Origin of the sequence: Micromonospora haikouensis, assembly GCF_000876225.1 — a bacterium.
Taxonomy (GTDB): Bacteria; Actinomycetota; Actinomycetes; order Mycobacteriales; family Micromonosporaceae; genus Micromonospora; species Micromonospora haikouensis.
Map to the genome: position 1 here is coordinate 1 of NZ_JXSX01000002.1, position 115343 is coordinate 115343.

General features: G+C 72.8%; 102 protein-coding genes, 3 tRNA genes and 1 other RNA gene (1 of these 106 running past the window's edge). 59 read left to right on the forward strand and 47 right to left on the reverse strand.

Annotated features, from left to right (window positions below):
* The first annotated feature begins 299 nt into the window (after positions 1-299).
* Positions 300-926, forward strand: a complete 627-nt coding sequence (locus TK50_RS16595) for an NADPH-dependent F420 reductase (protein WP_043964849.1) — start codon at positions 300-302, stop codon at positions 924-926.
* 99 nt (positions 927-1025) lie between these two features.
* Here TK50_RS16595 and TK50_RS16600 read toward each other — a convergent pair whose 3' ends face one another.
* The gene (locus TK50_RS16600) at positions 1026-2849 is read right to left on the reverse strand and encodes a VanW family protein (protein WP_043964853.1); all 1824 of its coding nucleotides are present in this window, start codon (positions 2847-2849) and stop codon (positions 1026-1028) included.
* A 607-nt stretch (positions 2850-3456) separates the two neighbouring features.
* On the opposite strand from TK50_RS16600, the gene TK50_RS16605 reads away from it, so the two are divergent.
* Positions 3457-3999 (forward strand): DUF6230 family protein, encoded by a 543-nt coding sequence (locus tag TK50_RS16605; RefSeq protein WP_043966355.1) that lies wholly within the window; start codon positions 3457-3459, stop codon positions 3997-3999.
* 82 nt (positions 4000-4081) lie between these two features.
* A complete protein-coding gene (locus TK50_RS16610; protein ID WP_043966357.1) occupies positions 4082-5752 on the forward strand; it encodes a DUF6114 domain-containing protein in 1671 nt (556 codons plus the stop codon).
* 63 nt (positions 5753-5815) lie between these two features.
* Here the strand turns inward: TK50_RS16610 and TK50_RS16615 are convergent, their stop codons facing one another.
* Both TK50_RS16615 and TK50_RS16620 read right to left on the reverse strand, forming a co-directional pair.
* Positions 5816-7486: a DUF885 domain-containing protein gene (locus TK50_RS16615; protein ID WP_043964855.1), complete on the reverse strand. Its 1671-nt coding sequence runs from the start codon at positions 7484-7486 to the stop codon at positions 5816-5818.
* 52 nt (positions 7487-7538) lie between these two features.
* On the reverse strand, positions 7539-8138 hold the full coding sequence (locus TK50_RS16620; protein WP_144420312.1) for a PDDEXK family nuclease: 600 nt from the start codon (positions 8136-8138) through the stop codon (positions 7539-7541).
* Positions 8139-8253: 115 nt separating this feature from the next.
* On the opposite strand from TK50_RS16620, the gene TK50_RS16625 reads away from it, so the two are divergent.
* Entirely contained in the window at positions 8254-9225 is a 972-nt protein-coding gene (locus tag TK50_RS16625) for a DMT family transporter (RefSeq protein WP_043964858.1), read from the forward strand.
* A 31-nt stretch (positions 9226-9256) separates the two neighbouring features.
* Here TK50_RS16625 and TK50_RS16630 read toward each other — a convergent pair whose 3' ends face one another.
* The 3 genes from TK50_RS16630 to TK50_RS16640 form a co-directional block, all read right to left on the reverse strand.
* Entirely contained in the window at positions 9257-10321 is a 1065-nt protein-coding gene (locus TK50_RS16630; protein ID WP_043964859.1) for a PHP domain-containing protein, read from the reverse strand.
* A gap of 76 nt (positions 10322-10397) precedes the next feature.
* Positions 10398-13319 (reverse strand): glycosyl hydrolase, encoded by a 2922-nt coding sequence (locus tag TK50_RS16635; protein ID WP_241774038.1) that lies wholly within the window; start codon positions 13317-13319, stop codon positions 10398-10400.
* A gap of 230 nt (positions 13320-13549) precedes the next feature.
* Positions 13550-14335 (reverse strand): M23 family metallopeptidase, encoded by a 786-nt coding sequence (locus TK50_RS16640; protein WP_043964861.1) that lies wholly within the window; start codon positions 14333-14335, stop codon positions 13550-13552.
* A gap of 92 nt (positions 14336-14427) precedes the next feature.
* Here TK50_RS16640 and TK50_RS16645 point away from each other — a divergent pair, with 92 nt between their 5' ends.
* From TK50_RS16645 to TK50_RS16655, 4 genes are all read left to right on the forward strand, one after another.
* A complete protein-coding gene (locus TK50_RS16645; RefSeq protein ID WP_199486083.1) occupies positions 14428-14823 on the forward strand; it encodes a hypothetical protein in 396 nt (131 codons plus the stop codon).
* Between the two features lie 112 nt (positions 14824-14935).
* Positions 14936-15103 carry a hypothetical protein gene (locus TK50_RS34430; protein WP_176734415.1) on the forward strand — a complete coding sequence of 56 codons (168 nt, stop codon included), beginning with the start codon at positions 14936-14938 and terminating at the stop codon, positions 15101-15103.
* Between the two features lie 137 nt (positions 15104-15240).
* Positions 15241-15771: a tRNA adenosine deaminase-associated protein gene (locus TK50_RS16650; protein WP_043964862.1), complete on the forward strand. Its 531-nt coding sequence runs from the start codon at positions 15241-15243 to the stop codon at positions 15769-15771.
* Between the two features lie 205 nt (positions 15772-15976).
* Positions 15977-16477: a deaminase gene (locus tag TK50_RS16655; RefSeq protein WP_199486108.1), complete on the forward strand. Its 501-nt coding sequence runs from the start codon at positions 15977-15979 to the stop codon at positions 16475-16477.
* Between the two features lie 123 nt (positions 16478-16600).
* On the opposite strand, the gene deoD is transcribed toward TK50_RS16655, so the two are convergent.
* Positions 16601-17308 (reverse strand): purine-nucleoside phosphorylase, encoded by a 708-nt coding sequence (gene deoD, locus TK50_RS16660; protein WP_043964865.1) that lies wholly within the window; start codon positions 17306-17308, stop codon positions 16601-16603.
* Positions 17309-17383: 75 nt separating this feature from the next.
* Here deoD and TK50_RS16665 point away from each other — a divergent pair.
* A tRNA-Ser gene (locus TK50_RS16665) sits at positions 17384-17470 on the forward strand.
* 72 nt (positions 17471-17542) lie between these two features.
* On the opposite strand, the gene TK50_RS16670 is transcribed toward TK50_RS16665, so the two are convergent.
* From TK50_RS16670 to TK50_RS16700, 9 genes are all read right to left on the reverse strand, one after another.
* On the reverse strand, positions 17543-18583 hold the full coding sequence (locus TK50_RS16670) for a hypothetical protein (RefSeq protein WP_043964867.1): 1041 nt from the start codon (positions 18581-18583) through the stop codon (positions 17543-17545).
* Positions 18584-18695: 112 nt separating this feature from the next.
* The gene (locus TK50_RS16675; protein WP_082106430.1) at positions 18696-20774 is read right to left on the reverse strand and encodes an NACHT domain-containing protein; all 2079 of its coding nucleotides are present in this window, start codon (positions 20772-20774) and stop codon (positions 18696-18698) included.
* 113 nt (positions 20775-20887) lie between these two features.
* Entirely contained in the window at positions 20888-21502 is a 615-nt protein-coding gene (locus tag TK50_RS16680) for a hypothetical protein (RefSeq protein WP_043964871.1), read from the reverse strand.
* Positions 21499-22113, reverse strand: a complete 615-nt coding sequence (locus tag TK50_RS16685) for a hypothetical protein (RefSeq protein WP_043964873.1) — start codon at positions 22111-22113, stop codon at positions 21499-21501. The genes TK50_RS16680 and TK50_RS16685 overlap by 4 nt, the downstream gene beginning before the upstream one ends.
* A gap of 179 nt (positions 22114-22292) precedes the next feature.
* Positions 22293-23927, reverse strand: a complete 1635-nt coding sequence (locus TK50_RS16690; protein WP_043964875.1) for an FG-GAP and VCBS repeat-containing protein — start codon at positions 23925-23927, stop codon at positions 22293-22295.
* 174 nt (positions 23928-24101) lie between these two features.
* Entirely contained in the window at positions 24102-24320 is a 219-nt protein-coding gene (locus tag TK50_RS16695) for a hypothetical protein (protein WP_052503855.1), read from the reverse strand.
* Positions 24321-24355: 35 nt separating this feature from the next.
* The gene (locus tag TK50_RS33720) at positions 24356-26464 is read right to left on the reverse strand and encodes an NACHT domain-containing protein (protein WP_144420313.1); all 2109 of its coding nucleotides are present in this window, start codon (positions 26462-26464) and stop codon (positions 24356-24358) included.
* Positions 26461-27015 carry a cysteine hydrolase family protein gene (locus TK50_RS32980; RefSeq protein ID WP_082106431.1) on the reverse strand — a complete coding sequence of 185 codons (555 nt, stop codon included), beginning with the start codon at positions 27013-27015 and terminating at the stop codon, positions 26461-26463. The genes TK50_RS33720 and TK50_RS32980 overlap by 4 nt, the downstream gene beginning before the upstream one ends.
* Positions 27016-27019: 4 nt before the next feature.
* The gene (locus tag TK50_RS16700) at positions 27020-28186 is read right to left on the reverse strand and encodes a hypothetical protein (RefSeq protein WP_043964877.1); all 1167 of its coding nucleotides are present in this window, start codon (positions 28184-28186) and stop codon (positions 27020-27022) included.
* A gap of 651 nt (positions 28187-28837) precedes the next feature.
* Between TK50_RS16700 and TK50_RS16710 the strand changes: the two genes are divergently transcribed.
* The 3 genes from TK50_RS16710 to TK50_RS16720 are packed head-to-tail and all read left to right on the forward strand — an operon-like array spanning position 28838 to position 30602.
* Positions 28838-29152 carry a DivIVA domain-containing protein gene (locus TK50_RS16710; protein ID WP_043966362.1) on the forward strand — a complete coding sequence of 105 codons (315 nt, stop codon included), beginning with the start codon at positions 28838-28840 and terminating at the stop codon, positions 29150-29152.
* Complete coding sequence (locus TK50_RS16715) at positions 29149-30348, forward strand: helix-turn-helix domain-containing protein (protein WP_144420314.1); 1200 nt, start codon at positions 29149-29151, stop codon at positions 30346-30348. Before TK50_RS16710 ends, TK50_RS16715 begins: the two co-directional genes overlap by 4 nt.
* Positions 30348-30602, forward strand: a complete 255-nt coding sequence (locus tag TK50_RS16720) for a hypothetical protein (RefSeq protein ID WP_043964879.1) — start codon at positions 30348-30350, stop codon at positions 30600-30602. The genes TK50_RS16715 and TK50_RS16720 overlap by 1 nt, the downstream gene beginning before the upstream one ends.
* A gap of 89 nt (positions 30603-30691) precedes the next feature.
* Here TK50_RS16720 and TK50_RS16725 read toward each other — a convergent pair.
* A tRNA-Ser gene (locus TK50_RS16725) sits at positions 30692-30776 on the reverse strand.
* An 82-nt stretch (positions 30777-30858) separates the two neighbouring features.
* Here TK50_RS16725 and ffs point away from each other — a divergent pair.
* From ffs to TK50_RS16765, 9 genes are all read left to right on the forward strand, one after another.
* An RNA gene (ffs, locus tag TK50_RS32530) (signal recognition particle sRNA small type) lies at positions 30859-30948 on the forward strand.
* Positions 30949-31079: 131 nt separating this feature from the next.
* The gene (locus TK50_RS16730) at positions 31080-33635 is read left to right on the forward strand and encodes a DNA polymerase III subunit gamma and tau (RefSeq protein ID WP_043964881.1); all 2556 of its coding nucleotides are present in this window, start codon (positions 31080-31082) and stop codon (positions 33633-33635) included.
* Between the two features lie 110 nt (positions 33636-33745).
* Positions 33746-34054, forward strand: a complete 309-nt coding sequence (locus TK50_RS16735; protein WP_043964883.1) for a YbaB/EbfC family nucleoid-associated protein — start codon at positions 33746-33748, stop codon at positions 34052-34054.
* A 14-nt stretch (positions 34055-34068) separates the two neighbouring features.
* Complete coding sequence (recR, locus tag TK50_RS16740; RefSeq protein ID WP_043964885.1) at positions 34069-34662, forward strand: recombination mediator RecR; 594 nt, start codon at positions 34069-34071, stop codon at positions 34660-34662.
* 236 nt (positions 34663-34898) lie between these two features.
* Positions 34899-36563, forward strand: coding sequence for an ABC transporter substrate-binding protein (locus TK50_RS16745; protein WP_043964887.1), 1665 nt, complete (start codon positions 34899-34901; stop codon positions 36561-36563).
* 78 nt (positions 36564-36641) lie between these two features.
* Positions 36642-37646 carry an ABC transporter permease gene (locus TK50_RS16750; RefSeq protein WP_043964889.1) on the forward strand — a complete coding sequence of 335 codons (1005 nt, stop codon included), beginning with the start codon at positions 36642-36644 and terminating at the stop codon, positions 37644-37646.
* Entirely contained in the window at positions 37643-38605 is a 963-nt protein-coding gene (locus TK50_RS16755) for an ABC transporter permease (protein WP_043964891.1), read from the forward strand. The genes TK50_RS16750 and TK50_RS16755 overlap by 4 nt, the downstream gene beginning before the upstream one ends.
* A 69-nt stretch (positions 38606-38674) precedes the next feature.
* Positions 38675-39742, forward strand: coding sequence for an ABC transporter ATP-binding protein (locus TK50_RS16760; RefSeq protein WP_043964892.1), 1068 nt, complete (start codon positions 38675-38677; stop codon positions 39740-39742).
* Positions 39739-40842 carry an ABC transporter ATP-binding protein gene (locus TK50_RS16765; RefSeq protein ID WP_043964893.1) on the forward strand — a complete coding sequence of 368 codons (1104 nt, stop codon included), beginning with the start codon at positions 39739-39741 and terminating at the stop codon, positions 40840-40842. Before TK50_RS16760 ends, TK50_RS16765 begins: the two co-directional genes overlap by 4 nt.
* A gap of 101 nt (positions 40843-40943) precedes the next feature.
* Here the strand turns inward: TK50_RS16765 and TK50_RS35620 are convergent, their stop codons facing one another.
* Entirely contained in the window at positions 40944-41360 is a 417-nt protein-coding gene (locus TK50_RS35620) for a hypothetical protein (RefSeq protein WP_338390908.1), read from the reverse strand.
* Positions 41258-41917 carry an HNH endonuclease family protein gene (locus tag TK50_RS16775; protein WP_043964895.1) on the reverse strand — a complete coding sequence of 220 codons (660 nt, stop codon included), beginning with the start codon at positions 41915-41917 and terminating at the stop codon, positions 41258-41260. Before TK50_RS16775 ends, TK50_RS35620 begins: the two co-directional genes overlap by 103 nt.
* 154 nt (positions 41918-42071) lie before the next feature.
* Between TK50_RS16775 and TK50_RS16780 the strand changes: the two genes are divergently transcribed.
* Positions 42072-43466, forward strand: coding sequence for an MFS transporter (locus TK50_RS16780; protein WP_043966366.1), 1395 nt, complete (start codon positions 42072-42074; stop codon positions 43464-43466).
* 68 nt (positions 43467-43534) lie between these two features.
* Here the strand turns inward: TK50_RS16780 and leuA are convergent, their stop codons facing one another.
* The 3 genes from leuA to TK50_RS16795 form a co-directional block, all read right to left on the reverse strand.
* The gene (gene leuA / locus TK50_RS16785; RefSeq protein ID WP_043964897.1) at positions 43535-45295 is read right to left on the reverse strand and encodes a 2-isopropylmalate synthase; all 1761 of its coding nucleotides are present in this window, start codon (positions 45293-45295) and stop codon (positions 43535-43537) included.
* A 388-nt stretch (positions 45296-45683) separates the two neighbouring features.
* Positions 45684-46247, reverse strand: a complete 564-nt coding sequence (locus tag TK50_RS16790; protein WP_043964899.1) for a nitroreductase family protein — start codon at positions 46245-46247, stop codon at positions 45684-45686.
* Between the two features lie 83 nt (positions 46248-46330).
* Positions 46331-47137 carry a hypothetical protein gene (locus TK50_RS16795; protein WP_241774040.1) on the reverse strand — a complete coding sequence of 269 codons (807 nt, stop codon included), beginning with the start codon at positions 47135-47137 and terminating at the stop codon, positions 46331-46333.
* A gap of 243 nt (positions 47138-47380) precedes the next feature.
* On the opposite strand from TK50_RS16795, the gene TK50_RS16800 reads away from it, so the two are divergent.
* Both TK50_RS16800 and TK50_RS16805 read left to right on the forward strand, forming a co-directional pair.
* Complete coding sequence (locus TK50_RS16800) at positions 47381-48646, forward strand: aspartate kinase (RefSeq protein ID WP_043964901.1); 1266 nt, start codon at positions 47381-47383, stop codon at positions 48644-48646.
* Between the two features lie 4 nt (positions 48647-48650).
* Positions 48651-49712, forward strand: a complete 1062-nt coding sequence (locus TK50_RS16805; RefSeq protein WP_043964903.1) for an aspartate-semialdehyde dehydrogenase — start codon at positions 48651-48653, stop codon at positions 49710-49712.
* 23 nt (positions 49713-49735) lie between these two features.
* Here the strand turns inward: TK50_RS16805 and TK50_RS16810 are convergent, their stop codons facing one another.
* Positions 49736-51115 carry a GGDEF domain-containing protein gene (locus TK50_RS16810; RefSeq protein WP_043966372.1) on the reverse strand — a complete coding sequence of 460 codons (1380 nt, stop codon included), beginning with the start codon at positions 51113-51115 and terminating at the stop codon, positions 49736-49738.
* Positions 51116-51354: 239 nt separating this feature from the next.
* Between TK50_RS16810 and TK50_RS16815 the strand changes: the two genes are divergently transcribed.
* The 5 genes from TK50_RS16815 (at position 51355) to TK50_RS16835 (ending at position 55137) form a co-directional block, all read left to right on the forward strand.
* On the forward strand, positions 51355-52134 hold the full coding sequence (locus TK50_RS16815; protein WP_043964904.1) for a phosphodiesterase: 780 nt from the start codon (positions 51355-51357) through the stop codon (positions 52132-52134).
* 1 nt (position 52135) lies between these two features.
* Positions 52136-52768, forward strand: a complete 633-nt coding sequence (locus tag TK50_RS16820; protein WP_241774041.1) for a histone deacetylase — start codon at positions 52136-52138, stop codon at positions 52766-52768.
* A 266-nt stretch (positions 52769-53034) separates the two neighbouring features.
* Positions 53035-53493 (forward strand): lamin tail domain-containing protein, encoded by a 459-nt coding sequence (locus TK50_RS16825; protein WP_241774042.1) that lies wholly within the window; start codon positions 53035-53037, stop codon positions 53491-53493.
* A 282-nt stretch (positions 53494-53775) separates the two neighbouring features.
* On the forward strand, positions 53776-54276 hold the full coding sequence (locus tag TK50_RS16830; RefSeq protein WP_043964906.1) for a hypothetical protein: 501 nt from the start codon (positions 53776-53778) through the stop codon (positions 54274-54276).
* 201 nt (positions 54277-54477) lie between these two features.
* A complete protein-coding gene (locus TK50_RS16835) occupies positions 54478-55137 on the forward strand; it encodes an HNH endonuclease family protein (RefSeq protein ID WP_043964907.1) in 660 nt (219 codons plus the stop codon).
* A 176-nt stretch (positions 55138-55313) separates the two neighbouring features.
* On the opposite strand, the gene TK50_RS16840 is transcribed toward TK50_RS16835, so the two are convergent.
* The 3 genes from TK50_RS16840 to TK50_RS16850 all read right to left on the reverse strand — a co-directional run bounded on the left by TK50_RS16840 (position 55314) and on the right by TK50_RS16850 (position 57136).
* Complete coding sequence (locus TK50_RS16840) at positions 55314-55550, reverse strand: hypothetical protein (protein WP_043964908.1); 237 nt, start codon at positions 55548-55550, stop codon at positions 55314-55316.
* 935 nt (positions 55551-56485) lie between these two features.
* Complete coding sequence (locus TK50_RS16845) at positions 56486-56758, reverse strand: hypothetical protein (RefSeq protein WP_043964909.1); 273 nt, start codon at positions 56756-56758, stop codon at positions 56486-56488.
* Between the two features lie 3 nt (positions 56759-56761).
* Entirely contained in the window at positions 56762-57136 is a 375-nt protein-coding gene (locus tag TK50_RS16850) for a hypothetical protein (RefSeq protein ID WP_199486084.1), read from the reverse strand.
* A gap of 111 nt (positions 57137-57247) precedes the next feature.
* On the opposite strand from TK50_RS16850, the gene TK50_RS16855 reads away from it, so the two are divergent.
* A complete protein-coding gene (locus TK50_RS16855; RefSeq protein ID WP_043964913.1) occupies positions 57248-58663 on the forward strand; it encodes a helix-turn-helix domain-containing protein in 1416 nt (471 codons plus the stop codon).
* A gap of 3 nt (positions 58664-58666) precedes the next feature.
* On the opposite strand, the gene TK50_RS16860 is transcribed toward TK50_RS16855, so the two are convergent.
* Positions 58667-59233 (reverse strand): NUDIX hydrolase, encoded by a 567-nt coding sequence (locus TK50_RS16860; protein ID WP_043964914.1) that lies wholly within the window; start codon positions 59231-59233, stop codon positions 58667-58669.
* Positions 59234-59802: 569 nt separating this feature from the next.
* Between TK50_RS16860 and TK50_RS32985 the strand changes: the two genes are divergently transcribed.
* The 5 genes from TK50_RS32985 to TK50_RS16880 all read left to right on the forward strand — a co-directional run bounded on the left by TK50_RS32985 (position 59803) and on the right by TK50_RS16880 (position 65306).
* Positions 59803-60852, forward strand: a complete 1050-nt coding sequence (locus tag TK50_RS32985) for a RelA/SpoT domain-containing protein (protein ID WP_158499182.1) — start codon at positions 59803-59805, stop codon at positions 60850-60852.
* Positions 60849-61130: a hypothetical protein gene (locus TK50_RS16865; RefSeq protein WP_063838607.1), complete on the forward strand. Its 282-nt coding sequence runs from the start codon at positions 60849-60851 to the stop codon at positions 61128-61130. The genes TK50_RS32985 and TK50_RS16865 overlap by 4 nt, the downstream gene beginning before the upstream one ends.
* 1205 nt (positions 61131-62335) lie before the next feature.
* Complete coding sequence (locus tag TK50_RS16870) at positions 62336-63895, forward strand: replication initiator (RefSeq protein WP_082106434.1); 1560 nt, start codon at positions 62336-62338, stop codon at positions 63893-63895.
* Positions 63892-64089: an excisionase family DNA-binding protein gene (locus TK50_RS16875; RefSeq protein ID WP_043966378.1), complete on the forward strand. Its 198-nt coding sequence runs from the start codon at positions 63892-63894 to the stop codon at positions 64087-64089. Before TK50_RS16870 ends, TK50_RS16875 begins: the two co-directional genes overlap by 4 nt.
* Complete coding sequence (locus TK50_RS16880; protein ID WP_043964917.1) at positions 64089-65306, forward strand: tyrosine-type recombinase/integrase; 1218 nt, start codon at positions 64089-64091, stop codon at positions 65304-65306. Before TK50_RS16875 ends, TK50_RS16880 begins: the two co-directional genes overlap by 1 nt.
* Positions 65307-65380: 74 nt before the next feature.
* Here TK50_RS16880 and TK50_RS16885 read toward each other — a convergent pair.
* A tRNA-Pro gene (locus TK50_RS16885) sits at positions 65381-65454 on the reverse strand.
* 281 nt (positions 65455-65735) lie between these two features.
* The gene (locus TK50_RS16890) at positions 65736-66629 is read right to left on the reverse strand and encodes a metallophosphoesterase (protein WP_043964918.1); all 894 of its coding nucleotides are present in this window, start codon (positions 66627-66629) and stop codon (positions 65736-65738) included.
* A 25-nt stretch (positions 66630-66654) separates the two neighbouring features.
* On the opposite strand from TK50_RS16890, the gene TK50_RS16895 reads away from it, so the two are divergent.
* Both TK50_RS16895 and TK50_RS16900 read left to right on the forward strand, forming a co-directional pair.
* Complete coding sequence (locus tag TK50_RS16895) at positions 66655-67110, forward strand: GatB/YqeY domain-containing protein (RefSeq protein WP_043964919.1); 456 nt, start codon at positions 66655-66657, stop codon at positions 67108-67110.
* A gap of 80 nt (positions 67111-67190) precedes the next feature.
* Entirely contained in the window at positions 67191-67817 is a 627-nt protein-coding gene (locus tag TK50_RS16900; protein ID WP_241774043.1) for a SanA/YdcF family protein, read from the forward strand.
* Positions 67818-67907: 90 nt separating this feature from the next.
* Here the strand turns inward: TK50_RS16900 and TK50_RS16905 are convergent, their stop codons facing one another.
* Positions 67908-70361 carry a penicillin-binding protein gene (locus TK50_RS16905; RefSeq protein WP_043964924.1) on the reverse strand — a complete coding sequence of 818 codons (2454 nt, stop codon included), beginning with the start codon at positions 70359-70361 and terminating at the stop codon, positions 67908-67910.
* Positions 70362-70758: 397 nt separating this feature from the next.
* Between TK50_RS16905 and TK50_RS16910 the strand changes: the two genes are divergently transcribed.
* Positions 70759-71076: a WhiB family transcriptional regulator gene (locus TK50_RS16910; protein WP_043964926.1), complete on the forward strand. Its 318-nt coding sequence runs from the start codon at positions 70759-70761 to the stop codon at positions 71074-71076.
* Between the two features lie 42 nt (positions 71077-71118).
* Here TK50_RS16910 and bagB read toward each other — a convergent pair whose 3' ends face one another.
* From bagB to TK50_RS16925, 3 genes are read right to left on the reverse strand one after another with little or no spacing between them, the layout of a single operon-like run.
* Positions 71119-72270 carry an ArsA family ATPase gene (gene bagB / locus TK50_RS16915; protein ID WP_199486085.1) on the reverse strand — a complete coding sequence of 384 codons (1152 nt, stop codon included), beginning with the start codon at positions 72268-72270 and terminating at the stop codon, positions 71119-71121.
* Positions 72271-72324: 54 nt separating this feature from the next.
* The gene (bagA, locus tag TK50_RS16920) at positions 72325-73302 is read right to left on the reverse strand and encodes an ATPase BagA (protein WP_043964930.1); all 978 of its coding nucleotides are present in this window, start codon (positions 73300-73302) and stop codon (positions 72325-72327) included.
* A gap of 48 nt (positions 73303-73350) precedes the next feature.
* A complete protein-coding gene (locus TK50_RS16925) occupies positions 73351-74052 on the reverse strand; it encodes an Rv0361 family membrane protein (RefSeq protein ID WP_043964932.1) in 702 nt (233 codons plus the stop codon).
* Positions 74053-74413: 361 nt separating this feature from the next.
* Between TK50_RS16925 and TK50_RS16930 the strand changes: the two genes are divergently transcribed.
* The 7 genes from TK50_RS16930 (at position 74414) to TK50_RS16955 (ending at position 82362) form a co-directional block, all read left to right on the forward strand.
* On the forward strand, positions 74414-74902 hold the full coding sequence (locus TK50_RS16930; protein ID WP_043964934.1) for a hypothetical protein: 489 nt from the start codon (positions 74414-74416) through the stop codon (positions 74900-74902).
* 45 nt (positions 74903-74947) lie between these two features.
* Positions 74948-75103 carry a Sp36 family protein gene (locus TK50_RS33725; RefSeq protein WP_018222171.1) on the forward strand — a complete coding sequence of 52 codons (156 nt, stop codon included), beginning with the start codon at positions 74948-74950 and terminating at the stop codon, positions 75101-75103.
* A 5-nt stretch (positions 75104-75108) separates the two neighbouring features.
* The gene (locus TK50_RS16935; protein ID WP_043966380.1) at positions 75109-75570 is read left to right on the forward strand and encodes a RidA family protein; all 462 of its coding nucleotides are present in this window, start codon (positions 75109-75111) and stop codon (positions 75568-75570) included.
* Positions 75571-75692: 122 nt separating this feature from the next.
* Complete coding sequence (locus TK50_RS16940; protein ID WP_043964936.1) at positions 75693-76505, forward strand: MBL fold metallo-hydrolase; 813 nt, start codon at positions 75693-75695, stop codon at positions 76503-76505.
* Entirely contained in the window at positions 76502-80083 is a 3582-nt protein-coding gene (locus TK50_RS16945) for an adenylate/guanylate cyclase domain-containing protein (RefSeq protein WP_043964938.1), read from the forward strand. The genes TK50_RS16940 and TK50_RS16945 overlap by 4 nt, the downstream gene beginning before the upstream one ends.
* Before the next feature lie 110 nt (positions 80084-80193).
* The gene (locus TK50_RS16950; RefSeq protein ID WP_043964940.1) at positions 80194-80709 is read left to right on the forward strand and encodes a hypothetical protein; all 516 of its coding nucleotides are present in this window, start codon (positions 80194-80196) and stop codon (positions 80707-80709) included.
* A gap of 30 nt (positions 80710-80739) precedes the next feature.
* Positions 80740-82362, forward strand: a complete 1623-nt coding sequence (locus tag TK50_RS16955) for a serine/threonine-protein kinase (protein WP_043964941.1) — start codon at positions 80740-80742, stop codon at positions 82360-82362.
* Here TK50_RS16955 and TK50_RS16960 read toward each other — a convergent pair.
* Positions 82349-82699 (reverse strand): hypothetical protein, encoded by a 351-nt coding sequence (locus tag TK50_RS16960; protein WP_144420315.1) that lies wholly within the window; start codon positions 82697-82699, stop codon positions 82349-82351. The two genes, TK50_RS16955 and TK50_RS16960, sit on opposite strands and share 14 nt — an antisense overlap.
* 296 nt (positions 82700-82995) lie before the next feature.
* On the opposite strand from TK50_RS16960, the gene TK50_RS16965 reads away from it, so the two are divergent.
* From TK50_RS16965 to TK50_RS16985, 5 genes are all read left to right on the forward strand, one after another.
* Entirely contained in the window at positions 82996-84810 is a 1815-nt protein-coding gene (locus TK50_RS16965; protein ID WP_043964942.1) for an alpha/beta hydrolase, read from the forward strand.
* Positions 84811-84941: 131 nt separating this feature from the next.
* Positions 84942-85883, forward strand: coding sequence for a transporter substrate-binding domain-containing protein (locus tag TK50_RS16970; protein WP_043964943.1), 942 nt, complete (start codon positions 84942-84944; stop codon positions 85881-85883).
* Positions 85880-86902, forward strand: a complete 1023-nt coding sequence (locus TK50_RS16975; RefSeq protein ID WP_043964944.1) for a hypothetical protein — start codon at positions 85880-85882, stop codon at positions 86900-86902. Before TK50_RS16970 ends, TK50_RS16975 begins: the two co-directional genes overlap by 4 nt.
* 479 nt (positions 86903-87381) lie before the next feature.
* Positions 87382-88527, forward strand: a complete 1146-nt coding sequence (locus TK50_RS16980) for a phospholipase D-like domain-containing protein (RefSeq protein WP_052503858.1) — start codon at positions 87382-87384, stop codon at positions 88525-88527.
* A gap of 52 nt (positions 88528-88579) precedes the next feature.
* Positions 88580-89224, forward strand: a complete 645-nt coding sequence (locus TK50_RS16985; RefSeq protein WP_043964945.1) for an MBL fold metallo-hydrolase — start codon at positions 88580-88582, stop codon at positions 89222-89224.
* 106 nt (positions 89225-89330) lie between these two features.
* On the opposite strand, the gene TK50_RS16990 is transcribed toward TK50_RS16985, so the two are convergent.
* From TK50_RS16990 to TK50_RS17015, 6 genes are all read right to left on the reverse strand, one after another.
* Positions 89331-90005, reverse strand: coding sequence for a hypothetical protein (locus tag TK50_RS16990; RefSeq protein ID WP_199486086.1), 675 nt, complete (start codon positions 90003-90005; stop codon positions 89331-89333).
* Positions 90006-90246: 241 nt separating this feature from the next.
* The gene (locus TK50_RS16995; protein ID WP_043964946.1) at positions 90247-91410 is read right to left on the reverse strand and encodes an acyl-CoA dehydrogenase family protein; all 1164 of its coding nucleotides are present in this window, start codon (positions 91408-91410) and stop codon (positions 90247-90249) included.
* Positions 91407-93431 (reverse strand): acetyl/propionyl/methylcrotonyl-CoA carboxylase subunit alpha, encoded by a 2025-nt coding sequence (locus tag TK50_RS35450; protein WP_043964947.1) that lies wholly within the window; start codon positions 93429-93431, stop codon positions 91407-91409. Before TK50_RS35450 ends, TK50_RS16995 begins: the two co-directional genes overlap by 4 nt.
* Positions 93432-93443: 12 nt before the next feature.
* On the reverse strand, positions 93444-95045 hold the full coding sequence (locus TK50_RS17005; RefSeq protein WP_043964948.1) for an acyl-CoA carboxylase subunit beta: 1602 nt from the start codon (positions 95043-95045) through the stop codon (positions 93444-93446).
* A complete protein-coding gene (locus TK50_RS17010) occupies positions 95042-96751 on the reverse strand; it encodes an acyclic terpene utilization AtuA family protein (protein ID WP_043964949.1) in 1710 nt (569 codons plus the stop codon). Before TK50_RS17010 ends, TK50_RS17005 begins: the two co-directional genes overlap by 4 nt.
* Before the next feature lie 65 nt (positions 96752-96816).
* Positions 96817-97422 (reverse strand): TetR/AcrR family transcriptional regulator, encoded by a 606-nt coding sequence (locus tag TK50_RS17015; RefSeq protein ID WP_043964950.1) that lies wholly within the window; start codon positions 97420-97422, stop codon positions 96817-96819.
* Positions 97423-97540: 118 nt separating this feature from the next.
* On the opposite strand from TK50_RS17015, the gene TK50_RS35710 reads away from it, so the two are divergent.
* Entirely contained in the window at positions 97541-97666 is a 126-nt protein-coding gene (locus TK50_RS35710) for a hypothetical protein (RefSeq protein ID WP_158499183.1), read from the forward strand.
* Between the two features lie 159 nt (positions 97667-97825).
* Here the strand turns inward: TK50_RS35710 and TK50_RS17025 are convergent, their stop codons facing one another.
* The gene (locus TK50_RS17025) at positions 97826-98569 is read right to left on the reverse strand and encodes a metallophosphoesterase family protein (protein WP_043964953.1); all 744 of its coding nucleotides are present in this window, start codon (positions 98567-98569) and stop codon (positions 97826-97828) included.
* An 84-nt stretch (positions 98570-98653) separates the two neighbouring features.
* Positions 98654-99331: a Crp/Fnr family transcriptional regulator gene (locus tag TK50_RS17030; protein WP_007073398.1), complete on the reverse strand. Its 678-nt coding sequence runs from the start codon at positions 99329-99331 to the stop codon at positions 98654-98656.
* 158 nt (positions 99332-99489) lie between these two features.
* Here TK50_RS17030 and TK50_RS17035 point away from each other — a divergent pair, with 158 nt between their 5' ends.
* The 6 genes from TK50_RS17035 to TK50_RS17060 all read left to right on the forward strand — a co-directional run bounded on the left by TK50_RS17035 (position 99490) and on the right by TK50_RS17060 (position 104885).
* Complete coding sequence (locus tag TK50_RS17035) at positions 99490-100188, forward strand: adenosylcobinamide amidohydrolase (RefSeq protein ID WP_043964958.1); 699 nt, start codon at positions 99490-99492, stop codon at positions 100186-100188.
* A 56-nt stretch (positions 100189-100244) separates the two neighbouring features.
* A complete protein-coding gene (locus tag TK50_RS17040; RefSeq protein ID WP_043964960.1) occupies positions 100245-101426 on the forward strand; it encodes a CapA family protein in 1182 nt (393 codons plus the stop codon).
* 84 nt (positions 101427-101510) lie between these two features.
* The gene (nth, locus tag TK50_RS17045) at positions 101511-102299 is read left to right on the forward strand and encodes an endonuclease III (RefSeq protein ID WP_043964962.1); all 789 of its coding nucleotides are present in this window, start codon (positions 101511-101513) and stop codon (positions 102297-102299) included.
* Positions 102296-102922, forward strand: coding sequence for a TlpA family protein disulfide reductase (locus tag TK50_RS17050; RefSeq protein WP_043964964.1), 627 nt, complete (start codon positions 102296-102298; stop codon positions 102920-102922). The genes nth and TK50_RS17050 overlap by 4 nt, the downstream gene beginning before the upstream one ends.
* Entirely contained in the window at positions 102919-103617 is a 699-nt protein-coding gene (locus TK50_RS17055) for an NUDIX hydrolase (protein WP_043964966.1), read from the forward strand. The genes TK50_RS17050 and TK50_RS17055 overlap by 4 nt, the downstream gene beginning before the upstream one ends.
* Positions 103618-103706: 89 nt before the next feature.
* Complete coding sequence (locus tag TK50_RS17060) at positions 103707-104885, forward strand: MarP family serine protease (RefSeq protein ID WP_043964968.1); 1179 nt, start codon at positions 103707-103709, stop codon at positions 104883-104885.
* Positions 104886-104964: 79 nt separating this feature from the next.
* On the opposite strand, the gene TK50_RS17065 is transcribed toward TK50_RS17060, so the two are convergent.
* The 4 genes from TK50_RS17065 to TK50_RS17080 all read right to left on the reverse strand — a co-directional run bounded on the left by TK50_RS17065 (position 104965) and on the right by TK50_RS17080 (position 112108).
* A complete protein-coding gene (locus TK50_RS17065; RefSeq protein WP_043964970.1) occupies positions 104965-105672 on the reverse strand; it encodes a phosphatase PAP2 family protein in 708 nt (235 codons plus the stop codon).
* Between the two features lie 30 nt (positions 105673-105702).
* Entirely contained in the window at positions 105703-106554 is an 852-nt protein-coding gene (locus TK50_RS17070; protein ID WP_082106435.1) for a phosphatase PAP2 family protein, read from the reverse strand.
* 97 nt (positions 106555-106651) lie between these two features.
* On the reverse strand, positions 106652-108022 hold the full coding sequence (mycP, locus tag TK50_RS17075; RefSeq protein ID WP_043964972.1) for a type VII secretion-associated serine protease mycosin: 1371 nt from the start codon (positions 108020-108022) through the stop codon (positions 106652-106654).
* A 99-nt stretch (positions 108023-108121) separates the two neighbouring features.
* Positions 108122-112108: a type VII secretion protein EccC gene (locus TK50_RS17080; protein WP_043964974.1), complete on the reverse strand. Its 3987-nt coding sequence runs from the start codon at positions 112106-112108 to the stop codon at positions 108122-108124.
* A 101-nt stretch (positions 112109-112209) separates the two neighbouring features.
* Here TK50_RS17080 and eccD point away from each other — a divergent pair, with 101 nt between their 5' ends.
* Positions 112210-113610, forward strand: a complete 1401-nt coding sequence (gene eccD / locus TK50_RS17085) for a type VII secretion integral membrane protein EccD (protein WP_043964976.1) — start codon at positions 112210-112212, stop codon at positions 113608-113610.
* Positions 113611-113641: 31 nt separating this feature from the next.
* On the opposite strand, the gene TK50_RS17090 is transcribed toward eccD, so the two are convergent.
* Entirely contained in the window at positions 113642-114148 is a 507-nt protein-coding gene (locus TK50_RS17090) for an inorganic diphosphatase (RefSeq protein WP_007073387.1), read from the reverse strand.
* Between the two features lie 539 nt (positions 114149-114687).
* Here TK50_RS17090 and dacB point away from each other — a divergent pair.
* Positions 114688-115343, forward strand: the 5' portion of a protein-coding gene (gene dacB, locus TK50_RS17095) for a D-alanyl-D-alanine carboxypeptidase/D-alanyl-D-alanine endopeptidase (protein WP_229404932.1). The gene runs 772 nt beyond the window's last position; 656 of the gene's 1428 nt are visible here — the first part of the coding sequence; its start codon is at positions 114688-114690; its stop codon lies beyond the right edge, outside the window.

Sequence of the window (115343 nt, forward strand, 5' to 3'; positions counted from 1 at the left end):
TGGTACTGCACTCGGGAGGGTGTGGGAGAGTAGGACACCGCCGGACATTCTTTCGTTCAGGGCCACCCCAACCGGGGTGGCCCTGAAACGCGTCTGCGGCCATTTTGTCGAACACTCCCACCGGTGCCGCCCGCCTCGGTAGCGTCGATCGGGGACCCGCCGTCGGCGGCGTTCCCCGCGACCGTGGCCGGAAACCCGTACGTGGCGTTCGCCTCCAGCGCTATTGGGACGCTCCGGCCGGGGTACCTGCCCACAGTTCGACCGGATCTGACCGCCGGGAGGCGGAGGCAGGAGTGGTCATGAAGATCGGAATCATCGGGTCGGGGCACATCGGTGGCACCCTCACCCGTCGGCTGAGCGCCTTGGGCCACGAGGTGACGGTCACCAACTCACGGGGGCCGGAGTCCCTCGGGGACCTGGCGCGGGAGACCGGCGCGACCGCGGGAACCCTTGAGCAGGCCACCGACCAGGCCGAGGTGGTCGTGGTGGCCATCCCGCTGCGGGCGGTGCCGGAGCTGCCGGCCCGACTCTTCGAGGGCCGGATCGTGGTGGACGCCGACAACTACTACCCCCAACGGGACGGCGACATCGCCGAGCTGCTGGACCGCAGCCTCAGCTCCAGCCGGTGGACGGCCGAGCACCTCAAGGGCGCCCGGGTGGTGAAGGCGTTCAACAACATCCAGGCCCAGCACCTCATGGACAACGGGCGGCCGGCCGGCGCGGCCGACCGGATCGGGCTGCCGGTGGCCGGCGACGACGCCGACGCCAAGCGCGTCGTGATGGAGCTGGTGGACGCCCTGGGCTTCGACCCGGTCGACGCCGGCACCCTCGACGAGAGCTGGCGGCAGCAGCCGGACACGCCCGTGTACGGCACCGACCGCGACGCCGACGGCGTACGCCAGGGACTGGCCGACGCGAGGCCCTGAGCGCCCTTCCGGGCGGCCGGGCGTGTTTCGCGTACCCAATGGGATGCCCCGCCGGCGACGTGCCGGCGGGGCATCGGTGTGTCCGGGGCCCGGCGGACCTCAGTCGGTGGGGCCGCCGCAGACGTAGCGGGGCTCGGCAAGGTACCGCCAGGTGAACTTCTCCCGCTTGACCACCTTGCCGTCCTTCTTGATGACCCGGAAGGCGTCCTGGGTGAAGCCGTCGATGCCGTTGCTGGGGATGCACGACGGGCCGGGCTTGAGGTGGATGGTCTTCGGCTTGGTGACGTCCCGGCGGGGGCCGTACTCCGTCTTGACGCTGTCGTAGATCTTCGTGCTCCAGATCGACACGGTCACCGAGCTGGCGGTGGTCGAGGTGTCGATGAGGACGCCGTACTTCGTGTTGTTGCGGAACTTGAAGTCGAGGTTCGGCCAGAAGATCGTCGACTCGATGACCGGCGGGTACCGGCTGAACCAGTAGGAGTGCGGCTTGTGCTCGACGTCCTCCAGGCCCGCGTAGTAGGTGGCGTTGAACAGGGTGGTGGTGAACTGGGAGGTGCCCCCGCCCACGCCGGGGACGAGCTTGCCGTCGAGGATCACCGGGGCGTCCCGGTAGCCCTGGGCGTAGCCGCGCTCGCCGGTGTGGCCGTTGAGGGAGAACGTCTCGCCGGGCAGCACGACCGTCCCGTCGACGTCCTTGGCGATCTGGACGATGTTCTGGCTGCGGGGCGAGGAGAGGCCGCCGGTGAAGTGGGTGGTGAACCGGGAGACCCGTTCGACGATGCCCAGCCCGGCCAGCTTCTCGGTGGTCAGTTTCGGCTGGGTCTCCTTGAGCCGGCCGGTGACCTTCCGGTCGTCGGTGCGGGGCAGGACGGCGAGCAGGTCGCGGCTGAGCGCGGCGCTGTCGAGCTGCTGGCCGGGTCGCCCGTCGACCGGCTTCGGCTTGCCCCCGGTGACCGTCATCCGGGCGTCGCGGGGCTCGGTCTCGATGGCGTCGAGCTTGTCGCCGAGGGCGGCCCGCAGCCGCTTCACGTCGACGCGGGGGGTCAGCTTCCCGGCGTCGTCGGCGGTGAAGCGCAGGCTCCGGGCGATGGCGGCGGGCGGGATGGTGACGGAACCCTTGTCGGTGTCGAGGGTGACGGGGGCGGCGACGGCGGGGCGGGCCAGCTCGGCGACGAGCTTGTCGACCTCCTCGGCGCTGGTCGCCGGCGTGTTCTCCACCAGCGGCACGGTCACCGGCTGACCGGAGAGCCAGCCGTCGCGGACCGCCTGGGCCGAGCGCTGCGGGTCGAGCGCGAGGCCGGACCTGGGGCGTACCGGCTTGGGGGTGGTGCCGGTGAAGATGATGGCCGGCACGGTCCACTCGCGGGTCTGGTCGCCGGCCGCCTTGCGCAGGGCCGCGTCGAGCCGGGCGGCGTCGACGGTCACCACCGGGGCGACGGCGCGCGAGCCGACGAGGCGGCTCACCGGGTGCGCCTGGGCCTTCGCCGCCGCGTCCACGGTCGCTTCGACGTCCACCGCGAGCCCCACGTCGGCGGGGGCGAACTCCAGGCTCTTCTCGCCGACCGTCACCCGCAGCGGGGTGCTCGGGGTGCCCGCCCGCTCCAGCTCCGCGCGTAGCTCGCGGATCGCGTCGGTGCGGCTGCGTCCGCCCAGCTCGGTGCCGAGCACGGTCGTGCCGCGCGGGACGTCGCCGGCGTACGCGTAGGCGCCCACCCCGCCGACGGTGGCCAGGACGGCGGTGCCGACGCCGGCGGCGAGCAGGACCCGCAGTCGGCGGCTGCGGCGGGCCGGCCCGGTGCCGGTTGTGGCCGCTGTGGCTGCCGGTGCGACGGGGTCCGGCTCGTCGACCGGCCAGCTCACCGCGGTCACCTTGACGGTCGGCCGGTCGTCGGCGGGCGGTCGTGTTTCGCCGTACAGAGTCACAGCAACCTCGATCGGTACGTACCACGTGGGAGCCTCTCCCACCCGGGAGACACCTACGGTAACCAACGGCGGGGCCGTCCGGCAGTCTGCGTCCCCGGCCGTGTCCGGGCAGCGTGTCGGCGTCCGGCGCACCGGCTGTCCGTCGGGCTGCGCGGGCTGGTCATGCGGGATTTCCACACCGGTATCGCCGTCGGGGTGATCGATGGATCACTCTCAGCGGTCTGGCAGGTTCCCGTTACCAAAAAGTTACCGGCGGGTATCACGGCTACATCGCGTGAGTCTCGCCGCGTCGCCTGTCGCACTCGGCCCGGTTTGTCCGGTGGGGCGTCGAGGCGGGCGTTGACCGAAGGTGACCATAACCGATCTTGGTGGCGCGGGCGAGTTACCCGCCGGTAGCAAGGGTCTTGTGACCTGGGTCGCTTCGCGGCAGCATCCAATCCGCACGCTGCGCGCACCGTCCGGCCAGCGGATCGCAGCAGCCACCGCAGCTTCCCCCACCCCCGAGCCGCGATCCCGCGCTCGGTGACCCCCGTTCGAGGAGGACCTCGTGAAGGATTCGGAAGACCGTCTGGAGCAGGGCGGCACCCGTTGGCGGCGGTTCGCCGCGATGATGGTGCCCGCGACCGCCGTCGCCGGTGCCATCGTCTTCGGCATGGCCAACGGCGCGATCGCGGCGTCGTTCGCCGTCTCCGGCCAGACCTTCAAGGTCGGCGCCTCGAAGCTGGAGGGCACCGGCTTCAAGCAGTACGGCGGGTTCGTCAAGGAGAAGGACGGCACCGCCCACCCGGTGGCGGTGTCCGAGATCGCGGACGCCAAGCTCTACGACCTGTGCCAGTCGGTGAAGATCCCCGACCTGCCGATCGTGCTCACCATCAACGCCGGTGGCGGCGGCAACCCGGCCACCGCCAAGGGCCTGCTGATCGACATGGACTCCCTGGGCGGCGACGCCGAGTTCAAGAACATCAAGATCGGCCGGGACGCCACCGACCTCAACGAGGGGGCCACCGCGAAGTCGTTCGGCCAGAGCGCCGACAGCGTGACCATCACCGACCTGGAGCAGGTGGCCCGCTCCACCAGCGCCGCGATCTTCACCCTCAACGGGCTGAAGCTCAAGGTCAACGTGGGTGCCGCCGCCAAGGAATGCTTCTGAGCCAGCCACCGGGCCCGTGGGGGGTGCCCTCCACGGGCCCCGGCCCTCCCTCGTCACCAGTGAGCACCGCCAGGAGGAGTACGTGACGACCGCCAACCCGCAGCACGCCCAGCCGGGCCGGGTCAGTCAGGCGTGGCGCAACTTCCGCCGCTGGCGTCGGGCCCGCCCCTTCTGGGGCGGCCTGTTCACCGCGCTGGCCGGGCTGGAGATCTTCTCCACCACCCAGATGAGCCTCAGCGGCCTGAGCTTCCAGATGGGGCCGACCGGCTTCCTGTCCTGGCTGATCCCGGTGATCCTGGTGGCCTGCGGGATGCTGATGTGGTTCAGCCCGCAGCAGCGGATGTTCTACGCGATCGTCGGCGCGGTGACCGCCGTGTTCTCGCTCATCGGGGTCAACCTCGGCGGCTTCTTCGTCGGCCTGCTGCTCGGCATGGTCGGCAGCGCCCTCGGCTTCGCCTGGGTGCCCGCCCGTCGACCGGCCGCCGCGCCGGCCGGGTCCGGCCCGGTCGGAACCGCGGTCGAGGGCCCGGCCGGAACCGCGACCGAGGGGCCGACCGACGCCGACGCCGACCGCGCCGGCGAGGCGGCGCTGGTCGACGAGCTGATGCCCCGCGCGCAGCACCCCGACGACGTCACCGGCCCGCTCACCGACACCCTGCCGCCGCCCCGCAACCCGCTGCGCGAGGCGCTGCCCGCCGACGCCGCACCCCCGCTGCGGGAGTCACCGGCCGCCGGCTCGGGCGACGACAGCACCCAGGTGCTGCCGAGGGTCGGGGCGGACGGCCGCCCGCAGCCCCAGCCGGCCGAGGACGGCCCGGGCCGGCGCGGAACGCACCGGGACCCGAGGCTGCTGGCGATCACCCTGGTGCTGCTCAGCGTCTCGGCCGCCGGGGCGCTGGCGCTGCGCGACCAGGCCCCGGTGCAGGCCGCCCCCGCCGCCCCGTGCCCCACCCCGTCCGCCACCCGCCCGGCCGAGCCCGAGCCGTCGGCGTCCCGCCCGGCCAGCAGGAGCCCCAGCCCCACACCCAGCCCGAGTGCGGAGAAGACCGCCGGGGGCAACGTGCTCACCGACATCATCGACGGCATCGGCGACCTGTTCACCGGTGGCGACGACGACGCCGAGCCGGCCGCGAGCCCGGAGCCGACGGGCACCGCGCCCACCACCGGCGCACCGACGGCCACCGCCCGGCCGACCGCTTCGGCGAAGCCGACCCCGGCCGCGTCGGCCAGCCCCGACAAGCCCGGCGACGGGTGCGCCACCCCCGAGCCCACCGAGCCCGCCGAGGTCGAGCCCGGCGAGCCGCTGCCCAGGATCGCCCCCGAGCCGGGCCAGCCCCGGGTGGCGGCGAAGCCGTCGAAGCTCACCGGCTCGAAGGTCACCATGACCGGGCTGCGCTTCGAGGGGATCGTCGACCTGCCGACCGGCGACGGCACGCTCAAGACGCTGAAGTTCAGCATGGCCAAGAGCGTCACCGACGACTTCCAGCTCCTGGCTGACGGCCCCGGCGGCCGGAGCCAGCGGTACGTCACGGACCGGCTGACCGTCCAGGGCGACGTGGCGTTCTACGCCACCCGGTTCGTCGGGCGGCTGCTCGGCATCAAGATCACGCTCACGCCCGACCTGCCGTTCCCCGACGGCATCCCGATCACCTCGCCGATCCCGATCACCTTCACCGACCCGGTGATCGACCTCGCGTACGTCCAGTGCGACGTCCTCACCGGAAAGCCGGCGCTGAAGCTCGACCTCGCCTGAGCCGCCCCCGACGCGACGGCCGGGGCCACACCCCCGGGCCCCGGCCGTCGTCCGTGCGGGAACTCAGAGGCGGGCGAGCGCCCGGCGCAGCGGGTCGAGGCCCAGCGCCCCCAGGTCCAACGCCTGCCGGTGGAACTCCCGCAGGTCGAAGTCGGCGCCCTTGCGGGCCTTCGCGTCCTCCCGGGCCTGGAGCCAGATCCGCTCCCCGACCTTGTACGAGGGGGCCTGCCCCGGCCAGCCCAGATAGCGGTTCAGCTCGAAGCGCAGGTTCTCGTCGGGCACCCGGCAGTGCGCCCGCATGAACTCCCAGCCCAGCTCCGGGGTCCACCGCTCGCCCGGGTGGAAGTCGAACGGGTTGTCCTTCGGGATCTCCAGCTCCAGGTGCATGCCGATGTCGACGATCACCCGGGCGGCGCGGAACGCCTGCCCGTCGAGCATGCCGAGCTTGTCGCCCGGGTCCTCCAGGTAGCCCAGCTCGTCCATCAGCCGCTCGGAGTAGAGCGCCCAGCCCTCGCCGTGCCCGGAGACCCAGCACAGCAGCCGCTGCCAGCGGTTGAGCAGGTCGGCCCGGACGGCGGTCTGCGCGACCTGGAGATGGTGACCCGGCACGCCCTCGTGGTAGACGGTGGTCACCTCGCGCCAGGTGGAGAAGTCGGTGACGCCCTGCGGCACCGCCCACCACATCCGCCCCGGCCGGGAGAAGTCCTCGCTCGGGCCCGTGTAGTAGATCGCGCCGTCGCTGGTCGGGGCGAGGCAGCACTCGATGCGGCGCACCTGCTCCGGGATGTCGAAGTGGGTGCCGTGCAGGTCGCTGATCGCCTTGTCGGCCAGCGCCTGCATCCAGTCCCGGAACGCCTCCTTGCCCTGGATGGTGCGCGCCGGGTCGGCGTCCAGCGCGGCCACGGCCTCGTCGATCGTCGCGCCCGGCCCGACGATCCGCGCGGCCACCGTCCGCATGTCGGCCTCCAGCCGGGCCAGCTCCGCGAACCCCCAGGCGTACGTCTCGTCGAGGTCGACGCGCGCGCCGAGGAAGTACTGCGAGGCCAGCGCGTACCGCTCCCGGCCGGCGGCCTGCTTGTCGCGCCCCAGCGGGGCCAGTTCGTCGCGCAGGAACTGGCCGAACCCGGCGGTGGCGGCGGTGGCCGCCGCCGCGCCCCGGCGCAGCTCCGCCCCGAGCGTGCCGTCGACGCCGAGCCGCTCCACCAGGCCGTGGAAGAAGTTGTCGCCGCTCGGGTCCGTCCAGACGTCGCACTGCTTGGCGACCTCGACGAGCTGCGCCTTCGAGCTGACCCGGCCCGCGCCGGCCGCCTCGCGCAGCGTCGTCTTGTAGCCCTCCAGGGTGCCCGCGAACCGGTTGAGCCGGGCCGCGATGTTGGCCTGCGCCTCCTCGCCCTCGGTGGGCATCAGGTCGAAGACCATGCGGATGTCGTGCAGCCCGCTGGCGATGACGTTGACCTCGCTGGTCGTCTCACCCGCCTCGTACCGGGCGAGGTCCAGGCCGAGCCGCTCCTGCATGGCCTCCCTGGCCGTCCGCTCCGACTCGGAATCGGGCTCGGTCACGTCGAGGTCGGCCAGCGTGCGTCGGGTCAGCTCCGCCCGGGCCGCGTAGCCCTCCGGCGACAGGTCGTCGAGCTGGTCGTCGTGTCCGGCGATGCCGACGTAGGTCGCGCCGACGGGGCTCAGCGGCGCCCAGTCGGCGACGTACCGGTCGGCGAGGTCATCGATTCGTCCCACGGGGTGACACTACGCGACCGGGCCGGGCGGTTGTCGAGCGTGATTGCCGTGTTCAGGGCAGCAGCTCGGCCGGGTCGAAGTCGATCGGGAACGGCGCGTCGGCCCGCAGCCGCTCCCCGCTGACCGCCCGCGCGACGGTGTCGGGGCCGCCGGGCCGGTGCAGGGCGAGCAGCCGCACGTCGACCCGCGCCGGATCACGGGTGAGTCGTACCCGCATGAACCAGGGCACGCCGCCCTCGGCGCAGCGACGCGGCCGGTCCACGGCGGCCGGCCCCGGATTGTCGTCGGAGGAGACCTCCACCGCGAGTTCGCAGTGGCCGGCCGGCACCCAGCGGTCCTCCTCGTCCGTCGCCGGCAAGGTGTGCAGCACGGTGACGTCCGGCTGGATCCACAGGCCCGGGCTGACGGTCAGGTTGACCCGGCCGAGGACGTGCCGGCCGGCGGCCTCGGCGGCGGGGGCGAGCAGGCAGCCGAGGCTGACCATCGCGAAGCTCTCGCTGGCCCGCAGGAACGGACTGATCACCAGCCGACCGGCGACGCACTCGTGGCGGGCGCCGGCCAGTTCCCTGACGGGGAGGTATCGCTCCGCGAGCGCGGTCGTCCAGCACCCGGACAGCTCCACGAGCGGATCGAACTCCTGCGACGGCAGCACCGGCGTCACCCCCGACCGTGATCAACGAGGATGCCGTCGTGGCGTTGCTGTGGTGGTGGACACGGTGGCCGGAAACCGCGCGACACCGTCGCACCCCTGCGGCAGAGTGTCAGGGGTGACACCCGATACCACCCCTGACAGGTCGGCGCTGCGCAGCTGGCTGCCCGGCTTCCTCGCGCTCGCCGCGATCTGGGGCGCCAGCTTCCTGTTCATCAAGGTCGGCGTCCGCGAGCTGCACCCGCTGCACCTCACCCTCTACCGGGTCGCCGCCGGTGCGCTGACCCTGCTCGTCGCGCTCGCGCTGCTGCGCGACCGGCTGCCCCGCGAGCCCCGGATCTGGGCCCACCAGTTCGTGGTCGCCGCGCTGGGCGTGGCCGTGCCGTTCACCCTCTTCGGCTACGGCGAGCAGCGGATCGAGTCGATGCTCGCCGGGATCTGGAACGCCACCACGCCGCTGATCGTGCTGCCGATGGCGGTGCTGGTGTTCCGCACCGAGCGGCTGACCACCCGCAAGGCGGTCGGGCTGGGGCTCGGCTTCGCCGGGGTGCTCGTGGTGCTCGGCGTCTGGGCGGGCGTCGGCGGGGCCCACTTCACCGGTCAGCTCATGTGCTTCGGCGCGGCGGCCTGCTACGGCTTCGCCATCCCGTACCAGAAGCGGTTCGTCGCGGGCAGCGCCGACTCCGGCCTCTCGCTCTCGGCGACCCAGCTCCTGCTGGCGACCGCGCAGCTCGCCGTGGTCGGCCCGCTGGTGGCGGGCGTGCCGCCGCTGCCCACCGACCTGTCGCCCGGCGCGCTGGCCAGCGTGCTCGCGCTGGGCGCGCTCGGCACCGGCCTGGCCTTCGTGATCAACCTGCGCAACATCCGGGTGGCGGGGGCGAGCACCGCCTCCACGGTGACCTACCTCGTGCCGATCTTCGCCGTGCTGATCGGGGCGCTGGCGCTCGACGAGCGGCTCACCTGGCACCAGCCGGTGGGCGCGCTGATCGTGCTGGCCGGGGTCGCGGTGACCCAGGGCCTGCTCGGCCGGCGCGGGCGGGCCCGCGCGGTCGACGTCGCCCCGCCGGCCGCCCCGGTCGCCGCCCGCTGATCCCGGCACCCACTGGTTCGGCGCGGGCCGGTCAGCCCCGGGCCCACGCCACGAGGCGCTCCGCCGGCCAGGTGTTGACCACCCGGTCGGCGGGGACGCCGCACAGGGCCGCCCGCTCGCAGCCGAACCGCTGCCAGTCGAGCTGGCCGGGGGCGTGCGCGTCCGTGTCGATAGCGAACCGGCAGCCCGCCTCCAGCGCCCGCCGGATCAGCCGCTTCGGCGGGTCCTGCCGCTCCGGCCGCGAGTTGATCTCGACGGCCACGTCGTGCTCGGCGCACGCGGCGAAGACGGCGTCCGCGTCGAAGTCGCTCTCGGCCCGGGTACGCGGCCGGTGCGCCCGGTCGCCCGGCCCCCGCACGCCGGCCGGGCGCGACGACACCATCCGGCCGGTGCAGTGGCCCAGGATGTCCAGGTGCGGGTTGGCGATCGCCGCCAGCATCCGCCGGGTCATCCGGGCCCGCTCGTCGTTGAGCCCGCTGTGCACCGAGCCGACGACCACGTCGAGGCGGGCCAGCAGCTCCTCCTCCTGGTCCAGCGAGCCGTCGGCGAGGATGTCGACCTCGATGCCGGTGAGGATGCGGAACCCCTCGGGCAGCGCCTCGTTCACCGCCGCCACGTGGTCGAGCTGGCGGCGCAGCCGGTCCGCCGTGAGCCCCCGGGCCACCTTCAGCCGGGGCGAGTGGTCGGTCAGCACGACGTACTCGTGGCCCAGCTCGACCGCCGCGAGCGCCATCTCCTCGATGGGCGAGCCGCCGTCGGACCAGTCGGAGTGGGTGTGGCAGTCGCCGCGCAGCGCCTCGCGCAGCGCCGTGGCCGCGGCGTCCAGGTCGGTGCCCTCCGTGGCGACGAGCCGGCGCAGGTAGACCGGCTCCTCACCGGCCAGCGACTCGGCGACGCAGCGGGCGGTGACGTCGCCGACGCCGGCCATCTCGGTGAGCCTGCCGGAGCGGGCCCGCTCGGCCAGCTCCGCCGCCGGCAGCGCGGCCAGGGCCGCCGCCGCCGACCGGAACGCCCGCACCCGGTAGGTCGCCTCGTTGGCCCGCTCCAGCAGGAACGCGATCCGGCGCAGGTCGGCGATGGGGTCCCGGTCGGTCATGCCCTGCAACCTACGCGCCCGCGCCGCCGGTCGGGGTACGACCGGCGGCGCGGGGTGGTGCGTCAGTGCGGACCGGTCAGGAGTACGGCAGCTTCACGACCGACTGGTTGCCGAGGCCGAGGGTGCTGGGGCTGCCGCCGATCGCCGACCAGACCTCCACCTTCACGGTGCCGTTGGCGAGGTTGCCGAGGGTGCCGCTGCTGGAGTGCAGCCCGGCGGCCTGGGTGTAGTGCTCGTACCCGGGGACCGGGTCGGTGGCGAAGTAGCGGTAGGTCTCCACCCGTTCCCAGCTCCCGTTGCCGGTGAGGTCGTAGGAGAGCCGCACCTGCACCCCGTTGCCGACGGCGGTGCCGGCGTCGAGGAACAGGTCGAACGCGGTCTGCCCGCCGGCGTACGCGAGGTTGAGGCCGGTCGCGGTGAACACCTGGGCGTTGGTCGGGGTGCCGTCGTGGTTGCCGTTCGCCGCCGCCACCGTCGTGGTACCCGCGCTGCCGGCCGCACCGAAACCGCCCCCGGCGAGCAGGTAGCGCGTCGGCGAGCTGGCCGGCGGCGTGGCGGTCGGCGTCGGGCTCGGGCTGGTGGGCGTCGGCGACGGGCTGGTGGTCGGCGTGGGGCTCGGGGTGCCCGTCGGCGGCACGCCCCCGGCGGCGTTGCCGCCGCTCCACGTGTACGCCCCGGTGGTGGCCGTCTTCCCGGCCCCCACGGTGAGCGTGGTGCCGTCGGAGAACCGCACCGTGACCGGCGCGGCGGTGATGTTCGACGCCACGTACGTCCGCGCCCCGTTGCGGGTGAAGACGGCGCTCAGCGGGTGGTTCGCGCTGACCGTGGTGTCGACCGTGCCGAGCGCGGCGAGGTTGCGGATCCAGTGGAAGGTGTGCGCGCGGCTCTCCCCCTCCTCCGGCGTGTACCCGGGGTTGGCCCGCAGGTTCGACAGCGCCGTGGCGGGGTCGCCGAGCGCCTGGAACTGCCAGAGGATGTCCTGCCACACCGTCGGCTGCCCGTTGTTGTTGCGCACCAGTTCGGCGTAGTTGGTGCGCACGTACGCGGGGTCGTAGCCGAGGTAGAGGTGGCCGCCGGTGACGGGCAGCAGGTTGATGCCCTGGATCATCTCCGGCTCGGCGCTGAACCAGGTCGCGTACGCGCCGCCGTCGCCCCAGACCATGCCGACCGTCGAGTGCTCGAACCCGGCCGGGAAGTTCTCGTCGGCGTGGTCGAACCAGTATTCCTGGATCGCCGCCGCCTGCGTCGTGTAGAGGAAGATGCCGGCGTCGCGGACGGCCGTGTCGCCGGTGGCCTGACCCCACTGGATCAGGGCGTTGGCGAAGTTCATCCCCTCCGACGAGGACTCCTGGTTGTTGCCCGCCCCGAACGAGCCGTGCCCGGAGGCCCAGTCGTGGCCGGCGTAGATGTCGAAGTCCCGCAGGTACGGGAACCGGGTGTCGGCGCGGTCGTAGTTGTCGGCGTCGCGGATGAGCAGGTCCACCATGCCGCCGTAGCGGGCGTCGGTGGCCCACTGCGGGTCGAACTTGGCCAGGGTGGCCGCCGCGGCGATGAAGTAGCCGTAGTGGAAGTGGTGGTCGTTGAGTTCCTGGTCGGACCCGTAGGAGGCCGGGTAGCCGATCAGGGTGCCCCAGTTCTGGTCGTAGTAGAAGACCTTCGCGGTCTTGCCGGGCGAGGCGGTGAACCAGTCGGTGAGGGTGGACCGGATGGCGTTCAGCGCGCTGTCGCGGGTGGTGGTGTCGTCGACGAGGTCGGCCACCTCGGCGATCCGGGCGGCCCGGCCGAGGCCCTTGCCCGTCCAGTAGGTGTCGCCGCCGCGCTGGTCCATCGGGTTGCCCCGCACGGCGGCGAGCTGGTCGCGCAGGGTGGCCAGGTCGGCGCCGGAGCCGTCGCCGACGGCCGGCAGCTCGGGCAGCACCCCGTGGTAGGTCATCGCGGTGCGGAACTGGGTGACGCCGGTGAGGACCTTCATCCGGCCGCGCGCCGACGGGTACGTCTGGGTGATCGGCGTGGAACCGGTGAGCGCCCTCCACTGGTGCGGGTAGAGGCTCACCACGGTCTGCGTGGCGGTGCCCTCCCGGGGCGTGGTGGTGAACGCGTACGTGGTGGTCAGGCGGCTGGCCGCCTGGTCGTACGCGTACGAGACGCGGGTGCCGGTGACGTGGGCGTGCGCGTACCGGCCGTAGGTGGTGGCGAGGCTGGTGCGTTCGGCGGCGGTGCTGCCGGCGGTGGTGGGCAGCAGGGCGACGGAGAAGTAGCCCTTGCCCGCGAGGGTGGACGAGATCCGGCCCCCGCTGACCGTCCAGCTCGCGCCGCTCGGCGCGTACGCGACGTAGTCGTGGCCGGCGACGGTGAAGCCGATGGTGGCGCCGCTGTTGGACCAGACGGTCGGGGTGCTGTTGGCGTTGACGACGGCGTCGCCGCCGGTGGCCTGGAAGTAGGCGAACGGCAGGCCGTGGCCGATGGTGGCGCGCAGGGTGCGCGCGCCGTCGCTCCAGTACGGGGTGACGGTCCAGTCGGTCCAGCCGGCGACCTTCACCGTCGGCGCGGCGAGCCCGGCGACGCCGACGCGGATGTCCTGCGTGTACGGGTAGTGGAACTCGCCGACGCCGGTGGCCGTGCCGCTGATCGCGGGGGTCGAGTTGGCCGAGAAGCCCAGACCGTCGGTGAACGTGTCGTAGGACAGCGGGTGGGCGTGCAGCGGCTCGCTGTAGGCGCAGTCGGTGCGCTTCCACAGCAGCGACGACCACCAGTCGTTGGTGGGCACGGCACCGGCGGGGGCGTCGGCGGTGACGTGCTGCCGGGGGTTGGTGGAGAGCTGCCCGCAGCCGGAGGGCAGCGGGCCGACGGGCGTGGTGGTGTAGCTGCCCGCCCCGACGGACGCGGCCTGGGCGGGGGCCGTGTTGACGGCCACGGCGAGGCCGCCGGTGGCGAGGGCGAGGACGGTGGACGAGACGAGGGCCCAGAGGCGGTGGCGGTGTGGTGTGGGAGGTGTCACGGGTTCCTCCATCGCGCGGGTGCGCCGGACCGGCCGGCGTCGGCGCTTGGTCGGGATTGGGGAGGTTCGTTACCTGTGAGAGCGCTCTCTCATGCCGGGACGTTAACCGGTGTTCGAGACGTCCGTCAATGTGTGCGACCGGTTGAGCCGGGATGTCGCGATTGGACCGTCCCTGGTCCCGCTCCCACGCCCCGCTCAGCCGCCCCGGGCCGAGCCTCCCGTGCGGACCGTCAGCCGCCTCCGCCGCCGCTCTTCGGGGCCTTCGGGCAACCGTGCTCCCGACGCCACGCGGCGACCTCGGCGGCCGGCTCCCGGTTGCCGCCCCGCCGCCACGAGTCGAGATAGCGGGCCGGCCAGACCACCCCGCGCCGGATCCACCAGTCGCCCCGGCCCGAACACTGCGGGGAGAGCCCGAAGTGCAGGTGGCAGACGTTGTTGGCGTTGCCCGTGCGGCCCACCCGGCCGAGCTGCTTCCCGGCCCGCACCCGCGTGCCGGCGTCGATCCCGTCGGCGATCGCGCTCAGGTGCGAGCCGTAGTAGCGCACCCCGTCGTCGCCCAGCAGCGACACCGACAGGCCGCCGTTGTAGGGACCCAGCGGCCCCCGCTTGTCGAACCGGTCCACCCGGCTCACTTCCAGGACCGTCCCGTCGGTCACCGCCACCACCGGCTCGCCGCAGTCGGCGAAGATGTCCGTCCCCGGATAGGCGGAGTGGGTCGGGTGGTAGGCGACGTTGCCCGCGCGCACCGGGAAGACGTGCCGCAGGCCGGTGCGGGTCGGGCTGGGCGACGCCGCCGGCCGGGTGCTCGCAGCCGGGGTGACCGGCGGCGCCGACGGGCCGACCGGCGTCCCGGCCGGCTGCCCGCCGGTGACCATCCCGGTCGGTGCCACCCAGCCGGCCCCGGGCGTCCGGTTCGGCGGCGGCGCGCCGCAGCCGGCGGCCAGCACCGGCGCGAGCAGCAGCAGAACCGGGTACGCCGCGCGCGGGCGACGCCGACGCGGGAAGCGCGAGGACATCCGCCCATCCTGACAGAACCGATACGGTGGGGAGGGTACGGTCCGGGGTGTCCACCCCGCGCCCTGCGGCAACCGGCGGACGGAGTGCGGTGATGACCTGGCAGCCGGCCCACCCCGACTGGGCCGACCCGGAGCAGCCGGCCCACCCCGGCTCGCGTACCCCGTCGGGGCTCTTCCCCTCCGGGCCGCCGTCGCGGCCCACCTGGCGCGAACCGCACCCGGTGACCGGGTCGGCGGTCGCCTCCGGGGCGGCCGTCACCGCCGCGTGGCTCGTGCTGTTCGCCCTCCTCGGCCGCGACGTCCCCACGTACGCCTGGTGGACGGTCGTCGCCGGCGGGCTGGCCTGGCTGGCCGCCCTGGCGCTGGCCCGCCACGGCGACCGCGGCGTCGCCACCGGCGTCGCGATCGTCACCGCCGGCGGCTGGAGCGTCGCCGCCGCCGTGGTGGCCGTGACCTGGGCGACGACGGGCGACTGGCCCCTGTGGTGACGGGCCCCGCGCGGCGGGACCGGCCGGCCCGCGCTGCCACCCTCGGTCGCCGGCCGGCTGCGCACCGAATCCCGTCTTGACGTACCCGCTTCGACGGCGCACTCTCGGCGGTATGGCCTGGACCACCCCGCGGCTCGACCCCGAGCGGAGCCGCCGCCGCCTCCAGATCCTCGCCGAGCTGGCGGGGGCCAGAGCGGGACGCGAGCGGGAACGGCCCCAACGCGCGCGCACCGAACGGCTGCGGCAGCTCATCGCCACCCGCCGCCGGGTCGCGGGCTGACGGCTCCGGCCGACCGCCGCACTTTCCACAGGAATGACCGGCCCTTCGGGGCGTTGACCGGTCGCCTGCCGACCCGACCGGTTAACGTGCACGCGTAACGAGTCGGCGTGCTGTGCCGAGGCAAACTTGGGGGAACCGTGTCGTACTTCGCTGCCGCCGTGGTGCGCGACGGAGGCGGCTGGACCGCCGCAGAGGTGAACCTGCGCGGGGCCACCGACGTCGACGAGGTCGCCGACCGGCTGCGGGACGTCGAGCCCGACGCCGACCTGTCGCTGCTCTTCGTCGAGGCCGACGACGCCTACCTGGTCATCCTGCGCCTCGACGAGGGCGAGGACCTGCGGGTGTTCGGCTCCGACTCCGCGTACGCCGAGGAGTCCCGGCTCGGCGCCCTGCTGGTCGGCGACCTCAAGGGGTCGGTCACCGGCTTCGACGACACCGAGGAGCCCCGGCCGAGCGCCGGCACCGGCGACGACGACAGCGAGCAGCCCGCCGTCGACCCGGAGGCGGACCCGGTCGGCGACGCCGACCTCCTCGCCGACCTCGGCATCCCCGCGCAGCGGCTGCTGCGCCTCTGCGCCCACGAGGGCATGCTCCCGGCCGACGTGACCGCCGAGGTGTGCCAGGTCCTCGGCTGCGCCGACGAGGTCGAGGAGCTGCGTGGCGTCTGAGCCGGCGGACGCCACCGACCCGGCGCTGGAGGGCGTACGGCCGGGACAGCCGACCCCGGGCGCGGTCCGGCGGTTCGGGCCGGGCGCCGACGAGGGCCTGGCCGAACTGGGACTTGCCGGCCCGGACGGCGGGGATCTCGGCGGCGCGGGCCTAAGCGGCGCGGGCCTGGGCGGCGCGGGTCGCCGGCAGCGGCACGAGCTGTGGATGCGGCGCGCCCTCCAGGTCGCGGTCACCGGCCCCGCTCCGGCCCGCGCCGACGCGTCGGCCGACGGGGTGGCTCGCGTCGGTGCGGCGGCCGACGCGGCCCGCCCTGGTGAGGTGGCCGACGACGTGCCGGTCGGTGCCGTCGTCTACGGCCCGGACGGCACCGAGCTGGCCGCCGGGCGCAACGAGCGGGAGCTGACCGGGGACCCGACCGCGCACGCGGAGGTGCTGGCGCTGCGCCGGGCCGCCGAACGCCTGGGCCGGTGGCGGCTGGACGACTGCACCCTCGTGGTGACGCTGGAACCCTGCACGATGTGCGCCGGGGCCATCGTGCTCGCCCGCGTCGCGGCCGTCGTCTTCGGGGCCTGGGAGCCCAAGACCGGGGCCGCCGGCTCGCTCTGGGACGTCCTGCGCGACCGGCGGCTCAACCACCGCCCCGAGGTCTACGGCGGGGTGTTGGAGGCGGAGAACTCCGCCGTCCTGCGCGCCTTCTTCCGCTGACCCGGTAACGGGCTGACCCGGCGAGATCGTGCTCGATCCGGGATGCAGTGGCCTCGGCGACGCTCCGATGCCACTCGATCCCCGATCGAGCACGATCTTCCGGTGGGATCACCGGGCCGGGCGTCAGGCGATCGCCGTGTCCAGGCCGATCTCGACCATCTGGGAGAACGTCTGCTCGCGCTCCTCCGACGTGGTCTTCTCGCCGGTCTTGATGTGGTCGCTGACGGTGAGGAGGGTCAGCGCGCGGGCGCGGAACCGCGCGGCGATCGTGTAGAGCGCCGCCGACTCCATCTCCACCGCCAGGACGCCGTAGTCGGCGAGGCTGTCGTAGAGGTCCGGCCGGTCGGTGTAGAAGGCGTCCGCCGCCAGGATCGGGCCCACCCGCATGGTGATGCCGCGCCGCTCGGCCACCTCGACCGACGTACGCAGCAGCCCGAAGTCGGCGACCGGGGCGTAGTCGATCAGCCCGGCGAAGCGCATCCGGTTCATGTTGGAGTCGGTGGACGAGCCGATGGCGGCCACCACGTCCCGCAGCTTCAGTTCCTCGGTCAGCGCCCCGCAGGAGCCGACCCGGATAAGGGTCTTCACGCCGTACTCGTTGATCAGCTCGTGGGCGTAGATCGAGGCGGACGGCATGCCCATGCCCGAGCCCTGGACGGACACCTCCACCCCGTTCCAGCGGCCGGTGAAGCCCAGCATGCCCCGGACCGTCGAGTAGCACGTGGCGTCCTCGAGGTAGGTCTCCGCGATCCACTTGGCCCGCAGCGGGTCGCCCGGCATCAGGACCCGCTCGGCGATCTCTCCCGGCTTCGCGCCGATGTGCGTACTCATGGCAAAGATCCTGCCAGGCCGACCGGGGGGATACCGGTTCGGCATCCGGTCCCGGTGTCCTGTACCCTCGTCGGCGGTGGCGTGTCCGAGTGGCCTAAGGAGCACGCCTCGAAAGCGTGTGAGGGTTTACGCCCTCCGCGGGTTCAAATCCCGCCGCCACCGCTCGTGACAAGCGAGAACGCCCGGTCGGTCCAAGAGGACCAGCCGGGCGTTCCGCATTCCGCTCCGCTCGGGTCAGCCCTTGATCGAGTTGGGCACCACGGGGACGGTCACCGACGTGCCCGCGTTCGCGGTGACGTCCGGCACCAGGATCGTGGTGATCTCGATCTCGGGGCGCTGGGTGCGCTTGGCGATGCTGTCCGTCTCGCGCTGCACGGGGCAGAACGGCAGCTCCGGCCAGAACTTGGCGAAGACCTCCCACGCGGCGGTCTCCTGCCGACGCAGCTTCTCGACCTCGATGCCGTCGTACTCGCCCTCGCCGATGTCCGGCAGGGCCGCCTCGTCGAACGCCTTTGCCAGCAGGACGACCGTGTCGTCGTAGCGGTTGGGGTTCACGGACCGGCCGAGTCCCCAGTCGTCACGCGTCCGGCGCAGCCGCTCCCGGTCCTCGTTGCTGATCTTCTTGTCCTGCTGCTCGCCGACGAGCAGACCCCCCTCGTCCTTCCCCGTCCACCAGCTCGCGTAGTAGGTGCCCTGGTAGCCCTGGCACAGGTAGCGGTTGCCGTTCGGGTGGACTTCCAACAGGAAGGTGTGCACGGACGGGAACGAACAGTCGAGGAGCAGGATCTGCCCCTCCTGCGGCACCTTCCGGAGCAGCTTCAGCAAATCCTTCCCGGCACCCGAGCCGACCTTCTCCCGCGTCCCCGCTTCGATGCCGTCGGCGCAGGTGGGGTGTTTCTTCCTCAGCTCGGCCAGAATGTTCTCCGCCGTCTTACCGCAGTTGGCCCAGTTGACGCTGCCCATCGCCATCTTGAACAGGCCCTCGTTGCGGGACTGCACGATGGTCGTGTTCTTCTCACCCAGGAAGCCGCCGGTCTTCACCCGCATCTGCGCCGCCCGCACGGCCTGCGGCCAGGAGGGGAAGGACTCCTTGCCCGCGGGGCCGGACCAGGAGATGAGCTGCGCCAGGATGGCCTGTCGTTCGTGTTCCGCCAATTCCTCACCGGTCGTCTGCTGATACTGGCCGAACGCCTGCTCGATCTGCTCGGCATAGGGGTCGAGCGCGCCCGTGACGCTCAGGTCCGGAATCGGATTCTTGGCGATGGTCAGCAACATCTGCTCCTCGGCGTGATCGTCGACGTCGGAACGACGCCGACACCGAGACGATGCCGCAGAGGAAGATGTGCTGCTGTCCGAGATCCGCGGCTCTGTTATCCGCAATCCGATCTCACGGGCGGGAGAGCATCTGGGCGTCGGACTTCGTCAGCCGGTCGGCGAAGAACTCCAGCAACTCCCGGTGGACGAAGATGTAGCCGTCGCCGACGTCCCGCAGGAACAGGCACTGCACGGCGTAGTCGAGGAACGGCCGCAGCGGGCGGGGCACGACGCCGTCGCGGGCGAGCCTCCGGCGGACCAGCCACTGCTCGGTGAGCGGCCCGAGGGCGACGGCCACCAGCAGGTACGACGCGGCGAACGCTCCGACGACCGCCCCGTACCGGAGGCCGTCGGCACCGGTACGGGCCAGGCCGACGGGCAGCCCGCCGAGGGTGCCGGTGACGACGCCCAGCAGCGGTGCGCCGGTCGCGGCGAAGCGGAGCCGCTGCCGCAGGGCGGGGCTCGGGATCTCGCGGCGCGGCGCGCCGCCGGGCGGGCCGATCAGGTAGAGGTCGAACAGCATGGCGCGGGTGAAGGCCAGGGCGAGCAGGGTGGCCAGCAGCATCCCGAACCAGTGCGCGAAGTCGGCGAGCAGGCCCGGCCAGCCGCGCAGCCCGTCGGTGAGGCCGAAGGCCAGCCCGACCAGGAGGGCCGCGGCCACGGCCGCCCACCCGACGCCGACGTTGCCGGCCACGTCGCGTAGCTCGTCGGCGGTGTCGGTCACCCAGTTGACCCGGAGGGGCCGCCGATCCTCCGGCCGGCGTTCCCGGGAGGCGATCAGTTCGAGGTCGTCGTACTCGTCGCGGACGAGGGCGAGCAGGGTCAGCGTCGCGGCTGCCAGCCCCACCACGAGGCCGGGCCAACCGATCAGGGCGGCCCCGAGCAGGGTGACCACCCCGCCCACGGCGACGCCGGCCAGCGCCCGGCTGAGCAGGTCGGCGCTGCGCCCGGCCCAGAACGGCGACCAGGTCGGGGCGACCAGGTCCAGCACGAAGATGGTCTGCTGCCGCTTGCGCAACTGGTGGCCGAGCACCGTCAGATACTGGACGGCCTGCTCCGGCCGGTACGCCGGGTGCGGGCGGTGCCGCAGCATCGTCTCGACGTACCGGGCGAAGAGGCGGGTGCGGCGACCGCCGGGGCCGTCGGTCGGGCCGGGACCGTCGGCGTAGGCCAGGCCCATGATGGCGAGCAGCAGGGGCGAACCGGTGAACTCCCACAGGCCCTCGTCGGCGGCGAGGGCGGCCCGCAGGCCGGCGAGGGCGGGCCCGGAGCGGTCCAGGTACCGCTCGATCTGCGGCCGGGTCAGCGGCTGGATCGTCACCGTGCCGTAGACGGGCAGGCCGGCGCGGAGCTCCCGGTATTCCGACTCGCGGCAGCAGACCGCGATCGGGGTGAGCGGCTGCCGGGCGTGGAACACGGCGATCGCCGCCGCGCACTCGTCGCGGCGGGCCGCGACGACCTCGTCGAGGCCGTCGAGCAGGGGCAGGACCGCGCCGGCCTCGATCCACGCGGTCGCCTGCCGGGACGGGATGCCGTAGCGCTCGGTCAGTTCGGCGGCGAGCCACTGCTCCAGCGGCAGGCGTCGGGTGGCCCACGACGACAGGTTCAGCACCACCGGGATGGGGGCGTCCGGGTCGCGCCCGGCCGCGTCGACCAGCTCCCGGGCGAGCTCCAGCAGGGTGGTCGTCTTGCCGGAGCCGGGCGCGCCGAGGATCACCACGGCGCGGTCGAGCCGCTCGAAGAGGCCGGCCACGGACGCGCCCTGGTCGAGGACGCCGGTGAAGCCGTCGCGGTGGGTGGCCCGCAGCGTCCACGGGTACCGCCGGTCGTCGGCCGACGCGGTGACGCCGAGCTGGATCCGGGCCTCCTGGTGCAGGGAACGGTCCAGCACGCTGGTGATCCAGTACCGGCGTACCCGGTCGAGCAGGACCCGGCGGGCGTGCGCGGCGGCCACGCCGGTGACCGGCGCGGACTCGCGGGCCCGCCGGATCTCGACCACCATCACCGCCACGACCACCACGGCGAGCGCCGGCCAGGCGAGCCACAGGTGCGGCGTCCACCCGTCGGGCAGCGCCCCGGTGGCGACGTTGGTGACGACGCCCAGCAGGGTCACGCAGACCACCGAGAGGACGACCGTGGTTACCCGACGCATGCGTCGTCTCTACCGTCCGGCCCGCGTCCGCACAACCTATGATCGGGTACGCGCCGGTCAGGCCGTCTGTGGACGATGGAGCTCCCGGCTCAGCAGGGGCCGTGGCTCTCAGCTCAGCAGGGGCCGTAGCCCTCGGCGAAGAGGCGGCGGGCCCAGTCGGCGTACCCGGCGATGATCTTCCGGACCGTGCGCCCGTCGTGCAGGAAGAGGTACGCGCGGTCGCCGCTGCGGGCCAGCAGCCCGTCGAACCGGTACGTCCGCTGTGGAGCGTCGAGCGGGCTGACTGACCGGTAGCGGGCCCGGACCTCCTCGACCGGCGTGCCGACGCCGACGCCCTGCGGGGTGCGGACGTTGATCCGCTCCGCCGTGGGGACGGGGTCGTCGAGCCAGAGCAGCACCAGCCGGTCGTCGACGAAGATCGGGCTGACCGCGCCGTGGCCGACGAGCGTGGGCCCGCAGGTGTCCACGTCGGACGCCAGCATCCCGCGCCGCGCCAACTCCTGTTCGGTGTCGCCGAACTCGACGTCGGTCAGGCCGTTGAGGTCGACGACCTCGTCGATGACCTCGTCGACGGCCTCGTCTGCTGCCGACCGGCCGGCGTCGGGCGGCGGGCCGGGCGGGCGCGCGTCGCCCCCGGCGTCGACCGGCCCGTGTGGACGTACGCCGCTGCCGGCGATCGAGGCAGCCGCGAGCAGTGTCGCAATGAAAACGAATTGTCTGAATTTCATAGAATCCCCCAGTCCCCAACGGGCCCGGGGCGCTCAGGTTGCTGCCGAGCGCCGGATTCCCCGAATTCCCACTCCTCGGCCAGCTCGTCCCAGTAGTCGGCGGTCAGTCCGCGCCGCCCGTGCGCCAGCCAGCCGGCGGTGTTCCGCTCCAGGTGCAGGCCCAGCTCGGCGAACGGGTCGATCCACCGCCCCGGCTCCGCGCCGATGCGGGTCAGCGCCGTGTTCAGCGGCCACTGCCCGCGCGGGGCGTCCAACACGTCGTCGAAGTGTGGCCCCCAGCTCACCGCGCCGGCCAGCCACACCACCGACGCCTGCCGGCCGAGGCCCCCGGAGAACTCCGCCTCCAGGTAGGCCACCGGCCCCGAACGGGACCACCCGGCGAACAGCCCCGCCAGGGCCGGCGACAGCACCAGCTCGAACGGCTGCTCCGGGCCGGGCGGGTCGGCGGCGAAGTCCGGCAGCGCCCCGGTCAGCTCCTGCACGAGCTGCGGGGTGACCGGCAGCAGCGCGAAGTCCTGCCGCAGCGCGGCGAGCACCGCGTGGTCCAGGTCGGCCGTCCGCTCGCGGAGCAGCTCGACATCGGCCACCACCGCGCTGAGCTGGTAACTCATCGGACCCTCCGCCGTCCACAGGCTGTGGATAGAACATGTGTACGACCGGGCGTGGCGCGCCGGCGCTGCCCCGGACCGTACCGAACGCACCCCCTGCCGACGCCGGGCCGGGGCGGACGTGAAAGAAGGGCCGGCCCCGGGCGGGGCCGGCCCTTCCTCCAGCGCGGGAGGTACCCGGATCAGTAGAACGAGCCGCCGCTCTGCGGTCCGGCGATGCGCAGGCCGAAGCGCTGCGGCCAGGCGCGGTCGGTGCGCAGCGACGCGCCGCTCCACGAGGTGGTCTGCGGCACGAGCCCGCCGCTGGACCCGAAGAACGAGGCGATCGACCCCGACGGGTAGCCCGCCGTGTCCGACGCCACCTCCTCCCCGGTCGACGCCACGACGGCGTCCAGCGCGCCGGTGCCGTTGAGGTTCAGCAGCGCGACGGAGGCGCCGAACTTGTCCCCGCGCTCGGCCGAGCCCGGCACCACCGAGTGGTTCTGGTCGAAGCCCTGCGCCCCGGTGCCCGTGAGGCCCGAGGAGGAGCCCTTCAGCAGGGTGATCATGCCGGCGCTGTCCGTCGAGCCGATGTCCTCGCCGGGCACGCCGACCAGCACGTCCGCCCTGCCGTCGCCGGTCACGTCGCCGACCGCGAGCGAGCCACCGAAGCGGTCCTCGGCCTCCGGATCGCCCGGCACGCCCGCCGTGCGCTGCGTGATGATCTTTACGGCGCTGGCGGACAGGCCGCCGGACCGGCCCGTGAACGCGGCGATGAGCCCGCCCGTGATGTGCGGGGTCTGCGCGCTGGGCGCGCCCGCGATCACCTCGCCCAGCCCGTCGCCGTTCACGTCGCCTATCGCCAGGGTCTCGCCCAGGTACCAGGCGATCGTGAACTCGTCGCCCGTCGCCGGGTGCACCGCCGCGCCGGTCACCGACGTCGCGCCCGTGGTCGACACGCCGCTCGCCGAGCCCCACATCAGGGTGACCATGCCGCTGCCGTCCCAGGACGTGCCGTCGTTCTCGTGCGGCGCGCCGATGACCAGGTCCGCGTACCTGTTGTTGTTGACCGTGCCGATCGCCAGCGAGAAGCCGAAGTGGTCGTTGCGCTCGGCCGAGCCCGGCACCGCCGCCTGGTCCTGCTGGAGATACTGGGAGCCGGTGGCCGTGAGCCCACCCGACCCGCCGAACAGGACGTACACCGAACCGGCGTCCGCCTTGTCCCCGATCGCCTCCCCGTACGCGCCGATCGCCAGGTCGTCGCGGCCATCACCGTTGATGTCGCCGGTTGCGAGCGCACCACCGAACCGGTCGTAGCTCTCCGGCTCACCCTGCACGTTCGGCGAGCTCTGGTTGAAGTGCCCGGCCGCGCCGACCACCAGGCCCGAGGCGCTGCCCGGGATGACCCAGACCCCGCCCGCGTGGGTCTTGTTGCGCGGGTCCACCTCGTCCGAGTCGCCGATCACCAGGTCGTCGTAGCCGTCGCCGTTGAAGTCGCCCGCCGCCAGCGCGGTGCCGAAGCAGCCGCACCCGCCCTCCGACGACAGGACGCCGAAGAAGTAGTCGACCTGCGGCGCCGACGAGTAGCGCACGACCACCACGCCGGTCGGATACTGGGGAAGACTGGTCTCGAAGGGGTCACCCGAGGCCGCCAGGTCGTCGCGGCCGTCGCCGTCGAAGTCGGACCGGGTGGCACCCGTCCCCTTCACCGGGGTCACCGCCTTCGCCACCCGGTGATACTGGAGGGCGATGCCCTCCCTGGTGATGGTGCCGAACTCGTCGGCCGCCCGCGCGGGCGCACCGATTGTCAGCCCGGCCACCACAGCCAGGGCGGACACGCCTGCCGCTGTTCTTGTTGTGCGACGTGTTGTCTTTCGACGCAACACGGAACCCCCGCTCGTTGTTGGACGCCCCGACACGCTAGGGGGATAGATCAACGCCCATAACCAGGCGAACGGGCAGGTCAGCCGCCGACCGGGCAGCCCACCCGGCCGAACGGCCGACCCGGCCCGTCACTTCAGCGCGACCCCGTCGCCGGCGGCGGACACCGACGCGACGGTGGAGTTGCCCGCGTACGACCAGCGCCAGTAGCCGGCCGCGCTGGCGGTCGTGGTCGTCTTCAGGTTGCCGCTGGCGTCGGTGTAGACGGTCTTCACCGTGGTGTAGGTGCTGCTGCTCGATTTGCGGAGCTGAGACCGCTGGTCGGGGATGGGTCCGAGCCGGTAGCGCATGCTTTCAGTGTTGCCCTGCTTTGCCAAGGAATGAATCATCTCCTACCCATGCGCTCAATCCACTTCGGCACCCTTTGCATTGGGATTCCGAAAGGCCCGGGGAGTGGCATCTGCGGAGGCGGGACAGAGTTTGCGCGTAGGTACGCCATTAGCTCCCGATGGCGAAACTGATAGCTCACGCCCGAAACACGCAGAATGCCCGCATGGTTGGCCCAGCGCAAGTGTGATGAAAGTCTAAGGGGGAGGCCTACGGATGGCCCCATGACGGTTGCGACGAAGTAGCGACCAGCCGCGAAGCCGACGGTCATGGACAGGAAGTAGCCAATTCCAAAATATAGCCCCGTAAGCGAGCCTAGTACTTCTGCGGTGTATGCGCCCATGAAGATACCCATGCCGAGTCCATATACGCCCGACGCGACAAAGTCGCGACGAATGGGAGCGTGTGGGCTCGTGGCATCTCTCGTGGCTTCAGTCCGGCCACCAAGGAGCGAAACTAGCAGAATGAATAGACCAATCCCTACTCCTGCCCCGAGTAGGCCGCTGGAAGTCGTATACGAAAAGAAGTAACCGATTCCCGTGGCTGGAATCAGCAGAAGGGAGATGCGGAGGATCCCTGTCGAGGACAAGAATCGAGAGAGGTTGAGAGCCAAGGGCCGCTGCACCTGATACGGGGTGGTTATAGCTAGAACTGCCATCATCGAAAAATTCGCTAAAGGCATCGCCCATGAAATCCAACCCTCATCTGGGTTCGGTGTGTAACCTTTGAGTGGCAGCCTGTCAAGCGGAAGATTGAACGGGGCAACTACTGCGAGCAGGGCCGCTCTAGATTGCCACGCCGTCACTCTAGCTCCGAATCTCCGCCACCACTCGTGAAGCACGATGTCGCTGGACTGTTCATCGCTCTTGGGTGATTGGAGTAGGTGTGCGATCCGCGACAAGTATCGTCGCGCACGGTCTTCTCGGCGCTGATCCTTGCAGCCGGCAAGCCTAAGCCGGGTCGACAGGAATGTTTCGTAGAGCATGTAGTTGAGTCGAGCAGTGAAGGTCGGACGGTCTTCGCCTTCTGTTGGTATCAGGTTCTTTGGATTGCTTCCGCTGTTCATATAGCCGACGGTCATCGCGAGGCGCCAAGGCGTAGATACCGCCGCAAAGAAAGAGTCTCGCGTCTTCCGCGTCCCTTGGGCCAGCTCTTTCTGTATCGCCCCCAGAGCGTCAGGCCCGCAATGTTCGGCGATATACTTCTCTACTCCTTTGGAGCCTATTGGCTTGATCGAAATGGCCTGTAGGTTGCGGAGTCTGATGCGCAATCTTGAGTAGTACTCTGAGCCGGACCGGCTGATTACTATGACGGGTTCATGTGCGTTGGTTGCGATGTAGTCGTTCAGTTGCCTGACGGCCCAATCGGCCCGATCCGGGAACTCGCTTTCGTTATCCATCTCGTCTAGCCCATCGAGCATGGGGAGTATGCGCTTATCCTGCACGAGTTCACGGGCCGCGGCCGGAGCGAGGCGGAAGCGGGTCGAAATTTCTTCTGCTAGCCAGGCGTCAAAATCTTTGCCGCTCGGCCAGGACGTCAGGTTGAAGATCACGGGAACCTTGAACTCTTCGCCTTCCATCTTTCCGGGAGCAAGGACTTCGTCTATTAGTTCCAATAACAGCTTGATTCCGATAACGCTCTTGCCTGCTCCTGCGGCACCCAGAATTAGCATCCGTCCCGAAGTCCTGTGCCGGTAGAAGTCGGCGATCGTGTCGATGCTCCCCGCTGTTCGTGCATGAGGTGTCGGCTTTCCGGTGCGCGCGTCGGCGGTCGAGAATTCGACCTTCGCGTATCGGGCCTCTAGGGCATCTGTTCCCAATAGCTGGGCGAGTTGCCTGCTATGTGAAATTCGTTGAGCCTTAGCGAGCGAGATCACTCGGCGATCTAGATCGCTGTTCCTGTGCTCGTTCTTGCTTAGTAGCATGAGCAATAGCCCGACACCCGCGAGCGATCCTGCCCAGATGTTGGCCCATCCGACTTGCTTATTGAAGGCATCGGAATCGTTGCGTGCGGTCCAGCCGAACGCGGGCAGTCCTACTGTTAGGCAGATCAACCCGGCAATGAGGAGTAAGCGACCAGCAGAACGCAGGGAAAGCCTGGCGATCACGGAACGTTTACCTTGAGGAGGGATGCAGGTATGTCTAGACGTTTGATTACTTGATTAGGGCCGATGAATCTGCGGGCTACTAGCAACCCAGCCTCGTGGGCTTCCTCTCCGGCGTGGCTTGCGGATGCGTCAGCGATTAGCCATGGTGTGTGGTTATGCTCGAAGGCGTCAACCGCTCCCTTCAATACGCAGCTTTCTGTCGCAATCCCGCAGAAGTAGAACTCAGTCCAGCTTCTTTCTCGGAACAATTCGATTCCAAGGGCTGTGAAGGGGCTGTAGTTGTTCTTGTCAAGAACTATGCCGCGATCGACGTACGGCAGCAACTCGGACACGATGTCGGTTTCGGGTGCGGATTGAAGATTTCGCCAGCCGAAAAAGCGCTCGAAAGGGCTTCCTGGATAGTTTAGGTATCGGGTAAACAAGGTATCGCCACCCGCCTGCTGCCAGCACCGTACAAGGTCAACAATGATCGGCACGACATGTGCCGAGTGCTCGCGAACGAACCCGTTCTGCATGTCGGTTACTACCAGGACCGGCCGATCCGCCGTCATTGCCTCAACCTCGATCCGTGTCATGGAGAGTTTCGATGGCCTGTTCTAGTGCTGGCATGAGGTCGCTTGTTCTCAGGATCGCACGACGCATCGATTGATGCTGGCCGGTCTCTCGTGGGCGAGAAGTCGTTAATCGGGAACGAACTCCCCTTAGGTACCGCCAGCCGTGCTCCGGCAGCACGTCTGGGTCTGATCCCTGTTCGATTTGACGCGTGATTGCATCGGTGAAGGCCCACATGGATTGCACGGCGAGTTCGCAGGCGACAAGCTCGGACTCTGTCAGGGAACGGTCGGCCGCGATCGGGTGGTAGACGACTCCAGACCATGAAGCGTATCCGGACGAAATGCCGCGTACGCCAAAGGATTCGATGCCCCCGTGGTCGTACGCCTCCGAGAGTAGCGACTGCTCGATCAGTTCGGCGTGGGCCAGGTGCTCATCGTCCATCGGGCGGTCACGGTGCAGCAGCACCGAGGGAGTTGCCATGATCCGCAGCGCTGGCTCGACCAGCTCAGCCGGCCAGGCTGGCTCGGTCAGCCAGTGAGCCCCGAAGACGTACAGCGCGGTCTCATCGACGCCGGGCACGAAGTGGGCGAGGTAGTCAGCCGCCCACTTGATGTTGTCGCCGTACGACACCTTCCGCCAGAACGCGAGAGACGCGATGGTCGACAACTGCATGGTCTCGACCAGGTGGAAGACGACCACCCCGCACGGCCACACGTAGAGGGTGCATTCGCCTTCCGGGTGCTCGACGGGAGCGGAGTGGCAGGTAGACCACTGGTCTTCGGCCGGGACGCATCCGGCGCTGTCCTGGATCAGGGCCGCGCCCTCGGCACCGACGAACGCCGGCACGAACTTGTGCGACCGCACGGAGAAGTGTGGACGTTCCTCGGTGCCGCTTGTCAGCTCTCCGAACAGGTCGTGCGGCTTCGCGTCGTACGCCAGGCAGTAGAGCTGCCGGTAGATCGCGTCCGTGACCGCCACCCGCCCGGTCTCGTGCCGGTACATCGCCTTCTCGATGGCCTCGACGGTCGGCGTCTCCCGAATCCCGTGCTGTAGGCCGAGGCGGTGCAGCTCCCGCGCGGCGCGCTTCCGTGATTCCCAGCCGGCGGCCTTGCGCCGGTTGACCAGTACGAGATTGGGCTTGTACTGCCGAGGAACCTCAGTGGACATGCCCCGTGTCCTCCGTGTCCGTGCGTAGGACCTGCCAGGATGCCCTATTTGCGGGCAGTCTCGCTGGTGGGCGAGGAAGGTGTCGCCACAGGCCGGAACCGGGGACTGGAGGCACCGGATGGTCCAAGCTAACTGGCGGGGGTGCCTCGACGTGGCCTCTCGGCCTGCCACTTCCGGATGGTCTGCGGCTGCCACGCCGGTGACCGCCCGAACATCCGATCGGGCGCGGGAGCCTGCCCCCGCGATACGTAGGACGCCCAGGTTGCGCGGCTGATCGGGGCACCTACCGAAGCCAGGTAGGCCCGTACGTGGTCGGTGGTCCACCAATCGGTGGGCAGGTCAGCGGCGGTCATCGGTAGGAAAGCCTACGCGGTTCGAGACTTGCGCGAATACAACGTCAGGCTGTAGCTTGCGAATACAGCTTAACGCTGTATTCGACCTGAATGGCTCGGAAGAGGGAACGAGGCAGTCGCCGGACCGTTCTCTCCCGGGCGATCCCAGACCGGCGGACAGCACCCAAGAGCACCGTCCGCTGCCGTGCCGCGTTCCCCCTGCGGTGCGGCTAGCGGGTCCGTCCCGGGAGACCCGAGCCCCGGGGCGGACCCGCTCTCGTCCCTGGCGCACGTCGAAAGGCAGGTTCCCGTGAAAGACCTGGTCGAGCGACTCTTCGGCCGGCGTCCCGCCCGGCATCGGCGGGCCGACGGCGTTCCCTACCGGTCCCGGCGCTGCCTGCCGCTGCACCCGGCGCAGGTGCGTGACCGCAGGTTCCGGCGCACCCGCTTGGGTCGACGTGGTCTGGACCCCGGAGACGTGCGACGTTTCCTCGACCGAGTCGCCCTGGAACTTGCCGACGCCCAGCAGGCCGCCGAGCGGGCCCGTCAGGAGACCGCACACATCAAGGACGCGCTGCGGCGGTGGCAGTCCGAGCAAACCCGGATCCGCGACCGCTACGCCCTGCACCGGTGAACGTCGCCGAACTGCCGATCGGGCGGCGGGTGGCGCACTGGCGGGTCCGGCGACGCATGACGCAGCAGATATTGGCCGACCGGCTCGGCAGGTCCAAGAGTTGGGTCGACAAGGTCGAGCGAGGCGTAAGGGCCCTGGACCGGCTCTCGGTCATCCGGGAGGTCGCCGAGGCGCTCCGCGTCGAGCCGGCGGTACTGCTCGGTCGGTCCCTGCCGCTTCCCACCGAAGGCGACACGGCCGAGAGTCAGGCCGACGCGATCCGGGCGGCGCTCGCCCGCTACGACTTCACCCAGCGCGGGCACAGCCCTGGACCAGTGACGCCGGTCGCGGAGTTGAGTCGACGGGTGGGACATGCCTGGTTGACCTACCAACACGCCCACCACCCCCAACTGCTGCGGATACTGCCGGGCCTCCTCGGTGACGCGCAGCGCACCCACACCGCGCAGCCGACGCACACGGTGGACCTGCTGGTGCAGGTCTACCGGGTCACCTCGTCGGTGCTGGTCAAGCTCGGGCAGGCCGACATCGCCTGGCTGGCCGCCGATCGGGCGGTGGCGGTGGCCGCCGATGATCCGCTGCTCGCCGCCGTCGCCGCGATCCCCCTGGCCCAGTCGTTACGGGCTTTCCGTGGGGATCGGATGGCGATGGCGGTGGCGCTTGCCGCCGCCCACTCGATCACAACTCCGAACCCGGACGAGACTCCGCCGGGGGAGCTGTCGGTGCTCGGGACGCTACTGCTTGAGGCGGCGTTGGCTGCGGCCAGCCGTGGTGACCCGTGCGGCGTCCACGAACTCACCGACCAGGCAGCCGAGGTCGCCGAACTCGTCGGCGACGGTCACGACCACCACTGGACGTGCTTCGGTCCTGCTGCCGTCGAGCTGGCCCGGGTCGCTGCGGCGGTGGACCTCGGCGATGCCGCAGACGCGATCACCCGGCACGAGAAGATCACCCGCTGGGACCAGTGGCCACGTCTGCCGGCCGAACGTCGCGCCACACACCTGATCGACGCCGCGCAGGCGTACCTCCAGGTCGGCGACCTGGCCGCCGCCGGCCGCAGCCTGGTCGACGCCGATCGGATCGCGCCGGCCGAGACCCGATCACGGCCAGCAGTTCGTACGGTCATCGCCGCCGCGGCGCGGGGCGGACCCGCCACGGCCGGTGTCGCTCGCCTGGCCAGCATCCTGGGGGTTACCTGATGAGCCGTCGTTTCCTGATCCAGTTGCCGGTGGTCGCCGACGACCTGGACATCGCCACGCGCGTCGCTCGGGTCATCGCGCGCTCGCTGAGCTTCCACCGCCTGGTCGAGTGCGACGAGGTCACCGTCGTCGCTACCGATGACGATCCGGCGGTATCACACGCCGCCTTCTGCCCGCGACACCTCCCCACCGGCTGTCGCTGCCTGCTGCGGCCCGACCACGACGGACCCTGCTCCCGACGACTGCCCCGGTGAGCGGGATTGGCCGGAGCGGATGCGCTGTGGAGACGACTCAGGGCCGGTCCCCGTAGGGCCGACCCTGTCGTCCGTGCTGCTCGGGTGAGCGGAGGATACGAGATTCGAACTCGTGAGGGTGTTAACCCAACACGCTTTCCAAGCGTGCGCCCTAGGCCTCTAGGCGAATCCTCCGTGGGACAGGATACAGGTCCCCCGCGCCCCGGCCACCCCACCACCCCCCGAAGATCGACCGGGCGTCGGGTAGGGTGGGTGTCACCTCCCGTGCGGCGGTATCTCGTGAACCTCCCCAGGGCCGGAAGGCAGCAAGGATAAGCGAGCTCTGCCGGGTGCACGGGAGGCCTTTTTGTCTCCCGGCACCGGTACGGTACGCCGCAGGCCAGGTGCCGGCCAGAGGGCGGGCCGGGGCACGGGGTGGTGGGTGGTCACCCGCGCCCGACCGGCGCAGAATGGCTCGGTCGAGAGGAGGCGGGACGCGTGACACTGGCGCTCTACCGCAAGTACCGGCCGCGCACCTTCGCCGAGGTCATCGGCCAGGAGCACGTCACCGAGCCGCTGTCGCAGGCGCTGCGCAGCGGGCGGCTCAACCACGCGTACCTCTTCTCCGGGCCGCGCGGCTGCGGCAAGACCTCCAGCGCCCGCATCCTGGCCCGCTCGCTCAACTGCGAGCAGGGCCCGACGCCGGAGCCGTGCGGGCAGTGTGACTCGTGCCGCTCGCTGGCCACCGACGGGTCGGGCTCGATCGACGTCATCGAGATCGACGCGGCCAGCCACGGCGGCGTCGACGACGCCCGCGAGCTGCGCGAGAAGGCGTTCTTCGCGCCGGCCCGCAGCCGGTTCAAGATCTATGTCATCGACGAGGCGCACATGGTCTCGTCGGCCGGCTTCAACGCCCTGCTCAAGCTGGTCGAGGAGCCCCCGGAGTACGTCAAGTTCATCTTCGCCACCACCGAGCCGGAGAAGGTCCTCGGCACGATCAAGTCGCGGACCCACCACTACCCGTTCCGGCTGATCCCGCCGAAGACGCTGCGCCCCTACCTCGAACAGCTCTGCGAGGCCGAGGGGGTGACCGTCGACCCGGCGGTCTTCCCGCTGGTGGTGCGCGCGGGCGGCGGCAGCGCCCGCGACAGCCTCTCCGTGCTCGACCAGCTCATCGCGGGCGCGGGCCCGGAGGGGGTCACCTATCCCCGGGCCGCCGCGCTGCTCGGCGTCACCGACTCGGGGCTGCTCGACGAGATGTGCGACGCCCTCGCGGCCGGCGACGGCGCGGCGGCGTACGCGACCGTGGACCGGGTGGCCGAGGCCGGGCACGATGCGCGCCGCTTCGCCTCCGACCTGCTGGAGCGGCTGCGCGACCTGATCGTCCTCCAGCAGGTGCCCGACGCCGCCGCGAAGGGCCTGATCGACGGCCCGGCCGACCAGATCGAGCGGATGACCGCCCAGGCGCAGCGGCTCGGCCCGGCGACCCTGTCCCGGTGCGCCGACATCGTGCACGACGGCCTGGTGGCCATGCGCGGCACGACCGCGCCCCGGCTGCTGCTGGAGCTGATCTGCGCCCGCATGCTGCTGCCCGGCGCGGACGACTCCACCGGCGGCCTGCTCCAGCGGCTGGAGCGGATGGAGCGCCGGCTCACCCTGGGTGCCGTCGATCTGCCGCCGGCCGCCGCCGGCTCCGCGCCGGTCGCCACCGCCCCGGCGGTACGCCCCGAGCCGACCGCCCCGCCTGCGGCGGCTGCCGCGCACCCGGCGCCGGCTGCGGCGTCCGCCGCCCCGGCGACCGCCCCGGTTCCGTTAGCCGCCCCGCCGTCCGTGGCCGCCGCGGCGGCGGCCCCGGTGTCCGCAGGCCCCGCCCCGGCCGCGCCCGCCCCGGCCGTGCCCCGGCGGGAGGTCCCGCCGGAGGCGGTGATGCCCGACCCGGCGACCCCCGCCCCGCCCCGCCCCGGCGCGGCTGCGGCGGGTGCCCTGGACGCCGTCGCGGTGCGCCGGTCCTGGCCCGAGGTGGTCGGCAAGGTCAACCGGACCAACAAGCGGATCGCGGCGCTGATGCGCGACGCGGTCGTCCGGGAACTGGACGGCGACGCGCTGGTGCTGACGGTCAAGTCGACGGTGCTGGCGAAGATGATGTCCGACCACGCGGCGGTGCTGACCGACGCGCTCTACGAGGAGTTCGGCGGGCGCTGGCAGATCCGCTGCGAGGTCTCCGGCGAGCGGGGTGGCGCGTCGCTGGGCGGCGGCTCCCGGGGGCCAGCCCCCGCCCCGCCCCGCCCCGCGCCGGCCCCGCCCGCGCCCCCCGCATCCGCGGCCCACGCGCCCGCCACGAACGCCCGCCCGTCGACCGGTGCCGCGCCGGGACCCACCGGAGGTGGCGGTGTCGCCCCGGCCGGCGGTGCCGCTGGCGCTGACGAGGAATGGCCCGAGCCGGCCCGCCCCGGCGGGGCCGCCGCTCCCGCCGCGAGCGCCCCGGCCGGGGACGACTGGCCGGAGGCGGCCCGCCCGGGTGGCTCCGCCCCCGCCGCGCCGCCGGCCACGGCCCCGCCCGGCGGGCCCACCCCGGCCGCCGCCGCCCCGGCGACGTCGCCCAACGGCACCGCCCACGGCGCTGCGGGCAACGGTGCCGCTCCGGCGACGCCGGCCAACGGTGCCGCCGCGCGTGGTGCCGCCCCCGCCGCGCCGTCCAACGGCGCCGCTCCGGGCGGCAGGGCTCCCGCTGCCGGCAGCGGGCTCGCCGCCGCGCGGGCTGCGGCGGCCGGCCGGGGCGCGCGTACCCAGAACGGGGCCCGCAAGACCGCGGACGCCGACTGGGCGGGCGAGCCGCCCTACGACCCGGACTACGACGGGCCGGTGCGCGGCGGTGGCCGCCCGGGCCCGGCGGCGTCGGCCACCCCGACCTACGAGGGCTTCGACCCGGGCGACGAGCCGCTCGACGAGGTGATCGACGAGCGGACGGCCCGGCAGTCCAGCGAGGAGCAGGCGGTGCAGCTGCTCCGGGAGGCGTTCGGCGCGGAGAAGATCGACGAGGTGGACGCCCGCTGACGCGGGCGTCGCCCGTGCCAGGCAACAGTCTGCGCCCCGGTTAGGCTGGGCGCGGCCGAGCAGACGAGTGCGAGAAGGAGCCATCCGTGCGCCCAGGTGGACAGCCGAACATGCAGCAGATGCTGAAGCAGGCGCAGAAGATGCAGCAGCAGATCGCCAAGGCCCAGGCCGAGCTTGCCGAGGCCGAGCTGACCGGCACCGCCGGGGGTGGCCTGGTCGCCGTGACGGTCTCCGGCTCCGGCGACGTCAAGAGCATCAAGATCGACCCGAAGGCGGTCGACCCGGAGGACGTGGAGACGCTGGAGGACCTGGTGGTCGCCGCGCTGCACAATGCCGCCGAGGCCGCCCGGGCGCTGACGGAGCAGAAGATGGGCCCGGTCGCGGGCGGGATGGGCGGCCTCGGCCTGCCCGGCTTCTGAGCCGGCCGACGCAGATGTACGAAGGTGCCATCCAGGACCTGATCGACGAGCTGGGGCGGCTGCCGGGCGTGGGCCCGAAGAGCGCGCAGCGGATCGCCTTCCACGTCCTGTCGGCCGACCCGGCCGACATCAACCGGCTGGCCGGCGCGCTGCGCAAGGTCAAGGACCTGGTGCGCTTCTGCACCACCTGCTACAACGTGGCCGAGTCCGAGCAGTGCCGGATCTGCCGCGACCCGCGCCGCAGCGACGAGGTGCTCTGCGTGGTCGAGGAGCCCAAGGACGTGGTGGCGATCGAGCGCACGGGTGAGTTCCGGGGGCGCTACCACGTGCTCGGCGGAGCGATCAACCCGCTGGAGGGGATCGGGCCGGACAACCTGCGCATCCGTGAGCTGATGACCCGGCTGGGCGGCGGCGCGGTGCGGGAGCTGATCCTGGCCACCGACCCGAACACCGAGGGCGAGGCGACGGCGACGTACCTGGCGCTGATGGTCAAGCCGATGGGCATCTCGGTGACCCGGCTGGCCAGCGGCCTGCCGGTGGGCGGCGACCTGGAGTACGCCGACGAGATCACCCTCGGCCGGGCGTTCGAGGGGCGCCGGGCGGTCTGACACCAGGTGCCCCCAGGGGCAGGGGCGACGTAACAGTTTGGCATCGCGGTTTCGGATCGTTCGGCGAGACGCGCCGTTCGCCTTCGATTCTTCGGCCGTCTAGCGGCTGGGACACGATCCGATACCAACCCGTACCGAGCCAGTTTCGGGGCGGTCCGCCCGGGGGCTATGGTCACGCCCATCGGTGACCCCTGTCACCACGTTGTCCGTACCCCCAAGGACGAGGTGAAGCACCCATGCGTGCACCCAGGCCGAAGGTCGCTGTCGCGGCCGTCGCGGTCGCGGCCCTCGCGGTAGCAGGCTGCGCCGAGAGCAACCGCGATGACAACTCCGGCGGTAGCAAGAAGGACACCATGGTCTTCGGCGTGGCCGGCGACCCGAAGGTCCTCGACCCCAGCTTCGCCAGCGACGGCGAGTCGCTGCGCGTGGCGCGCCAGGTCTTCGAGACGCTGGTCCGTCCGGAGGAGGGTGGCACCAAGGTCACCCCGGGGCTGGCCGAGTCCTGGACCCCGGACGCCGCCGGTACCACGTGGACGTTCAAGCTGCGCTCCGGCGTGAAGTTCCACGACGGCACCGACTTCAACGCCGAGGCCGTCTGCGCCAACTTCGACCGCTGGTACAACGCGAAGGGTCTCATGCAGAGCCCCGACGTGACCGCGTACTGGCAGGACGTCATGGGCGGCTTCGCCAAGAACGAGGACCCGGAGCTGCCGCCGAGCCTCTTCAAGTCCTGCACCGCCAAGGACGCCACCACCGTGGACCTGGCGTTCACCCGGGTCTCCAGCAAGATCCCGGCCGCGCTGATGCTGCCCTCGTTCTCGATCCACAGCCCGAAGGCGCTCCAGCAGTACGACGCCAGCAACGTCGGCGGCACCGCCGAGGACATCAAGTACCCGCCGTACGCGACGGAGCACCCGACCGGCACCGGCCCGTTCAAGTTCAAGTCCTGGGACGTCGCCAACAAGACGCTCACCATCGAGCGCAACGACGACTACTACGGCACCAAGGCCAAGCTGAAGACCCTGATCTTCAAGACCATCTCCGACGAGAACGCGCGCAAGCAGGCGCTGCGCTCCGGCGACATCCAGGGGTACGACCTGGTCGGCCCGGCCGACGTCGAGCCGCTGAAGACCGAGGGCTTCAACGTCCTCACCCGCCCGGCGTTCAACGTCCTCTACCTGGCCATCAACCAGAAGGGGAACCCGAAGCTCGCCGACCTCAAGGTCCGGCAGGCGATCGCGCACGCGCTCAACCGGCAGGCGCTGGTCGACTCGAAGCTGCCCCCGGGCGCGAAGGTCGCGCTGAACTTCATGCCCGACACCGTCGAGGGCTTCAACGGCGACGTCACCAAGTACGACTACAACCCGGAGAAGGCCAAGGCGCTGCTGGCCGAGGCCGGCGCGTCGAACCTGACGCTGAAGTTCCACTACCCGACCGAGGTCACCCGGCCGTACATGCCGAACCCGAAGGACATCTTCGAGCTGCTCTCGGCGGACCTCAAGGCGGTCGGCATCAACGTCGAGGCCATCCCGCTGAAGTGGAGCCCCGACTACCTGAACGCCACCACCTCCGGCACCAAGCACGACCTGCACTTCCTCGGCTGGACCGGTGACTACGGCGACGCCTACAACTTCATCGGCACCTTCTTCGACCGGCCGAAGGACGAGTGGGGCTTCACCAACGCCCAGCTCTTCGCCCAGTTCAAGGACGCGGACACCACCGCCGACCAGGCGGCCCGGGTGGAGAAGTACAAGGCCCTCAACAAGGCGATCATGGACCTGCTGCCGGGTGTGCCGATCTCGCACTCGCCGCCGGCGATCGTGTTCGGCAAGGACGTGACCGGGATCAAGGCGAGCCCGCTCACCGACGAGCGGTTCTCGACCGGCGAGTTCAAGTCCTGACCTGACGCAAGGACCACGGGCGGGCGCCGTTACCCACGGCGCCCGCCCGCAGCCCTCCGTACCCCTTTCGAGGCCGCCGTGTTCCGGTTCATCGTCAGACGCCTGCTCCAGCTGATACCGACGCTGTTCGGGCTCTCCCTCCTGTTGTTCATCTGGCTCCGGCGGCTGCCCGGCGGCCCCGAGACCGCCATCCTCGGCGAGCGCGGCACCCCGGAGATGCGCGCCGCCATCCGCCGCAACCTCGGCCTCGACGAGCCGATCCTGATCCAGTACGGCCGGTTCGTCCGGCGACTGATCAAACTGGACCTGGGCACCTCGACCTCCACCAAGCGCCCGGTCGTCACCGAGTTCTTCGAGCGGTTCCCCGGCACCGTCGAGCTGACCGTGATGGCCATGATCATCGCCATCGGCATCGGCATCCCGCTGGGCTACCTGGCCGCCCGCCGCCGGGGCCGGCTGTTCGACCACCTGTCGGTCGGCGGCTCGCTGATCGGCATCTGCATCCCGGTGTTCTTCCTCGCGTACGTGCTCAAGGCCCTCTTCTCGGAGAACCTCGGCTGGTTCCCGTCCAGCGGCCGGCAGGACCCGACCCTCGGGGCGACCCGGATCACCAACTTCTTCGTCCTCGACGGGCTGATGACCCGGGAGTGGGACGCCGCCGCCGACGCCCTCTGGCACCTGGTGCTGCCGGGCCTCGCGCTGGCGAGCATCCCCCTGGCGATCATCGTCCGGATCACCCGGGCCAGCGTGCTGGAGGTCCTCAACGAGGACTTCGTCCGCACCGCCGAGGCCAAGGGCCTGACCGAGTCGACGGTCCGCCGCCGGCACGTGCTGCGCAACGCCATGCTCCCCGTGGTCACCTCGATCGGCCTGCTCACCGGCGGCCTGCTCTCCGGCGCGGTGCTGACCGAGACCGTCTTCGCCTTCAGCGGGATCGGGGCGTTCGTCGCCGAGGCGATCAGCCAGCGCGACTATCCCGTGCTGATGGGCTTCATCCTGATCATCGCGGTGGTGTACGTGCTGGTGAACCTCCTCGTGGACCTCTCCTACAGCGTGATCGACCCGAGGGTGAGGGTGCGATGACGATCAGCACCGGCAAGAAGCGCGAGAAGATCGACCGGCTCGCCGAGCTGGCCGCCCGGGACGACGAGCGCGGCGTGAGCCTCTGGCGGGAGGCGTTCCGCCGGCTGCGGCGCAACCCGGCCGCGATCGTCGGCGCGGTCATCCTGGCCCTGTTCCTGCTGATCGCGATCGTCGGCCCGTTCCTCGTCCCCTACCCGGCCGACGCCCAGCTGTGGAAGGGCGAGATCCGGGACAACATCGGCTACTTCCCGGGCCCCCGGGCCGACAACTGGTTCGGCGTCGACCACATCGGCCGCGACGAGTTCAGCCGCATGATCGTCGGTGCCCGGCAGACCCTGCTCGTCGGCGTGGTCTCCACGCTGATCGGCCTGGCCGTCGGGTCGCTCATCGGCGGCATCGCCGGGGCCAGCGCCGGCCTCGGCGGCAAGTGGGGCCGGGCCGTCGACAACACCCTCATGCGCTTCGTCGACATGCTGCTGGCCATGCCGAGCCTGCTGCTGGCGATCAGCATCGCCGCGCTGCTCGGCGCGGGCCTCACCACCGTCATGATCGCGGTCGGCGTGGTCTCCGTGCCGGTCTTCGCCCGGCTGCTGCGCGGGTCGATGATCTCCCAGTCGAACAGCGACTACGTGCTCGCCGCGACGTCGCTGGGCGTGCGGAAGCCGAAGATCGCCCTGACCCACGTGGTGCCGAACTCGCTCGCCCCCGTCATCGTCCAGGCGACGCTGACCCTGGCCACCGCGATCATCGAGGCCGCGGCGCTGTCGTTCCTCGGCCTGGGCAACAACGACGCGTCCATCCCCGAGTGGGGCGTGATGCTCGCCGACGCGCAGCGCTACCTCGACGCCGCGCCCCGGCTCGCCATCCTGCCCGCCCTCGCCATCATCGTCACCGCGCTCGGCTTCACCCTGCTCGGCGAGGCGATGCGCGAGGCCCTCGACCCGAAGCTGCGGAAGTAGGTCGGCTGTCGTGTGTGCAGCGCGAGGAGTGAGCTTGCGAGCCCCGCAGTCGCAAACGGAAGGCCGATAATGGCACTGCTCGAAGTGGACGACCTCTCCGTCACCTTCGCCCGGCGCGGTCAGCGCACCGTGCACGCCGTCGACGGGGTCTCCTTCTCCGTCGACGCGGGCGAGGTGGTCGGCCTCGTCGGCGAGTCCGGCTGCGGCAAGAGCGTCACGTCGCTGGCGATCATGGGTCTGCTGCCGAAACAGCCCGGCCTGCGGGTCGGCGGCAAGGCCGTCTTCGACGGCACGGACCTGCTCCAGCTCGACGACCGGTCCCGGCGCGACATCCGGGGCCGGGACGTCGCGATGATCTTCCAGGATCCGCTCTCCTCGCTGAACCCGGTGATCCCGATCGGGCTCCAGGTGACCGAGGTGCTCACCCGGCACCGGGGGATGAAGGGCGAGGCGGCCCAGAAGGAGGCCGCCGACCTGCTCGACCGGGTCGGCATCCCCGACCCGCGCCGCCGGCTCAAGGAATACCCGCACCAGCTCTCCGGCGGCATGCGGCAGCGGGCCCTGATCGCCATGGCGGTGGCCTGCCAGCCCCGGCTGCTCATCGCCGACGAGCCGACCACCGCGCTCGACGTCACCATCCAGGCGCAGATCCTGGAGCTGCTCAAGGAACTGGTCCGGGACTCCGGCACCGCGCTCGTGATGATCACCCACGACCTGGGGGTGGTCGCCGGCATGTGCGACACGATCAACGTGCTGTACGCCGGCCGGGTGGTGGAGACGGCCCGCCGCCGCCCGCTGTTCCGCGAGCCGCGGCACCCGTACACCGTGGGGTTGCTCGGCTCGGTGCCGCGCCTGGACGCCGGGCGCGGCGAACGGCTCAACCCCATCCCCGGCTCCGTGCGGGACGTGCTGGCCTGGCCGGACGGCTGCGCCTTCGCCCCGCGCTGCACCCGCCGGGTCGACGAGTGCGTGGGGGCGCCGCCGGAGCTGACGCTCACCTACGACGGCCGCAGCTACCGGTGCGTCAACCCGCCCCCGGTCCCCGGCACGCCGCCCCCGGCGGCGACCGACGCCGGCGCGCCGGAGCCCGCGACCGGCGGCCCGGTGCCCGCACCGCGCGAGGAGGAGAAGCCGTGACCGAGAGCGACATCCTCGTCGAGGTCCGCGACCTGAAGGTGCACTTCCCGATCAAGCGGGGGCTGATCCTCGATCGGGTCGTCGGCCACGTCAAGGCCGTCGACGGCGTCGACCTGAGCATCCCGCGCGGCAAGACGTACGGGCTGGTCGGCGAGTCCGGCTGCGGCAAGTCCACGCTCGGCCGGGCGCTGCTCCAGCTCACCCCGCCCACCGGCGGCGAGGTCCGCTTCGACGGCGTCGAGCTGACCACCCTGGCGGCGGGGAAGCTGCGCACCATGCGCCGCCGGATGCAGATGATCTTCCAGGACCCGATGTCGAGCCTCGACCCCCGGCAGAACGTCGAGTCGATCCTGACCGAGGGGTTGCAGACCCACGGCATCGGCACCGACCGCGACGACCGGCGGCGGATCATCGGCGAGACCCTCGACGCCGTCGGGCTGCCCCGGTGGGCGCTGTCCCGCTACCCGCACGAGTTCTCCGGCGGCCAGCGGCAGCGCATCGGCATCGCCCGGGCCCTCGTGCTCGGCCCCGAGCTGATCGTCGCCGACGAGCCCGTCTCCGCCCTGGACGTCTCCATCCAGGCCCAGGTGGTGAACCTGCTCGACGAGCTCCAGGACAACCTCGGCCTGACGTACCTGGTGATCGCGCACGACCTCGCCGTGGTCAAGCACATCTCCGACGTCGTCGGCGTCATGTACCTGGGCGCGCTGGTCGAGGAGGCGCCGAGCGACCGGCTCTACAGTGAGCCGCTGCACCCGTACACGCGGGCGCTCATGTCGGCCGTGCCCGTGCCGGACCCGGACGTCGAGGACCGGCGGGAACGCATCCTGCTCGCCGGGGACCTGCCCTCGCCGGCCAACCCGCCGTCGGGCTGCCGCTTCCACACCCGCTGCCCGTGGGCCCAGCCGACCCGCTGCGCCGACGAGCGGCCGGCGCTGCGGGAGATCGGCGGCAGCCGGGTCGCCTGCCACTTCGCGGAGCGGATCGCCAGCGGCGAGCTGCGCCCGCACAAGGTGAGCGCCCAGATCGTGCGGCCCGAGGGCGAGGGCGAGGACCCGGCGGTCGTCTCGGCTCCCACGGAACCCGGCTCCTACGTCTGAGGTGCAAGGAAGGGCCCCCTGTTAACGCATTCTGCATAGCAGGGGGCCCCTGTTAACACCTGTGGCCGGTCGGCCCTCCGGGCGTTCAGCTCGGCGGGCGGTCAGCCCTCCGGGCGGTCGAGCAGGCCGACGGCGATCGTGTGCACGGCGTCCAGCCCGGCCGGGTCGGCCAACGGGGCCCGCCCGCCGGTGACGGCGTACCACTCGTCGGCCTCCCGGTACTGCACGCGCAGGGCGACCTGGCCGTCGGCGTACTCGGTGCGCAGGGTCAGCTCGCCGGTCACCACGCCGACCTCGTCGGTCATCACGCCGCCGGGGCCGGGCACGATGTCGGCCGTACGGCTCGACGCCCCGCCCCCGGTAGCGCCCGCGTCCGGGGCCTGCCCCGGTGCCGGTGCCGCCCCGGCCTCGCCCGTCACGGCTTGCTCGCCCACGTGCAGCCCCCCAACATGTCGGACAGGGCGGCCTTCTCGGCACTGGTCACCGTCAGCCGCCAGTGGTGCTTCACCGTCACCCAGTCCTCGGCGTACTGGCACCAGTACGACCGGTTCGCCGGTTTCCACTGCGACGGATCCTGGTCACCCTTGGACCGGTTGGAGGACGCCGAAACGGCGATGAGCTGCGGTCGCGTGAGATCGTTGGCGAAGTCGCCCCGCTTGGCGTCGTCCCACTCGTCGGCACCCGAGCGCCACGCGTTGGCCAGCGGGACCGTGTGGTCGATGTCCACGTCGGAGGGGTCGGTGAACGTCCGCCCGTCGTACACGCTCTCCCAGCGGCCCGCGACCACGTTGCAGCCGGAGAACCGGATGTCCTTGCCGTCCCGCTTCAGCACGCTGTCGCGTACGTCGCAGTTCTTGCCGGTGTCCCGCCAGTGCGGGAAGCGGCTGCGGCTGTAGCCCTTCATCGACCCCGCGCTCGCCACGGTGAGCTGGTCGAGCATCTGCCCGACGTTGCCCCCGCCGCCGCTGGGCGCGGCCTCCGGCTCGTCGACCACCTCGCAGCCGGCGGTCGCGACGGCCAGCGCCACGGCGAGCGCGGCGACCACGGCCGCGCGACGTCCTGATCTGGTACGCACAGACGACACCTCTCCAGCTTGCGGGCTCCCGGCGATTGCGCACAGTACCCCGGCACCGTTTCCATGATTCGTGGCGTCCGGCAAATCGGCCGGAGGAACACTGGTACCCGTGACCGCACCCACACCGCCCCACGCCCCCGCGCCCGCGCTCCGGATGGGCACCCCCGCCGGCCGGGGCACCCTGCTCGCCGCCATCCTCGCCTCCGGCATGGTCTTCCTGGACAGCACGGTGGTCAACGTCGCGCTGCCCCGCCTCGGTGCGGACCTCGGCGCCACCGTGGCCGGTCTCCAGTGGACCGTCAACGGCTACCTGTTGATGCTGGCCGCGTTCGTGCTGCTCGGCGGGGCGCTGGGCGACCGCTTCGGGCGGCGGCGGGTCTTCCTCCTCGGGGTGGTCTGGTTCGCCGTCGCCTCCGCGCTGTGCGGCCTGGCCCAGGGCACCGGCTGGCTGGTCGCGGCCCGGTTCCTCCAAGGGGCCGGCGGCGCGCTGCTCACCCCCGGCTCGCTGTCGGTGCTCCAGTCCAGCTTCCACCCCGACGACCGGGGCCGGGCCATCGGCACCTGGTCCGGGCTCGCCGGGGTCTCCACCGCGCTCGGCCCGTTCGTCGGCGGCTGGCTGATCGACGCCCTGTCCTGGCGGTGGATCTTCTTCATCAACCTGCCGCTGGCCGTGCCGGTGGTCCTCGCCGCGCTGCGCTGGGCACCCGAGAGCCGCGACGTCGACGCCTCGCGTACCGGATCGGGCCGGCGACGGTTCGACGTGGCCGGCGCGCTGCTCGGCGCGCTCGGCCTCGGTGGCGTGACGTACGCCCTGATCGACGCACCGGCCCGCGGGGTGACCTCGCTGCCGGTGCTGGCGTCGGTGCTGGTCGGCGTGCTCGCCGCCGTGGCGTTCGTGCTGGTGGAACGCCGCCGGGGCGACACCGCGATGCTGCCCACCGGCCTGTTCGGCAGCCGGCTCTTCTCGGTGCTGAACGTCTTCACGGTGGTGGTGTACGCGGCCCTCGGCGGGTTCACCTTCTTCCTCTCCGTCTACCTGCAGAACGTCGTCGGCTGGTCGGCCATGCTCACCGGCCTGGCCACCGTGCCGATGACGGTGCTGCTGCTGGTCGGCTCGTCGCGGGCCGGCGCGCTGTCGGCCCGGATCGGGCCCCGGCTGCCGCTGACGATCGGGCCGGTCGTGGCCGCGCTCGGCCTGCTGCTGCTGCGCGGGGTGTCCCCGGGCGCGTCGTACTGGACGGACGTGCTGCCCGGGGTGACCCTCTTCGGCCTCGGCCTCACCCTCGTGGTGGCCCCGCTGACCGCCTCGGTGCTGGCCGCCGTCGCGGACCGGTTCGCCGGGGTGGCCAGCGGGTTCAACAACGCCGCGTCGCGGGCCGGCGGCCTGCTCGCGGTGGCCGCGCTGCCGCTGCTGGTCGGGCTGAGCGGCACCGGGTACGAGCAGGCAGCGGCGCTGACCGACGCGTTCCGGGGGGCGATGCTCTGGTGCGCGGGCGGGCTGCTGGCGGGCGCGGCGATGGCCGGCCTGCTGATCCACCGCCCCAGGTGAGCGGCAGCGCCCATGGGGAAGGGACCCCTGCTACGCGGAAGCGTCAACAGGGGGCCCTTCCTCGCACCTCAGGCGCGGGCGCGGTTGACGGCGCTGGTGACCGCCTTCACGGAGGCGGTGACGATGTTCGCGTCCACCCCGACGCCCCACACCGTGCGACCGTCCACCTCGCACTCGACGTACGCGGCGGCCTGCGCGTCGCCGCCGGAGGAGAGCGCGTGCTCGTGGTAGTCGAGCACCCGTACCGCCACGCCCACCGACTCCAGCGCGTTGACGTACGCGTCGATGGGGCCGTTGCCGACGGCGGTCAGCGACCGGGTGTCCGACCCGCCGACGCCGACCCGGGCCTCGATCTCGACCTTGCCGTCGACGGTGCCGATGGCGTAGCCGGCCAGCGTCAGCGCCGGGTCGCTCTGGTGGTCGACCAGGTAGTGCCCGGCGAAGATGTCCCACATGGTGCCGGGGTCGACCTCGCCGCCGCCGTGGTCGGTGACCTGCTGGACCACGCCGGAGAACTCGATCTGCAGGCGGCGGGGCAGGTCGAGCTGGTGCTCGCTCTTCATGATGTACGCGACGCCGCCCTTGCCGGACTGCGAGTTGACCCGGATGACCGCCTCGTAGGTGCGGCCCAGGTCCTTCGGGTCGACCGGCAGGTAGGGCACGGCCCAGGCGAAGTCGTCGACCGGCACCCCGGCCGCCGCCGCGTCGGCGTGCAGGGCGTCGAAGCCCTTCTTGATGGCGTCCTGGTGGGAGCCGGAGAAGGCGGTGTAGACCAGGTCGCCCGCGTACGGGTGGCGTTCGTGCACCGGCAGCTGGTTGCAGTACTCGACGGCCCGCTTGATCTCGTCGATGTTCGAGAAGTCGATCATCGGGTCGATGCCCTGGGAGAACAGGTTGAGCCCCAGCGTCACCAGGTCGACGTTGCCCGTGCGCTCGCCGTTGCCGAACAGGCAGCCCTCGATCCGGTCCGCGCCGGCCAGCAGGCCCAGCTCGGCGGCGGCCACGCCGGTGCCCCGGTCGTTGTGCGGGTGCAGGCTCAGCACCAGGCTGTCGCGGCGGGGCAGGCGACGGTGCATCCACTCGATCGAGTCGGCGTACACGTTGGGGGTGGCCATCTCGACGGTCGCCGGCAGGTTGATGATCAGCTTGCGGTCCGGGGTCGGGTCGATCACCTCGATCACCGCCGAGCAGACCTGGAGCGCGTACTCCAGCTCGGTGCCCGTGTACGACTCCGGAGAGTATTCGTAGTAGATCTCCGTGTCGGGGGTGTGGATCTCCGCGTACTTCTGGCAGAGCCGCGCGCCGCTGGTGGCGATGTCGGTGATGCCGTCCCGGTCCAGGCCGAAGACCACCCGACGCTGGAGCGTGGAGGTCGAGTTGTAGAAGTGCACGATGGCCCGCTTCGCGCCGCGCAGCGACTCGAACGTCCGGTCGATCAGGTGCTCCCGGCACTGGGTGAGCACCTGGATGGTTACGTCGTCGGGGATCAGGTCCTGCTCGATGAGCTGCCGGACGAAGTCGTAGTCGGTCTGGCTAGCCGACGGGAAGCCGACCTCGATCTCCTTGTAGCCCATCTGCACCAGCAGCTGGAACATCCGGCGCTTGCGCTCGGGGGACATCGGGTCGATCAGGGCCTGGTTGCCGTCGCGCAGGTCCACGGCGCACCAGCGGGGCGCGGCCTCGACGTGCCGCGTCGGCCAGGTGCGGTCGGGCAGGTCGATCCGGAACTGCTGCTGGTAGGGCTGGTAACGGTGGTACGGCATCCGGCTGGGGCGCTGCCGGGCGAAGGGATCAGCGTCGGTGTCGGAGGCGGTGGCGGGTTGAGCCATGGCGGAGTGTTCCCCCTGAGTCAGGTGGCGTCAGCAATCGGAAGGCCGGCGACGGTGCGGCAGCGGCGGCTGGGCCGGTGCGGCGACGGTGCCGGGGCCGGCGCGGGGCGCCGACGGGAGGTTCGGATCTGCTGGACGGCGCGCTTCGACTCCGCGACGAGGTGCCGGCCGGTCAGGCCTCGTCGCGGCGACCAAGGAGAAGGTACGCCCGCCACATGACAGAGTGACCCTACGTGATGGGACGGGGGGTGGGAAGGCCGGTCCGCAGATTGAGACGGGAGTCGCAACCGGTCGAGATTCCTGCTGCTCCGACGCGGCGACCCCCGGCCGCGAGCGACCGGTGGCCGTCCCAGCTCGGCGTCACGCTCGGCCCCGCATCCGGCGCAGCTCAGCGCAGCAGCAGGTCGGCCAGGGGCCGGCGGCGGCGCAGGCCGATCTCGCGGTCCCGCAGCGCGGTGGGCAGGCTGGACGGGTCACCGAGTCGGCCCACCGCCACCACCACCAGCGGGCGGACGCCGGCCGGCAGGTCCAGGTCGGCGGCGAGCCCGGCGTGGTCGAAGCCGGCGATCTGGCGCACGTAGAGCCCGAGCGCGGTGGCCTGCACGGTCAGGTGGGCCACCGCCTGGCCCAGGTCGTACGCCGCGCCGGTGCCGGCGTCGCGGCCGGCACCGCCGCCCGCGACGGTGCCGGCGGCGAGGTGGGCGCCGAGCAGCAGGGCGGCGGCGTGCCGGGCCCACGGCTGGTCGTCCTCGGGCAGGTTGACCAGGATACGTTTCCAGGTCTCGTCGTCCCGGTGGCCGAGGGCGAACCGCCACGGCTGGCCGTTGTCCGCCGAGGGTGCCCAGCGGGCCGCCTCCAGCAGCGAGGCGGCCTCGTCGGCGGTCAGCGTGGCGGCGGGGTCGAACGCCCGGGGGCTCCAGCGGAACGCGAGCAGCGGGGTCAGGTCAGCCATGGATGAAGCATGCCGTATCGGACTTTTCACCCCGCCCACGGGTTGGGCGAATGTGGCCGGAGCCACCCGTAACGGACAGCCGTTCAGGGCGTTGCCGTGCCCGACGGCGTCTCCGCCGAGGACTCCGCCGAGGGCTCCGGCGCGGCGACGCCGAGCGGCTCGCCGTCGGTGACTGGGCCGGCCAGCTGCACCGTCGCGGGCCCCGGGCCGGCCGGCCCGGCCAGGACGAGCGTGCCGCCGGTGGTCCGCACCGCCGTCGGGGTGCCGTCCGGGGCGTAGCAGTAGATGCCGACGTCCAGCGGGGCGTTCAGCGAGGCCGAGGTGGTGTCGACCGAGTAACAGGACCCGCTCGCGCCCTGCGGCGGCCGGGCCGGGGAGACCGCGAGCGGGGCCCGCCGGTCGGTGAGCACCTCCAGCCAGTCGGTGAACGGGTGCTGCACCCGGGGGTCCAGCCGGTGCGGGACGGTGTCCGTCGGGTCGCCGAGGCGTACGCAGCTCGCCGGCTCCGGCCGGCCCGCCGACGGCAGGCCGCACTGGTAGAGCCCGTCGGCCGTGGCGGCGAGCGACACGTCCGCCGTGCCGCCCAGCGCCCCGCCCGGCACGTCCACCCGCCAGGTGCCGTCGGCGGCGCTGGTCACCACGATCGAGCGGTCGGAACCGGTGCCGTCGGCCAGGGTGTAGCGGGCGGTGAAGCTCCGGTCCTGGGCCGCCGCGGCCAGGGCGGCCAACTCGTCGCGGGCGGCGTCGGCGGCGGCGGGCGCGGGGTCGGTGGGCGTCGGCGGGGCCGGCGCGGGGGCCGGATCGTCGGCGCAGGCGGCGAGCAGGGCCGGCAGGACGGCGAGCGCCGCGACGCCGGTCAGCCGCCGGGCCGTGCGGAGGTGGGCGTGCACCGGGTCATTCTGCGGTGCGCGGGCCGCGCCCGGCACCCCGCCGACGCCGTTGCGCGGGCGTGTCGCGTACCCCTCGGCGGGCTGGTGAGGGCGCGGCCCGGCCGGTCGGGCGGGCCGGATGGTGGGATCACCCGACCCGGCCTTCCGGGCCGCCGGATACCCTGATGGGGTCTGACAAGGTGCCACCGGCTGGTTGCCGGCGGTGCGACACGCTCGAAGGACGCGGGGAGGGAGTGCACCGTCGTGGCACTCGTGGTGCAGAAGTACGGCGGATCCTCCGTCGCCAACGCCGAGCGGATCAAGCGGGTGGCCGAGCGCATCGTCGCCGCCCGCAAGGCCGGCGACGACGTGGTCGTGGTGGTCTCCGCCATGGGCGACACCACCGACGAGCTGCTCGACCTGGCCAACCAGGTGAGCCCGCTGCCGCCGGGCCGCGAGCTGGACATGCTGCTCACCGCCGGGGAGCGGATCTCCATGGCGCTGCTCGCCATGGCCATCCACAACCTGGGGTACGAAGCCCGCTCGTTCACCGGCTCGCAGGCCGGCGTGATCACCACCTCCGTGCACGGCAAGGCGCGGATCATCGACGTCACCCCGGGGCGGCTCAAGGGCGCGCTCGACGAGGGCGCGGTGGTCATCGTCGCCGGCTTCCAGGGCGTCTCGCAGGACACGAAGGACGTCACCACGCTGGGCCGGGGCGGCTCGGACACCACGGCCGTGGCGCTCGCCGCCGCGCTGCACGCCGACGTCTGCGAGATCTACACCGACGTCGACGGCATCTTCACCGCCGACCCCCGGATCGTGCCGAACGCCCGGCACATCCGCCACGTCACCTACGAGGAGATGCTGGAGCTGGCCGCCTGCGGCGCGAAGGTGCTGCACCTGCGCAGCGTCGAGTACGCGCGCCGCGCGGGGCTGCCGATCCACGTCCGCTCGTCATACTCGACCAACACCGGCACGATGGTCACCGGATCGATGGAGGACCTTGCTGTGGAACAGGCACTGATCACCGGCGTCGCCCACGACCGCAGCGAGGCGAAGATCACGATCGTCGGGGTGCCGGACGAGCCGGGCGCCGCCGCGCGGATCTTCGACACCGTCGCCAGCGCCGAGATCAACATCGACATGATCGTGCAGAACGTCTCCACCGAGGGCACCGGCCGCACGGACATCTCGTTCACCCTGCCCAAGACCGACGGCCCGACCGCCATGGCCGCGCTCAGCAAGATCCAGGAGCCGGTCAAGTTCAAGGGCCTGCTCTACGACGACCACGTCGGCAAGGTCTCGCTCATCGGCGCGGGGATGCGGTCGCACCCGGGCGTCGCGGCCGGCTTCTTCGCCGCCCTCGGCGCTGCCGGCGTCAACATCGAGATGATCTCCACCTCCGAGATCCGGGTCTCCGTGGTCTGCCGGGACACCGACCTCGACAAGGCCGTCCGGGCCATCCACGACGCCTTCGAGCTGGGCGGCGACACCGAGGCCGTCGTGTACGCGGGGACCGGGCGGTAACGCCGTGCCGGCGCGGCCCACCCTCGCCGTGGTCGGGGCGACCGGTGCCGTCGGCACCGTCATGTGCGAGCTGCTGTCGTCGCGGCGCGACGTGTGGGGCGAGATCCGGCTGATCGCCTCCGAGCGGTCGGTCGGGCGGCGGGTGCGCTGCCGGGGCGAGGAGCTGACCGTCGGGGCGCTCACCCCGGAGGCGTTCGACGGCGTCGACGTGGCCATGTTCGACGTGCCCGACGACGTCTCCGCCGAGTGGGCCCCGGTCGCGGTGTCCCGGGGCGCGGTGGCGGTCGACAACTCCGGCGCGTTCCGGATGGACCGCGACGTCCCGCTGGTCGTCCCCGAGATCAACCCCGAGCAGGTGCGCAACCGGCCGAGGGGGATCGTCGCCAACGCCAACTGCACCACCCTCGCGATGATCGTGGCGATCGCCCCGCTGCACCGCGAGTACGGGCTGCGCGAGCTGGTCCTGGCGTCCTACCAGGCGGTCTCCGGGGCGGGGCAGGCCGGGGTGGACGCGCTGCACCTCCAGCTCGGAAAGATCGCCGGGGACCGGGTGCTCGGCTCCCGCCCCGGCGACGTGCGGCAGGCGGTCGGCGACGAGCTGGGGCCGTTCCCCGCCCCGCTGGCGCTCAACGTGGTGCCCTGGGCCGGCTCGCTCGCCGACGGCGGGTGGTCGTCCGAGGAGCTGAAGATGCGCAACGAGTCGCGCAAGATCCTCGGCCTGCCCGACCTGAAGGTCTCCGCGACCTGCGTACGGGTGCCGGTGGTGACCGGCCACTCCGTGGCCGTGCACGCCGTCTTCGCCACCGAGGTCGACGCGGAGGGCGCCCGGGAGGCGCTGCGCAACGCCCCCGGCGTGATCCTGGTCGACGATCCGGCCGCAGGCGAGTTCCCGATGCCGATCGACGCCGTGGGCACCGACCCGTCCTGGGTTGGCCGCATCCGCCGCGCCGTCGACGACCCGCGCGCCCTCGACCTCTTCGTCACCGGCGACAACCTGCGCAAGGGCGCGGCCCTCAACACCGCCCAGATCGGCGAGCTGCTGGCCAAGGAGCTGACCGCCCGCTGACGCCCTCCCGGTGAGGCGGCCGCTCAGGCGGCGGCCAGGCGTACGCCGTCGCGCCCCTGGCGCTTGACCGCGTAGAGGGCCTGGTCGGCGCGGCGCAGGGTCTGCTCGGGCGACTCGCCCGGCCGGGGCAGGGCGACGCCGACGCTGATCGTGCGGCCGGTGCCCCGGGCCGCCTCGGCCAGCCGCTCGGCGATGCGTACCGCCTCCTCGGGGCGGTTCACCTCGATCACGGCGACGAACTCGTCCCCGCCGATCCGGTACAGCTCGTCGCCCTGACGCAGCGCCGCCTCCAGCGCTCGGGCCAGCCCCACCAGCAGCCGGTCCCCGGCCTGGTGGCCGTACGTGTCGTTGACCGCCTTGAAGCCGTCCACGTCGATGGCCAGCAGCGCCGTACGCCCCGGGGTTGCCCGCGCGATCCGCTGCCCGAACGGCCCGGTGTGCCGCAGCCCGGTCAGCGGGTCGGAGCTGGCCTGCTCGCGCAGCCGCGCCAGCGTACGCAGCCGGTCCAGGCACGTCCACGCCTGCCCGGCGAGCAGCTCCATCAGGTTGACCGTCGTCGGGTCGGGCCGCAGCAGCCGCTCGTCGGCGACCAGCAGCACCCCGCCGCCGTCGGGCGGCCCGACGGGCACCGCCACCAGGGTGCGCACCCCGGCGTCGGCGAGCGGCCGGTATTCCTCCGTGGGCGGGTGCCCCGCCTCGCCCAGGGTGTAGCCGGCTCCGTGCCGGTGGGCGCGGGTCACCATCCGGTGCAGGGCCGGCGCGCCCGCCTCGGTCAGCTCGGCCCGGATGCGGGACTCCAGCTCGCCCGGTGCGCCGGTGGGCGCGCCCAGCCGGGGGCCCCTCCCGCCGCCGGACAGCAGCAGCACGGCCGCGGAGAGGGTGGAGACCTCCCGGGCCGCGCAGATGGCCGCCGTCATCAGGTCCCACTCGGTGGGGGCGGCGGTCAGCGCGGCGGCGTGCCGCAGCAGCTTCTCGCTGCGGGTCTCGGCGGGCGGGCCGCCCAGCGCGGTGATCCGGGCGCCGAGCCGGGCGGCCACGCGTTCGGCGGTCTCCCGCCACGGGCCCAGCTCGACCGGGCCGGACCACTGGAGGTCGAGCACCCCGATCGGCCGGCCCGCCGGGTCGAGGACCGGCACGCAGACCTCGGCGGTCACGTCGGGGCGTACCGGGAGGTAGTCGGGGTCGGCGGCCACGTCCGCGACGGTGGCGGGCTCGCCGGAGGCGTACACCCGGCCGACGACGCCGGCCTTCGGCGGGACGGTGGCGAAGACCTGCCACGCGCCGGTGGCGGCGACGCAGCGCAGCCGGTCGCGCACCTGGAGCAGCACGGAGATCGTGGCCGGCGCGTACCGGGCCAGCGCGGTGACGGTCCACTGGCACGCCTCGACGGCGGTCGACGCCATCGGCAGGCGGACCGTGACGTCCCGGACGACCCGGTGGTGATCTACGCGCACGTGGTTCCTGACAGGGGAGGGAAGCGGCCCGACCAAGCGTACTCACCGCAGCTCAGCAGGCTGCCACCAAGATCATTTACTTCGTACACATGTGCTATCCACAGGCTGTGGACGCGGCCTGTGGACGGGGCCGTGGGCCGAGGGCGGCGGCGATAGCCTGAAGGCACCGGTCGACCTGGAGGCACGCGATGCTCATCGCCCAGCTCAGCGACACCCACCTCACCACCGGTCCGCTCGCCGCCGAGCCCGCCGCCGCGCTGCACCGGGCGCTCGGCCGGGTGCTCGGCCTGCGCCCCCGACCCGACCACGTCGTCGTCACCGGCGACCTCACCGAGCACGGCAGCCCCGAGGAGTACGTCGCGCTGCGCGACCTGATCGCCCGGTTCCCGGTGCCGGTGCACCTCGTCGCCGGCAACCACGACGACCGCGAGTCGCTGCTCGACATCTTCGGCGGCACCCCGCACCTCGGCGGCGGCTACCTCCCCCACTACGCCGTCGAGCAGCCCGACGCGACCATCGTCGTGCTCGACTCCGTCAGCCCCGGCGAGCCGGCGGGCCGGCTCGGCCCCGAGCAGCTCGCCTGGCTCGACGAGACGCTCGCCCGCCGGCCCGGGCTGCCCGCCGTCGTCTGCCTGCACCACCCGCCCGTCCCGGTGGGCCTGCCCTACCTCGACGGCATGCGCCTGCTCGACGGCGACGACCTCGCCACGGTGGTGGCCGCCCACCCGCACGTCGTCCGGGTCGTCGCCGGGCACGTGCACCGCCCCGTCACGGTCGGCTTCGCCGGCACGGTGCTGACCACCGCGCCGAGCACCTGGCGGCAGTCGTCGCTCACCCTCGACGAGGGCGACGAGATGGGATACGCCCTCGAACCCACCGCCTTCCTGCTGCACCTCGTCGCCGACGGCGGCTGCGTCACCCACACCGTGCAGGTGAGCCACGCGGCGGCCCGCACCGGCGCGTACTGACGTGCGCGAACTTCTCTGGTACGTCGCCTACGGCTCGAACATGCACGCCGACCGGCTCGGCTGGTATCTGGGCGGGGGCCGGCCGCCGGGCGGGCTGCGGACGTACCCCGGATGTCGGGACTGCCGGCCGCCCCGCCGGTCGGCGGCGGTGCTGGTGCCCGGCGGCATCTACTTCGCAGGGGAGTCCCGGGCCTGGACCGGTGGGATGGCCTTCTACGATCCGGGGCTGCCCGGCACGGCGGCGGCGCGGGCCTGGCTGCTCACCCGGGAACAGTTCGCCGACGTCGCCGCGCAGGAGATGTACCGGGAGCCCGGCGTCGACCTCGACCTGATCGGGGCCGCGGTCGCCCACGGCCGGGCCACCCTCGGCCCGGGGCGCTACGAGACGCTGCTGTGCACCGGGCTCCGCGACGGCGTGCCGATGCTGACCTTCACCGCACCGTGGCGGGCGGCGGACGTCGAGTGGACCGCGCCCGCCCCCGGGTACCTCGCGATGCTCGCCGCCGGCCTGCGCGAGGCGCACGGCTGGGAGCCGGCACGCATCGCCGGCTACCTGGCGGGCCGCCCCGGCGTCGCCGACCGCTGGGACCCTCGGGCCGTCGACTCGTTGGTGGCGGCCACACTCGCCGGGTGAGGCTCGCCCGCCCGGGACGTGCCCCGGTACTGCCGTTCGCGTCACGCTGCGTCGCCGTTCGCCCCGTGCTCTCCCGCCGTTCGCGTCACGCTGCGTCGCCGTTCGCGCGGTCCCTCGGCACCGTTCGGCCGCGATCGGTGGGCCCTGCGGGCGTAGTTGCCGGCGCGGGTGTCGAACCATCCACAGTGGCCGTCCGACGCCGATAGCCTCTGCTCACGTTCCGCGCCGGCACCCGTCGAGGGCCGGCCGTCAGCATGTGGGGGATCGTGTTGAAGAAGAGGCTGACCGGCATCGCCGTCGCTCTCGCCGTCACCGTCGGTGGCTCGCTCACCCTGGCCGCGCCCGCGCAGGCCGCCACCCCGGCGATCCAGATCACCAAGGCCTACTACAACTCGCCGGGCACCGACGACCGGTCGAACAGCAGCCTGAACGCCGAGTACGTGAAGCTGACCAACCGCAAGACCACGACCGTCAACCTCAAGTCGTGGACGCTGCGCGACAAGTCGAGCCACATCTACACGTTCACCAGCGACTTCAAGCTCGCCGCCGGGGCCAGCGTCACCATCCACACCGGCAAGGGCACCAACACCTCGACCCACCGGTACTGGGGGTCGGGCGCGTACATCTGGAACAACACCGGCGACACGGCGTACGTGCGCGACACGGCGGGCAAGACCATCGACTCCTGCTCGTGGGGGAGCAGCGGCAGCTACACCAACTGCTGACGCTGTCTGTTGGTCGGCCGGCTCTCATGAGGGGGGAGCCGGCCGCCAGCGGCAGACCCTCCCGGCGCTGCGCGGGCACGTGCCGCTTGGCGGGGTCAGACCCTTCGGGCGCTGCGGGGGCACGTGCCGTTTGGCAAGATCGTGCTCGATCCCGGATCGAGTGGCCTCGGTCCCGGCTCGGAGGCCACTCGATCCCGGATCGAGCACGATCTCGCACGGTGGCCTCCCGCCGGGCCGGGCTCGGCGCGCCGTACGCCCGGTGGGTCTGCCATCCTGGGAGCGATGACGACGACCTGGCGACACCTGCCCGCGCCGGCCCGCGAGATCGCCCGGGCGGCCACCGACGCCGTGGCCGCCGCCCGGGTCCGGGACACCGAGGCGTACGACGAGGCGGTCGACCGGCTCGCCGGGGCGGACCGGTCCGGGCTGGTCCTCGGCGCGGTGGTCCGCCTGCTGCTGGAGGAGACCCACCCCGACGGGCTGGACGGCGACGACGTCCGGCAGGTGCTGGAATCGTGCGTGCGGGGCGCGGCGAGCTGGCGGCCGGACGTTGACCCGCACGTGGTGCTGGTGCTGCTGGCCGGCGCGCTCGGCGTGTACGACCCGGGCGACGACCCCACCCCGCCCGATCCGGCCGCGCTGGCCCGGCACGCGCCGCTGCTCCTCGCCCACCTGCTGACCGCGGGCGCTTCGGAAGGGCCTCCGGCTGCGCCGGACCGGCCGCTCGACGGCCTGCTGACCGCCGCGTTTGCCGAGATCCGGCGCACCGAGCTGAACGACTGAGGCGTACGCGTGCTGCTCCGGGACGTCGACGCCGGCGACGTCGGCGCGTACCGAAGGATGCTGCTCGACCTCTAAGTCATCCTCGATCATCCGTCATTCGAGGTTTCGCGAAGCGTTCACCTGCGGGTTCTGGTTGTGGGAATGTCGTCTGTGTCTATATACATGGAAGACGATGCATCCCGCCTACCCGGACGGAGCACCATGAACCGCACGCCGCGCATGGCCGCGACCACCCTCGCCGCCGCCCTCGTCGCCACCATCGGCCTGGCCGACCCCGCCTGGGCCGCCAGCTACTCCGCGCCCCTGCAGACCGCCGTCGCGGCCCTGCCGGTGGCCACCGAGATCCGCACCGGCTACAGCCGGGACCTCTTCCCGCACTGGATCGACGCCGACGGCGACGGCTGCAACACCCGCAACGAGGTGCTGCTCGCCGAGGCGGTCTCCGCGCCCACGATCAGCGGAACCTGCACGCTCTCCGGCGGACGCTGGTACTCCTACTACGACAACGCCTACTGGACCGCCACTGGTGACGTCGACATCGACCACATGGTGCCGCTCGCCGAGGCGTGGGACTCCGGCGCCCGCAACTGGTCCACCAGCCGCCGCCAGGCGTACGCCAACGACCTGAGCGACTCCCGCCCGCTGGTCGCGGTGACCGACAACGTCAACCAGTCCAAGGGCGATCAGGACCCGGCCACCTGGATGCCGTCGTACAGCTCCGCCCGCTGCCGCTACGTCAACGAGTGGGTGGCCACCAAGACCCGCTGGCGGCTCACCGTCGACACGGCCGAGAAGGACGCCCTGACGAGCTGGGCCAGCTCCTGCCCCAACGTCACCATCTCGGTGACGTACGCGTACTGAGCCACTGCCGTACGGTCGTGCACCCCGGCAGAACATCATCAGAGTGGCCGGCTCATGACGTCGGCATCTGTGATCGTTTCCGGGTTTCGAAGGCTGCGGCTGTTTCGGGCGATCCGAAACAGCCTCGGAGTGCCCTGCCCCTCTGATTCCGAGACAGGGCACTCACTGGTGAGCCGTTACTGCACGAGCTTGTGTAGCCTGCTTGCGACGACCAGGCCGGTCAGAACGAGAGTTACGACGCCGGCAGCGATGCCCAGGGCGATCCCCGCGCCCGTGCCGATCGCTGACCCTGTCTGCATCCCTACGGTCAGACCGGTGACCGTTGCGGCCAGTAGACCCACGCTTGCCGTTACCAGCAAGATCAGTAGGTCTCGCTGGGCCAACAGGTACTGCTCGTGATGGTTGTCGGGCATTAGCCCCCCTTGATGGATCGATGTGTGCATCGTCTCGGACTCCAAGGTCTTTCGCGCCGTGCATGCACCCGTTGGTTACCGCCTGAGAGTGCGACGCTCAAGGCCTTGGCATGTGGTTGAACGACCCGGACCGCCTTTGGCAGCGGCACGGGTCAACCTTTTGGCCTCAAAACCATCTGGCATCCCATGATTTGCAACGTATGCCCGCTTTCGTGGCTTCCGATCTCGGAGTGTGGAAGACGGAAGGATTCTCTTCCGGGACTGCGCAGGTGAGCTGCGGTTCACCTGAAAGGGCTAGAAGCTGGCGAGATCAAGCCGATCCCTTGTCTGATTCTCATCGTTTAAACAGGTGAGAAGTGAGTCGGTTGTCTAGATGGATCGGCGCACGTCTCGGACAGGACGACCCTCTGTTACCGCAGGGGGTCGTTCGTCCCTGGCGAGCGTCCCAGGTTCTCGTGCCAGTGCTGGTGGCCGTGTCGAACCCGCTCGGTCGCAGCATCCGGTGATGAGCCGGTCACGATCCAGATATCACGCGTCCAGTCACCTGTCGGTGGGGGCGGGACACCGTTCGGACGTAGGCGGACAGGTGACCGGTTCCGGGCAGCGATAGAACGCGCACGGCTCGGGTGGTGCCGGCCTTGGGCTGCGTCAGTCGGGGGCTCGTCACCGGTTCCTCACGGAACCGGGGGGTGAGGTGCGGGGCGTGGGCATCGGGCATCCGCCACGCTGAACCGGTACGCGCGCACTCGACCAGCGGAGGTGACCGCCGGGTGCAGGCGTCGTTTGCTGCCTCCCGACCAGCACTGATCGGCAGAAACGAATCAAGGCCCCTCCACGAGGGGCCTTGACCTGCTCTTGCCTCTGGTCGGGGTGGGCGGATTCGAACCGACGGACCTCTTCGTCCCGAACTGGCGGCGATCCGGTCGGATCGGCTGTCATCCGAGGTCATCCGGCCTGCTGGGGTCGCGCTGGGTTGGGTGTGGTCGGCTCGGTTGCTGTACTTCGCTGCTGTACTGCTCGTCGACGAGGAACTGTCGGAAGTGGGTGCGCATCTCCAGCCAGTGGCGGTGTTCGTCGCACGGGTGGAGTCGGCCGCACCGGCACAGACTGAGGGTCGACTCGGCGTGCTTGGTCAGCAGGATGTCCGCGTAGGCCACCTGCGCTCGGGCGTACTCGCGGAAGGCTGCCGAGGTGTAGAGGGCTCCCATCGGTCACCGCCCCGACCTGTGGGTGTGGCGGCGGTGCCAGAGGGCTTCGGCGACGGCGTCCATGGGGTCGATCTCGCCGGCGGCCAGGCGTTCGCGGGTGACGGTTAGCCAGGGTGGTGAGGTCGGGGTGGATTCGCCGCAGGCGGTCCGCATCCCCTCCTGGGCGAGTCTGGCCGGTTGGCAGGGTTCGCGTTGGTTCGGGTGCCAGGTGCCGGTGGCCATGCAGAAGCTGGTGCTGTCGGGTCGGTGGGTTTCCCAGAGGGTGCGGGCCAGTCGCCACAGGAGGCGGTGCCGGCAGTCGGCGGGCGGTTCCACGGGTGGGTTGTCGATATCGAAGGACATGCGCCGACCATCGCGTCCGACGACGCGCCGTTCCATGGCCAGCGGTCATGTCACGGTGACATGGGACGGCTCGACCAGGCTGAACGGTCGCTCTAGGCTGTCGACCTGAACACCTTGAGTAGTCGGGACACGACGCTGGGGGCTGCCGTGCTGCTCGATCCGCTGCGAATACCGGAGGATGCGTGGTCGCACGGCGAGGTGCTGGCCGTCCTGGCCGTCCGCGATATCGGCGGGCTGTTCCGCTGGATCGCGAGTCTCACCGGGGCGAGTCAGAGCCGGATCGGGGCTGCCGTCGGGCTGGAACAGGGCTACATCAGCCGGATCGTGGCCGGACGCAAGGTCACCTCGATCGACGTCCTGGAGCGGATCGCCGACGGCTGCCGGATGCCCGACCAGGCGCGCACCACGATGGGGCTGGCACCCCGACAGGCGGAACCACCGGCCGCCGCCCCCAGTCGTCGCGTTCCCGACGCGCCGCCTTTGCAGCGGACCTGGCGCGACGACGTACGTAGTGCCGCAGAGCTTTGGCGAGGTGACGTGAACCGTCGAGACGTACTCCGGCAGGTGGCTTTCAGTTCCGCCGGCTACACGCTGCCGGCGCTGCGCTGGTTCACCGCCCCCGACCCGGCCCCGGTCACCCAACCCGGACGCAGCGCGGTCGGTCAACCCGCGATTGACACCATCCGGGCGATGACGGCGACCTACCGCCAGTTGGACAACCAGTACGGCGGCGGGCACGCCCGCGACACCGTCGCCCGCTATCTCCACCAGGAGGTGACCCCGCTGCTCACCGACGGCCGGTACGACCACGGCACCGGTCAGCGGCTGCTCAGCGCCGCCGCCGAACTGGCCCAACTCGCCGGATGGCAGGCGTACGACACGGCCGAGCACGGCATCGCCCAGCGGTACCTCACCCTCGCCCTGGACTTCGCCCACGCCGCCGGAGACGACGGCCTCGGCGCGGAGATCCTCGCCGCGATGAGCCACCAGGCCACCTACCTCGGCCACACCGCCACCGGCCTCGACCTCGCCCGCGCCGCCGGCCAGACCGCCCGCCGCGCCGGGGTCCCCGTGCTGACCGCCGAAGCCCACGTCATGGAAGCCCACGCCCTGGCCAAGGCCAACGACGAACGGGCCTGCGCCGCCGCCCTGCACCAGGCGGAACAGGCCCTCGACCGGGCCGACCGCAGCAGCGACCCGCAATGGCTCAGCTACTTCGACGAGGCATACCTGTCTGCCAAGTTCGGCCACTGCTTCCTCGCACTCGGCCGCAACACCCACGCCGAACGCTTCGCCGCCCGATCCCTGCGCATGGACAACCGCTACGTACGCGGCAAAGCCTTCAACCTGGCCCTGCTCGCCAGCGTCCACGCCCAGCAGGGCGAACCCGACCGGGCCTGCGCCATTGGCGCGGAAGCCCTGACCCTGACCGCCCAGCTCCGCTCGGCCAGGGCCGTTCGCTATCTCCGTGACCTGCAAGCGCAGCTTGCCCCACACCGGCGGCTACCCGCCGTCCGGCACTTCACCGGCCGCGTTGACGCCACCCTCGGCCGGCGGCGCTGAACGTCACAGCTCTCCCCGGGCCTTGCGCGCCACCAGCTCCAGCACCGCGATCACCGTGCCGGCACCGACGATCTCACCCCGGGACACCAGGCCGTACGCCTCGTTGAGTGAAATCCACGCGACCTGCTCGGCCTCGTTGACGTCCACGGGTGCGCCGATGTGCTCGGCCTCCCGGGCCAGGAAGAGGAGGTTCTCGGCGTCGGCGGTGCCGACCCAGGGTTGGAAGGACAACAGCGGCTCTACCGCCTGGGGCCGCCAGCCGGTCTCTTCCTCGACCTCCCGCACGGCGCACTGTGCCGGCTGCTCTTGGTCGTCGACGTAGCCGCCGGGCAACTCCCATACCCATCGGTCGAACACGAACCGATGCCGCCGCATCAACAGCAAGCGCTCCCGATCGTCGAGTACGGCGACCATGGCCGACCGAGGAGCCCGGATCACGTACTGCTCGAAGCGCACTCCGTCGGGCAACTCCACCTCGGCGATGCTCAGGCGCGCTCGGCGGGTGTCGTCCACGACCCGCTCGCCGTGGATGGTCCACCGGGTCAACTCCGTCGCCTGCTTCTCCACCACCCCGCCAGTATCCGCGCCGAACCCTCACCACGCGCCGCAGGCAACGCCTCATGGGCGCAATGCTCGGGCCGCGCCCCGCCGACGAGCACCCCACACCGACCCCGTCGGAGGGATGCGGACCCGCACTGTCATCTGTTACCAGTTGGTAGCGACCAAGCTCGATGAGCAGCTGCCGTGCGTGCCGGTTCACGTTCCGGACCGACCCGCGTCGAAGCTGCCGCCGCCTTCTTGCTGCCTCGCCTGCCTGACCACCAGCGTTACAAGGCGCTGGGGCGATGTCAGGGCTGGAAGCCGGCAGGCCCGGCCCTTGTGTCACCCAATTAACGCCGTTGACGTACGCCAGTTCAGGAAACGAGGTGCGCTCAACTCGCGATAGGCGATGCGACCTGCGGAAACGTGTTCCGGTTGCCCGCCCCGCACCTCACCATTTGTGCATCCTTCGGATCTTGCCGATGCCAGCCAGCCGCGAAACTGGCCCCGCCATCCACCCGCCGCCGAGCTTGTGTCAGATTCCAGACATGACTTAAGTGCGTCTTGCCAACACTGAACACCAACTATACGTTGCCTCAGTGCCTCTACCCCTATCCAAGACTCAAATCAATAAGCTTGGACTACGCTTAGGTGCTGATGACAACCCCAGTCATGGTGACCTAACAAAACTCCAGGATCTGATTCGCTATTATCAGACTATCTTGGATAATGTCAAGGCTGACCTAGACGGCCTTGGCTTTGGCGAGGCAACATCGAGGGTTAAGACTCAGCGCACCTTGATCGAGAAGTTGCGCCGTGAGAAAAAGATGGAGTTGGCCAGAGTCCAGGACTTCGCCGGTGCACGCCTTGTCCTCGACGGCAATCGGAATCACCAAGATGAAGTCGTCGAGAAGATCGTTGAGTGCTTCTCGGGCCTAACCAAGGCTCCTCGCGTAGTTGATCGTCGATCAGATCCCAGCCACGGCTATCGGGCCGTACATGTCATCGTCTACCCGGAGGACATCCAGGTTGAGATACAGGTTCGGACCGACACCCAAAACTCTTGGGCTCAGGTAATGGAAAGTCTGGCCGACCGCTGGGGTCGTTCAATCCGGTATGGAGGCAATCCCGAGGATTCGAACAAATTGGTGCAAAGCGTTCTGCCTCCAACCACCCGAGCGGGGTTCATGCGCCACCTTTTGAACCTCAGCGACTTGATCGATGACGCCGAGAAGATGGAAACTCTCTTGGATGTCGCCCGACAAGCCGTTAGCCCTGCCCTTTTTTCGGAAGAAGAGGCCGCAATAAGTGAATTTGCCAGGAGGCAGTATAAGTTCATGAAGAGAACTCCAACCGGAAACAACGAAGCGGACATGGCATTTCTGTGCCTTATTGCCAAGCGTCGCTTCAAGCAGATAGCCCCTCACATTTTCGACGATAAGCGGAGGGCTGGAAGGTTCATTCGGCGCACCTTTCCGCGTGGTGTTGAAGCTTCCCCCCACACGGCTCGCGACGCCATCGCCCAATTTTTGAGCTTGATCGGTTCGGTGTTCACTTCATTGGAGAATCGCGCAAGGATGCGCGGCGCCAGGGTTCGCGCTACTATCAAGACATTAGAGCAGCTTGTAGACCTCGGAGGCGTCCAGTGAACCACTACCTGGTGGTATTTGATCGCCGTATGGGTGAGATCGTCCGATCCTCGGAGTTTTCGGATCCAGGCCGAGCGCTCGACGCGAGGTTCCAGGCCGAGCTGGAGTACCGAGCCAACCTGGACGTTGAGGTTGTGGTCTTGGGCGCAGCATCCTGGGAAGCCTTGACCAAGACTCACACCCGGTACTTCCAAAACGTGCGAGAGCTTGCCGCCTCTGCGCTGCGTGGTTTCCAGCAGCTAGAGTGCCGTCCCGCTTTGACCGCAACCCTGGCCTGACTTACGGCTATCACTGCCACACCGCGTCCTGTGGCGAGGTTCACGCCTGGTAGCGATCGACTACGAGCACCACCCCGGTAGGCTCGCGTTGCAGCGCGACCTTAGCGAGCCTACCGGGGTGGTGCTGCTCTGCGTTTGGGACCTCTAGTGTCGCGATAACCGCCGTCCCGTCTGCCGTCGACCCGCACTTCTGTGGAGCGGGCCTCCGCCCGGCCCGCCACGTCAAGACGGCCTTGACGCACGGTCGGACGCTGGCGGGTCGGGCGGAGGTCTGCTCGGCTCGCCCGGGTCGACGGCAGACGGGATGGCTCCCCACCGCCACCACCCACGGACCGCGAGCCGCCGACGGACCCCCGGCCATCCTGGAGCCGGAGCGCCCCCGCCGGAGGCGCAGTAACCGCACCCCGCCACCGGCACGGCAGCCGCCGACGGCCCCGGCGTGCGCTCCCCCACGCCGCGCGGTGCTCGCCGCGTGGCCCGGCCGGCTGCCGGCCCACCGACCCCACCGGGCAATGGCCTGTCGTCGTCCGGCGGCCCACCGGCTTTCCGCCCTCCGCGCCAGCCGCCGGGCGTGTTGCGTGGCCGGAGTCGGAGCGCCAGCGGAGCGACGGGCGCGCGCCCTGGCGGCGGCGCGTGCGGCCCGTTCAGGGCCGCCTTGATAGACGTATAGAAAGTCCTCCCACACCGGCCGGCAGCCGGCCGCCCTGCTGCTTCACGGCGGGTTGACGTGTCGGTACCCGGTGCTAATCTGGCCCTCGTCGAGCACGTCAGCGCGGCCTTCCTGCCGGATCGCTGAACTCGACTTCGGAGTTGCCGAGCGGTCTTCCTGCCGCTGATGCGGGTCACGTCCCGCCGGCTTTCGATCTCACCGGCCGCTGTGCCGGTCCGGAATCCGCTGAGCGGCCCAGCACGGCCTTTCCTGCCGTCCACGATGGCCCTCGGATTCGCGCACCTCGACGGGTGGGGATCGCCTGCGGCAACCGGCCGGTAGCCGACGACCAGGCACCCCACCCGCCCCGGCGTCACCCAAGATCCAGGAACCCAGCTCAACGGCGGCACGCGGCCTGATGGCCAGCCCCGCCCTCCGGCGTGAGCCGCCCTCTCCGGCGGTGCCAGGAGACACCACGAACACCATCGGCGGACACCGCTCCGGCGTCCGGTGGCAGTTCGTCGCCCGTCCCCTGCCACCCCTTGAGGAGAAAACCGTGTCCACCCTCACCGCCGGCCGTGACGCCCAGGCCCTGCACCGCGCCGCCGCCCCGGACTACTTCGGCTGGCTGGAGCACACCCGCGCCGCCGGAGGCTGCACCCGCCCGATCCGCCTGACCGGCACCCTCACCGCCGTCGAACCCGGCACCGGCCGAGTCCTGGCCGAGCAGCACACCGACGAGCTGCCCGACCGGACGCTGTACAAGGCGTGCGGCAACCGCCGTGCCGCCCAGTGCCCCGACTGCGCCTGGGTCTACGCCGGTGACGCCTTCCAGGTCGTTCGCTGCGGCTTGACCGGCGGCAAGACCGTCCCCACTACCGTCAGCGCGCATCCGGTCGTCTTCGCCACCTTCACCGCGCCGTCCTTCGGCCCGGTGCACCACCGGCACATCCCCCGGCACACCTGCGCCCACCGGCGGCGCTGCGACTGCCGGCCCGCACCCTGCCGCGCCCGGAGCACCGCCGGCACCTGCCCACACGGGCGGCCTGCGGCCTGCTTCACCCGCCACGACGCCGACGATCCGCAGCTCGGTCGACCGCTTTGCCTGGACTGCTACGACCACGACCACCAGGCCGTCTGGAACCACTCCTCGGGCGAGCTGTGGCGACGCACGAAACAGGCCGTCGAACGGCACCTCACCGCAGTGTGCCGCCGACGCGGCATCCCCCACGTCCAGGTCGTCACCGACTCCGGCCGGGTCCGGCGGGTGCCTCCGGTGCGGGTGTCCCACGGGAAGGTCGCCGAGATGCAGCGCCGGGGCGCGGTGCACTTCCACGTCCTGCTGCGCCTCGACGGCGTCGACCCCCACGACCGGCACGCCCTGGTGCCGCCGCCGGCCGGCGTCACCGTCGACGATCTCGATGCCGCCGTCCACGCCGCCACCCGACAGATCACCGTCACCACCCCGCCGCACCCCGACCGCCCGCATGGCTGGCCGGTCGCCTGGGGTGAGCAGGTCGACGTACGCCGCATCGGCCCCAGCGACGGTGATGTGACCGACGCCAAGGTGGCCGCCTACCTCGCCAAGTACGCCACGAAGTCCACCGAGGTCACCGGCCACTGCTCCACCCGGCTCACCCCGGACACCGTCGACGCCTACGCCGACCCGGAAGGCGACCACCTCGCCCGGCTCATCGATGCCTGCTGGCGGCTCGGCCGTCCCACCCGGCACCACACCACCCGGCCAGCCGGGACGACAGAAGACCGTCAAGGCGACCTTGACCCCACACCGAACCCCTACGCCGGGCTGCGCCGCTGGGCGCACATGCTCGGCTACGGCGGCCACTTCCTCACCAAGGCCCGCTGCTACTCGGTCACCTTCGGCCTGCTACGCGACACCCGCGCCGCCTACCGCCGCACCGAGCACACCGACACGGCCGACAGCGATCACACCGCCGGCACGGTCACCGTGGGCACGCTGGCCTTCGTCGGCTCCGGCTGGCTGACCGACGGGGACGCCCTGCTCGCCAACACCGCCGCCGCCCGACGCCGCGAACGCCAACGCGTCGGCCGCGAAGAACTCGCCCACGAGACGTGGTCGGGGGTGGCGGCATGACCCGACCCCTCACCCCACGCTGGTACTCACCCGCCGAGGTCGCCGTCCTGCTCGGCTTCGGCATCTCCAAGGTCAAGATGAAGATCGCCACCGGCGAGCTGCGCTCCATCAAGGACGGCAAGTACCGCCGCGTCCTGCCCGAGTGGGTCGACGAGTACGTCCGCGAGCAGGTCCAGCGGCAGGAGGCCGCCTGATGCCCGCCCGCACCCGCGCCAACGGGGAAGGCTCGATCTTCCCCTACCGCAACGGCTTCGCCGCGTACGTCTGGGTCACCAGGCCGGACGGGAAGCGGACCCGCAAGTACGTCTACGGCCAGACCCGGGAGGTCGTCCACGACAAGTGGATCAAGCTGCACCAGCAGGCCAAGGCCGGACCGGTCGCCACCCGGGTCCCGACCCTCGGCGACTACCTGACCTACTGGCACCGGGAGGTCGTGCGCCCCAACCTCGCGCCGCTGACCTGCGCCACCTACGAGACGATCCTCCGGCTGTACGTGATCCCCGGCCTCGGCGGGAAGCGGCTCGACCGGCTCCAGGTGCGCGACGTGCAGACCTGGGTCAACGAGGTGGCCCGTACCTGCCAGTGCTGCGCCCAGGGCAAGGACGCCCGCCGCCCCGAACTCAGACGGCGCTGCTGCGCGCTCGGCCGGTGCTGCGGCGACGTGCCGTCCGCCCGCACCGTCAAGGACGTCCGGGGTGTGCTGCGCTCGGCGCTCAACCACGCGGCCACCGAGGAGTTGGTCACCCGCAATGCCGCCGCCCTGGTCAAGCTCCCACCGGTCCGTCGCCGCAAGGGCCGGGCGTGGACCAGCGACGAGGCGCGTCGGTTCCTGGAGTCCGCGCGGGCCGACCGCGATCCGTTGTACGCCGCGTACGTGCTGATCCTGGTGCTCGGTCTGCGCAAGGGTGAGGTGCTCGGCCTCACCGGGGACGCCGTGGACCTGGCGGCGGGGGAAGTGTCGATCGGCTGGCAGTTGCAGCGGGTCGGCGGGCGACTGCTGCACCGGGAGACCAAGACGCAGACCTCGGACGCCACCCTCCCGCTGCCGGACATCTGCGCGGCGGCGCTCGACCTCCGTCAACAGGCGAGGAAGGCCGACCGCGACCAGGCGGGCATCGCCTGGCAGGGCTCGCCGCTGCTGTTCACCACGCGCTACGGGACTCCCATCGAGCCGCGTAACTTCAACCGGTCCTGGGACGCCCGCTGCGCCCGCGCCGGGGTCCGGAGGATCACCGTGCACGACGCCCGGCGTACCTGCGCGACCCTGCTCGTCGACCTGGACGTGCATCCGCGCGTCATCATGCAGGTGCTCCGGCACGCGGAGGTGTCGGCGACGATGGAGATCTACTCGCAGGCGTCCTCGGACGCCACCCGCGACGCGCTCAAGCGCCTCGGCGAGAGCCTGCGCTGACCGCTGCTGTACTCCACTGCTGTACAAAGCACTAGAGGGCACATCCTTCGAAAGGATGTGCCCTCTGACCTCTGTCGGGGTGGCCGGATTCGAACCGACGACCTCTTCGTCCCGAACGAAGCGCGCTACCAAGCTGCGCCACACCCCGAGGCGTGCGGACAAATACTAGCCCACCCGCCCCGATGGTCAAACTCGGTACCCCCACCGCCCCGCTGGGCCCCCGGTGCGCCCCCGGCCGATGCCGTAGACGGCTCAGCTCCCTAGCGCTCCGAGCAGCCCTGTCGTCCCGGAGCGGCCGCACCCGGCGGCTTCCGCGCCCGCCCCGACCGCGCCCGCCGCGCCTCCGCGAAGGGCGGCGGGCACGCCCGGGACGGCGGCCCGAGGCGGCGTACGTCACACTCGCCGCCACCCGCAGGGCGGCGGGGAGCGTCAGCGGGGGATCAGGGTGAGGATGCTCGCCTCGGGCCGGCAGGCGAACCGCACCGGGGCGGTCGGATGGGTGCCCAGGCCGGCCGAGACGTGCAGCCAGGCGTCCGACTCCGGCCAGCGGTGCAGGCCCTTCGCCATCGACCGGGGCAGCCCGCAGTTGGTCACCAGCGCCCCGAAGCCCGGCACGCAGACCTGCCCGCCGTGGGTGTGGCCGGCCAGCAGCAGCTCGAAGCCGTCGGCGGCCATCTCGTCGAGCACGGCCGGCTCGGGGGAGTGGGACAGCGCGATCGACAGCTCCGCCGCTGCCGAGACGGGGCCGGCGACGGAGGGGTAGTCGTCCCGCGCGATGTGCGGGTCGTCGACGCCGACCAGCTCGATCAGTCGCCCGCCCGCCTTGAGCGTCGTCCGGGCGTTGTTCAGGTCCGCCCAGCCGGCGCCGGTGAAGACGTCGCGCAGCTCGTCGTACGGCAGCTCGGCGCCCTCGCTGTATTCCCGGTCGGGCAGGAAGTAGCTGAACGGGTTCTTCAGCACCGGCCCGGTGTAGTCGTTCGAGCCGAACACGAAGGCCCCCGGGAAGTCCAGCAGCGGCGCGAGGGCGCGCAGCACGCCGGGCACCGCGCCCGGGTGGGCCATGTTGTCGCCGGTGACGACGACGAGGTCCGGGTCGAGCGCGGCCAGCGACGCCACCCAGTCCTGCTTGCGCCGCTGTTCGGGCATCATGTGCAGGTCCGACAGGTGCAGCACGCGCAGCGGCTCGGTGTCGGCCGGCAGCACCGGCACGTCGAACCGGCGCAGGGTGAACAGGTTGCGCTCGACGAGTGACGCGTACGCCAGGGTTGCCGCCCCGGCCGCGACGGTGCCCACGCCGAGTCGGAATAGTGTGCGCTTTCGCATGCCGTTCAGGGTAGTTTCACCGGTCATGAGCACGCTGAAGGACCGCCTCACCGCCGACATGCGCGCCGCCCTGAAGGCGCGCGACGAGCTGACCACCTCCACCCTGCGGATGGCCCTGGCGGCCGTCGGCACGGCCGAGGTCGCCGGCAAGGCCAAGCGCGAGCTCACCGACGACGAGGTGCTCGCGGTGCTGACCAAGGAGGCGAAGAAGCGGCGCGAGGCCGCGACCGCCTTCGCGGACGCCGGGCGCGCCGAGCAGGCCGCGAAGGAGAGCGCCGAGGGCGAGGTCCTCGACCGGTACCTGCCGAAGCAGCTCTCCGACGACGAGCTGGCCGAGCTGGTCGCGGGGGCGCTCGCCGCTGGCGGCTTCACCGGCAAGGCCCAGATGGGCCCGGCGATGAAGGCGGCCCAGGCCGCGGTGGCCGGCCGGGCCGAGGGGGGCCGGGTGGCCACCGAGGTACGCCGCCAGCTCGGCCTCTGACGCGGGTGCCGGCGAGCGGGGAAACCGGCGGGGCAGGCCGTCCCCTCCGTCGGCGACGGCGTCTGACGCGCCTGGCTGTCGTGGGCGTCGTCGGCGTGCTGCTGGTCAGCGGCCCGTGGCTCTGGACGAAGATCGCCGCGCACGGCCACGTGCACGGCGAGGCCGACGCGCCGTCCGCCGACGTCGTCATCGTGCTGGGCACCGAGGTGGCGGCCGACCGGCGTCGTCCCGCCGACCGGCTGGCCGGTCGCCTGGAGACCGCTGCCGCGCTCGTGCGCGACGGGCGGGCCCGAGTGGTCCTCGTGTCCGGCGACGGTGGCGGCGCGTCCGGCGACGAGCCGACGGTGATGACGTCGTACCTGGTCGAGCTCGGCGTGGATCCCGGGCGGGTGGTGGCCGACCCGTTCGGGCTGGACACCTACGACAGCTGCGCCCGGGCCCGCGAGGTGTACGGGGTGACGCGGGCGCTGATCGTCACCCAGTCCTACCACCTGTCGCGGGCGGTGACGTTGTGCCGCGGTCTCGGCGTCGACGTGGACGGGGTGGCCGCCCGGTGTGCGGGCTGCCCGGCGGCCCTGCTCGCCGAGAAGGCGGTCCGTGACTACTTCGCCAGCGGGAAGGCGGCGTGGGACGCGGCCAGCGGGCGGCCGCCGGCGGTCCGCTCACCCGTCGACCCCGCCGTCCGGGACGCGCTGGCGCTCGGCTGACCGCCCGGCAGGCGGGCCGACGAGAACGGGCGGGCACCCCCGGTTGAGGGGTGCCCGCCCGTCGTCACATGCGACGCGGATGCGGCCCGGTCAGCCGTTGCGACCCGGTCGGCCGCCCTGGCCGGGTGGGTTGCCCGGGCCGGGCCCGCCACCGGTGCCGCCGTTGGCCGGCGGGCTGGCGGGGGTGCCGCCGCTGCCGCTGCTGACCTCGATGACCACCACGCCGCCCTTGATGGTGCGCCCGTTCGGGCTGGTGCCGGCGGCCTGGCCGGCCGCGCAGCTCGACGGCACCTTGGCCGAGGAGACCACCGGGTCGAAGCCGGCGCCCCGCAGCCGGTCCTTCGCGGTTTCGACGTCCACGCACTTCACGTCGGGGATCGAACGCTGGTCACCCTCCATGATCTTGCCGCTGGGCGGGGTGAACTCGATGCCCTTCTTGCCCTTCATGGCGTCGCGCAGCGTCTCGTACACCGGGGGGTTGATGCCCGTCGGGGTGTCGTGGCCCATCTGCTGGTTGGTCTGCGGCCAGTCCGGGTCGGCCATGATGCCGGCGACCGAGTACTGCTTGGTCATCGCGACCAGCGACGAGGTCTTCTCCGAGTCGGTGGTGCCGGACTTGCCGGCCACCGGCTTGCCGACGATGCCCCGAACGTTGGGAGCGGTGGCACCGGTGCACTTGGAGGTGGACGACCGGTCGCCGACCGGGCAGCGGGCCGCGTCCACGGCCGCGCGGGCGACCTGGGTGCTGATCCGCTGCTCGCAGCGCGGGTTGGCGACGTCGAGCTTCTTGCCGTCCGGGCCCTTGATCTCCTGCACCGGGATCGGCTCGCAGTACTTACCGTCGGCCGCGAGGGTCGCGTACGCGTTGGCCAGGTCCAGCGGGGTGGTGGCCGACACGCCGAGGGTGAACGCGCCCCACTGGTGCGCCGCCTCCTTGTTGTTGGCGAAGTCCGCGTCCTCGGTCGAGCGGAACTGGATGCCCAGCTTCTGCGCCGCCTTGACCACGTTCTCCGCGCCGACCTGCTGCTGGAGCGGGACGAAGTAGGTGTTCACCGAGCGGCCGAACGCGCTCCACATGTTGTGCACGCCGGCCATCGACTCGACGGAGTTGGTCGGGCAGTAGTAAGGGCCCTGGCAGGCGGCCGGGCTGCTGGGACTGATGATGTATTCCGACTTGAACTGCTTCGGCGAGTTGATCGTGTAGCTGAGCGGGATGCCCTTCTCCAGCGCGGCCACGATCGTGAAGATCTTGAACGTCGAGCCGGCCTGGTATCCCTTGATGTCGCCGCCGCCGGAGAGCAGCGGGTTCACCGTGTTGGGGTAGTTGCCCCGGATGCCCTTGCTGCGCTTGCGCGGGTCGCTGTTCAGCTTGTTCTGCGGCTTCTTCGGATCGTCGATCTTGAAGTTGCGGTTCACCGAGAGCGCGCGGACCCGGCCGGTGCCCGGCTCGACGACCGCGACCATCCGGGCCGCCTTGCTGTTGACGCCCAGGTTCTTGCGGACCGCCTTGTCGGCGCCGTTCTGCGCCTGCGCGTCGAGGCTGGTGACGATCGTGTAGCCGCCGCTCTTGAGCCGCCGCTCCCGGTCGTACGAGGTCGAGCCGAACGTCTCCTGCTGCATCCACCAGCGGTAGAAGTAGTCGCAGAAGAAGCCCCACTCCTTCTTGTTGGTGGCGACGCAGCCGTTCGGGGTGGTCTTGTCCTTGATCACCATCTTGGTGGCCTTGGCCGCCTCGCCCTCCTCCTTGGTGATCGCGCCAGTCTTGACCATGTTGTCGATCACGTAGTTGCGCCGGTCCAGGGCGAGCGGGTACCCGGTCTTGGTGGTCGGGTCGTTCGTGCTCGGGGCCTTCACCATGCCGGCGAGCATGGCCGCTTCCTCGATCTTGAGCTTGCTCGGCGGCTTGCCGAAGTAGACCTGGCTGGCGGCGTAGATGCCGTACGCGCCGTTGCCGAAGGAGGCGAGGTTGAGATAGCGGGTGAGGATCTCGTCCTTGGAGAACTCCTTGTCGACCTGGAGGGCCAGCCGCATCTCGCGCAGCTTGCGGGCGCTGGTGTCCTCGGTCGCGGCGACGACGTCGGCCGGGTGGGTGGCCGAGTAGGCGATGGCCAGCCGGACGTACTGCATCGTCAGCGTCGACGCGCCCTGCTGGGAGTTCGCGCCGGACTGGTTGTTGACGAACGCCCGGGCGACGCCGTTGAGGTCGACGCCGTTGTGCTTGTAGAAGTCGTGATCCTCGGCGGCGATGATCGCCTTCGGCATGTACGGCGACATGTCGCCGAACTTCACGTCGCGCCGGTTCTCGTCGTACATGGTCGCGAGCGGCGTCTTGCCGTCGGAGGCGAGCAGGTAGCTGATCTGCGGCGCGCGGCCCACCGTCAGCTCCTTGGGCAGCGCCCCGAAGGTCTCAGCGCCGGCCTTGGCGGCCAGCCCGGACATCGCCACCGCGGGGAAGGCCGCCGCCGCGACCACCACGCCGGCCAGCAGGCCACAGACGAGCAGCGATGCGGCGTTGGTCAGCACATTATGGTCACGTTTCCGCATCCAGGTCACCTCGACAGGGTACGCGAGTAGGGAACGAGGGGCGCTGGGGCGTCTTTTCCCCATTTCCTGCGCGCGCCGACCTCGTTGTGCTAAACGCACGAGCCCTGGTGCGGGGTTGCGCGGATCCGCGATGAGTCTCCACCGATCGGAGGAGCGGCGCAGCGTTTTCACGTACTGCGGCCGGGTAGACGGGGGCCGAAGGCCCGGGAAGCCGGGAGTGTCCGTAATGATGGATTTTGCCGACAACGTTGCGTAATCATCCAACTACAGAGCATGATGGTTGGGGCGACAGCCACACGTCGTCCGTGCCGCCCTGGGGAGGCCGGCCGGACGACCGGGGGGATTCGACGGCTGGTCGCGCGAAGTCGGTAGGTACTGCAAGGGGGGACGTGTACACATGGGCATGATCACTGACTGGCCGTCACTGGCGGCGTGTCAGAACGGGGACCCGGACGCGCTGTTCGTACAGGGCGCTGAACAGAACGTGGCGAAGCGGATCTGCCGGAGCTGCCCAGTTCGGTACGAGTGCCTGGCCGACGCGCTCGACAACCGGATCGAGTTCGGGGTCTGGGGCGGCATGACCGAGCGGGAACGCCGGGCCCTGCTGCGCCGGCACCCCCAGGTCGCCAGCTGGCGGAAGATGTTCGAGGCGGCCATGAAGAAGAACGCGAAGGACAAGTCCGGCAAGGACAAGGTCCTCGTCCCGACCGGCTGACGGCCGGTCAGGCAGACCAGGGCCGGCCGATCGCGGGCCGGCTCACGGCCGGCTGATCGCCGCGCCGATCGTCCGCAGCCCGTCGACGTCGTGCACGTCGGCGGGCTGCGCCGTCACCGACACCGCCGGCACCTGCGGGAACGCCTCGGTGAACCGGGCCGCCACCCGCTGCTCGCGCTGCGCCTGCTGGACCAGCGCGGCGTGCGCCCGCAGCACGTCGACCGTGCCGTCGTGCCCGCCGGCCTCGGCCAGCCGCTGCGCGGCGGCCAGGCACGCCTCGGCGTCCAGCGCCGGCACCGTCGGCTCGTGCACCCGGTTGAGCACCAGCCCGGCCAGCGGCATCCGCTCGGAGTGCAGCCGACCGGCGAAGTAGGCCGCCTCCCGGACCGCGTCGGGCTCCGGGGCCGCGACCAGCAGGAAGGCCGTCTCCCGCGCCTGGAGGATCCGGTACGTCTGCTCGGCCCGCTGCCGGAAGCCGCCGAACATCGAGTCCAGCGCCGCCACGAAGCCGGACAGGTCGGTGAGCAGCTGCGCGCCGAGCACCTTCTGCACCACCTTCGAGAACATCCCGAAGCTCGCGGTGACGAGGCTGAACATGCTGCGGCCCCCGCTGCGCGCCGGAGCCAGCAGCAGCCGCAGCATCCGGCCGTCGAGGAACCGGGAGAGCCGGGCTGGGGCATCCAGGAAGTCCAGCGCCGAGCGGGACGGCGGGGTGTCCACCACGATCAGGTCCCACTCGCCCCGGGCGTGCAGCTGGCCCAGCTTCTCCATCGCCATGTATTCCTGCGTGCCGGCGAACGTCGAGCTCATCGCCTGGTAGAACGGGTTGGCGAAGATTTCCTGCGCCTTGGTCGGGTCGGTGTGCTGGAGCACCACGTCGTCGAACGTGCGCTTCATGTCGAGCATCATGGCGTGCAGCTCGCCGCCGCTGGCCTCGACGTCGATGCCCTTGACCTGGCGGGGCGTGTTGTCCAGCTCGGTCAGGCCCAGCGACTGGGCCAGCCGGCGGGCCGGGTCGATGGTGAGCACCACCGTGCGCCGGCCGTGCTGCTCGGCGGCGCGCAACGCGAGCGCGGCGGCGGTGGTCGTCTTGCCCACCCCACCCGCCCCGCAGCACACCACGATCCGCACGCCCGGGTCGGCGAGGATCTGGTCGACGTCCAGCTGCGGCGCCGCGGCTTCGGAAGGCACCAATCGAGCGTATCGGGCTGGGCGCGGTCTCCGCGCCGTGCCGGCCGCCAGTGTGAGTCAATCCGCCCGCACGAGCGCCCGGGACAGCTCCGCCAGCCCCGCCCGGTCCACCCCTTCGGGCAGCAGCGGCAGCTCGGTCAGGGGCAGCCCCAGCTCGGCCAGGTCGCCGCGCAGCGAGTCCTCCAGCTCCCGGCGGACCCGCTGGTCCCGGGCCTCGGCGGCGAGCCCGGCGACGGTGTCCCGGTCGGCCGGCAGCCCGGCGGCGAGCAGGCCGCGCCGCAGCTCGGCGGCGGTCACCGGCCGGCCGGCGGGCAGCGGGGGACGGGCCGCGTTGACGATCACCCGCCCCACCGGGAAGCCGAGCTGGGTCAGCTCGGCGACGGCGTCCACCGTCTCCTGGACCGGCATCTCCTCCAGCAGCGTCACCACGTGCACCGCGGTCATCGGGGAGCGCAGCAGCGCGGCGACCCCCTCGCTCTGGGTCTTGATCGGGCCGACCTTGGCGAGCCGGGCCGTCTCCGCCGTGACGTTGAGGAACCGGCCGATCCGCCCGGTCGGTGGGGCGTCCAGCACCACCGCGTCGTACGCCCGGCGTTGGCCGGCCTTGCGGGTCGTCGCCTCCTTGACCTTGCCGGTGAGCAGCACGTCCCGCAGGCCGGGGGCGATGGTGGTGGCGAAGTCGATCGCGCCGAGCTTGCGCAGCGCCCGGCCGGCCGCGCCGAGCTTGTAGAACATGTCGAGGTATTCCAGCAGGGCCTCCTCGGCGTCCACCGCGAGGGCCCGCACCTCCCCGCCGCCGGGGGCGTCGGTGAGGTGCCGCTCGGCGTACGGCAGCGGTTCGGTGCCGAAGAGCTGGGCGATGCCCTGCCGCCCCTCGACCTCGACCAGCAGGGTGCGCCGGCCGTCGGCGGCCAGCGCCAGGGCCAGCGCCGCCGCCACGCTGGTCTTGCCGGTGCCGCCCTTGCCGGTCACGACGTTCAGGCGCGCCGGCCACTGCGTGGGGGCCGGGTCGGCCGGCCGCTCAGCTGCTCGCACCCGTCGAGCCTATCCACCCGGCCGGTGCCCCTCGGTCGGGTCGTCCGGTCAGGCGATCTCGCAGACCCACCAGCCGGTCTTCTGCACCACCGTGAAGCGGAGGTCCTGGTCGGCGACCTTCTCGTCGGAGGTCGTCATGGTCACCCTGGTGGTGACGGTGGCCCGGTCGCCGGTCTGGTTGTCCACCTTCGGGCTGGTCCAGCGGAACCGGGCGTCGGAGTACTGCTCGGCGTACCGCTTCAGCTCCGTGACCTTGGCGGTGATCTTCCGGTCGTCGCGGGCGGCGGCGCAGACGTAGCCGGCCGCCTTGCGGGCGTCCCGCTCCCGGTAGACGGCGGTGAGGAAGTTTTCCACGGCGACCGCCGGCTCCTTCGCGCCCTCGCCGCTCTCCGTGCTGCGCAGGGTGAAGAACGCGGCGGCACCGCCACCGCCGCAGAGCAGCAGCGCCAGGACCGCCACGATCGAGGCGACGAGCACGCCCCGCCGCTGCTTCGGCGCGACCGGGGCATGGTAGGGCGGGTATCCCGGTGGGGGCGGCGGGATCGCGCCTGCCCCCGGGCCCGACGGGCCGCCGAAGGGGGTGGGCTGGGCCGTCGGGGCGCCGAACGGCGCGGGTCCGGCCGGGGCGCCGAACGGGCCGGTGCCGGCCGGGGCGGGGGAGACCGGCCCGACGGGTGGGCCGGGCGTGTGGTCGCCGGAGGGCGGACCGCTGGGCGATCCGGTGGCGCCGCCGTTGGGCGGTTGGGTCATGTCGGTCCCCCGGGGGTGCGGCGCGTCGTCGTCCCGGTGGGACGCGAGCGCTGGTCGAGCGAAGGCGGGTGCGGAGGCGGCCGGGCCCGCGTGACCCGTCCGACGGGAAGGGTAACGGTGAACCCGGCCCAGGGTGGGGCCCCGGGCGGCCCGACCGACACGTCGATCACGGAAGCACGTTCGGCGCCATCCAGTACCGGACCGCAATCTGTCGCATATGTGACTTTCGGTGCCTGATCATGCGCGTCCCGTTGTCCCTGTCCGAAAACGGTCCTACGTTCGTGCCGACGCGGGGGCGGATCGGCGGATGGCCCGAGCCGGATGGTGACGACGTGATCAGGTGCGAGGCCCGGAGGCAGTAATGCGCGACACCGACAACATCTCCCGAGCCCAGTTCCCGCCGCAGACCGGTTGCGCCCGGCGCGCCGGGGCCGGCCCCGCCGGCGAGGACGGCCCGGTCACCGGCCTGCCGTTCAACGAGCGTTCCTACCGCCGGCTCACCGACCCGGGGGAGATGCTGCGCACGCTCAGCCGGCCCGCCGAGCGCCCCCGCGACGAGGAGGAGACCGGCTACGTCATCCACCTGCCGATCCGGGTGCCCGACCTGGCGACGGCGACCGCGCTGGCCGGGCGCGTGGCGGTCTCGCTCGGCTTCCTGCCCGAGCTGGACGCCGGGGAGACCACCGTCTCGACGGCCGACGACCAGAACAACCGGCACCGGGTCTTCTGCGACCTGCTGCTGCCGGACCGGTCGCGCTGCCCCCAGCGGTACGACCACGAGGGCCCCTGTGGCGAGCCGCCGATCGCCCCGGAGCAGCGTCCCGCGCCGGGCGGTCCCGCCGGATCGTAGGCTGGGGGCCGAAACAGTCGCCGCCTCCTAGGGAGCCCCGCACCGATGCAGAAGTGGGAATACTCGACCGTCCCGCTGCTGGTCCACGCGACCAAGCAGATCCTCGACAACTGGGGCGAGGACGGCTGGGAACTCGTCTCCGTGGTCCCCGGCCCCAACCCGGAGCAGCTCGTCGCGTACCTCAAGCGGCCGAAGGCGTGAGCGGCGTGGGCAACGGGCCGCACGCGAAGCTCGCCGAGCTCGGGTTGACGCTGCCCGAGGTGGTGCCCCCGGTGGCCAGCTACGTGCCGGCCGTGCAGTCCGGGCAGCACGTCTTCGTCTCCGGTCAGCTCCCGATGGCCGACGGCAAGCTGCTGGCCACCGGCAAGGTCGGCGCGGGGGTCTCCGCCGAGCAGGCCAAGGACCTGGCGCAGCGGTGCGCGCTGAACGGCCTCGCCGCCGTCGACGCGCTGGTCGGCCTGGAGAACGTGGTCAAGGTCGTCAAGGTGACCGGCTTCGTGGCGAGCGCCCCCGGTTTCACCGGCCAGCCCGGCGTGATCAACGGCGCGTCCGACCTGTTCGGCGCGGTCTTCGGTGAGGCGGGCCGGCACGCCCGTTCCGCGGTGGGCGTCTCGGAACTCCCGCTGGACGCCCCGGTAGAGGTCGAGCTGATCGTCGAGGTCGCCTGACCCGCACCCCACCCCCGCGATCTTGCACTTCGGGCCCCGGCGAAAGCCGCGTAGAGGCACGAAACCCGGGCCGCAAGTGCAAGATCGCGGGGAGTGGCGGGGGGAGTCGTACGATCGCTGGCATGACCGGGCACATCACGGCGGCCGTGGCCGCGCTGGCTGACGAGCTGCCGGGATGGGTGACCCTGCTGCGGGCACCGAACCCGGGGCCGATGACCCTCGACGGCACCAACACCTGGGTGCTGCGGGCCGGGCCCGGCGAACCCGCGCTGGTCGTCGACCCGGGGCCCGCCGACGACGGCCACCTGGCGGCGATCGCCGCCCACACCCCGGTCGCCACGGTGCTGATCACCCACGGGCACCCCGACCACACCGAGGGCTCGCCCCGGCTGCGCGAGCTGCTCGGCGGAGCGCCCGTGCGGGCCGTCGACCCCGCACACAGCCACGGCGGTCCGCCGCTGGCCGCCGACGCCGTCCTGCACGCCGCCGGCCTCACCGTGCGGGCGCTGCCCGCCCCCGGGCACACCGCCGACTCCGTCTGCTTCCTCGTCGAGCGCGGCGACGAGCGGGTGGTGCTCACCGGCGACACCATCCTCGGGCGGGGCACCACCGTCGTCGCCCACCCCGACGGGCAGCTCGGGGCATACTTCGACAGCCTGGAGCTGCTCTCGACGTACCGGGGGATCCCGGCGCTGCCCGGCCACGGCCCGGCGCTGGCCGACTGCGGCGTCGCCGCCGAGTTCTACCTCGCCCACCGCCGCGCCCGGCTCGACCAGGTGCGGCAGGCGGTCGCCGAGGGCGCGCGGACCGCGCCCGAGGTGGTGGCCCGGGTGTACGCGGACGTCGACCGGTCGCTGTGGTGGGCGGCCGAGTGGTCGGTCCGCGCGCAGCTGGACTACCTGGGGGTGCCCCCCGAACCGGCGGACCGGCCGTGACCTGCCCCGTCTGCGGGACGGTCGCCGTACCGGGGGCCCGGTTCTGCCACAACTGCGGAGCCGCGCTGCCGGCCGCCGCCACGCTGCCCGCCGCCGAACGGCGGGTCGTCACCGTGCTCTTCGGCGACCTGTCCGACTTCACCTCCTGGTCGGAGGACCTCGACCCGGAACGCGTCGGCGCGGTCACCGACCGGGTGCTCGCCGCCCTCGCCGGGGCCGTCAAGACGTTCGGCGGGCACGTCGACAAGCTCACCGGCGACGGGATCATGGCCGTCTTCGGCGCGCCCGTCGCCCACGAGGACGACGCCGAGCGGGCCGTCCGCGCCGCCCTGTCCATGCAGCGGGCCGTGCGCCGGGTGCTCGACGACGAGCGGGGCGGCGGCGCGCCGCTCGGCCTGCGCGTCGGCCTCAACACCGGCGACGTCATCGCCGGCATCCAGGCGGCCATCGAATACACGGTCATCGGCGACACCGTGAACACCGCCGCCCGGCTCGCCGACGCCGCCGCCGTCGGCGCCGTCTACGCCGGGGCGCGCACCTCCGCCGCCACCCGGCACGTGGCGTCCTGGCGGGCACTGCGCCCGCTGCGGCTCAAGGGCAAGCGGGAACCCGTCGAGGCGTACGAGCTGCTCGGCCTCCTCGACGCCCCCGGCACCCGATCCGGCCTCGGCGACGAGGCGCCGTTCGTCGGCCGGGAGACCGAGATCGGCCGGGTCGCCGGCCGGCTCGCCGAGGTCATCGACCGGGGTGAGCCCCGGGTGCTGCTGATGACCGCCGAGGCGGGCATCGGCAAGTCCCGGTTCGCCGCCGAGGTCGAACGCCTCGCCGCCGGCTACGACGTCGGCGCCGGCCGGTACGCCGCGCACACCGGCGCCCGGGTGCTGTCCGTGCGCTGCGCCGCGTTCGGCGAACGCCGCCGGCTCGCGCCCCTCGCCGACCTGGTCCGCGCCGCCGTCGGCCTGCCCAACGACGCGGCCACCGCGCTCACCCGGCCCGCCGTCGAGGAGCGGCTGCGCCGGCTCAACCAGCGCATCGGCCGGCTCGGCGACGACGCCCCGCCGGTCGCCGCCGACCAGCTGCTGGCCCTGCTCGGGTACGCCGACCTGCCCGCCGGCAGCCCGGCCGACCAGGGCGAGTGGGGCGGCGGCGCGCAGCAGCCCGCCGACGCCGACGCCGTGCCCAACGCGGTCGCCGACCTGCTCAGCGCCCTGGCCGCCGAGGCGCCGCTGGTGGTGCTCGTCGACGACCTGCACGACGCCACCACCGAGACGATCCGCGCCCTCGGGGTCACCCTGTCCCGCATCGCCGGCCCGGTGCTGGTGCTGCTGCTCGGCCGCCCCGAGCTGGTCCGCACCGCCGGCGCGCTGACCCGGGTCGCCGACGCCGAGGTGCACGCCCTGCCCCCGCTGCGCGGCGCCGACGCGGCCCGGCTGCTCACCAGCTATCTCGGCGGCGGGAAGCTGCCGCAGCCCGACGCCGACCGGCTGCTCGCCACCGCCCAGGGCAACCCGTTCTACCTCGCCGAGCTGGTCACCCTGCTCATGGAGCGGGGCGCGCTGACCGCCGTGGCCGACCGGTCCGCCCCGGCCAACTCCGGCTGGCGGCTCGCCCCCGGCTCGCTGGGCAGCCGGCTGCTCTCCCGCGACCTCGCCGCCGTGCTCGCCGCGCGCATCGACGCGCTGCCGCCGGACGCCCGGTCGGTGCTGCGCGACGCCGCCGTCGTCGGCGACACCGTGCCCGACGGCGCGCTGGAGGCGCTGCGCGAGCAGCGCGCCGGGCGGGACGGCCGACCGGCCGCCGTGGTCGCCGTCGAGCTGGACCGGGCCGTCGAGGAACTGCTGCAACGCCGGATGCTGCACCGCACCCGCACCGGGTACGCGTTCGCCACCCCACTGATGCGGGAGGCCGCGTACTCCGGGGTGAGCAAGGCCGAGCTGGCCGAGCGGCACGCGGCGCTGGCCCGGTGGGCCGCCCCCGACGGGTCGGCCGCGCCGGGCGGGTTCACCGACACCGCCCGGGACGCGTTCGTCGCCGAGCACGTCGAGCGGGCCGCCGCGCTCGCCGACGCCGTCAAGCTGCGCCCGGACGCGCCGGCCCGCACCGTCGCGCCGCTGGGCGTGGCTGCGCTGGGCCGGGCCGCCCGCCGGTCCCTGCAGGCCGGGGAGCCGGCCGCCGCCGTCGAGTACGCCGAACGCGCCGCCGAGCTGGCCCGCGACGGGCTGCCCGCCGCCGACCGGGTGGTGCACGCCCGCGCGCTGCTCCAGGTCGGCCGGCCCGGTGACGCGCTCGCCTACGCCGAGAAGATCGCCGCCAACGCCGGGGACGACGCGGGCACCCGGGCCAGCGCCCTGCTGCTCGCCGGGCAGGCCCACCAGACCCTCGGCGACCAGGGCCGGGCCGTGGCCTGCTGGCAGGAGGCGTTGCAGGTGGCCGGCGTCGGCGGGCTGCCCAACCTGCGCGCCTCGGCGATGCGCCGGCTCGGCATGGCCGACTTCATCGCCGGTCGGCTCGGCCAGGCCAGCAGCCGGCTCGCCGCGTCGTACCAGGTCAGCCTCACCGCTCAGGACCGGCGCGGCCAGGCGTGGTCGTTGCAGAACCTGGCCTGGGTAACCACCACCCGCGGCGACTTCGCCGGCACCGACGCCGTGCTGGGCCGGGCCGCCCGGCTCTTCGCCGAGCTGAAGGACCCGTACGGGCGGGCGTGGCTGCGCGGCACCACCGCGTTCGCCCGGCTGCTCGCCGGCCGGCTGCGCGAGGCACGCCGGCTGGCGCGGGTCTTCCTGCCGTTCGGGGAGCGGGTCGGCGAGGCGTGGGCCGTCGGCACGCTGCGCGCCGTCGAGGCGTTCGCCGGGGCGGAGCTGGGCGAGCTGAGCGAGGCCGACGGGGCGGCCCGCCGGGCGTACCGGGACTTCGCCGAGGTCTCCGACGACTGGGGGCGGGGCTTCGCCCTGGTGGCGCGGGGGGTGGTCGCCCGAGGGCTGGGCGAGCCGGAGCACGCCGCCGACCTGCTCGCCGACGCCATGTCGTACGCCGAGCGGACCTCGCACCCGCTGCTCACCGGGATGGCCGGCACGCTGCGCGGCTTCGTGGCGCTGGACCTGGGCGACTGCGAGACCGCCGAACGGTCGGCGCGGGCCGTGCTGACCGCCGTCGAGCCGCACAACCCGCAGGCCCCCGCCCAGGTGGGCCCCCGGGTGCTGCTGGCGACCGCCCGGCTCGCCGCCGGTGACCCGGCGACCGCCGTGGGGCTGCTCGCCCCGGTGGCCACCGCCGCCGCGAACGCGCCCTCGCTGCTGTTCTCCCGCCAGCAGACCATGGCCCGGTACGCTTCCGCGTTGCTCGCCCACGGCCAGCTCGACCAGGCGCTGGACTGGGCGCACCGGGCCGTGGCCGTCCCCGCCGAGGACGTGCGCAGCCAGGTGATCGCCGTGAGCGTGCTGGCCGAGGCGCTGGCCGCCTGCGGGCGTCCCGCCGAGGCGCTGGCCAGGGCCGAGGAGGCGGTACGCCTGGCGTACGCGACGGAGCAGCGCAGCGAACGGCTCGCGGCGGACGCGCTGCGCGTGCGCCTGCGGGGGTAGGGCGGCGATCCTGTCGGTTCCGCCGATGCGGGTGTCGGCGGTAGCGACTACGGTGGCATCCCATGAGGCGGTCCACTGTGGGGCCGCCGTGCCCGTCCCCGGGAGGCGTGATGAGGCTGCCCCGCTCCAGTGCCGGCTGGACGATCGCGGTCTTCGGCGTCCTGGCGCTGCTGATGGGCGCGCTCGGGCTGCTCTGGCCGGAGGCGCAGCTGCGCATGCTCGGCTTCGAGGTGCCGCAGAGCCGGGCCGCCGGGGACTACACCGGCACGTTCCTGACGGCGTCGGCGATGGCGTCGTTCAACATGGGGGTCTACTACCTGCTGGCCACGGCCACCGAGTGGCGGGCCTTCTACCGGTTCACGGTCGTCTTCCGGCTGGTCACGTTCACCGTCTTCACCATCGTGGTGCTCGCCGACGTCGCGCCGGGGCGGTTCTTCATGGTGGCGCTCTGGGAGGGCCTGGGCGCGGTCGCCACCGCCGTGGCGCTGCACCTGGACGCCCGCCGTGCGGCCGCCGCGCCGGACGCGGCGGAGCCCGGGCGGCGGGTGCCGGCGGCGGCGGACAGCGGGCGTCCGGCAGCCGCGTCGGCGGACGGCGCCTCCCGGTCTGCGGGCGCGGACCGCTGAGTCACCGGACCGGTTAGGTATTTTCGAGCAGTGACCGACACCCCGCCCGGCGCCCTGCGGCTGCCCATCGTGCCTGGTCTGACCGATCTGGAGGTATTTGCCCGGGGAGGGTACGCGACCGTCTACCGGGCCACCCAGATCTCCGTCGGGCGGGAGGTCGCGGTCAAGGTCGAGAACCGCACCCTGGACAACGAGCGGGACCAGGCCCGGTTCCTGCGCGAGGCGCGGGCCGCCGGGAGGATGTCGTCCCACCCACACGTGGTGGACCTCTTCGACGTCGGCGTCACCGTCGACCGGCACCCCTACCTGATCATGGAGCTGTGCGACGGGTCGTACGCCGAACGGATGCGCACCTCGCCCCTGGGCCCGGCGGAGACCCGCGACCTCGGCGTCAAGATCGCCGATGCGCTGGCCCACTCGCACGCCAACGGCGTCCTGCACCGCGACGTCAAGCCGGCGAACATCCTGCACTCCCACTTCAACCCGGCGGTGCTGGCCGACTTCGGGCTCGCGGTGCTGGCCGAGGTGCGCGACCCGACGGTGACCCTGGAGGTGCTCACCCCCGCCTACGCGCCGCCGGAGATGTTCAACCACAGCCCGCCGTCGCCGGCCGTCGACGTCTACGCGCTCTGCGCCACCCTCTACGCCGTCATGTTCGGCCGGCCGCCCCGCTGGCAGTCCGAGCGCAGTCCCAGCCTCGTCACCGTGCTGGAGATGTTCCACCAGCCGATCCCCGGGCTGCCCGGGGTGCCGGAGGAACTGGTCGACGTGCTGCGGGCCGGCATGTCCAACGACCCGGGGGCCCGCCCGTCCGCCATCGAGCTGCGCGGCCTGCTCGCCGCCCTGCCGCTGGACCCGGTCAGCGCGCCCGTCAGCGGCGCCCCGGTCTCCGGTGGCCCCACGTCCGGCGGCCCGACGGGCACCACCACCGGCAGCCCGTCCACGTCCGGGGGCCTCTACGGCACCAGCCAGCCGGGAGTCACCGGCGGCCCGTCCACCTCCGGCGGCCTCTACGGCACCGGCCAGCCGGGCCGCGCCGCCCCGCGCCCCCCGGTGGACCACGACCATCCCACCGAGCCGGTGACGTCCGGGCGTCGCTGGCGGCGACGCTGGTTCCTCGGCGGCGCCGGGGCACTCGCGCTGGCCGCCTCGGCGAGCGCCGGGGCCTGGGTCGCCGGCAGCGCGCCGGCCACGCCGACGCCCACCCCCGTCGTCACGGTGGGCGGCACGACGACCGCCAGCAGGTGGGGGGCCCTGCCGGGCTGCGTCTCCGGGTCGGCGGGCCCGGCCGAGCTGCCGGCGGGCGCGCGGTGCGTCGCCGAGTTGCAGTGCTACGGGCCGATGCGGGTGCGCGGCACCCGGGCGGACGCGCCCCGACTGCCCTGCGACGGCCGGCACACCTGGGAGGCATACGCCGAGGGCGAGCTGCCCGCCGCCCTGGTCGACGCCGCGCACGACGAGGTGGCCGCCGACCCGCAGGTGCGCCAGGTGTGCAGCCCGGTGACGTTCCGGCTGACCAGCGGGATCGCGTACACCAGCGGTTGGCGGCTGGAGGTGCTGCCGCCGGCGGCGGACGGCCCGGACCGGACGTTCCGGTGCCTGGCCGGGCGCGGCGTCGACGGGCTGTACGAGCCCACCCTCACCGGTCGCTGAACCCGTTCGCGCCCTGGCGGCGTTCCCGCATGGCCCGCAGGTCGCGGCTGTCCAGCGCCTCCAGGGTGTCGGCGTCGACGTCGCTGAGCCGGGCCACGGGTTGCCCCGACCACTGCGCCGGCTCGTCGCCCCCGCGTTCGCGGGCCTCCTCGCGGCGGTGCCGCCCCTCCGTCACCGACACCCCGGCGATCATCACGAGCAGGACGCAGAGCAGGGCGAGCACCACCGCCACGATGCTGCGCGGCTGCCACCAGACCAGCGCCACCAGCAGGGCGACCGCCGCCAGCGACGCGGCGACCGCCACGACGGGCACGTCGGGCCGAGGGATTCGGGTCACCCGTCAAGGATGGCGGAGCCGGCCGCCCTGTCAACCGCCGCCCCCCGGTCACCGGCCCTGCGGGCCGCCCGCCCCGCCGGCCCGTCCGAGCTGCCGACGCCCGCCCGTCGCGGCGGCGCTCGCTCCCCAGTGGACGGGTGACGGCGCAGCGTCGAAGTGGCGAAATTCGTTACATCAGTCGGGGAAACGACCCTTTGCTGGGCATTTTCCGGGCGGTGTTCGTTGGCCTCGGTCCCTAGAGTGACGGGGGTCGGGGATGCCCCGACACGTCCTGTTCCCCACCGGAAGGCAGCCGAATGCCACGCACAACCCGGTCTCTCGCCGCAGCAGGAATCGCGGGGATCGTCCTCGCCGGAACGGCCATCGCGCCGGCCGGCGCGGCACCGACCACCGCCGGCTTCGGTCGTCCGGCCACCTCGGACCGGACCGACCCCGTCGAGGCCAGGCGCGTCGACAGCGTGCCGACGCCGAAGCTCGACTGGTACGCCTGCTACGGCACCGCCGAGTGCGCCACCGTGCAGCTCCCGCTCGACTACGACAAGCCGAAGGGCGCCACCACCGAGGTGGCCGTGCTGCGGGTCAAGGCACGCGACCAGAAGAACCGGATCGGCAGCCTCTTCGTCAACCCGGGCGGCCCCGGCGGCTCCGGCACCGACCTGGCGCTCGCCGCGCCGTACTTCCTCGGCGACGACCTGCTCGACCGGTTCGACATCGTCGGCGTCGACCCGCGCGGCGTCGCCGCCAGCGAGAACGTCAGGTGCTTCCCGTCGGTCAAGGAGCAGACCAAGGCGTACGCCGGGCTGAACGTGGCCTTCCCGTGGACGAAGGCCGAGGAGCAGGCGTACGTCGCCTCGTCGAAGGCGATCGGCAAGGCGTGCTCCAGCACCGGCAAGCCGCTCACCGGCGCCATGTCGACAGCCGAGGTCGCCCGGGACATGGAGGTGCTGCGCCGGGCCGTCGGTGACAAGAAGCTGAGCTACCTCGGCTTCAGCTACGGCACCGCCCTCGGGCAGTACTACGCCAACATGTTCCCCGACCGGGTCCGGGCCGTCGTCGTCGACGGCGTGCTCAACCCGAACGCGTGGGTGGGGCAGGGCAAGGCCCGCAACCAGCTCCAGGAGACCCGGCTGGCCAGCGCCGACGGCGCGTACGCGGCGCTTCGGGAGATCCTGAAGCGCTGCGCCTCCGCCGGCCCGCAGGCCTGCCCGCTCGCCGCCGGTGACCCCGTCGCCGCCGTCGAGACCGTGGCGAAGCGGCTGCGCAAGAAGCCGCTGGTCATCGAGGACCCGGACACCGGGGAGACGTACCCGGTCAGCTACGCCGACTACGTCGGCGCGATGCTCAGCGGGCTCTACTCGCCCTACGGCTACTCGGACATCGTCGGCATCACCGCCGACCTGCTGGTGCTCACCGACCCGGCGACGGCCACGGCGGCCCGCCGCGCCGAGGCCCGCACGGCGCTCGCCCACCGCGCCGCCACCGCCGCGACCCAGCAGGCCCGCCGCAGGTACGACTTCCCGTACAACAACAGCCTGGAGACCTTCCTCGGGGTGGACTGCACCGACGCGTACCACCCGAAGGACGCCGGCTCCTGGCCGGCGCTGGCCGCGAAGGAGGACGCGCGGGCGCCCTACTTCGGCCGGCTCTGGGCCTGGGCCACCTCGCCGTGCGCCCGCAACACCTGGACGGTGCGCGACGAGGACGCCTACACGGGGTCGTTCGACAAGCGCACCAGCGCACCGGTGCTGGTGGTCGGCAACTACTGGGACCCGGCGACCAACTACCAGGGCGCGGTCACGTCGGCGGCGCTGCTGCCGAACAGCCGCCTGCTCAGCAGCGACAACTGGGGCCACACCGCCTACGGCACCTCGGCGTGCGCGACCGGCGCCATCGAGGCGTACCTGCTCAAGGGGACGCTGCCGGCCAAGGGCAAGGTCTGCGTCGGCGACGTCCAGCCCTTCGCCGAGCCGGCCGCCGGTGCGGCCGGCGACCGCGTCGCCGCGACCAAGGACGACCTGGCCCGGCGGGCCGCGCCGGCCCGGGGCGAGCCGAAGCGGCTGCCCCCGGTGGTCGCCCCGCTGCCGGCGGTCGGCACGCTGACCGTCCGCTGAGGACACCCGGGGGCACGGCGGGCGATCGGGCGCCCGCCGTGCCCCCGGGCCCGTCGGACGGGTGACCACGGGAATGGATCCCTTTGGCTACTGTCGGTGTCCCGCAGTTGCACGGGTCAGCGAGGTCGCCGATGAACCAGTTCCTCACCCGGTCCCGGGTCCGCTCCGTCGCCACCACCCTGGCAGTCGCGCTGACCCTGCTGCTCGCGGCCGCCGCCGGCTGCGACAGCCGGCAGGAGCCCCGGATCCCGTCCGTCAACGACAAGCTGCGCGAGACGCACATCTACGGCCAGCCGACGATCAGGATCGGCGTCTCCACGGTCGGCCCGCTGATGGGCGAGCTGCGCGACGGCACCTACGCCGGCTTCGACATCGAGATCGCCCGGTACATCGCCGCCCAGCTCGGCTACGCGGGCGACCACCGGATCGAGTGGGTTCCGGTGTCCACCGAGGACCGCATCCCCGCCCTCCAGGGCGGGTCGGTCGACCTGGTGGTCTCCACCTTCTCGATGACCGAGGAGCGCGCGAAGCTGGTCAGCTTCGCCGGCCCGTACCTGGTGACGACCCAGGAGGCGATGGTCCCCAACCGGCTCCGGGACAGCATCCGCACGATCGAGGACCTGCGCGACCCCCGCTACAAGGTCTGCACCAGCGGCGGCTCGACCACCGAGGCCGAGCTGGGCAGGCACCAGATCCGGGTGTTCGTGGTCAAGGAGGTCGGCGACTGCGTCGAGGGCATCCTCGCGGGGCGGTACGACGCGGTCAGCTCCGACGAGACCATTCTCGCCGGGTTCCTCTCCCGGCACCCGAAGGACTTCACGGTCGTCGACATGCCCTTCGGCACCAGCGAACAGATCGGCGTCGGGGTGCCGATCAGCGACCCGGCGCTGCGCGACCTCGTCGCGTTCTTCCTCGACAAGAGCTACCAGCAGGGGCGCAGCGGGCAGAGCAGTCCCTGGCTCACCGCCTACCACCGGACCCTCGGGCCGTGGCTGCGGCAGCCGAAGACCCAGCCGCCGACGCTGGACGTCCCGGAGCTGGTCGACTTCGACGACAAGGTCCGCCCCTCATGACCGCGCCGGTGGCCACCGGAGGCGACGACGTGCACGCACCGGGCTCCGGCGCGGCCGAGCGCCGGGCCCGCGCCAGCCAGTCGTTCTGGGCGGTCGTGGTGGCCGTGCCCGCCGTCTTCTCGGTGCTGCGGCTCGGCGTGGAGGCCGGCGGCGAACTCCAGACCACCCTGCTGCTGGTCGCCAACGTCGGGCCGGTCAACCTGCTCGCCGGGTTCCTCACCACGGCCGCCAGGCTGCTCGCCACCGGGCTGGTCGCGGTGTTCGCCCTCGGCGCGGTGCTCGGCGTCAGCGTCGACCGGCTGCCCGGGCACCGCCGCCCGCTCTTCGCCCGCTGGGCGGAACTCACCCCGACCTGGTTCGTGTTGACCAGCTTCCTGCTCGCCCTGACCACCTGGCAGATCCTCTACCTGCCGCTGCTGCTGCCCGCGTTCGCCGCCGCGTTCCAGCTCCGCCCCGAGCGCCTGCACGAGCTGGCCGCGGCGCGGGTGCTGATCGTCGCGGCCCTGCTCGGCGGCTGGCTGTTCCTGCTCGCACCGACCCTGCTCGACGCCTGGCAGCAGGGCGAACCGCTGGTCGTGGCACTCTTCGTCGTGCCGCCGGTGCTCGCGCTCGCCATCGCCGGCCCGCTGCCCGGCGCGGTGATCCGGCCGCTGGCCTCGATCACCCAGGCCGCCGTGCTGGCCATGCTGGTCTGGGCGGCGCTGCCGGTGATCAGCACGCCGGTGCTGCCGCTGACCGTCACCACCGTGCAGACCGCGCCCGACACGACGGAGGACGTGCGCGGCCACGTCGTCGTCGTGGACGACGTGAGCATGGTGTTGCTCCAGGAACACGGCGGCGTCCGGTACGTGCCGATCGACCAGGTGAAGGCGCAGGTGCTCTGCCCGAGCGAGGGGGAGCTGCCCCGGCACCGGCTGCGGGTGCGCGACTTCCACGTGGAGGACTCGCTGCTGGAGGCGCTGGGGCGGCGAGTCCGCCCGGTGCACCGCATCGACGCCGCCTGCCGGGTCACCGGCTGACCCCCCAGTTTGCCGGCCGAGGCGACGCCACTGCGACCCCTGGACTCGCCGGGCGGCGATCACGGTATGTGATAGCTGCGCGGCCCGGGTCCGCTGAGCGGTTGATCTGACTCTTCGTCACGTTCCTTCGACCTCGCTGGGCGCCTCCCGTCCCCTTTGCTCTGCACCCCTATCCGCAACACCTGTCATGAGCTGGTTCTAGGCGAGAACGAGAACGCAGGAGGATGTGACGGCGGGTTGCGCTGCGTGATCCGGTGCGTAGGTGGGTGCAGAGCAAAGGGGCTCGCTGGGGTGGTGGCGTCGGGTGAGATGGTTGCGCTGCGTCACGCCTCGGTGGGGAACAGCGGGTGTGGGAGCGCCCGTCGCCAGTGTCGAAAGTGGTCGCGGGGAGTTGCGGAGAATGTGCGCAGCGTAGGCATACTGGGCGTTCCGGTTCGCGACGGCCGGGGAGCCGGCCGCCCTGCCACCGAGGAGTTCTCATGCTTCTACGTCGTACCGTCGGGCTGATCGTCACGGGTAGCCTCGCCGCCGCCGCGCTCCTGGCCCCGGCCACGCCGGCGGTCGCGGCCGTGACCTCCGGCGCGGTCTTCAACAACCCGACGGTGGCCAGTCAGCAGTACGCCATCGTCGAGCACGTGCAGCGGCTGATCCAGGGTGCCGCCTCCGGGTCCACGATCCGGGTGGCGATGTACCACTTCACGCTCACCCGGGTGTCGAACGACCTGTCGGCCGCGTACGACCGGGGGGTGAACGTGCGGGTCGTGGTCGACAGCCAGTCCCGCTCCTACCCGGCGGTGACGGGCCTGATCGCCAAGCTCGGGACGAACCGGGCCGCCGCCTCCTGGGTGACCGTCTGCACCACCGACCGGGCCTGCATCGGCAACCTGAACACGCCGATCATGCACAACAAGTTCTTCCTGTTCTCCGACACCCTCGGGTCGACGAACGTCCTGGTGCAGAGCTCGGCCAACCTGACCAACGACAACGCCGAGCGGTACTGGAACAACGCGGTCACGATCGTCGGCAACACCGCCGTCTACAACTCCTACGTCACCTACCACGGTGACCTCGCCGCGCAGGTGAAGAACAACGACTACTACCGGACGACGTCCAGCGGCACCGCGAAGTCCTACTTCTTCCCCCGCGCCGGCACCACCCAGGACACCGACACGATCTACAACATGCTCAACGAGAACGTCACCTGCGAGGGGAACACCTCGACGGGCACCGAGACCGGCCGCACGATCATCCGCATCGGCATGTGGCACTTCAGCCGCAACCCGATCGCGACCAAGCTGCGCGAGCTGGCCGACCAGAAGTGCTGGGTGGAGGTCGTCTACACCGAGACCGACACCGACGTGCGCAACATCCTCTCCGGGCACGACCGGATCAAGCTGTACCAGATCACCGGCGACTACATCGTGCACTCGAAGTACATGCTCATCGAGGGAACGTACGACGGGCAGAAGGACACCAAGTGGGCGGTGACCGGCAGCCACAACTACTCCAACGCCGCGCTCCGCGAGAACGACGAGGCGCTGCTGCGGATCCAGTCGGCGACCATCCACGACCAGTACCGCTCGAACTTCTGGAGCCTGCGCGACGCCGCCGTGCCGGTGAGCTGACCGCGCCGGACGACGTACCCCGGGATCCGGCTGACCGGGCTACATTCCGATCATGGCGGAATACGACGGATCAGCCCCCGGGGTACGCGAGCTGACGGCACTGACCCTGAGCAAGATCTCGGTCGGGCCGGGCGACAACAACTGCTACCTGCTGCGCTGCCGCGCAACGGGTGCGCAGTTGATGGTGGACGCGGCGAACGAGCCGGAACGGCTGTTGGAGTTGTGCGGCGGGCGGCTCGACGCGGTGGTGACCACCCACGATCACTGGGACCACTGGGAGAACGGCCTGCCCGACGTCGTGTCGGCGACCGGGGCGCGCACCTACGCCGGCGCACCCGACGTGGACGGCATCACGGTCCCGACCGACGTACCCGTGGAAGACGGCGACGTCATCCGCTGCGGCGAGATCTCCCTCGAGGTCATCCGGCTGACGGGCCACACGCCCGGCGGCGTCGCCCTGCTGTACGACGATCCGGCCTGCCACCCGCACCTGTTCACCGGCGACTCGCTCTTCCCCGGCGGAGTCGGCAACACCTTCGGCAAGGCCGACGACTTCGCTTCGCTGTTCACCGACGTCAAGACGAAGGTCTTCGACCGGCTGCCGGACGACACGTGGGTCTACCCGGGCCACGGCCGCGACACCACGCTCGGCGCGGAGCGCCCGTCGCTGGAGGAGTGGCGCACCCGCGGTTGGTGACGTCAGCCCTGGCCGACGCCGCAGGCCACCGACTGCAGCCGAATCTTGGTACGAAAGCGCCCCCAGAGGGGCCCTTCCGTACCAAGATTGCCAGCGGGATCCGGGGTCAGCAGGCCTGGCGCTGGCCCGTGTAGTGGACGCCGGCGCGGCCGATCACGGTCTCGTCGCCCAGTCCGGTGTTCGCGCCGCGCGCGATGTAGCACGAGTACCGGTGCTGGTTGATCACCTCAAGGTGCACGTGGGCGCCGCTGTCGCCGTTGACCTGGTAGCAACTCGAATAGCGGAACCGGCCGGTCTCGCCGAGCTTGGTCCACGGCCCCACCGTCGCGCCCACGGCGATGCCGCCGGGCTTGTTGTTGACGTGCATGACGTCCGCGCGAGCGAGGACCTGACCGGTCGTGGTGTCCCGCGCCTCCAGGCCGATGCGGTAGCCGCCGTCGGCGAGGTTGCCCGTGGCGCAACCCGGCCGGACGGTCACGACCGTGACGGCGACCGGGTGGCCGGACGCGGTCTTGGAGCCGAAGGGGGAGACGATGGTGCCACCGGGGCTGCGGTAGATGTCCACCGCCCAGTCGTTGGTGTAGCCCCAGTTGCCGAAGACGATGTGGTGGGAGGCGGGGCCGGATTCCCCGAAGCGGTCCCAGGTCGAGGAGTCCTGGATCGGCGGGTAGACGCTGACCCAGTCGCCGTCGGGGTGGGCGCTGGCGGCGGTGGCCGGCGCGACGGCGGCACCGAGCGCGAGGACGACGGCTGCTGCCGTACGGGCGAACCTGAGGTGCATCGTTCCTCCGGGGTCTCCTGGCGAGGCGGGCAGGACCGGTCCGGCAACCGGTGGGCAGCGGCGGACCGGCGATGTCCAGCGATGCTATACCTGTCGATCTATCGATTTCTTGCCCCGCCCCGCGACGCTCTGCCCCCTACGTCGTGATCAGGAGAAGAGCGTCAAAGTTGATCTCGTCGATGACACAAACCTCTTGATCACCGAGGCGGGACGAGACGGTGGGCCGGCGGCGGCGCAGGATTCAGTAGGACTTGTCCTGGCCTAGGACGTGCTGGGCGACGAAGTTGAGGATCATCTCCCGGCTCACCGGGGCGATCCGCCCCGCCCTTGCCGCGCCCAGCAGGGTTGCCACGCCGTACTCCGTGGTCATGCCCGCGCCGCCCAGCGCCTGCACCGCCGTGTCGACCGCGAGTGCGGCGGCCTCGCCGGAGGCGTACTTGGCCATGTTGCCGGAGACGCCGGCCTCCAGGTCGCGCCCCGCGTCGTACAGGGTGGCCGCCTTGTAGATCATGAGACGGGCCAGTTCCACCTGCACGGCCGCGTGCGCGAGCGGGTGCGCCACGCCCTGGTGGGTGCCGATGCTCCGGCCGCCCCACACCTTGCGGGTGGCCGTGTACTCGCTGGCGCGCTCGATCGCGTACCGGCCGGTGCCGACGCCCATCGCGGCCACCGTGATGCGCTCGGGGTTGAGCCCGGCGAACAGGGCGGGCAGGCCGGCGTCGAGCGACCCGCCGACGAGGGCGTCGGCGGGCAACCGCACGTCGTCGAGGTAGAGCATGAACTGGTTCTCCGGGGAGACGATCTCCATGTCCAGCTTGGACCGGGTCAGCCCGGGGGCGTCGGTCGGCACCAGGAACAGCGCCGGCTTGAGCTTTCCGGTCGCCGCGTCCTCGGTGCGGGCCACCACCAGCACGTACTGCGCCTCGTCGACGCCCGAGATGTAGCACTTGCGGCCGGTCAGCAGCCAGTCGTCGCCGTCGCGGCGGGCCACCGTGCCGAGCCGGTGGAAGTTGGACCCGGCCTCCGGCTCGGTGATCGCGAAGACCACCTTCAGCGTGCCGTCGGCCATGGCGGGCAGGAACCGTTGGCGCTGCTCCTCGGTGCCGTGCCTCGTGACGATCGTGGCGACGATGGCGGGGGAGACCACGAGCAGCAGCAGCGGGCAGCCGGCGGCGGCCAGCTCCTCGCAGACGATGGCCAGCTCGGTGATGCCGCCGCCCCCGCCGCCGTACCCGGTGGGGATGTTGACGCCGAGGTAGCCGAGCCGGGCGGCCTCCTCCCACAGCTCGGTGGTGTGCCCGCCGGCCTTCGCCTTCTCCACGAAGTAGCCGTGACCGTACTTTCGGCCCAACGCCCGGACGGCGTCGCGGAGCTGCTCCTGCTCGTCGGTGAGGTCGAAGTTCATGACGTTGTCTCCTCGGGGGTGGTGACGACGGCCAGCACGGCGCCGGTGTCGACCTGGCCGCCGGCCGGCACCGGCAGCTCGGCGACCACGCCGTCGGCGGGGGCGAGCACGGGGTGTTCGAGCTTCATCGCCTCCAGGGTCAGCAGCAGGTCACCGGCGGCGACCCGCTGGCCGACCTCGACGTGCACCCGGGTCACCGCGCCGGGCAGCGGCGCGAGCAGCGACCCGGCCGCCAGCTCCGCCGTGGGCAGCGGGAAGCGCGGCAGCTCGGTGAGGCTCGCCGCCCCGTCCGGGCCGTCCACGAAGACCTGCGACCCCACCTGGTGTACGGAGTACGCGCGCCGCACGCCGTCGACGTCGAGGACCACCCGGTCCGGGGCGGCGGCGACCAGCACCACGCTGGGCGGGAGGGAAGGGGCGGCGGGCGGCCCCGAGCCCTCGGCGGGCGAAGCCGAGCCGCCGGCCGACACCACCCAGTCGGCGAGTGCGCCGGTGCGGTCCAGTCGGTAGCGGACCTCGATCTCGTCGCCGCCCGGTCCCGCGTACCGGGTGACCTGCGGGAACGCCGGCACGTTGCGCCAGCCGGAGGGGAGCCCGGCGAGCACCGGGGCCGCCGCCCGACGTGCCGCGGCCGAGGCGAGCGCGGCGGCGAGGGCGGCCAGCGGCAGCTCGTCGGCGGGCAGCAGCGGGGCGAACACGTCGGGGTGCCGGTCGAGGAAGCCCGTGTCCACCTCGGCCGCCCCGAACGCGGGGCTGCGCAGCACCCGGACCAGCAGGTCCCGGTTGGTGGTCACCCCGTGCAGCTCGGCGCGGGCCAGCGCGCCGGCCAGCAGCCGGGTCGCCTCCGCCCGGGTCGGCGCCCAGGCGACCAGCTTCGCCAGCATCGAGTCGTAGTGCACGCCGACCGTCGAGCCGTCCGCCACCCCCGAGTCGAGGCGCAGCCCCTTCGTCGGGGCGAACTCGCCCGCCACCTGCGGCACCGCGAACCGGTGCAGGACGCCCGTCGCCGGCCGGTGGTCGCGCGCCGGGTCCTCGGCGCACAGGCGTACCTCGATGGCGTGGCCGTCGGGCGGCGGGGTCGCCGCCAGCGGCAGTGGCCCGCCCTCGGCGACCAGCAGTTGCAGGCGCACCAGGTCCAGCCCGGTGACCGCCTCGGTGACCGGGTGTTCCACCTGGAGGCGGGTGTTCATCTCCAGGAAGAAGAACTGCCCGTCCGGGGCGAGCAGGAACTCGACCGTGCCCGCGCCGACGTACCCGACCGCGCGGGCGGCGGCGACGGCCGCGGCGTGCAGCCGCTGCCGCACCCCGTCCGGCAGGACCGCCGGGGCCTCCTCGACGATCTTCTGGTGCCGGCGCTGGATCGAGCAGTCCCGCTCGCCCAGCGCCACGACCGTCCCGTGGGTGTCGCCGAAGACCTGCACCTCGACGTGCCGGCCCCGCTCGACGTACCGCTCGACGAAGACCGTGTCGTCGCCGAACGCCGCCGCCGCCTCCCGCCGCGCCGAAGCGACGGCCTCGGCGAGGCCGGCCGGGTCGGCGACGATCCGCATGCCGCGCCCGCCGCCCCCGGCGGACGCCTTGACCAGGACCGGGAAGTCGGTGATCTCGTCGGGATCGGTCCAGGTGGGCAGCATCGGCACGCCCGCGTCGGCCAGCAGCGCCTTCGCCGCCACCTTGTCACCCATCGCGGCGATCGCCTTCGCGGGCGGGCCCACCCAGGTCAGGCCCGCGTCGGTCACCGCCGCCGCGAACTCGGCGTTCTCGGCGAGGAAGCCGTAGCCGGGGTGCACGGCGTCCGCGCCGGTGCGGCGGGCCGCGTCCAGGATGAGGTCGACCCGCAGGTACGTCTCGGCGGGCGCGTTCCCCGGCAGGCGTACGGCGAGGTCGGCCTCGGCGACGAACGGCGCGTCGGCGTCGGCGTCGGAGTGCACGGCGACCGTGGCGACGCCGAGCGCCCGGCAGGTGGCGAGGACGCGCCGGGCGATCTCGCCCCGGTTCGCGACCAGCAGACGGGTGATCATGAAAGCAGCCCCCTACATCCGGAAGACGCCGAAGCCGGCCGCGCCCTTGACAGGTCCACTGTGGATGGCCGACAGGCAGAGCCCGAGGACGGTACGGGTGTCCCGGGGGTCGATCACCCCGTCGTCGTAGAGCCGGCCCGAGAGGAACAGCGCCCCCGACTGGGACTCGATCTGCTGCTCGACCATCATCCGCATGGCGGCGTCGGAGTCCTCGTCGAACTCCTGCCCCCGGGCGGCGGCGGCCTGCCGGGCCACGATCGACAGCACGCCGGCCAACTGCGCCGGCCCCATCACCGCCGACTTCGCGTTCGGCCAGGTGAACAGGAACCTTGGCTCGTACGCCCGCCCGCACATGCCGTAGTTGCCGGCCCCGTACGAGGCCCCCAGGTTGACCGTCAGGTGCGGCACCTTCGAGTTCGACACCGCGTTGATCATCAGCGCGCCGTGCTTGATGATGCCGCGCTGCTCGTACTCCGTGCCGACCATGTAGCCGGTGGTGTTCTGCAGGAAGACCAGCGGGGTGTCGGCCGCGTTGGCGAGCTGGATGAACTGGGCCGCCTTCTGCGCCTCCTCGCTGAACAGCACGCCCCGGGCGTTGGCGAGCACCCCGACCGGGTAGCCGTGCAGCTCGCCCCACCCGGTGACCAGCGCCGTCCCGTACGCGGGCTTGAACTCGTCGAACTCGCTGCCGTCGAGCACCCGGGCGAGGACCTCGCGCGGGTCGAACGGCACCTTCAGGTCGGCGCTGACGACGCCGAGCAGCTCCTCCGGGTCGTGCTTCGGCGGCGCGGGGAACGCGGTGCGCGGCGGCGGGCCCTGCTTGCGCCGGTTGAGCCGGCGGACGCACTGCCGGGCCAGCCGGATTCCGTCCCGCTCGTCGGACGCGAGGAAGTCGGCCAGGCCCGACCTGGTGGCGTGCATGGCCGCGCCGCCGAGGGACTCGTCGTCGGTGACCTCGCCCGTCGCCATCCGCACCAGCGGCGGCCCGGCCAGGTAGACCTGCGACCGGTCCCGGATCATGATCACGTGGTCGGACATCCCGGGCACGTACGCGCCGCCGGCCGTGGCGTTGCCGAACACCACGCTGACCGTGGGAATGCCCTCGGCCGAGAGCCGGGTCAGGTCGCGGAACACCCGCCCGCCCGGGATGAAGATCTCCGCCTGGGTGGGCAGGTCCGCCCCGGCGCTCTCCACCAGGTTGACCATCGGCAGCCGGTTGGCCAGGGCGATCTCCCCGGCCCGCCGGGTCTTCGCGAGGGACCACGGGTTGACCGCGCCGCCGCGTACCGTCGGATCGTTGGCGACGACCAGGCACTCCACGCCCTCGACGACGCCGATCCCGGTGACCACGCTGGCCCCGACGGGAAAGTCCGTCCCGTACGCGGCGACCGGCGACAGCTCCAGGAACGGGCTGTCCGGGTCGAGCAGCAGCTCGATCCGCTCCCGGGGCAGCAGCTTGCCGCGCTGGTGGTGGCGGGCCACGTACTTCGCGCCGCCGCCCGCGCGGGCGTTGTCGAGGGCCGCCTCCAGCTCGGCGAGCCGCTCCAGCAGGGCCTCCCGGTTGGCCCGGAAGGCCGGCGCGGCCGGGTCGAGCGCGCTGTCCAGTGTGGTCACCGCCCCATCTCCTCCGTCGGCAGGTCGACGACGCGGGAGCGCAGCAGCTCGCCCAGCGCCTTCGCCTGCGGGTCGAATCGGGTCGACGCGGCCACGCCCTGCCCGAGCAGCCCCCGGATCACGAAGTTCACCGCGCGCAGGTTCGGCAGCTCGTGCCGCTGGACGGTCAGCGGGGCGGTCTCCGGCAGCAGCTCGGCCAGCCGCTCGACCGTCAGCCAGCCGCGCAGCCACGCCCAGGTCGCATCGGTACGCGCCCAGACGCCCAGGTTCGCGTCGCCGCCCTTGTCGCCGGAGCGCGCCCCGACCACCTCGCCCAGCGCCCCCCGCCGCGTGCGCTGAGGCTGCGGCTGCTCCGCGCGCTGCGGGTGCAAGGAAGGGCCCCCTGTTGACGCATCCTGTTGCACAGGGGGCCCCTGCAAGCACGTCACCGGCGGGGGAGCGACCGGCACCCGCTCGCCCGACGGCAGGACGGCCACGTGCTCCACCGCGTCCTGCGGCACGGCGTCGGCGGTGAACACCCCGTACGGGGTCGCGTCGCCGGGCAGGGTGGTCAGCGTGCAGCCCGGGTAGGAGGCCAGTGCCAGCTCCACGGCGGCGGCCGAGAACGCCCGCCCGGCCCGCGCCTTGTCGCCGTCCCGCAGGTGTACGTGCAGCAGCGCGCTCGCCGCCTCCGTGTCGCTCGCGTCCGGGTGGTCGGTACGGGCCAGCACGAACTCCAGCCCCGCCGGGCCGACCGCCGCCTCCAGCTGGCCCCGGACCAGGGCCGCCTTCGCCGGGATGTCCAGCCCACACAGGACGAACGTCATCGAGTTGCGGAACCCGCCGAGGCTGTTCACCCCCACCTTGAGGGTGGGCGGCGGGGGCGTGCCCCGGACCCCGGCGACGCGCACCCGGTCCGGCCCGTCGGCGGTCAGCTCGACCGTGTCCAGCCGGGTCACCACGTCCGGGCCCAGGTAGTCGGGGCCGCCCACCTCGTACAACAGCTGGGCGGTGACCGTCTCCACGGTGACCGCGCCGCCCGTGCCCGGGTGCTTCGTGACGACCGAGGAGCCGTCCGGGTGGATCTCGACGATCGGGAAGCCGGGGCGGTGCCCGCCGTCGGGCAGCTCGGTGAAGAAGCTGAAGTTGCCGCCGGTGACCTGCGCCCCGCACTCGATGAGGTGCCCGGCCACGGTCGCCCCGGCCAGCGCGTCGAGGTCGTCGCGCCCCCAGCCGTACCGGGCGATCGCCGGCCCGACCGCCAGGGACGCGTCGGTGACCCGGCCGGTCACCACGACGTCCGCCCCGGCGTCGAGGCACGCGGCGATCCCGAAGGCACCCAGGTACGCGTTCGCGGTCAGCGCGTCGGGGCGGGGCAGGGCGTCGCCCTCGACGTACCCGATGCGGGCGGTGAGGCCGAGCCGGTCGGCGAGCGACCCGATCGCGGCGGCCAAACCGGCCGGGTTCAACCCGCCGGCGTTGGTCACGATCCGCACCCCGCGCTCCAGCGCCGTGCCGAGGCACCCCTCGAGCTGACGCAGGAACGTCTTCGCATACCCCAGGGCGGGGTCGCGCAGCCGGTCCCGGCCGAGGATCAGCATGGTCAGCTCGGCCAGGTAGTCGCCGGTCAGCACGTCCAGCTCGCCACCGTCGAGCATCTCCCGCCACGCGGTGGCCCGGTCGCCGTAGAAGCCGGACGCGTTGCCGACCCGCAGCGGCGCGCTCACGCGGCGACTGCGCAGGTTCGTAAGGTCGACCATCATGCCTCCAGTGGGCCGGTGGGGCGGGCCGGTCAGGGGGTGAGCAGGGTGGCGAGCTGGCGCTTCCAGGTGGTGAGCAGGGCGGCACGGCGGGCCGAGTCGTCGCTGAGCAGGTTGGCCACCCCGAGCCCGCGCAGCAGGTCGAGGGTCGCCTGCACGGCCTCGCGGACGCCGGGGCGGCGCTCGTCGACGCCGAGCAGCGCCACGGTCAGCCGGTGCATCTCCCGGCCGACCTGCCGTTCGAGGGGGACCAGGGCGGCGCGCAGCTCGGCGTCGGTGCGGGCGGCGACCCAGAGTTCGAGAGCGGCCACGAAGAGCGGGCCGGTGAACGCCGCGCCGAGCAGGTCGATCACCCGGTCGAGCCGTTGCGGCCCGGCGGGCAGCGCCTCGGCCTCGGTGCGCAGCTCGTCGGCCCGGCGCTGGGCCAGGTGCGCGACGGCGGCGGTGACCAGGGCGGCCTTCGTGGGGTAGTGGTGCAGCTGCGCACCCCGGGACACCCCGGCCCGGGTCGCGACGACCGTGGTGGTCGTGCCGGACCAGCCGTGCTCGACCAGGCACTCGACGGTCGCCTCCAGCAGCCGGGCCCGGGTGGCGCGGCTGCGCTCCTGCTGCGGGACGCGGGTCGGTGCGGCGGTCACCCGGTCAGCGTGCCGCCGCCAAAACAAACAGTCAAGCCTGACTTTTTTGTGCGCCGGATGGGGCCCGCCGGTCGGATTGCGCGCGTGGCGGGTGTCGTCCGCGCGCCAGGGGGCTGATGTGGTCCGCGCCCGCCAGGGGGCTGATGTGGTCCGCGCCCGCCAGGGGGCTGATGTGGTCCGCGCCCGCCAGGGGGCTGATGTGGTCCGCGCGCGCCAGGGGGCTGATGTGGTCCGCGCCCGCTAGGGAGCTGATGTCGCAGACGACTCACTGGCCGGGCGATGTCGTAGACGACTCAGCTCCCTAGTGTGCCGCGCGGATGCCGTCCCGGGCGGGACCGGCGGGGTGCCGTCGCGGGGTCGGGTCAGCGACAGCCGTCGGGTCGGGGACCGTCGCGGGGTCGGGTCAGCGGCCGTCGCGGGGGCCGAAGACGGCCAGCGCCTCGGCGTCGCTGTACCGGGAACGCAGGTACTCGTCGGCCCAGCCGGCCGCGTCGGGGAAGTCGGACTCCGCCGCCACCCGCGCGCACGCCGCGTCGACGTCGAACGCGGTGCGCCGTAGCTGCACCCCCGGCCCGAGCAGCGCCCAGTCCGCCCCCGGCCCGCCGTACGGCATGCCGACGCTGCCCGCGTTGACCACCAGGCGCCGGTCGACCAGCCGGGCGAACGGCATGTGGGTGTGCCCGCAGACCACGGTCCGGACCTCGGCCGGCACGTCGGCGAAGACCTCGGCCCAGCGGGAAAGCCGGGAGTCCACGAGGACGACCTCCTCGTCGTCGCGGGGCGTGGCGTGGCAGAACAGCACCTCGCCCAGCCCCGCGACCGGCAGGGTCACCGCCGTCGGAAGCGCCGCCAGCCGGGCGACCTGGTCGTCGCGGAGCTGCCCCGCGGCCCAGTTCGACACCTCGTCCACGGCCGGCCGCCCGGCCCGCGCCTCGACCAGTTCCCGGTCGGCGTTGCCGCCCACCCAGCGGACCCGGTCGCCGAGCCCGGCGAGCAGGTCCAGCACCTCGACGGGCTGGGGGCCGGCCGCGATGTCGCCGGTGAGCACGATCAGGTCGGCGGCGGCCACGTCCGGCTCGGCCAGCACCGCCTCCAACGGGGGCAGCGCGCCGTGGACGTCGGAGAGGACAGCGACCCGTTCCAGCATCTTCCCACGGTGACCCGGCCCGGTCGGGAGGTCCAGGGATTCTCCGCCGGGCAGAACCCGACCGGCGCGCGCGGGTGGGAGCGGTCAGACGCGGGCGCGGCGGGCCAGGCGCTCCGGGTCCAGGATGATGATGCTCTTGCCGTCGAGCCGCAGCCAGCCGCGCGAGGCGAAGTCGGCGAGCGCCTTGTTGACGGTCTCCCGGGAGGCGCCGACGAGCTGGGCGATCTCCTCCTGGGTCAGGTCGTGGGTCACCCGCAGCACGCCGCCGTCGCGGGTGCCGAAGCGCCCGGCCATCTGGAGCAGGTTCTTCGCGACCCGGCCGGGCACGTCGGTGAAGATCAGGTCGGCCAGCGAGTCGTTCGTCCGACGCAGCCTGCGGGCCAGCACCCGCAGCAGCTGCTCGGCGATCTCGGGCCGGTTGTTGAGCCACGGGCGCAGGGCCTGCTTGCGCAGGCGCACGAGGCGGGTGTCGGTCACCGCGGTGGCCGTCGCCGTGCGGGGGCCGGGGTCGAACAGCGACAGCTCGCCGACCATGTCCGACGGGCCCATCACGGCGATCAGGTTCTGCCGGCCGTCCGCCGCCCGGCGACCGACCTTGATCTTGCCGGACAGGAGGATGTAGAGACTGTCGCCGGGCTCGCCCTCGTTGAACACGACCTCGCCCTTGCGGACCTCGATCGTCTCCATCTCCTTGGCGAGCGCCTCGGCAGCCTCCGGGTCGACTCCCTGGAAGATCCCGCTGCGAGCCAGTACCTCGTCCATCGCGCACCTCCGCCTGCGCGTGCCGTCTTCTCGGCCGGGCCGCCGTCCGCTGATCCCTCGCGCGAGGCCAGTCTAGGCGCACGTGAGCGGTAATCAGAGCCGCACCCCTGGGAAACCCCTGGTCCCCCTCGCCGCGCCCGGGACGTAGGGTCGGCGGCGTGCTGACCGAGCCGACCCTGACCAGCCGCCACGAGGACGGCCGGGACGTCCCGCTGCTCGTGTGGCGCGCCGACCGGCCGTTACTGACCGTCAGCTCCGCGCCACTCGGTGGCGGGATCGGCGTACGGCACTGGGTGGTCAACGCGACCGTGCCCATGTCGTACCACCGGGACGACCCGGCCGACCACCTGGCCGAGCTGGCCGAGCAGCTCGGCCTCGACGGGCCCGGCGTCGGCCTGCTGACCGGCGTCGACGTCGCCGAGGTGGTCGCCCGCGTCGACTCCGCGGTGCGGGTCTGGGCGACCGTCGGGCTGGGCACCCCCGTCCAGGCCGCCGCGCCCGACCCCGCCGTCGCCACGCCCGCGCCCGCCCCGGCCCGGTGCGCCGCGTCCGCCCACCGGGTCGGCACGGTCAACATCGTGGTCGAGGTGCCCGCCCGGCTCGGCGACGCGGCCCTGGTCAACGCGGTGGCGACCGCGACCGAGGCGAAGGCACAGGCGATCCGGGAGCTGGGGCTCGCGGCTACCGGCACCCCCACCGACGCCGTCACCGTGCTCTGCCCGGCCGACGGCGAGCCGTCCGCCTACGGCGGGCCCCGCTCCGCGTGGGGCGCCCCGCTGGCCCGCGCGGTGCACGCCGCCGTGCTCGCCGGCGGGGCCGGGACCGTGGTCCCCTGGTCCGAACGGCGCACGGCCTGATTTTTCGGCCGATCGGCCATCGTCACCGCGTATCTCGCCCGGTAGCGTCGCGGGCGATGTATTCTCCCGCCCGCCCTGGCCCCCGTCCCCGCCTGCCCCGCGCCGGTGCCGCCCGCCCGCGCCGCCGCGCGGCGCTCGCCCTCGGCGTGCTGCTCGGCACGCTGCTCGCCGGCTGCGCCGAGACGACCGACGCGCCCACCTGGCAGCCCGGCACCCGGGCCGGCGCGACCGGCACCGCCTCCCCGGCCCCCTCCGGCGACACCCCTGAGGGCAAGGTCGAGAGCGTGTCGCTCTCGGCCACCGGCGACATCATCATGGGCAACGCGCCGAACCGCCTCCCGCCGAACGGCGGCAAGGGCTTCTTCGACTCGGTGCAGAAGGCGCTCGCGGCCGACCTGGTGATGGGCAACCTGGAGGAGCCGCTCACCGTCGACACCGGCACCGGCAAGTGCGGGGCCAACTCGACCCGCTGCTTCCAGTTCCGCGCCCCGCCGGAGTACGCCGCGCACCTGCGCGACGGCGGGTTCGAGCTGCTCAACCAGGCCAACAACCACGGCTACGACTACGGCCCCAAGGGCTACCGCAACACCCAGGCCGCGCTGGAGAAGTACGACCTGGCGCACACCGGGGCGCCCGACCAGATCACCGTGGTCGAGGTCGAGGGCGTCAAGATCGCCGTCGCCGGCTTCTCGTCGTACGTCTGGTCCAACAGCCTGGTCGACATCGACGCCGCCAGCGCGGTGATCAAGAAGGCGGCCACCATGGCCGACCTCGTCGTCGTGCAGGTGCACATGGGCGGCGAGGGCGCGGACAAGACCCGGGTGCGCCCGGGCACCGAGATGTTCCTCGGCGAGAACCGGGGCGACCCGATCAAGTTCTCCCACGCCATGATCGACGCGGGGGCGGACCTGGTCGTCGGCCACGGCCCGCACGTGCTGCGCGGCATGGAGTTCTACCAGGGTCGGCTGATCGCCTACAGCCTCGGCAACTTCGCCGGCGGCGGCAACTCGCTGAGCAACAACGGCCGGCTCGGCTGGGGCGGCGTGCTCAAGGTGTCGCTGAAGCCGGACGGCAGCTTCGCCGGCGGCTCGTTCACCTCGACGTACATGAACTCGATCGGCAAGCCGACCATGGACCCGGACGACCGGGGCCTCGGCCTGGTCCGGGAGCTGAGTCGGCTGGACTTCCCGAAGAGCGGCGCCCGCCTCGACGACGAGGGCCGGATCACCGAGCCGTAGCCGGCGCCCGGCCACCCGGTCGCCGGGCGCGGCCGGGCCGCGTGGCTCGGCGGGCCGTCACCGGGTCGACGTAGGCTTTCCGTCGTGACCACCAGTCCCCCCGCAGCCAACGAGACCGACCTCGGCCGCACGCGTCGCGCCCGGAAGATCCACCGGGTGCTCACCCAGACGCACCCCGACGCCCACTGCGAGCTGGACCACACCAATCCGCTGGAGCTGGCCGTCGCCACCATCCTGTCCGCCCAGTGCACGGACAAGAAGGTCAACGAGGTCACCCCGAAGCTGTTCACCCGCTACCCGACGGCCGCCGACTACGCCGGGGCGGACCGGGCCGAGCTGGAGGAGCTGATCCGGCCCACCGGCTTCTACCGCAACAAGACCAACTCGCTGATCCGGCTGGGCCAGGCCCTCGTCGAGCGGTACGACGGGCAGGTCCCCGGCAAGCTCGACGACCTGGTGACGCTGCCCGGGATGGGCCGCAAGACCGCCAACGTCATCCTCGGCAACGCCTTCGGCGTCCCCGGCATCACCGTCGACACGCACTTCCAGCGGCTGGTGCACCGCTGGCGGCTGACCGCCGAGACCGACCCGGTGAAGATCGAGCACGCGATCGGCGCGATGTTCCCGAAGCGCGACTGGACGATGCTGTCGCACCGGATCATCTTCCACGGCCGGCGGGTCTGCCACGCCAAGAAGCCGGCCTGCGGCGCGTGCACGCTGGTGAAGCTCTGCCCGTCGTACGGGACGGGGCCGACGGAGCCCGCGCCGGCCGCGAAGCTGCTCAAGGGGCCCCGGGCGCGGGACCTGGCCGTCGCGGCGGGCGTCGACCCGGAGCTGGTGCCGCAGCAGGCGGTCGCCGCGGAGGCGCCGTGACGCACCGCTCCACCGCCCGGCGTTCGCTGGTCGCCCTGCTCCTGCCGCTCGCGCTGCTCGTCGCCGCCTGCACGGCGACCCCGGCCGAGGAGAAGACGGCCGAGCCCCGGCGGAACACCCGGCCGTCGCCGTTCGCCGCCTGCGCGACCCTGACCGTGCCGCCCCCCTCGGCCGCGCCCACCCCCGCCGGGTCCGGCGGGCCGGAGCTGCCCGAGCTGACCCTGCCCTGCTTCACCGGCGGCGACCTCGTCGCCCTGCGGGACGTGCGCGGGCCGGCCGTGGTCAACCTGTGGGCGTCCTGGTGCCCGCCCTGCCGCAAGGAACTGCCCGCGTTCCAGCGGCTCAGCGAGCGCGCGGACGGCAGGCTCCAGGTGATCGGGGTGAACACCCGCGACAGCCGGGACGCCGCCCAGTCGATCGGCGAGGACTTCGGCGTGCGCTTCCCCGTCCTGTTCGACCAGGGCGAGAGCCTGCGCCGGGCGCTCAACCGCAACGCCGTCCCGCTGACCGTGCTCGTCGGCGCGGACGGCCGCATCCGGCACGTCGACACCTCCGGCGCGCTGGACGACGCCCGGCTCGCCGCGCTGGTCCGCGAACACCTCGGCGTGGTGGTGCCGGCGTGAGCCGTACGCCGCCGCCCTGGATGCAGCCCCTGCTGTCCCGGCTCGGCTCCGCCCGCGCCGAGGACTTCACCCGGATCGCCACCCCGGCCAGCGGCGGGCGGGAGAGCGCCGTGCTGGTGCTCCTCGGCGAGGAGCCCGGGGCAGGCCCGGACGTGCTGGTCCTGCAACGCGCCGCCACCCTGCGCAACCACGCCGGGCAGCCGGCGTTCCCCGGCGGGGCGGCCGACCCGGGCGACGCCGACTCGGCCGCCACCGCCCTGCGCGAGGCCAACGAGGAGGTCGACCTCGACCCGGCCAGCGTCACCGTCCTCGCCGAGCTGCCGAGGCTGTGGATCCCGGTCAGCGACTTCGTGGTGACCCCCGTGCTCGGCTGGTGGCACCGGCCGCACCCGGTGCACCCCCGGGAGCCGGCCGAGGTCGCGCACGTCGCCCGACTGCCGGTCGCCGAGCTGGTCGCCCCCGAGAACCGGCTGCGGGTACGCCACCCGAGCGGCTGGGTCGGCCCGGCCTTCTCGGTGCGCGGCATGCTGGTCTGGGGGTTCACGGCCGGGGTGCTCGCCGCCCTGCTGGAGATGGGCGGGTGGACCCGCCCCTGGCCGGACGACCGGGTCGTCGACCTGCCGCCGGCCGGGGCCGCCCCGGCGCCCTCCGCCGGCACCGACGCCGCCGACGAGATGGCCGGACCGCTGGCCTGACCGCCGGCGCGGCGGCGGGACGCTGACCGGACCGTCACGTTCCGCGAGCGGTGGGCACTCGGCGGGCCCGCTGCCCGTACCCTTGGGGCGTGTCCGCCGTGGATCTCGTTCTGCTCCTGCTCATGCTCGTGTTCGCGATCAGCGGATACCGTCAGGGCTTCGTCATCGGGGTGCTGTCGTTCTCCGGGTTCTTCCTGGGCGCGCTCATCGGTCTACAGGTCGGCCCGCTGCTGGCCCGCCAGTTCACCGACAGCGGCACCCGGGTGCTGATCTCCCTCGTCGCCGTGTTCGGGCTGGCCGTGGTGGGGCAGGCGCTGGCCGGCTGGCTCGGCTCGCACCTGCGCCAGACCATCACCAGCGACATCGCCAAGCGGGCCGACGACATCGGCGGGGCGGTCGTCTCGCTCTTCGCCGTCATGCTGGTCGCCTGGCTGGTGGCCGTGCCGCTGGGCTCGTCCTCGCTGCCCTGGCTGGCCTCCTCGGTGCGCAACAGCGCGCTGCTCACCGTCGTCGACCGGGTGCTGCCCGACCAGGCGCAGGAGTTGTCCACCGCACTGCGGGACACCGTCGACACCAACGGCTTCCCGGACGTCTTCGGCGACCTCGCGCCCACCCGGGCCCGGCAGGTCGAGCCGCCCGACCCGGCGCTCGCCGGCTCCCAGGTGGTGGCCGACGGCCGGCGTGCGGTGGTCAAGGTGCTGGGCTCCGCGCCGAGCTGCGCGCGCCGCATCGAGGGTTCCGGCTTCGTGTACGCCGACGACCGGGTGATGACCAACGCGCACGTGGTGGCCGGCACCCGGTCGGTGGCGGTCGAGCTGAACGGCGACCGGTACGACGGGGAGGTCGTCGTCTACGACCCGGACCGGGACCTGGCCGTGCTGCGGGTGCCGGGGCTGCCCGGCCCGTCCCTGCGGTTTGCCGCCGGCAACGCGGGCAGCGGGGCGGACGCGATCGTGCTGGGCTTCCCGCTCGACGGGCCGTACAACGCCCAGTCGGCGCGGATCCGGGACGTCGACCGGATCACCGGCCCGGACATCTACTCCTCCGGCGACGTGACCCGGGAGATCTACACGATCCGGGCGCTGGTGCGCAGCGGCAACTCGGGCGGGCCGCTGCTCTCCTCGAACGGCCTGGTGCTCGGGGTGATCTTCGCTGCGGCGGCGGACGACCCGAACACCGGCTTCGCGGTGACGGCGGCCGAGGCCCGCCCGGTCGCCCTGGCCGGCGCCGAGCGGACCCGCCCGGTCGGCACCGGCGAGTGCACCTGAGCGGCAGGGGCGCTGCCGCCCCCGGCGGCCGGCTCGGTCGCCCGGCTCAGGCGGTCGGGACCCGGCCCGGCCGTCCGGCTCAGGCCGTCGGGACCCGGGCCGGCCGTCCGACCGTGGGCAGCTTCTCCCGGCTCCACCGCACCCCCCGGTCCAGCACCGCCCGCGCCATGATCACCACGCACGTGCCGCCGTTGAGGAACGACGCCAGCACGTCGCTCGGGTGGTGCATGCCCCGGTACATCCGGGTCAGGGCGACACCGACCGGCACCAGGACGAGCAGCGCCCACCAGGCGACCTTCGCCGGGGTGCTCCGCGCCCGCAGCGCCAGCAGCACCGCGATGCCGACGTAGAGCGCCACGGCGGCCGACGTGTGCCCGGACGGGAAGCTGGACGTCGGCGGGGACACGTCCATGTGCTCGACCGCCGGGCGGCGGCGGTCGATGGCCATCGTGGTCAGCAGGAACACCAGCGCCTGGGCGCTGACCGCCGCGCACAGGAACAGCGGCTCCCGCCAGCGGTGCAGCACCAGCCGCAGGACCACCGCCACGATCGCGGTGACCAGCACGATCAGCTGGGTGCTGGCCAGCGTGCTGAACACCAGCGAGACGTTGTTCCAGCCGGCGGTCCGGTCGGCGGCCAGCTCACGGTTGACCGCGTCCTCCACCGTGAGCGGCCAGGTGTGCGCGAAGACCCGGGTGACGAGGACGCCGAGCAGCACCATGACGGAGAGCAGCAGGGCCACCGGCAGCAGCACCCGCTTGGCTGCCTGACCCACCAGTTCGGACATGGCCCGCCCAGTACCCGCGCGGGCCGCCCGCTACGCCTGCCCCCGGGCCGGGCGGGGCCGCTCCACCCCGTCGGCCGGTTCGGCCCCGTCGGCGGGCTCCGCCCCGTCGGCCAGTTCCGGCTCGACGCCTTCCGTGGTGGCGGGGCGCGCGGACCGGTGACCGGTCCGGGTGCGCCAGGTGCGGAAGGCGGCGGTGGTGGCGACCACCGTCGCCACGCCCAGCAGCCAGCCGGCGACCACGTCGCTCGTGTAGTGCACGCCGAGCGCCAGCCGGCTCACCCCGGTCAGCACCGTCACCACGACGGCGGCGACCCAGAGCGCCCACCGCAGGGCGGGCCGCCGCCGGGCGTACGGGAGGAAGACCAGCAGCAGCACCCCGGCGGCGAGGGCCGCGTTCAGTGCGTGCCCGGAGGGGAACGAGTATCCGGCGGCCCGGGCGACCGGGTCCAGCAGGTCGGGCCGGTCCCGGCCCACCAGCAGCTTGAGCAGCGCGCCGAGCAGGCCGCCCGCCGCCATCGTGGTGACCGCCCACCAGGCCAGCCGCGGCGCGCGCCGGGCGAACAACCAGACCACCACGGCGAGTACGGCGACCCGCAGCGGCCCGGGACCGAACACGTTCGTCCACACGGTCATGAACCACACCCAGCCCGGGTGGCCGACGGCGTAGCCGTGCAGGTCGTGCGCGACCGCGGCGTCCAGCCGGTGCAGCGGCGGCCAGGAGCCCAGCACCAGCAGAGCGAGCAGGGCGAACGGCACCAGGACCAGGAAGACGGCGGTCGCGGCGAGGGTGAGCCGCAGCCCCAGCGAACGGTCGGGGTCGAGCCGGCGGGCCCGCCACGACGGCGACGCGGGGACGTGGGTGCGCTGACCGGACGTGCTCATGCCCGGCATCCCTACCCAGCGGGACGCCGGATCAGACCGGCAGGGCCGGGAATCGGGCAGGCCGGGCACGGAACCGGGCCGCGCCGCCGGGATGCGGTCAACGGCTGCGCTGGCGCAGCCGGCGGACCACCAGCGCGGCCCCGGCGACCAGGGCGGCGAGGAGGACCACGCCCGCCCAGAGCCGATGCGGGTCGGCGTCGTCGCGGCCGCCGGCCGGCTGGGCCGTCCAGCGGGTGTGCTGGCGGGGCGCGGTGAAGCCGAGCGGGTCCCCGCCGGCACCCGCGACCGGGGCGTCCTGCTCGGCGCCGGGCGCCGGGCCGAAGCCCACGACGCCGGGGGAGGACTGGTCGTCGAGCGGGTTGCGCCCCACCGGTGGCACGTCGGCGGTGAGCGCGGCGACCGGGTCGACCAGGCCGTACCCGAAGCGGTCGTCCCGGCCGGTGGGCCCGATGTCCCGGGCGGTGCTGATCAGCCGGTTGACCACCTCACCGGCGGACATCTGCGGCCAGCGGGCCCGGATCAGCGCGGCGGCCGCGGCCACCAGCGGCGACGCGAAGCTGGTGCCCTGCACCCGCCAGTAGCCGCTGCCGGGCCGGGCCCCGACCAGGCCGGTCGCCGGGGCGGTGAGGACCGTGGCGCGGCCGGTGATCGACCCGGACCACAGGTTGTCGCTGGCCCGTTCCAGGCCGGCGACGGCGATCACGCCCGGCTCCCGCGCCGGATACCAGACGTTGGTGTCGGAGGAGGCGGCGACGTTGCCGGTGCAGGCGACCACCACCACGTCGCGGGCGAACGCGTAGTCCAGCGCCGCAGCCAGGGCCGGGCTGTCGCCGCTGCCGCCGAGCGACAGGTTGATCACCCGGGCGCCGTTGTCGACGGCCCACCGGACGCCCCGGGCGACGATCAGCGCGTCGTCGTAGCGGTTCTCGTCGTCGAGGACCCGCACCGGGAGGATCTTCGCGTCGGGGGCGAGGCCCACCGCCCCCCGCCGGTCGTCGTTGCGGCCGGCGATCAGGCCCGCCACCGTCGTGCCGTGCCCGACCGGGTCCGGCCCGTCGGTGTCGCCGTCGTCGACCAGGTCGATGCCCGGCAGCACCTGGCCGGCCAGGTCCGGGTGGGAACCGTCCACCCCGGAGTCGATCACGGCGACGACGACCCCGCGCCCGGTCGAGGTGCGCCAGGCCGTCGACGCCCGCAGCTCGTCGAGCTGCCACTGCTCGTCGCGGACCTGGTCGGCACGGGCCGGCGTGTCGACGGGGGACACCCGCCAGGACGAACCCGCCGACACCGGCGCGGCGAGCGGGGCGAACCCGGGCAGCACGGTGGGGGGCGGTGCGGCGAGGGCCGCCGGCGGAACCGGGCCGACGAGCGACACCGCGAGCGCGGCGGTGCCCACCAGCGCGCGGCCGGTGAACCGTCGCGCGGTCGCGGGCCTGCCGTGCCGAACCCCAGTCACATTCCCAGCCATTCATCGCGGCGGACACATGCTGCTCGGAGATTACCGGTTCCCACCCCCGTCACGCGCCATTCCGGGGTCGGATCACCGGGTCGTCGGTGGGGCGGGCCCCTACGGCGGGGGAAGATGGGCCAGCTGCACCAGGCGTACGCCCTCGCGCCGGGTCACCAGCCGGGCCCGCCCCGGCGGGAGCGGCCCGGGCCGGACCTGCCCGACGATCGGCCCCTCGTCGGGGCTGCCGGCCATCACCAGCCCCGGGGTCGACAACTCCTTGAGCCGCTGGAGGAACTGGTCGTAGCCCCGGCCGGTGCCGCCGGCCCGGCGCGCCAGCACCAGGTGCAGGCCGATGTCCCGCGCCTGGGGGAGGTATTCCTCCAGGGCCCGCAGCGGGTTGACCGGCCCGCTGGCCACCAGGTCGTAGTCGTCGACCAGCACGAACAGCTCCGGCCCCGACCACCACGACCGCTGGCGCAGCTGCGCCGGGGTGACGTCCGGGCCGGGCAGCCGCAGCTGCATGTAACCGGCGGCGGACTCCACCAGTTCCGTGGTGCGGGCGGCGGCCGTGCCGTAGCCGATCCGGTGCTCGGTCTCGATCGCGCCGAGCAGGCTGCGCCGGTAGTCGACCAGGATCACCCGCGCCTGCTGCGGGGTGAACCGGCTGACGATGGTCGCCGCGAGGGCCCGCAGGAACGACGACTTGCCGCACTCGGCGTCGCCGAAGACCAGCAGGTGCGGCTCGGTGGCGAAGTCGAGCACCACCGGGCGCAGGTCCGCCTCGGCGATCCCCACCGGCAGCGCCAGACCGGCCGTCGCGCCCAGGTCCAGCTCCGCGTACGGCAGCACGGGCGGGAGCAGCCGGACCGGGGGCGCCGCCGGCCCGTCCCACGCCCCGGCGACCGCCTTGACCAGGGTCGCCGTGTCGCCCCCGGGCTCGGCCAGCCGGGGCAGGGCGGTGAGGAAGTGCAGGCTCTCGCCCGTCATGCCCCGCCCGGGCGTCTTGTCGGGCACGGTCGTCGCCGCCGCGCGGCGCACCAGCAGCGAGTCCGACGGGTCGCCGAGGCGCAGCTCCACGCGGGAGCCGAACAGGTCCCGGATCGCCGGGCGGTAGTCCGTCCAGCGGAGCGCGGTGGCCACCACGTGCACCCCGTACGACAGGCCCCGGGTGGCCAGCTCGGTGACCAGCGGCTCCAGGTCGTCGTACTCGCTGCGCAGCGTGTTCCAGCCGTCCACCACCAGGAACACGTCGCCGAAGGGGTCGGTGACGGGCTGCCCGGCGGCGGCGAGGGCGGCCCGTCGCTGCCGGTACGCGGCCATCGACTCCACCCCCAGCTCGGCGAAGCGGCGCTCCCGGTCGACCAGCACGGTGACCAGCTCCCCGACGGTGCGCCGCACCGCGGTCTGGTCGGTGCGGCCGGACACCCCGCCCACGTGCGGCAGGTCGCGCAGCGCGGCCAGCCCGCCACCGCCGAAGTCCAGGCAGTAGACCTGCGCCTCGACGGGCGTGTGGGTCAACGCCAGCGCGCACACCAGGGCGCGCAGCAGGCCCGACTTGCCGCTCTGCGGGCCACCGACCACGCCGACGTGCCCCGCCGACCCGCCGAGGGTGAGCCAGAGCAGGTCCCGCCGCTGCTCGAACGGCTTGTCGACGACGGCCACCGGCACCTGGAGCGCGCCGTGCAGCTCCGGGTTGGCGAAGGTCAGCCCGCGCGCCGGGTCGACGCCGACCGGGCCGAGCAGCTCGTCGAGGGTGGGCGCGGCGTCCAGCGGCGGCAGCCACACCTGGTGCGCGGGCGGGCCCTGCCCGGCCAGCCGCCCCACCAGCACGTCGAGCAGGCTGTCCCGGCCGGCGTCGTCCTCGGCGGTCGCCGTCAGCGCCGGGGTGGGCGGCTCCGGCACCGGCACCACGTGGGTGGTGAAGGTCAGCAGGCGGGGCGCGCCGGACCCGCCCGGACCCGTCGCGCCGCCCCGCCGCCGCAGCGGCCCCGAGACGTACGCGGCCTTGAAGCGCATCAGCGGCTCGGTGCCGAAGCGCAGGTAGCCGTGGCCCGGCGAGCGGGGCAGCTCGTGCGCGTCCGGCACCCCGAGCACCGTCCGGGACTCCAGGGCCGAGAAGGTCCGCAAACCGATCCGGTACGACAGGTGGGTGTCCAGCCCGCGCAGCCGCCCCTCCTCCAGCCGCTGGCTGGCCAGCAGCAGGTGCACCCCCAGCGACCGGCCCAGCCGGCCGATCTGCACGAACAGGTCGATGAAGTCGGGCTTGGCCGACAGCAGCTCGGAGAACTCGTCGCAGACCAGCAGCAGCGACGGCAGCGGGGCCAGCGGCGTGCCCGCCGCCCGCGCCCGCTCGTAGTCGCGCAGGCTGGCGTAGTTGCCGGCCCGGCGCAGCAGCTCCTGGCGGCGCATCAGCTCCCCGTTGATCGCGTCGACCATCCGGTCGACCAGCGGCAGCGCGTCGGCCAGGTTGGTGATCACCGCGGCGGTGTGCGGGAGCCGGTCGAAGGAGGCGAACGTGGCCCCGCCCTTGAAGTCGACCAGGACGAAGTTGAGCTGCTCGGAGCTGTGCGTGGCGGCCAGCCCGAGGACCAGGGTGCGCAGCAGCTCGGACTTGCCGGAGCCGGTGGCCCCGATCAGCAGCCCGTGCGGGCCCATCCCGTCCTGCGCGGACTCCTTGAGGTCCAGCTCGATCGCGCCGCCGTCGGCGCCCACCCCGATCGGCACCCGCAGCCGGTCGCGCGCCGACCGGGGCGCCCAGCCCTGCTCGGCCGTGAAGCCCTCCGGGTCGCCGATGCCGAGCAGCTCGGGCAGGCCCAGCTCGGCGTTGACCGGGGCGTCCGGCCCGCGTACGGCGGTGGCGAGCCGCAGCGGGGCGAGCCGGCGGGCGACCGCCTCGGCGTCGGCGGGCGCCAGCCGGTCGGGGGTGCCCACCTCGGCGTGCCCGTCGGCGGAGTGCGAGTGCAGCCGGCCGCCGCGCAGGTCGAGCAGGAGGGCGTACCGGTCGAGCAGCCGGGGCGGCGGGGTGTCCAGGTCGACCACGGTGACCGCGTCGATGCCGCCGTCGCCGACGAGGTCGGTGGCGCCGGTGAGATCGCCGCCGTCGAGCACCACCACGACGTGCGGCCCGTCGGTGGCCGGGCCGGCCGGGCTGAACCGGGACCGGCTGGCCAGCACCTCGTCGAGGAGCCGTTCCAGCTCGACGGCGGAGCTGGTGACCAGCCGGACGGGGCCGACGGCGTCGGTGCGGGTGGGGTGGTGGGCGTGCGGCAGCCACTTCACCCACTCCCACAGCGCCCGCCGCTCGGGGCCGGCGCAGACGGCGATCAGCAGCTCGTCGGGGGCGTGGAACACCGCGAGCTGGGTGAGCAGCGCCCGGGCCAGCGCCTGCGCGTCGGGCGACCCGGTGCCGGGGCGGATGCCCGCCTCCGCGCCCTCCGGGGACGCCCCGCCGCGCACGAAGACCCGGGCGAAGCTGCGCAGCGACAGGGCCACCGGCAGGTCGGGCACCACCGCGTACGCGTCGAGGAACCGCCGCAGCGCGCCGGCGGTCATCGGCTCCAGCTCCTCCAGCGGGCGGGTGACCGGGCCGACCAGCGGGGTGGCCAGGGTCTGCGGGCCGACGCCCACCCGCACCACGGCGAAGTCCGGGTCGCCGGGCCGGCGCTCCCACACGCGGTGGCTGTCGACGGTCGACCACAGCCGGCCCGGGTCGGGGTGGCGGTAGTGCAGCCCGGCCCGCTGCCGCTCGGCGGTCTGCCGGACCCGGCGGCGCAGCGTGCCCAGGTGCCGCAGGTACTCCCGGCGGGCGGCCATCATCTCCGACTTCTTCGGGGTGCCGGCGGCGCTGCCCCACGAGGTGACCAGCATGGCCAGGGAGGAGAGCCCGAACATCCCGCCGACCACGTACGAGTACGCCCCGCCGCCCCGGCCGAACATCATCGCCATCGCGACCGACCCGCCCAGCATGGGCAGCACCATCAGCGCCTGCTGCCACCGGCCGCCGGTGACGGCGGGGATCTCCGGCGGGGCCTCGACGGGCAGCTCGCCGACCGGGATCTCCGGTGCCGGCCGCCGGGGTGGTCGCTTGATGACGACGGTGGACACTCGGCCTCCCCACAGCGCTCGGTAACCCGAGCCTGGCTCATCGTAGGTAAAGTCCTGTCGTCCGCGCAGCCACCGTCCCCCCTCGATATGGAGATGCGCCGATGACAGTCGGGTTGGCCCGGGTCACGATCAGCGCCCCCCAGCGCCGGGTCGACGTCGCCCTGCCCGAGCAGGTCCCCCTGGCCGAGCTGCTGCCCGAGGTGCTCCGGCACGCCGGCGAGGGGCTGGCCGACGACGGCGAACGGCACGGCGGCTGGGTGCTGCGCCGCACCGACGGGGCGGTCCTGGCCACCGCCCAGGCGCTGCTGCCGCAGGGCGTCCGCGACGGCGAGGTGCTGCACCTGGTGCCGGCCCGCGCGCAGTGGCCCGAGCTGGAGTACGACGACGTGGTCGAGGCGATCGTCGATGGGGCCCGCCGCCGGGGTGCCGCCTGGTCGCCGGCCGCCACCCGGTGCGCCGCCCTGGCCGGGGCGGCCGTGCCGCTCGGCGTGGGGCTGCTCGCCGTCCTCGCCGCCGGCCCGGGGCCCGGGGCCGGCTGGCCCGTCGCGGTCGCGGTGGCGCTGCTGCTCACCCTCGCCGGGGCGGTCGCCTCCCGCGCGTACGGTGACGGGGCCACCGGCGCGACCCTCGGCGGCTACGCCCTGCCGTACGCGTTCGCCGCCGGTGCCCTCGCGGTCAGCTCCGGCGACCCGGTCGGCCCGGTCGCGCCGCTGCCCTGGCTGGGCGCCCCCGAGCTGCTGGCCGGCGCGGTGGCGCTGCTGCTGGTGGCGGTGCTCGGCCTGCTCGGGGTGGCCAGTCGGGTGCGGGTCTTCGTGGCCGGCGCGACCGTCGGCGCGGGCGGGGCGCTCGCCGCCCTCGGCGGGCTGACGCTGACCGCCGGGGGTGCCGCGGCGGTGCTGCTCTGCGCCCTGGTCTTCGCGCTCGGCGCGCTGCCGCTGCTGGCCATCCGGCTGGGCAAGATGCCGCTGCCGCCGATCACCCTGCCGGGCGACGACGGCCCCGGCGCGGACGCCGCCCGGGACCTGCCGGACCGGGCCCGGGTGCACGCGGCGGTGGCCCGCACCGAGGAGATGCTCACCGGGATGCTGCTCGGGCACGCCGTGCTGGTGGCCGGGGCGGCGGTGGTGCTGGTGACGGCGGGCGGCGTGGCCGGGCGGCTGCTGGTCGCCGTGGTCTGCGCGGTGCTGCTGCTGCGCACGCGGCTGTTCGTGGCGGTCCGCCACCGGGTGCCGCCGGTCGTCGCCGGGCTGGCGGGGGCCGTCCTGCTCGGCGGGGTGCTCGCCGTGGGCTCCGGGTCGGCGGGTCGGCTGGCGCTGGCCGTCGGCGGGCTGGCCGTCGCCCTGCTCGCCGTGGCGGCCGGCACCACGTACGCGCGGCGGCCCGCCTCCCCGTATCTGGGCCGGGCGGCCGACCTGGTCGACACGGCGCTGGTGGTGTCCGTGGTGCCGGTGGCCTGCGCGGTGCTCGACCTGTACGAGCGGGCCCGGGGGCTGCTCGGTTGAGCGGCTCCCGGGCCCGTCGGCGTGGGTGGGGTCAGTGGATGGTCTCGCCGCGCTCCTCGGCCTCCTTGGCCCGCCGGTACGACGCGCGGATCTCGGCCTCCGCCTCGACGCGACCGACCCAGGTCGCGCCCTCGACCGACTTGCCGGGCTCCAGGTCCTTGTACACCTCGAAGAAGTGCTGGATCTCCAGCCGGTCGAACTCGCCCAGGTGGTGGATGTCGCGCAGGTGCTCCTGGCGCGGGTCCTCGTAGGGCACGCAGAGGACCTTGTCGTCGCCGCCCTTCTCGTCGGTCATCCGGAACATGCCGATGGTGCGGCAGCGGATCAGGCAGCCCGGGAACGTCGGCTCGGGGACCAGCACCAGCGCGTCCAGCGGGTCGCCGTCCTCGCCCAGGGTGCCCTCGATGAACCCGTAGTCCGCCGGATACTGCGTGGACGTGAAGAGGGTGCGGTCCAGCCTGATCCGGCCGGTCGCGTGGTCCACCTCGTACTTGTTGCGGTGACCCTTGGGGATCTCAACCGTGACGTCGAAATCCATTTCCCACGCTCCCTCGTTTGCCCACGCTGGCTGACGGAACCAAGTGGCGGCGCCCCCGAGCAGGTGAATGCCCACCTGCCCGCTCCGGCCGCCGCATAGTGTTCGGACCGAAGTAGTGTCACCCAAGCTGTTTTCCGCACGGGGAGGAGGGGGTCGTGGGGAGGGAAGATTCACACTACCGCCCGCAGGGGGTTGACGGGCGGAAGAAGCCGCGCCCGGGGTCCGGGAGCGCGACCGGCCGGGTGCCGGTGCCCGAGGCGCACGTCCCGCGTGCCCAGGAGCCGGCCGTGGACGACTTCGATCCGGAGGCCACCGCCCCGATCGTGGGGTCCGGCGAGCCGGTGTGGCGGCCCCCGGACGCCGACCGCTCCCCGGAACTCGTCGCGACCCCCGCCCCCGCCGCGCCGGCCGTCCCCGGCGGGTCGGAGCCGGCCGCCGCGTCGGCCCCGCCCACGCCCGGCGGTCCCGGTGACCCGCCGGCCGGCCCCCCGCCGGGGTACGATCCGTCGCCCGCCCGCCGACGCCGCCTCCCGCTGGCCGTGCTCGCCGTGGTGCTGCTGTTCGCCCTGGTCGGCGCCGGCCTGGCGGTGGTCCGGCCCGGCCCGGTCGCCGGCTGGCTCGGCGACGGCAAGGACACCTCCCGGGCCGACGCCGAGGTCGTCGAGCCGGATCCGACCCCGGTCCTCGCCGGTCCGGACGCGCACGCCCCGGAGCCCACCGCCGACGGGGTGAAGGCCGCGATCGAGCCGCTGCTGGCCGCCCCGGAGCTGGGCGACCGGGTGAACGTCTCCGTGTCCGACGTGACGACCGGCCGGTCGCTCTACTCGCGGGGCGGCGACGACGCCACGGTGCCCGCCTCGGTGACCAAGCTGGCGACCGCGGTGACCGTGCTGGCCGCCCGCGGCCCCGACCACCGTGTGCCGACCCGGGCGGTGGCCGGCGCGGCACCGGGCGAGGTGGTGCTCGTCGGCGGCGGCGACCCGACCCTCGCGGTCGACGGCGACGGCTTCTATCCCGGCGCGGCCCGCCTCGACGATCTGGCCGAGCAGGTCAGGAAGGCCCTCGGCGGCACCGTGCCGACCCGGGTCACCGTCGACTCCTCGCTCTTCCCCGGCCCGGTCTACGGGCCCGGCTGGGACGCCGACATCCCGACCGGCGGGTTCGGCGCGGCGATCAGCGCGCTGATGACCGACGG

Coding starts and splice junctions, on each gene's coding strand:
- TK50_RS16595 (WP_043964849.1), top strand. CDS start 300: ATGAAGATCGGAATCATCGGGTCGGGGCACATCGGTGGCACCCTCACC.
- TK50_RS16605 (WP_043966355.1), top strand. CDS start 3,457: ATGATGGTGCCCGCGACCGCCGTCGCCGGTGCCATCGTCTTCGGCATG.
- TK50_RS16630 (WP_043964859.1), bottom strand. CDS start 10,321: ATGACCGACCGGGACCCCATCGCCGACCTGCGCCGGATCGCGTTCCTG.
- TK50_RS16640 (WP_043964861.1), bottom strand. CDS start 14,335: ATGTCCTCGCGCTTCCCGCGTCGGCGTCGCCCGCGCGCGGCGTACCCG.
- TK50_RS16645 (WP_199486083.1), top strand. CDS start 14,428: ATGACCTGGCAGCCGGCCCACCCCGACTGGGCCGACCCGGAGCAGCCG.
- TK50_RS34430 (WP_176734415.1), top strand. CDS start 14,936: ATGGCCTGGACCACCCCGCGGCTCGACCCCGAGCGGAGCCGCCGCCGC.
- TK50_RS16655 (WP_199486108.1), top strand. CDS start 15,977: ATGCGGCGCGCCCTCCAGGTCGCGGTCACCGGCCCCGCTCCGGCCCGC.
- deoD (WP_043964865.1), bottom strand. CDS start 17,308: ATGAGTACGCACATCGGCGCGAAGCCGGGAGAGATCGCCGAGCGGGTC.
- TK50_RS16670 (WP_043964867.1), bottom strand. CDS start 18,583: ATGTTGCTGACCATCGCCAAGAATCCGATTCCGGACCTGAGCGTCACG.
- TK50_RS16675 (WP_082106430.1), bottom strand. CDS start 20,774: ATGCGTCGGGTAACCACGGTCGTCCTCTCGGTGGTCTGCGTGACCCTG.
- TK50_RS16680 (WP_043964871.1), bottom strand. CDS start 21,502: ATGAAATTCAGACAATTCGTTTTCATTGCGACACTGCTCGCGGCTGCC.
- TK50_RS16685 (WP_043964873.1), bottom strand. CDS start 22,113: ATGAGTTACCAGCTCAGCGCGGTGGTGGCCGATGTCGAGCTGCTCCGC.
- TK50_RS16695 (WP_052503855.1), bottom strand. CDS start 24,320: ATGCGCTACCGGCTCGGACCCATCCCCGACCAGCGGTCTCAGCTCCGC.
- TK50_RS32980 (WP_082106431.1), bottom strand. CDS start 27,015: ATGACGGCGGATCGGCCGGTCCTGGTAGTAACCGACATGCAGAACGGG.
- TK50_RS16700 (WP_043964877.1), bottom strand. CDS start 28,186: ATGTCCACTGAGGTTCCTCGGCAGTACAAGCCCAATCTCGTACTGGTC.
- TK50_RS16720 (WP_043964879.1), top strand. CDS start 30,348: ATGAGCCGTCGTTTCCTGATCCAGTTGCCGGTGGTCGCCGACGACCTG.
- TK50_RS16735 (WP_043964883.1), top strand. CDS start 33,746: ATGCAGCAGATGCTGAAGCAGGCGCAGAAGATGCAGCAGCAGATCGCC.
- recR (WP_043964885.1), top strand. CDS start 34,069: ATGTACGAAGGTGCCATCCAGGACCTGATCGACGAGCTGGGGCGGCTG.
- TK50_RS16745 (WP_043964887.1), top strand. CDS start 34,899: ATGCGTGCACCCAGGCCGAAGGTCGCTGTCGCGGCCGTCGCGGTCGCG.
- TK50_RS16755 (WP_043964891.1), top strand. CDS start 37,643: ATGACGATCAGCACCGGCAAGAAGCGCGAGAAGATCGACCGGCTCGCC.
- TK50_RS16760 (WP_043964892.1), top strand. CDS start 38,675: ATGGCACTGCTCGAAGTGGACGACCTCTCCGTCACCTTCGCCCGGCGC.
- TK50_RS16780 (WP_043966366.1), top strand. CDS start 42,072: ATGGGCACCCCCGCCGGCCGGGGCACCCTGCTCGCCGCCATCCTCGCC.
- leuA (WP_043964897.1), bottom strand. CDS start 45,295: ATGGCTCAACCCGCCACCGCCTCCGACACCGACGCTGATCCCTTCGCC.
- TK50_RS16790 (WP_043964899.1), bottom strand. CDS start 46,247: ATGGCTGACCTGACCCCGCTGCTCGCGTTCCGCTGGAGCCCCCGGGCG.
- TK50_RS16810 (WP_043966372.1), bottom strand. CDS start 51,115: ATGGCGTCGACCGCCGTCGAGGCGTGCCAGTGGACCGTCACCGCGCTG.
- TK50_RS16815 (WP_043964904.1), top strand. CDS start 51,355: ATGCTCATCGCCCAGCTCAGCGACACCCACCTCACCACCGGTCCGCTC.
- TK50_RS16830 (WP_043964906.1), top strand. CDS start 53,776: ATGACGACGACCTGGCGACACCTGCCCGCGCCGGCCCGCGAGATCGCC.
- TK50_RS16835 (WP_043964907.1), top strand. CDS start 54,478: ATGAACCGCACGCCGCGCATGGCCGCGACCACCCTCGCCGCCGCCCTC.
- TK50_RS16840 (WP_043964908.1), bottom strand. CDS start 55,550: ATGCCCGACAACCATCACGAGCAGTACCTGTTGGCCCAGCGAGACCTA.
- TK50_RS16845 (WP_043964909.1), bottom strand. CDS start 56,758: ATGGGAGCCCTCTACACCTCGGCAGCCTTCCGCGAGTACGCCCGAGCG.
- TK50_RS16850 (WP_199486084.1), bottom strand. CDS start 57,136: ATGGAACGGCGCGTCGTCGGACGCGATGGTCGGCGCATGTCCTTCGAT.
- TK50_RS16875 (WP_043966378.1), top strand. CDS start 63,892: ATGACCCGACCCCTCACCCCACGCTGGTACTCACCCGCCGAGGTCGCC.
- TK50_RS16880 (WP_043964917.1), top strand. CDS start 64,089: ATGCCCGCCCGCACCCGCGCCAACGGGGAAGGCTCGATCTTCCCCTAC.
- TK50_RS16890 (WP_043964918.1), bottom strand. CDS start 66,629: ATGCGAAAGCGCACACTATTCCGACTCGGCGTGGGCACCGTCGCGGCC.
- TK50_RS16895 (WP_043964919.1), top strand. CDS start 66,655: ATGAGCACGCTGAAGGACCGCCTCACCGCCGACATGCGCGCCGCCCTG.
- TK50_RS16905 (WP_043964924.1), bottom strand. CDS start 70,361: ATGCGGAAACGTGACCATAATGTGCTGACCAACGCCGCATCGCTGCTC.
- TK50_RS16910 (WP_043964926.1), top strand. CDS start 70,759: ATGGGCATGATCACTGACTGGCCGTCACTGGCGGCGTGTCAGAACGGG.
- TK50_RS16925 (WP_043964932.1), bottom strand. CDS start 74,052: ATGACCCAACCGCCCAACGGCGGCGCCACCGGATCGCCCAGCGGTCCG.
- TK50_RS16930 (WP_043964934.1), top strand. CDS start 74,414: ATGCGCGACACCGACAACATCTCCCGAGCCCAGTTCCCGCCGCAGACC.
- TK50_RS33725 (WP_018222171.1), top strand. CDS start 74,948: ATGCAGAAGTGGGAATACTCGACCGTCCCGCTGCTGGTCCACGCGACC.
- TK50_RS16940 (WP_043964936.1), top strand. CDS start 75,693: ATGACCGGGCACATCACGGCGGCCGTGGCCGCGCTGGCTGACGAGCTG.
- TK50_RS16950 (WP_043964940.1), top strand. CDS start 80,194: ATGAGGCTGCCCCGCTCCAGTGCCGGCTGGACGATCGCGGTCTTCGGC.
- TK50_RS16965 (WP_043964942.1), top strand. CDS start 82,996: ATGCCACGCACAACCCGGTCTCTCGCCGCAGCAGGAATCGCGGGGATC.
- TK50_RS16970 (WP_043964943.1), top strand. CDS start 84,942: ATGAACCAGTTCCTCACCCGGTCCCGGGTCCGCTCCGTCGCCACCACC.
- TK50_RS16975 (WP_043964944.1), top strand. CDS start 85,880: ATGACCGCGCCGGTGGCCACCGGAGGCGACGACGTGCACGCACCGGGC.
- TK50_RS16980 (WP_052503858.1), top strand. CDS start 87,382: ATGCTTCTACGTCGTACCGTCGGGCTGATCGTCACGGGTAGCCTCGCC.
- TK50_RS16985 (WP_043964945.1), top strand. CDS start 88,580: ATGGCGGAATACGACGGATCAGCCCCCGGGGTACGCGAGCTGACGGCA.
- TK50_RS16990 (WP_199486086.1), bottom strand. CDS start 90,005: ATGCACCTCAGGTTCGCCCGTACGGCAGCAGCCGTCGTCCTCGCGCTC.
- TK50_RS16995 (WP_043964946.1), bottom strand. CDS start 91,410: ATGAACTTCGACCTCACCGACGAGCAGGAGCAGCTCCGCGACGCCGTC.
- TK50_RS35450 (WP_043964947.1), bottom strand. CDS start 93,431: ATGATCACCCGTCTGCTGGTCGCGAACCGGGGCGAGATCGCCCGGCGC.
- TK50_RS17025 (WP_043964953.1), bottom strand. CDS start 98,569: ATGCTGGAACGGGTCGCTGTCCTCTCCGACGTCCACGGCGCGCTGCCC.
- TK50_RS17030 (WP_007073398.1), bottom strand. CDS start 99,331: ATGGACGAGGTACTGGCTCGCAGCGGGATCTTCCAGGGAGTCGACCCG.
- TK50_RS17040 (WP_043964960.1), top strand. CDS start 100,245: ATGTATTCTCCCGCCCGCCCTGGCCCCCGTCCCCGCCTGCCCCGCGCC.
- TK50_RS17065 (WP_043964970.1), bottom strand. CDS start 105,672: ATGTCCGAACTGGTGGGTCAGGCAGCCAAGCGGGTGCTGCTGCCGGTG.
- TK50_RS17070 (WP_082106435.1), bottom strand. CDS start 106,554: ATGAGCACGTCCGGTCAGCGCACCCACGTCCCCGCGTCGCCGTCGTGG.
- mycP (WP_043964972.1), bottom strand. CDS start 108,022: ATGGCTGGGAATGTGACTGGGGTTCGGCACGGCAGGCCCGCGACCGCG.
- eccD (WP_043964976.1), top strand. CDS start 112,210: ATGACAGTCGGGTTGGCCCGGGTCACGATCAGCGCCCCCCAGCGCCGG.
- TK50_RS17090 (WP_007073387.1), bottom strand. CDS start 114,148: ATGGATTTCGACGTCACGGTTGAGATCCCCAAGGGTCACCGCAACAAG.